This is a genomic window from Kitasatospora sp. NPDC057692 (genome assembly GCF_042799475.1).
GTDB lineage: Bacteria > Actinomycetota > Actinomycetes > Streptomycetales > Streptomycetaceae > Kitasatospora.
Genome location: NZ_JBHVIV010000003.1, coordinates 1 through 81,901, shown reverse-complemented (window position 1 = coordinate 81,901; position 81,901 = coordinate 1). Strand labels below are relative to the sequence as shown.

Here is an 81,901-nt window from a genome sequence, read left to right as displayed (position 1 = left end):
GCCGGGGTAAACGTGGGGGCGCCGGCGGCCGCGGGTGGGCCGCCGCGCCCCCGGCAGGGCGGCCCACCGGCGGGTCCGGTCCGGCTACAGGTAGAGGCCCGTCGAGCCCTCGGTGTCGCCGAAGCGCATCGCGGCCACGGCGTGCAGGTCGCGCTCGCGCAGCAGCACGTAGGTGGCGCCGCGGACCTCGACCTCCAGCTTGTCCTCGGGGTCGTACAGCACCCGGTCGCCGGGCTCCACCGAGCGCACGCTCTGGCCGACGGCGACCGCCTCGGCCCAGGCGCAGCGCTTGGAGATCTCCGCGGTGGCCGGGATCAGGATGCCGCCGGTCGAGCGGCGCTCGCCCTCGCCGGCCTCGGTCTTCACCAGCACGCGGTCGTGCAGCATCTTGATCGGCAGCTTCTCGCCCAGCCGGTCGTGACGCGGCGAGTCGGCCTCGGCGGAGAGGGACTGCTGGGTCGGTTCGTCGTTCGTACTCACGATCCCGAAGGTACCGCCCCGGGGCGCGGCGTGTGACGCCGGTCCGCCCAGCGGGCGCCGGGCCCGGGCACCGGCGCGGTTCAGGCCCGGGAACGCGCACGGGCCGGGCAGCGGGTGCCCGGCCCGGGAGGTGCGGTCGCGGCTCAGCCCTTGCGGCGCCTGCGCGCCGAGGCGACCAGCAGCACCAGGCCGACCCCGACCAGCGCGGCCGGGACGATCCGCTCCTTGCGCGGCTGCCCCTTCTCGTCCACGAACTGCGCGCGGGCCTGCTCGACCAGGCCGCTCGCGGCCACGTAGGCCCGGCCGGCCTTCTCCTCGACGGCCGCCACGGCCTTCGCCTTCACCTGGGCGGAGATCGTGGTCGGGTGCACGCGCACGGCGAGCTCGTCCAGCGTCGCCGCCAGCTGGGTACGGGTGCGGGAGATGTCCGCCTCGATCTGGGCGGTCGTCCGCGCCGACTTGTCCCTGCTGCTCGCCTCGCCCACTCGGGCCACCCCATTCACTGATGTTCGTCCTGTGCGACTGCCCCAGTGTGTCAGTTGGCACGCGGGGCCGCGCGGCCCCACCCACCATCGGAGGTAAGTTTGCCGTGGTATGACCGCCCGTCCAGCACCAGGAGAAACCCCGTGAGTGAGCGTCTCCAGCCCGGCGACACCGCGCCCGCCTTCACCCTGCCCGACGCCGACGGCAACGAGGTGTCCCTCGCCGGCCACCTCGGCCGCAAGGTGATCGTCTACTTCTACCCCGCCGCGCTCACCCCCGGCTGCACCAAGCAGGCCTGTGACTTCACCGACAACCTGGAGGTCTTCTCCGGCGCCGGGTACGACGTCATCGGCATCTCGCCGGACAAGCCGGAGAAGCTCGGCAGGTTCCGCGAGGCCGAGGACCTCAAGGTCACCCTGCTCTCCGACCCGGAGAAGAAGGTCCTGGAGGCCTACGGCGCGTTCGGCGAGAAGAAGCTGTACGGCAAGACCGTCACCGGCGTGATCCGGTCCACCGTGATCGTGGACGAGCAGGGCAAGGTCGAGCACGCGCTCTACAACGTCAAGGCGACCGGCCACGTGGCCAAGCTGCTGCGCGACCTCAAGGTCGAGACGGCCTGACACACCGTCCGGACGCGGCGGCGGCGCGTGACGCTTCGTCACCGCCGTGTCCCGGTGCTGTCCGCGCTCCGCCCCGGAGCTGTCGGCGGACGGGCGGTATCCCCTAGCTTTCTGCACACCGGGGGCGGGTTCCCCGGGTTCCGCCCTTGCCACAGGAGTAGAGCCGTGCAGAGTGCCAGATCCGTGTCCACCGCCCGTGTCGCCGTCGCCGGCGCGATCGTCGCGGCGCTCGCGCTGACCGCGTGCGGACCGGAGAACGACGACACCGCCGCGCCGCCGCCGGCCGGCGCGACCACGGCCGCCACCGCGGCTCCCAGCGCGCCCGCCACCGCCGCCGCCACCACGCCCGCCGCGGCGCCCGCGACCGCCCCCGCCCAGCCGACCGCCCCCACGCTGGCCGGCAAGCGCCAGGTGGTCGATGCCAGGACCGCCGGCGGGCTGGCGAAGACCACCGGCCGGGACGCGGTCTCCGACGTCGCCGTCGACCCGGGCGAGATGCGCGAGAACATGCACATGGTGCTCGCCGACTTCGACCGCCCCGGCCAGACCTCCGGCCGCCGGATCCTGCTGATCGCCGTCGACAACGTCCCCGAGGACCCGGCCAAGCGCCGCGAGCACCTCTGGCGCGGCATGATCGACTACGCCCTGCAGAACGGCTCCACCGGCGAGCCGACCACCGCCAGCCCGTTCGCGGCCGGCCCGCTCGGCGGCTCGCTGGAGTGCCTGATGCTGCCGCAGGCGCCCACCACCGACGTCGTCTGCGGCTGGTCCGACAGCTCCACGGCCGGCGTCGCGCTGTTCCCGAAGACCACCCCGGCGGAGGCCGCCGCGCTGTTCGCGAAGATGCGCGGCGACATCGAGAAGTAGACCCCGGACACGAAGCAGCGGTGGCGGCGCACCCCCCGACCGGGTGCACCGCCACCGCCGTCTCTCACCTCAGGCGACCGCTGTCATCAGCAGCTGCCGAGGTCGCTCCAGACACCCCAGGCGCCGCTGGCGCTCGGGTCGTCGCCCTTGGTCCACCACTTGTTCTGGTAGTAGTGGCCCTTCCAGGAGACCTTGGTCGGGGTGGCGTAGGTGGTGCCCGCGTCCCAGCTCGGCGCACCCGCGCAGCCGGCCGGCGTGGTCGGCGGCGTGGTCGGCGGGGTCGTGGGCGGGGTGGTCGGCGGCGTCGCGGGAGGCGTCGTCGGCGGGGTGGTGGGCGGGGTCGTCGGCGGCGTGGTCGGCGGGGTCGTGCCGCCGTTCACCGCACCGCGGGTCAGGTCGCCCTTGAGGCCGTACAGCGTGCCGCCCACGTTGACCGTCCAGTTGGACGGGGTGGACACCGGCAGGTAGTAGACGAAGTCCATGTCGATCGACGCGCCCGGCGCGAGCGACTGCCAGCCCGGCAGCTTCACCGAGACCCGGTTGTAGGTGCCCTTGAGGCCGCCCACGTTGCCGGTGCCGGTGTGGTCCTGCTTGATCACGGTCAGACCGAAGCCGGACTGGTCCTTGGCGTTGCCCGGGGCCGAGTTGCTGTAGTCGAACTGGAACTCGGTGCCGCCCGGCAGGGTCAGCGTCGAGTTGTTGACGATGTGGATCTTCGGGTTGATCGGGTAGTTCGAGTCACCCAGCGCGAAGTTGGTGAACGACACGTCGATCGGCAGGGTCTGCTGCGGCAGCGCGGTCGTCGAGCGGATCGCGCCGTACGGCGAGGACGCCTTGAACTTGTCGTACATCAGCGAGGTCAGCGTGTTGCCGGGCACGTACTGGCCCTTGCCGCCGTTGGCGGTGGCGTCCCACTTGTAGTCGCCCGCGAGCTCCCAGATCATCGCGCCGCCGGCGCCCTGGTTGACGATGTAGTCGGCCTTGGCTCCGACCGACTGCTCGTCCTCGGTGGACAGGAACACCTTCTTGGTGTCGTTCCACAGCCACGGCGCCACCAGGGTGGAGCTGTAGTTGCGGACGTAGCTGCCCTGCAGCGCGGTGTCCTGCACGCCGTACTTGGAGAGGTAGTCGGGCACGATGCCCTTCTCCAGGTTCTTGGCGTGCCACATCGGGTTCGACCCGGCCGGGGACTCCTTGCCCGCGTCGTCCTTGTCGTTCCAGATGTTGTCGATGCCGACCGCGCCGTCACCGCACGCGGTCAGGCCGGAGCCGACCGGGCAGGTGGTCGCGGAGGCGGTGCCCCAGAGGCCGTTGGTGCCGCCCTGGACGTTCTTGAAACCGCGGGTGTAGTACGGCAGGCCGACGTTGATCCGGCCGCCGGGCATCGCGCCGCGGAAGTAGTGGTACGACCAGTCGGCGTTCAGGTAGCCGATGCCGCCGTACTGGCCGGTGCCGTAGACGTTGGCCGCCGCCAGCTCGCCGTCCTTGCCGTCGTCGAACAGCGAGGCGTTCGGGCCGACGTACTTGTTCCAGGCGCCGTGCAGGTCGTACGACATGATGTTGACGTAGTCCAGGTACTGCGCGATCTGGAACGTCTCCATGCCGCGCAGCAGGTAGCCGGACGACGGGGCCGCGACCGAGAGCAGGTAGTGCTTGCCGTCGGCGGCGCCGGCCCGGTCCAGCTTCTCGCGCAGCGTCTTCATCAGCGCGGCGTAGCCCTTGGCCAGCGAGCCGCGCTTGCTGTTGGCGAGCTGCCAGTCCAGGGGGTTGCCCGCGTCCTTCATCGAGGTCGGGTACTCGTAGTCGACGTCGACGCCGTTGAAGCCGTACTTCTTGATGAAGTCGACGGCCGAGGTGGCGAAGGTGTCGATGCCCGCCTGGTTGACGCTGCCGTCCGGGTTGACGGTCATCGAGTAGAAGCCGCCGGAGTTGACGCGCTTGCCGTCGTCCCCGAAGAACCCGCCGGTCTCGGTCCAACCGCCCACCGAGATCATCGTCTTGACGTTCGGGTACTGCTTCTTGTACTTCGTCAGCAGGTTGAAGTGGCCCTTGTAGGGCAGCGACGGGTCGAGCTCGGCGCCGGGCACGCCGGGGAAGGAGATCCCGGTGGCCTCGTTCTTGTCGTTGTCGGTGCCGACGGACAGCTTGTTGTCGGAACCGACGTGGCCGAACGCGTAGTTGAGGTGGGTGACCTTGTCCCACGGGATGTCGCTGACCAGGTACGGCGGGGTGCCGTCCTTGCCGGTGCGCCAGCCGGTGAAGTAGCCGATGATGCGGCGCTGGTGGTCCGCGCCCATCTTCTCCCGGCCGTTGGTGTCGTAGACGCTGCAGTACGGGACGTCGACGCCCGGCGCGGCGTAGAGGCCGTCGGGGCGACAGGCGGCGTTGTCGACGGTGGCGGACGCCTGGGAGGGCGCCGCGCCCAGTGTGGCCACCAGCAGGCCGGCCATCGCGGCCGCCGCCACCGAGGCCAGGCCGGCGCGGGCCGCCGGGCTCGTGGAACGACGGGCAGCGGTGGGACGCCGCTCCGCCGTGGATCGGATCAACACTCGGTCCTCCGGGCAGAGTGTCGGCGCGTGCCTGTGGGGGAGCACGCACGTGGGGGAAAGCAGATTGGCGCTGAAGCTATGTGGTCTGAACCACATAGGTCAATAGGTCTGTACCAATTGGTAATCCATTCCCCAACATCCCCGGTCGAACGGCTGATTGTCGACGGTCATCCGACCCCCCGCGGCCGAGGCCCGCCACGGACCGCACCAACCGGCGAAATGACGTATCCACACCTCGGGCAACCCCCTAGACTGAAGGCCATGCGGCCTTGGCGGAATAGGTAGACGCCTGGGTTTTAGGTGCCCATGGGAGAAATCCCGTGAGGGTTCGAGTCCCTCAGGCCGCACTAGCCTAAGAATCGAAGGCCCGCCCGGAGTCATCTCCGGGCGGGCCTTCGAGCGTCGGCGGTGGCGGGAATCAGCCGATCAGCTCCTTCACGACCGGGGCGAGGGCGCGGAAGGCCTGACCGCGGTGGCTGATGGCGTTCTTCTCGGCGGCCGTGAGCTCGGCGCAGGTGCGGGTCCCGCCGAGGGGCTGGAGGATCGGGTCGTAGCCGAAGCCGCCGTCACCCGCCGGGGCGGTGCGCAGGGTGCCGAGCAGCCGGCCCTCGACGACCCGCTCGGTGCCGTCGGGCAGGGCGAGGGCGGCGGCGCAGAAGAAGTGGGCGCCGCGGTGCTCGGCGCCGATGTCGGAGAGCTGGGCGAGCAGGAGGTCGAGGTTGGCGCGGTCGTCGCCGTGCCGGCCGGCCCAGCGGGCGGAGAAGATGCCGGGGGCGCCGTTCAGGACGTCCACGCACAGGCCGGAGTCGTCGGCGACGGCGGGCAGGCCGGTGGCGCGGGCCAGCGCGTGCGCCTTGAGCAGGGCGTTCTCGGCGAAGGTCACACCGGTCTCGGGGACGTCCGGGATCTCCGGGTAGGCGTCGGCCCCGACCAGCTCGACGTCCAGGCCGGCGTCGCCGAGGATGTCGCGCAGCTCGGCGACCTTGTGCTGGTTGCGGGTGGCGAGGATGAGTCGAGTGGTCATGGAACCACCCTAAACCGCGCAAACGGTGTGATCCCGCGTCAGCCGGTGCAGACCTTGGTGAGGTTCGAGGCGGCGTCGCCGAGCGGCTTGAAGTCCGGCACCTGCTTGTTGTTGACCGCCTGCTGGACCTTGTCGACCTGGGTGCCGAGGTCGGTGATCGCCTTGGCGACGTCGGTGTCCTTGGAGTTCTTGCCCAGCTGGTCGAGGTCGTTCTTCAGCTTCTGCAGCGCCTGCCCGGCGGCGGCCGCGTCGTTGCTCGCGTTGCTGTAGGCGTTGCTGACCTCGTTGATGTCCCCGGTGATCTTGACGGCGGTGTTTCCGCAGTCGATCGCCTTCTGGGCGGCGGAGCAACTGACCGCGCTGAGCGGGAGGATGGCGATCAGGCCGGCCACGGCGAGCATGGTGGGGCGGGCGATGTTCTGGGGCATCCGGTCCTCCTGGGTGCGCGGTATCCGGAAGGGAAGGACGCGCGCTGAGGGGTGCGCGGTTCCCGCAAACGGGTGCTGCGGGAACCGTACGGGCATCGGGCCCGGCCTGTACAGCGGCCGGGCCCGGCGCCCGGGGATTTCCGGAAACCGAAGCGGAACCGGTACCTCAGGGGGTAGGAGGCGCCCCCGGGGGTCAGCCCTCCAGCTCGCCGAGGACCTTGCGCTGGACCTCGTCGAGCTCGGCGCAGCCGAGGGTGCCGAGGTCCAGCAGCCGGTCGAGCAGCGCGCGGTCGAAGGGGGCGCCCTCGGCGGTGCCCTGGACCTCGACGAAGCGGCCGTCTGCGGTGCAGACGATGTTCATGTCGGTCTCGGCGCGGACGTCCTCCTCGTACCGGAGGTCGAGCATCGGGACGCCGTCGATGATGCCGACGCTGACGGCGCTGACCCCGCCGGTGATCGGCTTGCCCTTGGCGCGCAGCAGCTTGCGCTCGCGGGCCCAGGCGACGGCGTCGACGAGCGCGACGTAGGCGCCGGTGATGGCGGCGGTGCGGGTGCCGCCGTCGGCCTGGAGGACGTCGCAGTCGAGGACGATGGTGTTCTCGGCGAGGGCGCGGTGGTCGACCACGGCGCGCAGCGAGCGGCCGATGAGCCGGCTGATCTCGTGGGTGCGGCCGCCGAGCCGGCCCTTGACGGATTCGCGGTCGCCGCGGGTGTTGGTGGCGCGCGGGAGCATGGAGTACTCGGCGGTGACCCAGCCCTCGCCGCTGCCCTTGCGCCAGCGCGGGACGCCCTCGGTGACGCTGGCGGTGCACAGCACCTTGGTGTCGCCGTAGGAGATGAGGACGGAGCCTTCGGCGTGCTTGCTCCAGCCCCGTTCGATGCTGACGGGACGGAGCTGGTCGGGGGTGCGGCCGTCGATGCGTGACATAGGCACCGAGCGTAGTCGGTTTCGGCGGGTGCTCCGGGTACGCCCCGAGGCGTCCCGAGGCGTCCGGGTCTGCCCGGACGGACCGCGCCCGGTGCCCGGACGTGCCGCGGCCCGCCGCCCCGGGGAGGGGCCGGCGGGCCGGGCGTGGGCGAGCCTGGTGGGCTCAGCTCACATCATGTCCTCGATGTCGGCGGCGATCGGGTCGGCGTCGGTGCCGATGACGACCTGGATCGCGGTGCCCATCTTCACGACGCCGTGGGCGCCGGCGGCCTTGAGCGCGGCCTCGTTGACCAGGGAGGCGTCCTTGACCTCGGTGCGCAGGCGGGTGATGCAGCCCTCGACCTCTTCGATGTTGTCGATGCCGCCCAGACCGGCGACGATCTTCTCAGCCTTGCTGGCCATTGCTTTCTCCCTCTGTCTCGGCCCGTCGGCTGCTCTGCCGGGTGCCGTCCTGCGCGGTGACCTCGATCGATGACGCGGGGTCAGTGGTCGGTCGTGCCGTGGCGTGCTGCCGGAGCAGCGCGACCAGCATGACCCGAGCCGAACCGATATGCCACGTTAGTCCACTTTTGGCCCATTCCGGCGCGCAGACCCCGGATCGGCGTCCGAGGATGACGAGCAGTGGGGCCGTCTCCCGGCGCGCGGCCTGCGTCCCAAAAGTGGTCTACACCAATATATGTGTACTCCGAGGAACGCAGGAAGGGACCCGGGTGTTCCCGGCCCCCGCCCGACCCCGCCCCGCCCCGCCCGCGGGCTCCCGGCGGGCGCCACCGGCCGGCCACTGCACTCGGAGGGCGAAGGATGAGTTCGGCAAGCGCGGCAGCACCGCACACCACGTGGTGGCACACCTTCTACGGCGGCCTCCAGAAGATGGGCCGCTCGCTCCAGCTGCCGGTCGCGGTGCTCCCGGCCGCCGGCATCCTCAACCGGCTCGGGCAGCCCGACGTCTTCGGCAAGGACGGCCTGGGCTGGAACGACGTCGCCAAGGTCTTCGCCGCGGCGGGCGGCGCCCTGCTGGACTCCTCGTTCGGCCTGCCCATGCTGTTCTGCATCGGCGTCGCGATCGGCATGGCCAAGAAGGCCGACGGGTCGACGGCGCTGGCCGCCGTGGTCGGCTTCCTCGTCTACTACCGGGTGCTGCACGCCTTCCCGGAGGACTGCAAGCCGCCGACCGTCCTGGTGAGCGACCAGTGCGTGGACTACACCTCGGCGAAGGCGGCGGCCGCGGTCTACCAGAACCCCGGCGTGCTGGGCGGCATCCTGCTCGGCCTGATGTCGGCCTGGCTCTGGGTGCGCTTCCACCGCACCAAGCTGGTCGACTGGCTGGGCTTCTTCAACGGCCGCCGGCTGGTGCCGATGATCACCGCCCTGGTCGGCATGGTGCTCGCCGTGGTCGCGGTCTGGGTGTGGCCCCCGATCGGCCGCGGCCTCAACACCTTCAGCCAGAACCTGGTCGACCTGGGCTCGGGCGGCGCGGGCATCTTCGGCGTGGCCAACCGGGCCCTGCTGCTGATCGGCATGCACCAGCTGCTCAACACCTTCGTCTGGTTCCAGTTCGGCGAGTACACCAAGCCCGACGGCATGATCGTGCACGGCGACATCCCGCGCTTCCTGGCGGGCGACCCGACCGCCGGGCAGTTCCAGTCGGGCTTCTTCCCGATCATGATGTTCGCACTGCCGGCCGCCGCGCTGGCGATCGCCCACTCGGCGAAGCCGCACCGGCGCAAGGAGATCTACGGCCTGATGCTCTCGGTCGGCCTGACCTCCTTCGTGACCGGCGTCACCGAGCCGATCGAGTACTCCTTCGCCTACATCGCCCCGGCCCTGTACGGCGTGCACGCCCTGCTGACCGGCGCGTCGATGGCCGTCACCTGGGCGCTCGGGGTGCACGACGGCTTCAGCTTCTCGGCCGGCCTGATCGACTACGTGATCAACTGGGGCCTGGCCACCAAGCCGTGGCTGATCATTCCCATCGGCCTCTGCTTCGCCGCCGTGTACTACGCCCTCTTCCGCTTCATCATCGTGAAATTCGACCTGAAAACCCCGGGGCGCGAGCCCGAGAGCGAGGTCGAGGACGTGACCAAGGCATAAACCGAGCGTCACCGCGCAGAATCCGAAAAGGCCCCCGGACCGCCGGTCCGGGGGCCTTCGGCATATCCGGGCCTGGCCGATGGTCCCGGCGCGAACACCCGTCGGCCCGGCCCGGACGGGCGGTCGGTGACCGGCCGGTGACCTGCCGTGGAGCACCCGGCCGCCCAGGCTTTTTGTTGCGCAAATAGCCAAAATACCAATCACGGCGGGTAATCAAGATCGCCGATCCACAAGTAGGTTTCGATTTCATAGCGCTTCCCAGCTGCGGCGCTTTCAAGGGTTCCCCGCCTCCTCTCCCCGTGCTACAAAACTGGTCTACACCACGTGTGGTGTAGACCAGTTCGCGGTTCGGCCCCCTGTGCACCCTCCCCCCGACCGACCCGCCCTTGCCGTTAGGAACCCACCCCCATGAGTCAGTCAGCGCAGGCACCGGCGCCCGCCACGGCTCCGGCCACGCCCAGTCCCGCCAAGAAGTTCGGCCAGAACCTGCTCCAGGGTCTGCAGAAGATCGGCCGCAGCCTCCAGCTGCCCATCGCCGTCCTCCCGGCCGCCGGTCTGCTGATGCGTCTGGGCCAGGACGACGTCTTCGGCAAGGACGGCCTCGGCTGGAACAAGGTCGCGGCGGTCTTCGCCACCGCCGGCAACGGCGTCTTCGACAACCTGCCGCTGCTCTTCGCGGTCGGCATCGCCATCGGCTTCGCCAAGAAGGCCGACGGCTCGACCGCCCTCGCCGCGCTGGTCGGCTTCCTGGTCTACAAGAACGTGCTGACCGCGTTCCCGATCACCGAGGGCCACATCGCCGACGGCAAGTGGGTCCCCGCGACGTACCAGAACCCCGGCGTCCTCGGCGGCATCGTGATCGGTCTGCTCAGCGCCGTGCTGTGGCAGAAGTACCACCGCACCAAGCTGGTCGACTGGCTCGGCTTCTTCAACGGCCGCCGTCTCGTCCCGATCATCATGGCCTTCGTCGGCACCGCCGTCGGTGTCCTGTTCGCCCTGACCTGGGGCCCCATCGGCGACGCGATCAAGAGCCTGAACGACACCCTCATCGGGGCCGGCGCGTTCGGTGCCGGCGCCTTCGGCCTGGTCAACCGCGGTCTGCTGCCGGTCGGCATGCACCAGTTCGTCAACTCCTACGCCTGGTTCCAGACCGGTGACTTCACCAAGGCCGACGGCACCGTCGTGCACGGCGACCTGACCCGCTTCTTCGCCGGCGACCCGACCGCCGGACAGTTCATGTCGGGCTTCTTCCCGATCATGATGTTCGCCCTGCCGGCCGCCGCCTTCGCCATCGCCCACACCGCCAAGCCGCACCGCCGCAAGGCCGTCACCGGCATGATGCTGTCGCTGGCGCTGACCTCCTTCGTGACCGGTGTCACCGAGCCGATCGAGTTCTCCTTCGTCTTCATCGCCCCGCTGCTGTACGTGATCCACGCCGTCCTCACCGCCATCTCGATGGCCGTGACCTGGGCGCTCGGCGTGCACGACGGCTTCACCTTCTCCGGCGGCCTGATCGACTACCTGCTCGCCTGGAGCAAGGCCACCGACCCGTGGATGATCATCCCGCTCGGCCTGGCGTTCGCCGCCCTGTACTACTTCCTCTTCCGCTTCGCGATCGTGAAGTTCGACCTCAAGACCCCGGGTCGCGAGGACGACGAGGAGATCGAGGACGTCACCAAGGCCTGACCGAGGCCTGACGCCCGGAACCACCGCACGCCGCTCACGGCCCCGCCCCGCCACCCGCTCCCCCGGGTGGCGGGGCGGGGCCGTTCGCGTGCCCGGACCGGCCCGCCCGGGTGTCCGCCGCGGCGGCCGCCCGCTGAGACGGTGGTTGACGAACCCGCGGACCCGCTGGTCAACTGAAGCGGTGAACGCCCCCCGTCCGCTGGTGACCCGCAGCCACATCGACTTCGGTCGCGTGTGGTCCGCGGCGTGTCGCGGCTGACCCGAGCGCTCCCCCGCCGCCGCCCGGCTGACGTCCTCGCCGCGCGCCCCGGCCTCCGCAGCACCCCGTCACCCGCGCCCGCCGGTCCCCCGGACGGGCCGGCCCGTACCCGCGCGCACCCGCTCGCCCGGCCCCGCCCCCCGGGGCCGCGGGCCGGTCCGCGACCGCCGCCCGCACCGCTTCCCTCCCAGGAAAGTCAAGGCCGCCCATGCCCCGCCAGCTGCACCTTTCCGCCGCCCTCGACAGCCCCGGCCACGTCGACGCCGCCCACTTCACCGCCCTCGCCCGGCTCGCCGAACGGGCCGCCCTCGACTTCGTCACCCTCGACGACTCCTACGCCCCCGAACCGCGCCGGCTCGACGCGCTCGCCACCTTCGCCCGGCTCGCCCCGGTCACCCGCGGCCTCGGCCTGGTCCCGACCGTCACCACCACCCACACCGAGCCGTTCCACACCTCCCTCTCGGTCAACACCCTGGACTGGGTCAGCGAGGGCCGGGCCGGCTGGCTGGTCGGCGTCTCCGACACCGAGGCCGAGGCCCGGGCCTTCGGCCGCAAGGGCACCGCCCCGGCCGACGAGCTCTGGGCCGAGGCCGCCGACGCCGCCGAGGTCGCCACCCGGCTCTGGGACAGCTGGGAGGACGACGCCGAGATCCGCGACACCGCCACCGGCCGGTTCGTCGACCGCGCCAAGCTCCACCACATCGACTTCGAGGGCCCGTACTTCTCCGTCCGCGGGCCCTCCACCACCCCCCGGCCGCCGCAGGGCCGCCCGGTCGTCGCGGTCACCGTCGCCGCCGCCGACCTCGCGCCGGACGCCGGTCCCGGCGGCCGCGCCCGGGTCGCCACCGCGGCCCGCTACGCCGACGTCGTGCTGCTCGACGCCCCCGACCGGGCCGCCCGGCTCACCGCCGCCACCGAACTGCGGCTGCGCGGCGGTGAGGCGCTGCGGATCCTGGCCCGGATCCCGGCCTCGCTCCCCGACGACACCGCGATATCCGCCCTGCTCACCGAGGTCACCGAGGGCGGCGGCGGGGTCGACGGCTTCCACCTGGTGCCCGCCGATCCGGCCCGGGACCTCGCCGCGCTCGCCGACCGGGTCGTGCCGGGGCTGCGCGAGCGCGGGCTGTTCCGCACCGGCTACACCGGCCGCACCCTGCGCGACCACCTCGGCCTGGCCCGCCCCGCCAGCCGCTACGCGCTCGCCGCGACCATCGCCGCCCCGACCTCCCCCGCCGCCCCAGCCGTGACCACCGCGACCGCCGAGGTGACCCGATGACGGACCGCCCGCTCAAGCAGATCCACCTCGCCGCGCACTTCCCCGGCGTCAACAACACCACGGTGTGGAGCGACCCGGCCTCCGGCAGCCAGATCGCCTTCGACTCCTTCCGCCACCTCGCCGAGACCGCCGAACGCGGCCGCTTCGACTTCTTCTTCCTCGCCGAGGGACTGCGCCTGCGCGAGGTCAAGGGCCGGATCCACGACCTGGACGTGGTCGGCCGCCCCGAGTCGATCACCGTGCTGAACGCACTCGCCGCCGTCACCACCCGCCTCGGGCTGGCCGCGACCGTGAACGCCACCTTCAACGAGCCCTACGAACTGGCCCGCCGGTTCGCCTCCCTGGACCACCTCTCCGGCGGCCGCGCCGCCTGGAACGTGGTCACCTCCTCCGACGCCTTCACCGGCGAGAACTTCCGCCGCGGCGGCTACCTCGACCGCGCCGACCGCTACTCCCGGGCCGCCGAGACCGTCGCGCTCGCCCGGGAGTTCTGGGACGCGGCGGGCACCGGAACGGTCCGCCACCAGGGGCCGCAGTTCGACGTCGAGGGCACCCTCTCGCTGCCCCGGCCGCCGCAGGGCCACCCGGTGGTCATCCAGGCCGGCGACTCCGCCGAGGGCCGCGAGTTCGCCGCCGCCACCGCCGACGTCATCTTCAGCCGGCACTCCACCCTCGCCGCCGGACAGGCCTTCCACGCCGACGTCAAGCGCCGGCTGGCCGCGTACGGGCGCAAGCCGGACGAGCTGAAGATCATGCCCGGGGTCACCTACGTCCTGGGCGACACCGAGGCGGAGGCCGTCGAGCGCGCCGCCGCGATCCGCCGCGCCCAGGTGAGCCCGGCCACCGCGATCAACTACCTGGAGCAGGTCTGGGGCACCGACCTCTCCGACCACGACGTGGACGGCCCGCTGCCGGCCGCCGACCCGGTCCTCGACTCCTCCGTCGTCCAGGGCCGCACCTCGCTCGGCGACCCGCTGGAGGTCGCCGCCCAGTGGCGCGCGGTGGCCGCCGAGAAGGGGCTCAGCAGCCGCGAGCTGGTGATCGAGGTGACCGGCCGGCAGAGCTTCATCGGCACCCCGGCGAGCGTCGCCGCCCAGCTCGACCACCATGTGCAGAGCGACGCCGCGGACGGCTTCATCCTCGTCCCGCACCTCACCCCCGGCGGCCTGGACGACTTCGTCGACCGGGTGGTGCCGCTGCTCCAGGAACGCGGGGTGTTCCGCACCGAGTACACCGGCACGACGCTGCGCGAGCACCTCGGCCTGCCGGTCCCCGGACGGCACTGACCCGAGGCCCCGCGGGTCGGGCCGCGGTCAGACCCGGCCCAGCCGGGCGGCGTGCACGCCGGCCTGGAAGCGGCTCTCCGCGCCCAGGCCGGCGGTGAGTTCGGCGACCAGCCGGCGCACCGTGCGCTCGGACAGCTCCAGCTTGCGGGCGATGGCCGCGTCGGTCCGGCCGGCCGCCAGCAGCCGCAGCACCTCGGCCTGCCGCTCCGTCATCGCCTCGGCCTCGGGCAGCAGCTCGGCGGGGGTCCAGGCGGCGGACCAGAAGTACTCGAACAGCTCGGCCACCAGCGCGACCAGGGCCGGCTCGCGCACCACCACGGCGGCCTCCGCGACCGGGGCGTCCCCGTCCGGCCCGGCACCCGGGGCGGGCAGGATCGCCAGCCGGGCGTCCACCACGATCAGCCAGAGCGGCAGCGAGTGGGCCACCCGGATCCGCGCCCCGGCCGCGGTCAGCTCCCGGACGTGCCCGAGCACGGCCGGGCGGCGCAGCGCGGCCGCCGGGTGGATGGTGCGCAGCGCGGCGCCGTGCGCGAGGGCGAGGCGCTCCCGGGCGAGCTTGCCCGCCAGGGCGGGGCCGGAGAGGTCCTGGCCGGGGCGCAGCGAGAGCGCCTCGGTGCGGGCGCCGCGGGCGGCGTCCTCCAGCAGGGCGGCGATCCGCCCGGCGCCGCGGACCACCTCCAGCGCGGTGCCGGCCCGGTGCCGCTCCTGGATCGGCAGGTAGCCGGTGTGCAGCCGGTCGACCGTCAGGCGGGCCCGGTGCAGGGCGCCGACCAGCTCGGCGACCTGCCGGTCGGCGTCGAGCAGCAGCTGCCGGACGGCGGTGTCGACGGAGACGGCGGCCCGGTCCGCCGCCGGGTCCGGGTCCTGCTCCGGGTCCTGCTCCGGGTCCTGCTCCGGGTCCTGCTCCCGGTCCGCGGCACGGCCGGCCGCGGCGGGCTGGAGCAGCCCGAGGGCGAGCAGTTCGGCGGTGGCGGCGGCGAGCCGACGGTCGTCCCAGCCTGGGAGCAACTCGCCGGGCGGGCAGCCGGGTTGGGCGAGCAGGCGGGCGTAGAGCCGGGTGGCGTCCCGGTCGGCGGGGCTCTCCATCGGCGCAGCCTAGTGAGGCCCCGCGCCCGCCCGCCCGGGGTTTCCACCCTGCGAGACGGGCCGCTTCCGCTCCCGGCCATGGCCGGTTCCGGCAGCCGTCGGGGCGCTGACCCGCGGCGCCGCGGTGGCCAGGATGGCGCCCATGACCGCTCTTCCCGAGGCTTCGACGATCTGGCTGGACGGCGCGCTGGTGCCCTGGCACGCGGCGACCACGCACGTCCTCACCCACGGCCTGCACTACGGCACCGGCGTGCTGGAGGGCACCCGGGCGTTCGCCACGGCGGACGGCCCGGCGGTGTTCCGGCTGCCCGAGCACCTGCGCCGGCTGGACCGCAGCGCGCGCATGCTGCGGATGGAACTCCCCTACGGCACGGCCGAACTGGCGGCGGCCACCGTCGAGCTGGTGCGGGCCAACGGCCACCGCTCCTGCTACCTGCGGCACTTCGCCTTCCTGGGCTACGGCGCGATGGGCCTGGACATGCGGGCCTCGCCGACCAGCACGGCGATCGCGAGCTGGGAGTGGCACTCCCAGCTCCCGGACCGAGAAGGCGGGATCAGGCTGAAGACGAGCAGCTGGCGGCGGACCGACCCGAACGCGGTGCCGCCCGCCGCCAAGGCGACCGGCCCGTACCTGAACTCGGTGCTGGCCCGTCGGGAGGCGACCGACGCGGGCTACGACGAGGCGCTGCTGCTCGGCCCGGACGGCGCGGTGAGCGAGTGCACCGGCGAGAACGTGTTCGCCGTCCGCGACGGGGTGCTGCGCACGCCCCCGACGAGCGCGGGCGCCCTGGAGGGGATCACCCGGGACACCGTGCTGACGCTGGCCCGGGACCTGGGCGTGCCGGTGCGGGTGGAGCCCATGCTGCGCTCGGACCTGTACGCGGCGGACGAGGTGTTCCTGTGCGGCACGGCGGCCGGGGTGGTGGCGGTGCGCTCGCTGGACGACCGGGAGCTGCCGGCCGCCCCCGGCCCGCTGACGGCGCGGCTGCACGCGGCGTACGAGGCGGCGGTGACCGGCGCGGACGAGCGCTACCGGCACTGGCTGACGTACACGGGGTGAGCGCTCGCGGGGCGGGTGCTCGTGCGGTGAGCGTGCGCGGGGCGGGTGTTCGCGGGGCGGGTCAGAGCTCGTAGACCGCGCCGGGCCGGGCGAGGTCGACCGGTCCGGCGTAGGCGGCGGCCGCGTCCCGCCGGTTCAGCTCGGCGTCCGTCCACGGCGGGATGTGGGTGAGGACCAGCCGGCGGGCACCGGCCGCGGTGGCGTGCTCGCCGGCCTCGCGGCCGTTGAGGTGGACGGCCCGGTAGGTGTCGCGGCCGTCGAGGTAGGCGGCCTCGCACAGGAAGAGGTCGGTGTCCCGGGCGAGCTCGACGAGGTCGGCGCTCTCACCGGTGTCGCCGGAGTAGACGAGGCTGCGGCCGCCGTGTTCGAGCCGGAAGGCGAAGGCGTCGACGGGGTGGTTGACCTGGGCGACGTCGATCCGCAGCGGGCCGAGGTCGAAGCGGCCGGGGGTGAGGGTGCGGAACTCGAACACCTCCTTCATCCCCGGGTTCTCGGGCATGTCGTAGGCGCGGGCCATCCGGGCGGCGGTGCCGGCCGGGCCGTAGACGGGCATCGGGTCGGGACAGCCCTCGGCCCGGTAGTTGCGGGCGACCCAGTAGGCGCACAGGTCGACGCAGTGGTCGGCGTGCAGGTGGCTGAGCAGGACGGCGTCGACGTCGTAGATCGAGACGTACTTCTGCAGGGCGCCGAGCGCGCCGTTGCCGAGGTCGAGCACGACGCGGTAGCCGCCGGCCTCCACCAGGTAGCTGGAGCACGGCGAGTCGGCCGACGGGAAGCTCCCCGAGCACCCCACCACGGTCAGTTTCATCCGAGCCCCTCCGCCCCGACACGTCCTGGCTGTCGCTGGTCATGACAGCGGGCCGGGAGTACCGGCCGGAGGCGCTGCCCTGCGCGTGTTGTCGAGGGTAAGGGCGGACCGGCACTTTGCCCCCGTCTCCGTGCCGTGCTGTGGCTGGAATCACCAGAACGCCGGGGAGGCGGGGGCGGGGCGCGCGCCGGCGGCGCGTCAGCGGTGGCCGGGGCGCCGGAGGGCCCAGCCGCGGATGGTGCCGGGGTACCAGCGGGGGTGCCCGCCGGCGTCGACCAGGTCCGGTTCGGGCAGCAGGCCGTGCCGCCGGTAGGTGCGCACGGTCTCGGGCCGGACGTTGATGTGGCGGGCGATCTCGGTGTACGACCACAGGTCGGAGCCGCGGCTCACGGGTCACCTCCGCTGGTGCGTGGGGGGACGTTCGCGAGCAGCCTTTCCGCACGGCCAGGGAACCCCGGCCGCGGACCGGACACCGTGGCCGTACCGTGACGAACCGGGAGCAGGACCCGGACAAATCCCCGGTCCGTCACGACCGGGGCGTCACGACCGGGGCGTCACGACCGGGGCCGCGGCCGCCTCAGGCCCAGAGCTGGCCCTGCAGCGCCTCGACGGCGGCCTCGGTGGACTCGGCGGTGTAGATGCCGGTGGACAGGTACTTCCAGCCGCCGTCGGCGACCACGAAGACGATGTCCGCGCGCTCGCCGGCCTGGGCGGCCTTGCGTCCCACCCCGATCGCCGCGTGCAGGATCGCGCCGGTGGAGACGCCGGCGAAGATGCCCTCCTGCTGGAGGAGTTCGCGGGTGCGCCGGACGGCGTCGGCGGAGCCGACCGAGAAGCGGGTGGTGAGCACCTCGGCGTCGTACAGCTCGGGGACGAAGCCCTCGTCGAGGTTGCGCAGGCCGTAGACCAGGTCGTCGTAGCGCGGCTCGGCGGCGACGATCCGCACCCCGGGGACCTTCTCGCGCAGGTAGCGGCCGACGCCCATGAGGGTGCCGGTGGTGCCGAGGCCGGCCACGAAGTGGGTGACGGTGGGCAGGTCGGCGAGGATCTCGGGGCCGGTGCCGGTGTAGTGGGCGCCGGCGTTGTCGGGGTTGCCGTACTGGTAGAGCATGACCCAGTCGGGGTGCTCGGCGGCGATCTCCTTGGCGATCCGCACGGCGGTGTTGGAGCCGCCGGCGGCGGGCGAGGGGATGATCTCGGCGCCCCACATGCGGAGCAGTTCGCGCCGCTCCTCGCTGGTGTTCTCGGGCATCACGCAGACCATCCGGTAGCCCTTGAGCTTGGCCGCCATGGCCAGCGAGATACCGGTGTTGCCGCTGGTGGGTTCGAGGATCGTGCAGCCGGGGGTGAGCCGGCCGTCGGCCTCGGCGCGCTCGATCATGTGCAGCGCCGGGCGGTCCTTGATGGAGCCGGTGGGGTTGCGGTCCTCCAGCTTGGCCCAGAGGGTGACCAGGCCCTCGGTGTTCCCGGGCACCGCGGCGGACAGCCGGGGCAGGCGCACCAGCGGGGTGTTGCCGACGGCTTCGAGCGGGCTGTCGTAGCGCAAGGGGTCCTCCGACGGGCGGCGGTGGGGTTCGGTACGGGCGGGACCCGCGGCGTCCCGCCCCGGGCGGTGCGCGGGGCGGGACGGCTACGGGCGGGTGGTCAGCGGGCGCCGCCGGCCACGGCGGGCAGGATGGTGACGCTGTCGCCGTCGGCGAGCGCGGTGGAGATGCCCTCCAGGAAGCGGACGTCCTCGTCGTTCAGGTAGACGTTGACGAAGCGGCGCAGCTCGCCGCCGTCCAGCAGGCGGGCGGCGATGCCCGGGTGCCGGGCGTCGAGGTCGTGGAAGAGTTCCCCGAGGTTGCTGCCGGTGCCCTCGACGGCCTTGGCGCCGTCGGTGTAGGTGCGGAGGATGGTCGGGATGCGGACCTCGATGGCCATGGGTGCGCTCCTGTGCGAGTCGTGAGGTGGGTGGGCCGCAGCGGGCGCGGCAGGGCGTTGCGGCCCGGGGCGGTGGTCCCCGCGGGCGGGCCGGTCGGGCGGCTCAGCGCGAGCGCGCCGGCGTGCCGGGACAGATCGCGCTGGCGAGCCGGCACAGGTCGACGTGCAGGCGCGCCACGAGGCGGGTGCCCGGGGCCTGGGTGCTCACATCGACGGAACGCATGGGCTCATCGTATAGATTCCCGGCCCCGCTCCTCCATGCCCGTCTCGGGATCCGGATGAGTTCGTCCCCCATGCCGAGACCGGCCGGAAAACGCAACGGCCCGCCGACCGCTCGCGGACGGTCGGCGGGCCGCGCCCAGGTGGGTGCGGGTCAGGCCGGGTAGGCCTCGACGACCTGGACGTCTTCCTCCGTGATCACACCGTCCACGATGCGGAACGAGCGGAACTGGTACGGGTCGTCGGCGCCGTTGCCCTCGGCGGTCGAGACCAGGACGTAGTGGGCGTTCGGCTCGGAGGCGTAGCTCACGTCGGTGCGCGAGGGGTAGGCCTCGGTGGCGGTGTGCGAGTGGTAGACGATCACCGGCTCCTCGTCCCGGTCGTCCATCTCGCGGTAGAGCTTGAGCAGGTCACCCGAGTCGAACTCGTAGAAGGTGGGCGAGCGGGCGGCGTTGAGCATCGGGATGAACCGCTCGGGGCGGCCGCTGCTCTCCGGCCCGGCGACCACGCCGCAGGCCTCGTCCGGGTGGTCGGCGCGGGCGTGGGCGACGATGGCGTCGCGCAGTTCTCGGGTGATGGTCAGCATGGCGCCAGGATAGCCACGCCCCGGCGGCGGACCGCCGGGGCGTCCGAGGCGCGGTCAGCGGGCCCCGGTGCCGCCGTCGTCCGGCACGTGCAGGTGGTCGTGGGCGACCGCGTGCACCGCGGCGGGGGTGTGGCGGCGCAGCCCCCGGTAGCCGGCGACCAGCAGCACGGCCCAGACCGGGAAGACGTAGAGCGAGATCCGGTTCGACTCGTCCAGGGCGATCAGCACGACCACCAGCACCAGGAAGGCCAGCGCGGCCCAGCTGCTCCAGACGCCGCCGGGGGCCTTGAAGGTGGGCGGCGGCAGGTGGCCGCCCTTCCAGGCCCGGCGGTAGCGGATCTGGCAGATGAGGATCATCGCCCAGGTCCACAGGCCGCAGACGGTGGCGACCGAGGTGATGTACTCGAACGCCTTGGCCGGGACGAGGTAGTTGAGCACCACGCCGACGCCCATCAGCAGCGAGGAGGCGGTGATCGCGGCGGCGGGGCTGCGGTGCCCGTTGAGCCGGGTGAGCCGCCCGGGGGCCTGGCCGCGCAGGGCGAGGTCGCGCAGCATCCGGCCGGTGGAGTACATGCCGGAGTTGCAGGAGGAGAGCGCGGCGGTGAGCACCACGAAGTTGATGATGCCGGCCGCGGCGGGGATGCCGATCTTGCCGAAGGTGGCGACGAAGGGGCTGACGCCGGGCTGGAACTCGGTCCACGGCACGAGCGAGAGGATGACCACCAGGGCGCCGATGTAGAACAGCGCGATCCGCCACGGCAAGGTGTTGATGGCCCGCGGGAGGGTCTTCTTCGGGTTCTCGCTCTCGCCCGCGGTGACGCCGACGAGTTCGACGCCCAGGTAGGCGAACATGACGATCTGCAGGGTCATCACGGTGGCGCCGATGCCCTTGGGGAAGAAGCCGCCGTCCTGCCAGAGGTGGGTGATCGAGGCGGTGTCGCCGGCGTCGCTGAACCCGAGGGTGAGCACCCCGACGCCGATCAGGATCATGCCGATGATCGCGGTGACCTTGACCATGGAGAACCAGAACTCGATCTCGCCGAAGATCTTCACCGAGATCAGGTTGGCCCCGTAGAGGAGCACCAGGAAGCAGAGCGCGCAGAGCCACTGCGGGATCTCGGGGGCCCAGAACTTCACGTAGACGGCCGCGGCGGTGGTTTCCGCCATGCCCGTGACAACCCAGAAGAGCCAGTACGTCCAGCCCGTCACATAGCCGGCGAAGGGGCCGAGGAACTCCCGCGCGTACTCGGCGAAGCTGCCGGCCACCGGGCGGTAGGTGAGCAGTTCGCCGAGCGCCCGCATGATCGCGAAGATCACCACGCCGGCGACCGCGTAGGACAGGATCAGGCTGGGGCCGGACTTCGAGATCGCGGTGCCCGCACCGAGGAACAGGCCGGTGCCGATCGCACCGCCGATCGCGATCATCTGGATCTGGCGGCTGCCCAGACCCCGGTGGTAGCCCTCCTCGTCCGGCTGGGCGTCGACGACCTCGTCGTAGAGCTGTTCGGCCATGCTGCACCGTCCTGGATGGGGTTTCGCGGCTGGGACTCGTGGGGGTGGGGGGAGGTGCAGTCGTACCACGCACGATCCGGATACCGGTGTCCATCTGAGCGATATTTGAGCATGCCCCGCTAGGGTTTCGCCCGTTTTGTACGGAAAGGCCCCGGCCGTTCGTCCAGCATGCGGACGAACGGCCGGGGCCTGATCCGAACGGGCGGGAGCCGCTGCGGGGACGCCCCGGAGCGGCGGCGGGCCTCAGTCGGTGAACGCCTCCAGCAGCGACTCCTGCAGGGCGCCGAGCCACAGGTAGGCCATCACCAGCGGCTTGCGGTCGTCGGTGTCCGGCAGGGCGTACAGGCCCCGCTCGTCCTCCTCGGTGACCTCCAGCCGCACGCCCAGGGTCAGCCGCAGGTCGTTGAGCGCGCCCAGCCAGCGCAGGCACGCGGCGCCGTCCAGGCTGACCGTGCCGCCCTCCCCGCCCAGGCCGTCCAGCGCCCGCACGACGTGCAGCGCGTCCTCCCGCTTGCGGGCGCGCAGGTCCAGCTCGGTGTAGCGGCGGAACTCCCCGGAGGCCTCCCGGGACTCCGCGTCGGCCGGCTCCGCCGGATCCCCGTAGGCGTCCGGGAAGAGCCGGGCCAGCGCCGGGTCGTCGGGCGCCTTGGTCGGCCCCTCGGCGAACAGCGCCGCCAGCGGGTCGCCGGACCCCTCCCCGTCCCCGCCCGGGCCGGGGCCGATCAGCTCCAGCATCTGCACTTCCAGCGAGCGCAGGATGGAGGCCTCCAGCTCGTCCAGCGCGAGCACCGCGCCCCCGCCGTCGGCACTCTCGAACAACCCAGCCATCGGTATCGGTCAGCCCGTCCTCGTCGGTTCCAGTGGTCCGCGGCCGCCCGGGCCGCCGGGACGGCCGGCCGCACCGTCGGTCGTGCGGCCGGCCGTGCGGTCAGTCGTGCTGCAGGGTCGCCCAGAGGCCGTAGCCGTGCATCGCCTGCACGTCGCGCTCCATCTCCTCGCGCGAGCCGCTGGAGACCACCGCCCGGCCCTTGCCGTGCACCTCCATCATCAGCTTCCTGGCCTTCTCCTTCGGGTAGCCGAAGTAGGCCTGGAAGACGTACTGGACGTAACTCATCAGGTTGACCGGATCGTTGTGGACGATGGTGACCCACGGGGTGTCCGGCTCCGCCACCGGCACGCCCTCGACCTCCGGGCGCTCGATCTCCACGGGCGCGACACTCACCGCCGGATCCCTCCTGCCGCTCAGTTCGGTTCCCGGGTGGCTCCCACCCGGCCGTCACGTGACCCTCCACGTGCCCCTCCTGCCCCATGCTGCCATCCGGGCGACCGGCGGGCGATTCCGCCCCGGGTCCGCGACGCGCTGGACGGATCCCCGGGCCGAGAAATCGTCACACTGACGCTAAGGGGTAGTAGCATCATCCGCATGGACGCCACTTCCGTGCCCGCGGCCGGCTCGACCGCGCTGCTCACCGACCGCTACGAGCTCACCATGCTGCAGGCCGCCCTGCGCAGCGGGGCGGCGAACCGCCGTTCCGTCTTCGAGGTGTTCACCCGTCGGCTGCCCGCCGGGCGGCGCTACGGCGTGCTGGCCGGCACCGGCCGGGTGCTGGACGCGGTGGAGAACTTCCGCTTCACCTCCGCCCAGCTCGGCTGGCTCGCCGACCAGCGGATCGTCGACGAGGAGACCCTGCGCTTCCTCGCCGACTACCGGTTCACCGGCGACATCCACGGCTACCCCGAGGGCGAGGCCTACTTCCCCGGCTCGCCGCTGCTCACCGTCGAGGGCAGCTTCGCCGAGGCGGTGATCCTGGAGACGGTGATCCTCTCGATCCTCAACCACGACTCGGCGATCGCCGCCGCCGCCTCCCGGATGACCTCGGCGGCCGGCGGACGCCCGGTGATCGAGATGGGCGCCCGGCGCGCCCACGAGCGGGCCGCCGTCTCCGCCGCCCGCGCCGCGTACGTGGCCGGCTTCGCCGCCACCTCCGACCTGGAGGCCGGCTTCACCTACGGCATCCCGACCACCGGGACCGCCGCGCACGCCTTCACCCTCGTCCACGACAGCGAGCGGGACGCCTTCCGGGCGCAGATCGACTCGATGGGCCGGGGCACCACCCTGCTGGTCGACACCTTCGACCTGGGCGAGGCCGTGCGCACCGCCGTCGAGGTGGCCGGCCCCGAGCTCGGCGCGGTCCGGATCGACTCCGGCGACCTCACCCTGCTCGCCCACCGGGTCCGCCGCCAGCTCGACGAGCTCGGCGCCACCGGGACCCGGATCATCGTCACCTCCGACCTCGACGAGTACGCGATCGCCGCGCTGGCCGCCGCCCCGGTGGACGGCTACGGCGTCGGCACCAGCCTGGTGACCGGCAGCGGGGAGCCGACCTGCGCGATGGTCTACAAGCTGGTCGCCCGAGCCGCCGGGCCGGACGGCCCGCTGGTCCCGGTCGCCAAGCGCGCGGCCGGCGGCAAGACCAGCATCGGCGGGCGCAAGTGGGCGGCCCGGCGGCCCGACGCGGACGGCGTCGCCGAGGCCGAGGTCGTCGGCATCGGGCCGGTCCCGGACGCGCTGGAGCCGCACCTGGTGCAGGTGCCGCTGGTCAAGGCCGGCGAGGTGGTCGGCCGGGAGCCGCTGGAGGCCGCGCGCGAGCGGCACGTCCGGGCCCGGGCGGCGCTGCCGCTGTCGGCCACCCAGCTCTCCAAGGGCGACCCGGTGCTGGCGACCGAGCTGCACGTGTGAGGACGGCCGGCCGCCACGGGCCGCCGCCGCGGCCCCCGGCCGGCTCCCGGACCGTCCACGAACGGTTCGTGGACGGCCTCCGGGCGGGGGAAGGGCCGGGACCGCCCCGGGCCTTCCGCCCCCGGATGCCACTGCCTACAGTCGACCGTAGAGTTCCCCCGTACGGAGCGTGAGGCCCCCTCACGTCCGCTCCCCCGTCCTCCGCAGGACCCCACCAGACCGAGGAATGCCAGCCATGCACCGGGCACTGATCGTCGTCGACGTGCAGAACGACTTCTGCGAGGGCGGCAGCCTGGCCGTCGCCGGCGGGGCCGAGGTGGCCGCCGCGATCACCGACCTCATCGCCGAGTCCGCGCCCGGCTACCGGCACATCCTCGCCACCCGCGACAACCACATCGACCCGGGCGACCACTTCTCCGACGACCCCGACTTCGTGCACAGCTGGCCGGTGCACTGCGTCGCGGGCACCGAGGGGGTCGGCTTCCACCCCAACTTCGCCCCGTCGGTCACCTCCGGCGCGATCGAGGCGGTCTTCGACAAGGGCGCCTACACGGCGGCGTACAGCGGCTTCGAGGGCGTCGACGAGAACAGCCTCGGACCGACCGAGTGGCTGCGCGAGCGGCAGGTCACCGAGGTGGACGTGGTCGGCATCGCCACCGACCACTGCGTCAAGGCCACCGCGCTGGACGCGGTGCGGGCCGGGTTCACCACCCGGGTGCTGCTCGACCTGACCGCCGGGGTGTCCGCGCCGACCACCGCCGCCGCGCTGGACGAGCTCCGGGCGGCCGGGGTGGAGCTGGTCGGCGCACCGGTCGTCGGGGGCTGAGAGACCCGCGCGCCCGCTCCGGCTCCGGCGCCGGCTCCCCGGGTGTCACCACCCGGTGGCCAGCAGCTCCACCACGTCGGTCCCGCCCAGCCGGAACGCCTCGCGCAGTTCGGCGCCGACCGCGTCCGGGTCCTCGGCCAGCCGCGCGCCGGAGACGTACACCACCCGCACCCCCAGGTACTCCATCCGGTGCTGGCCGCCGCGCGCCCAGGCCGCCTCGCCCTCGCTGACGCAGCGCAGCTCCGAATCGACCTCGACCGCGACGCCCGCCTGCGGCCAGTAGAGGTCCGGGACGGCGACGTAGGTGCCGCCGCGCATCCGCAGCTCCGGGCCGGCCATCGGGACCGGCAGCAGCCACTCGTCCACCAGCTCGCCGACCCGCTCCAGCACCCGGTCCCGCTCGGCGGCCAGCAGGCCGTCCAGCACGGCCCGCACCCGGGGGTCGGCGACCAGCCCGGACTCGGCCAGCTCGGCGGCCAGCTCGCGCACCGAGCAGCGCAGCTCGGGGCGGCGGACGGCCTCGCAGAGCACCTCGCGGACCGGCACCGGCCGGGCGGCCGTTCCCCCGCCGGTCCGCTCGCCGGCCGGCCCGCCGCCCCATGCGCCGCCCCGCTCGCCGTTCCGGTCGCCGGACGTCCACTCGCGCAGCGCGTCGGCCACCGCCCGGGCCACCGGGGCACAGGCCAGCCCGTGCACCGAGCGGGCCACCAACTCCCGCTCGGTGCGGCGGATCCGCACCTCGCCGGCGTCCTTCAGCCGCCGCTGGCGGGGCACCAGCACGTCCACCCCGGTGACGGCGGGCAGCCGGGGCACGGCGGCGAATCCGTACAGCGCGAGCGCGGCCGCTCCGGTGATCACGGCGCCCTCGCGGCGGCCGTCCTCCCGGCCGTCCCCCAGGCCGTCCCCCCGGCCGCCCTCGCGGCCGCTCTGCGCCGCGTAGAGCAGCGCCGCCCACATCCGCTGCTCCGGCGAGGGGCCGCCGGACTGCAGCAGGTAGACCCGGGGCAGCAGCCGCTGCCAGGGGCCGCCGCGGCGGCAGTGCCCGCTGATGGTCCGGGCCGGCACCCCGCGGGCGCGCAGCTGGCCGGCGGTGAGGACGTTCTGCTGACGGCGCGCCAGTTCCTCCAGGGACGGCGGCGGCGTGGGAATCCGGTAGCTCATGCCGACACCATCCCCAACGCCCCGGAGCGAGTCGCGGCCGCCTGACGCACCGTTACCCAACCGTCGCGAAACCGGGATCAGGCTGCACTTAAGTCCTCATACCCTCACCCATTCGGAGGAATGGGCGATCAGCTGCTTGTCATACTCGATCATCATCGATCGACCACCAGGCCGTCTGACCCTGCGTGATCAAGCACATACGGCGAAGTCACCTCCGGGCGTCACTCCAGCCCGCCGGATTGCCTACCCTTAGTACATGTCACGTGACGAGACCGCCGGCCTCCGCGCGGCCCAGCTCCGCCTCGGACGCCTGCCCGGATACGTCCGCCGGCCGGACCCGGCCCGCCGTAGCGGCGCACAGGGCCATACCTACAAGAAGGGGTGGGAGGTCCGCTTCACCGCTCGCAGCGAAGCGGAGATAGCCGAGATCCGCGATCTGGTGGTCGCCGCCGGATTCGCCCCCGCCCGCCCCTTCTTCAAGGGCCACCAGCTGATCCAGCCCGTCTACGGGATGGCCGCCGTCCAGGCCTACCTGGCGGCTAGACAGGTGGCCGAGGAACAGGCGGCGCGCACCGCCCACGGACGGGCCCGGCGGGGCACCGGGCCGGCCCGGCTCCGCTCCGCCGCCAAGGCCGCGCACGAGGCCGGCCGCGACACCGGCCACGACACCGTTCACGAGGCCGCCCACGAGGCGGCCCGCGAGGAACAGGAGGCCCAACAGGCCCAGCAGACCCAGGAGATCCGGAAGACCCGGCAGGATGCCGGGCGGGACGGCGTGGAGCACGCGACCGCGGAGCACGGGGCCGCGGACGTCCGGGGACGGGAGCACGAGCAGGAGCGGCTGAGCGCCGCCACGGAGGCGGCCGGGACCGCAGGGGCCGCGGCTGCGGCGGCCGCGCGGCTCGCCCGCCGACGGGCGGTCGAGGCGTTCCCCGCCCAGCTCGCCCGGGGCGCCTCGCCGGACGACCGGATCGCCTCGGCGGAGGGCCGCCGAACCAACTCCTGACGGTTCGTCAACCTTCAGCTCGTACACGGCGATCCACCGTCGAAGGGCCGGGCACGCGGGACGCGTGCGACGGGGCCGGCCCACCGTTCCGCCCCCTCTCCGGGGGCGCCGCCACGGGCCCGCGCGCGCCATCGCCGCAGCCCGGCGGGGTCCGGCGCGACCCGACCAGCGCGCGAGCGGTGGTGCGCACGGTGGTGCGGGCGCGGCTTCGCGCCGCAGGCGTGGACGAGAACCGCCGAACCGCCTACGGTGGCACATCACACCCTCTGCGGTGGCGCGCCGCCAGGCCGTCACCATCGGCCGCGCCACCCCGCTGACCGGCCACGAAGCTCCGCACCCACGCCTCTGACACCACTGCGCACCACTCCCCGCTCCACCGCCACCGCCGCACCGCCCATCGGCACCCCTCCGCCCGGCCACCGCCGGAACCGGCCGTGCGGCGGCGCCTTCCGGGCAATCCGGCCGATTGGTCACCCAGCGCACCGAGCGCCTACCGTAGAGTGAGCACAGATGATCGACCGTCAGAAGCCCATCTCACTTGCCGAGAAGCCGAGATGACCCCACGTCAAGACAGCACCGCCGAGCCGCCGCAGGGGGCCGGTGAACCCGCCGTACCGCTGGAGTTCGCGGCGTTCTGCGAGCTGCACCGACCGCGGTACCTCAGCTACGCCCGGGTCTGGCTGCCCGACCCGGAGCGGGCGGCCTTCGCCGTCCGGCAGGCCTTCGCCGAAATCGCCGTCCAGTGGCGCGAGTTGCTGGGAAGCTCGAACCCCACCGCGCACGCCTGGCAGATCCTGCGCGACACCGTCGGCGACCACACCCGGCCGAGCGGCCCGTCCTCCGGCCGCCCCGACGCCCAGGAGCGTCCCGACACCCAGGACCGGCCCGGCCGGCCCGCCGACGACGACCTCGCCATCCTGCACTACGTCGTCGGCCTCGCCGCACCGGAGATCGCCGACGTCATCGGCACCGACACCGCCAGCGTGGCCGGCCGGCTCCGCCGCACCATGCTGCGCGAGGCCTCCGGCTGGTGAGTCCCGGACCGGGACGACCTTGAGCCGGTGACCGTCCCGCCGGCTCCCTCAGACCCGCTCGCCCGTGACGTCGTACAGGTGGTGGACCGGATCGTGGACCAGGTAGCGGGCGAACGACTCCACCGTGAAGCGCGCCCCGTCGCTGCGGTTCCCGGTGCGCGCCCACTGCGCGCCCGACACCCCCTCGAACGCCGCCGCCAGCACCTCCGCGGCCCGCGCCAGCTCCCCCGCCACCGCGGCCGGCTCCTGCTCCCCGTACCGCTCGGCGACGGCCGTCGCGTCCTGGTCCCAGTTGGGGAACAGCGGGTCGTCCTCGGCCAGCATCAGGTTCAGCCGGACGTGGAACAGCCGGAAGACGTCCCGGACGTGGCACGCGTACTCCAGGTCCGACCAGATCTCCGGACGCGGACGGCGGCGCAGCGCCTCCGGCTCCCCGGCCAGCACCCCCGCCCAGCCCGCCGCGTTGGCCCGGATCATCCCGGCCACGTCCTCCCGGCCGACCGCGCCGGAGTCCAGCCCGCAGTCCGCGCAGGGGCGTTCCAGCACCCAGGTCCAGTCCTTGGTGTCGGGGACGATCGCGTCGTCGCCGGTCGTGCCGCTGAGGTGCTCGGAAGTGGTCATGCGCCCAGGATGACCGGGCCCGCACCGCTCCCACCAGCGGCGTCAGCGCCAGGGGGCGCCGAAATCCTGCCAGCGCCGACGCTCCCGGCGCCGGCCTCACCGCCGCTCCCGGCGCCCTCGGGGGCCTCGAAGGACTCGAAGGCCTCGCGGGCCGCGAGCAGGTCGGCCAGGTTGGCCCGGCTCCAGTCGCACACCGCGTCCATCGGCCCCAGCAGCGTCCGGCCGAGCGGCGTCAACGCGTACTCCACCCGCGGGGGGTTCTCCGCGTACTCCGTTCGGCTGACAACACCGTCCTTCTCCATCGACCGCAGCGACTCGGCCAGCACCTTCGCCGTGATCCCCACCAGCGGCACCCGCAGCTCCGAGAAACGGCGCGGTCCGCCCTCCAGGCAGCGCACGATCTTCCACGCCCACTTCCTGCTGCCCAGCACGGGGACCCGCTGCACCGGGCAGTGCGGATCGAAGAAGTCCGCCGGCAGCGGCGCGGGCGCGGTCCTGGTCATTCCCCGACGGTAACCGAACGGACGTGCCCGCCGGTACCGTTGAAGTAACCGGCACCCCCCGTTCTACCGTCACGGCAACGGCGGGCGGCGATCGCGCCCCCGCCCGGCACCGCCCCTGACGAACGGACGGAGACCCCGTGAACCCCACCACCGATGTCATCGTGTTCGGCGCCGGAGGCCAGGTCGGCCGCGCCGTGGTCGCCGAGGCCCGCCGACGCGGCCTGACCGTCACCGCCGCCGTCCGCGCCCCCGAACGGCACGCCGACCTGGCCGGCCCCGGGACCGCCCTGGTCCGCTGCGACGTCACCGACCCGGCCGCCGTCGCCGACGCCGCCCGCGGCCACGCCGCCGCCGTCAGCAGCGTCTACACCCCCGACGTCCCCTCCGGCGACTTCTACCCCGCCGCGGTCCGCGCCCTGGTCGCCGGCCTCGGTACGGCCGGCGTCCGCCGGCTCGTCCACGTCGGCGTCGCCACCACCCTGGAGACCGCCCCCGGCGTCGCCCTCCACGACGACCCCGCCTTCCCCCCGGCCCACCGCGCCTTCTCCCTCGGCCACGCCGCCGCCCTCGGCCTCCTCCGGGACTCCCCCGCCGTCCTCGACTGGACCGTCGTCACCCCGCCCCTCGACCTCGACCGCACCGCCCCCGGCACCGGCCGCTACCGCACCGGCGGCCCGCAGGTCCTCGGCGCACGGATCGCCCAGGCCGACCTCGCCGCGGCCGTCGCCGACCAGCTCACCGGCCCGGCCGCCCGCCACCGCGAGCAGATCTCCGTCGCCGAGTGAGCCGCCGGCCCGTGAAATCAGTGGAGGGATCGGAGCGTTCCGGTCCATCCTGACCGCCATGCCGACCTTCGACCCCGGCGCGCTCGCGCACAAGCCGACCCTGCCCGGTGCCACCGTCGCCCTCGTCCCGCTCACCGCCCGGCACACCGACCCCATGTGGCGGTTCACCGCGGACGAGGAGACCAACCGCCTCACCGGGACCCGCCGGGCGTTCACCCACGACGAGATCCGCGACTGGTGCGCCACCCGACCCGAGCAGCCCGACCGCCTCGACCTCGCCGTCGAGGACCGCGCCACCGGCCGCTTCCTCGGTGAACTCGCCCTCAACGACCTCGACCCCGACAACGCCTCCGCCCACTACCGGATCGCCCTCACCCCAGGCAGCACCGGCCGCGGCCTCGGCACCGAGGCCACCCTCCTGCTCCTGCGGCACGCCTTCGCGACCGTCCGCCTCCACCGGGTCGAACTGGAGGTCTACGCCTACAACCCCCGCGCCGCCCGCGCCTACGAGAAGGCCGGCTTCCACCACGAGGGCCGTGCCCGCCAGGCCCACCACTGGGCCGGCGAGTACCACGACGTCCTGCGGATGGCCGCCCTCGGCCCCGAGTGGCTCGCCGCTCACCCCTGAGACGGCGGCCACTGCTGCGGCGGCGGATACCCCTGGTACCCCGCCGCCGCAGCGGCGGCGGCCCGCTCCCGGCGGCGCCGCCCGCGCACCACCAGCAGCACGGCCACCACGACCCCGACCAGCACCACGCCGGCGACCCCCGCCGTGCCCACCAGCACCCACTTCACGCCGCGGTTCTCCGCGGTCATCGGCACCGCCACCGGCGGCGGCGAGCCCCACTCCTCCTCGACCGGCGCTACGGAGGGAGCCGCCTGCGCCTCCGCCCGCCCGGCCAGCGGATTCTCCCGCGGCCCCCCGTCCACGGCGGGATTCGCCTCCAGCGCCTTCGCCGGCGACAACAGCCCGTACCCGTAGCGGTTGTTCGGCACCGCCGACCCGTCGGCGGGCGGCGCGGCGCTCTTGATCATCCGGTTGATGACCTGTCCGGCGGAGAGGTCCGGGTACTTCGCCCGGATCAGCGCGGCGGTGGCGGAGACGTAGGCGGTGGCGTCGGAGGTGCCGTTACCGAGGCCATGCGCGCTCGTCGTTTTGGCAATTGCATGGGGGACCTCCGCACCCGGCGCCACCAGGGTGGTCTCGGGACCGAAACTCGACTTTTCCCAGATCCGGCCGTTGCGGTCCACCGCCCCCACCGCAACGACCCCGGGGAAGGCTGCCGGGTACTCCACGGCACCCTTCTTGTCACCGTCGTTTCCCGTGCTCGCTACCAGAACCACGTCCTTGTCGAGCGCGTACTTGACCGCCGCGCGCTCATCTGGGTCGGCTCCGGAGGGTCCACCGATCGACATGTTGACGACCTTCGCACCGTGATCGACGGCATAACGGATCGCCCTGGCTGTGTCCGACTGCGGCAGCAGTGACTGCTCCAGCATGACTCGGATCGGAAGAATCTTGGCCCTCGGGGCCAGGCCCATGATGCCGGCTCCGGTTCCGTGGCCGTGACCGGCGATAAGGCTCGCCATGCCAGTGCCGTGACCGTCCACGTCCACCGTGCCGTCGGTCTTCTCGCCGGTGAAGTCCACCCCTGCCAGCACCTGCCCCGTCAGGTCTTGATGTTCCTTCAGGACACCGCTGTCGATGACCGCGACCGTGACGCCTTCTCCTTGGGAGATCGGCCAGATTGCCGACTCCGCCCGGTACGTCTCGAGCGGCCACTGCGCATCGCGCACGCTGTCGGCGTGGGCGGGATTCGCGGCCACGGTCGCCACCAGCCCGCCCGCCAGCATCACGGCCACCCCGCGACTCAGCCGCCAACTCCTCAAGTCCCGCCACCCCACTCAGCGCAGAGGCCACCCCGCGGCCCGGAAGACCACGGGACAGCCGATCGATCGGCCCGAACCCGCAGGTTGGGCGTCATTCCACCACGTTCGGATTGACCGGATGGCCCGACGTCCAGGTGTCCTCGTCCTCGACGAGGTAGTCGGGGCGCCGCCGTCTCTTCTCATCGTCCTTCCTGCCTCGGTCGGCGCTGCCGAGCGGAACCATGGGTGTCTGCGTCAGCGGACTTCCTGTTCCGGTCTCCGACCGAACCCGTCCGCGCGCCCCCAGGCCCGAGCCGCCCTCGGTGAAGGCCTCCCGGCCGCCGCCCTTTCCGGAACGCTCTCCGACACCGATGACCGTGCCTCCGGTCCGACCGGCCGCGCCCCCGCCCCGGGCGGAACCTGCGCCGACGGTTCCGCTGCCGACCACGCCCGACGTGCCCTCGACGCCGAAGGGCGCACCACTACGGCCGGCTCCGGTCCGCCCCTGTGCCGCTTCGCGGCCACCGCCCACGACCTCCGGCCCGGCCTGCCCGCTCCGCGCGGCGCCCGCCCCCTGCTTGCCGACAGGACCGAACGGCTGCGGGAGCCCGCTCGAGTTGGACGTACCTCCCCCGTGGCCACCCTGCGGCATGGCAGGCTGCCCGGCCGGGGACTGGCTTCCGCCAGTCCCCGGCGAACCGAGGATCGACGTACTGCTCCCCCCGGAAAGAGGCTGTCCGGCGGACGCAGGAACGGCGGCAGCGCCATCCACCACGGTTCCGGCCCCGAAGGTCACCGGCGCGGCCTTGGGCGGGGGCATCGCCACCCCGCCCTTGATGCCCGCGTCGGAAGGAGCGGCCGGCGCCTTCGAGAACGACTGGCCCGTCCCCTGCGGGTTCGAGCGTGCGGCGTCACCCGTCCGGGGATCCGACACGGCCCCCTCCCGCGGACGGGCCGCCGGAACCCCTCCAGTGCCCGCACCGGAATTGCCGACACCGACACCACTGAGGAAGCCGCCCACAGCCGCGTAACCGGTGGCGCCTGTGTCGTCCTCCGGGAACTCCGAGTAGTCACCCCTTCCGCCGCCCTTGCTCGGCGGCCCCGGAGGCTGCGGGGGCTTCAGCATCGGAGCAGCGGTGCGGTAGTGCATGGCCAGGGTCTGCAGGACCGTGGCGGCTTCGGCCTTCTTCTGGTTGGCGACGTCGGTGCGGGCGTCCTCGTCGTCGGCGCCGAAGAGGGAGGAGAAGGTGTCGCCGACGGCGTCCTTGAGCTGTGCGATGCCGCTGGGCTCCTCGGGCATGTCGGCCTTGGCCTTGTCGATGGCCTCGGAGATCGCCTTGAGGGTGATGGCCGCGTCGTTGGCGTAGGAGGCGGCGGTGTTGATGGTGGTGGCGAGGTGGAGCATGCGGCTGTGGAAGGCGTCGCTGGTGCTGCCCTCCCAGGAGGTGGCGGCCTCGGTGCTGGCGCGGGTGAGGGTGGCGCGGATGGCCTTGAGGGTGTCGGCGGCGCGGCGCCAGGGGTCGGCGGCGGCCATCACCTCGCCGGGGTTGAGGGTCTGGACCATCCGGCGGAGTTCGGCGTGGCTGTACTTGTTGAAATCGGTGTAGCTCACCGGACGCCCTTCCCGTCGTCGTGCTGGGCCTGCGCGACGGTCCAGCCGTAGGTCGCGTAGCTGGTGGCGGAGGGGTTGGCCACCGACCAGCCGTCGTCGCCGAGCTTCAGCTTGGACTTGGTCTGCTGCTCCTGCTCCTCGTAGTTGGTGGCGGTGAGCTCGGCCTTCTTCTGGGCCTCGTCGACCGCTTCCTGGAGCTGGTTGAGGACGTCGCGCAAGCCGTCCCGCATGGTCTGGTAGCGGCCGTGCAGGTCGGTGGCCTCGGCGAAGGTGCCGAGCGACGCGGGACCGATGCCGCTGCGGCCGTGGGTCGCGTTGCCGTCGGCGTGGTGCTGGAACTCGGCCAGCAGCAGCCGCACTTGGGCGGCGAAGGCACGCAGCTGCTCGACCTCCACGCGGTAGCCGCGCCCCGATCCGCCGGTCGATCCCGTTCCGTTCCCCGTTGCCACGTGCGGCGCCTCCCCCGTGCGTCCGGCCGGTGTGTCGTTGACGGTTCTGGTGAGTCGGTCATGTCTAACACACGGGCCGCCCCCTGGCGTGCCGTCAGTTCACGTCCGGTGCCGGACTCGCGGCGGCGGCGAGGGCCCGGCGGCAGAGCGAGTCGGCGTGCCGGGTGGTCTCGGGGAGGCGGTAGCGGGGGGCGAGCGCCAGGGTGGTCTCGACGGCTTCGGCGAGGCCGATGCGGTGGCCGACCGAGACGAAGACGGGTTTGACGCCGGGCCGGGTGCGCAGGGCGCGGCCGACCTCCTCGCCGGTGGCCGGGTCGGTGAGCGGGGACGAGTCGCCGCGGGCGGGGCCGGGCTCGTGGTGGTCGAAGGTGAACGGGGTCTTGGCGACGCCGAGGGTGCGCAGGCCGGTGAGGACGCCGAGGTGGCTGGCGAGGCCGAGGCGGCGCGGGTGGGCGAGGCCGTAGCCGTCGCAGACGACGGTGCCGGGGCGGTGGGTGAGGGCGTCGAGGGCATCGAGTACGGCGGGGAGTTCGCGGAAGGCGAGCAGGCCGGGGATGTAGGGGAAGGCGATGCGCCCGGTGGCGGTGGCCTCCTCGACGACGGCGAGGGTGGTCCGGTCGAGGACCACCGCGGCGGCGACGACGAGGTCGCGGTCGTCGTCGTAGGCGACGTCGACCCCGGCGATCAGCCGGTCGTCACCACCGCCCTCCGCGCCGCCACCCGCACCGTCCGACCGGACGAGCGGGCGCAGGCGTTCCTGTTCGGCGAGCGCCTCGGCCTCGGTGGTGGGCCAGTCGGCGGGGATGGGCACGGCGGTTCCCCCAGGGTGCGCGGAGCGGTGGTGGTGCGGTCGCGCCCACCGTACCGAGCGGGGCGGACGGCGCCGGGGGCGAGTCCGCCCGGACGCGCCCGACCGGCGTGCGCCACCCGCACGCCGGTCGGCGCAGACGGCCAGGGGGCCGGTTCAGGCGGTGGAGACCACCACCGTCTTCGCCGCCTTGTCGTGGATGCACTGCCGGTACGGCTTGTCGAAGACCCCGAACAGGCCGTCGATGAGCCACCAGAGCACGGCGCAGCAGAGCACGGCGGGCAGGATGAAGACCGCCGCCCTGGTCCAGGCGGCCGACTGGGTCGGGGAGTTGCCGTCGACCAGCATGGCGACCCGGATCTTCATCGCCTTCTTGCCGAGGGTCTGCCCGTCCCGGCCGAGCATCACGCCCTCGTAGACGAGGTAGAGCCCGCAGGCGAGCCAGAAGGACCCGGCCGAGCCGGAGCGGTCGGAGAGGCTGGCGAACGGCAGGACCAGCAGGAGGGCGACGGCCTGCACCAGCAGGTAGTCGATCAGCCGGGCGAGGATCCGGTTGGGCCAGCTGCCGAGCGGGGGCATCCCGGGGACGGGGCCGCCGCCGGGCGCGCCGTACCCGGCGGGGCCGTAGCCGGGCGGGGGCTGGTCGTACGGCGATCCGCCGTAGGGGTTCTGGCCGTAGGGCGGGCCTGCGGGAGCGCCGCCGTAGGTGCCGCCGTAGGCGCCGGGGCCGTCGGCGGGCGGCGGGCCGGCGGGGGGCGGGGTGCCGTACGGGTCCGACGGCGCACCTTCCGGCGTGCCGCCGCCCGGCTGCGGGGGCTGCTTGCCGAAGGAGGGCTTGCCGCCCCCCTCCGGCTCGGGGCCTGAGGGGTCGTAGGTGCTCATGCCCCGAGTAGAACATCACACATTGTACGAACTTGGGATATTGACTCCGTTTTGTCCGACGGGGCCACTGGGCGGCGGGCGGTGGAGCGTCAGAGCCGGACCACCCGGGTACGGGCGGCCCGGTCGTGCCAGCCGCGGCGGGCCGGGCGGTCGAACAGCGGCCAGAGCAGGCCGGCCATCAGCAGCATCGAGAGCTGCCTGACCAGCCACCGGACCAGCGAGCGGCCGATCCCCGGACGGGCCGGGGCGGCGGCCGCCGGCGGCCGGGCCACCGCGACCACCCGGATCCGGGCCAGCCGCTTGCCGAAGGTCTGGCCGGTGCGGGCGGTCGGCAGGACCTCGTAGAGCAGGCCCACGAAGAGCAGGATGCCGAGCAGGACAGCGGCTTTGCCGACCACCGTGCCGTCGACCAGCCAGACGTCGATCTGGCGGCGGGTGAGGTGGCTGGCCATCCGGGCCTGGTCGAGCTTGCGCTGGAGGTGGGCCTCGACCGAGCGGCCGAGCGGGACGCCCGCGGCGACGGCGACCACGGCCAGCACGGCGGTGTCGACCAGGCGGGCGGCGAGGCGGCGCCCGAGCCCGGCCGGCAGCGGCGCGGGCGCCGGGGTCGCCCCTGCCCGACGGCGCGGGGCGGCGGGCGACGGCCGGACGGCGGTGGCGGCGCGACGGGTGGCGGCCGGAGGGGACGGGGCCGAGGGGGTCGACGGAGCGGGTTCGACGGCCGGCCCGGGCTCGACGGCCTCCACCGCCAGGGCCGGATCCGCGGCCGGGTCCGGGCCCGGACCCGACGGCGCGGCGGGCGAAGCCGACACCACCGGGATGAGCATCGGACCCGCCGGCTCCGGGGCGCTCGCCCGCTCCGGGACGGACCCTGCGGCGGGAGGCTCCTCCGCCGTCCCTGGCAGCACGCCCCAGGACACCCAGTGCGACCCGTGGCCCCGCCCCATCCGCCCGTGCTGCGCCCACGGGTCCGCCTGCCATCCGACCGACTCCCGCCCCGGCCCCGGCTCCCGCTCAGGCGCCGACTCCGGCACCGGTTCGGCCCCGACCCCCGCCGCCGGCTCCGCGACGGGCGCCCGCTCCCCGCCACGGCGGAACACCGGCCCGTTCTCCGGCACCGCGAAGGTGAACGAGGCGCCGCCGCCCGTCTGGTCCAGGTACACCGGCCCGGTGTCCCCGCCGGACGGTGCCCGCCCCACCGACTCCACCGACTCCACCGGCCCCGCCGGGGACGCCGCCGCCACCGGAGGCGGCACGCGCCGCCCCGCCCCGGCCCCGCCGCCCGCCACCCCCGGCCGGCGGGTCGCGTACCGGGGCGGTTCGAGCACCTCGCCCTCCGCCGGGGCCGGCCGGCTGGTGCCGGGCACCCAGGCGGAGCCGCCCCAGTAGCGGACGAATCCGGGGATGGAGGGGTCGGGGTAGTAGCCCGGCGCAGGGCCGGCGGCCGTGTCCGTGCTGCCGCCGGCGAGGGGCCGGTCCGTCATGGGGGCTCGCTTTCCTGGCAGGCCGATGCGGCGCGCCCGGCGAGGGGGTGTGCACGACGGTGGCACGGGCGACCGGGGCGGCTCCGCCGTCGGCGCGCGAGGAAGTGCCACCGCGGAGATGCCACCGAGGAGGCGGACAGTCGCCGGACAGTCACAAAGGGTAGTACCTCGGCGGGTGGGCCGAGCGAACTTGGCCGTTCACCGGACAGGCCGAGGCCGCCCACGGTAAGGAAGACGGCGCGTACGCCCGACCGCGCGCCCGCCGTCCCGCCTTCACCCCTCCCCGCACCACCGCCGACGGATCTCCGCAAGAAAATCCCGAGAAATCCCGGAAACCCGTGTAAGAGCGCTCCCGGGCCGCGCTCTTCAAGGTCACAGGGCCCGGAACCGGGCACCAACCGCAGGAAGAGAGGATCCGATCATGGAGCGCCCGACGAGCGTGGTCGAGCACGAGCTGGAGCTCAACCTGGTGCTCTCCCCCGAGCACAGCGTCCCCGTCCCGGCCCGGCTGTCCTACGGCGTGCACGACCCCTACGCCGTGCACATCACCTTCCACCTGGACACCGGCTCGCCGGTGACCTGGGTGTTCGCCCGCGAGCTGCTGGTGGAGGGCACCTTCCGGCCGTGCGGCCAGGGCGACGTGCGGATCTGGCCGGCCCTGGCCGGGGGGACCTCCAAGGGCCGGCGCAGCGTGCTCTGCCTGGCGCTGAGCTCGCCGGCCGGGGACGCGCTGCTGGAGGCGCCGCTGCCTGCGGTGGCCGCCTGGCTGGAGCGGGCCCACCGCCTGGTGCCGCCGGGCAGCGAGATGGCCGCGCTGGACATGGACGGCTCGCTGGCCGCGCTGCTCGCGTGAGGCCCGCGAGCCGCCGCCCCGCCCCCGGCGACCCGGCCGACTCAGCGGGCCGCGGGGGCCTGCTGACGCTCGCGCGCGGAGTCCGGCCGCCCGCCGCCACGCTGTCCGGGCAGCGCCGCCGGCGGCGCGCCGGGCGCCAGGCGCCGGGCGCGCACGCGTAGCGCGGCGGCCAGCAGGAAGGCGGTCCCGACGAGCGGGTAGACCGAGGTCGGGATCTGGCGGAGCGGCGACAGCTCCAGCACCAGCGCGCCCTGCGGCTTGGCGAGCCACATCGCGAAGGACAGGAAGGCGATCAGCGTGGCGGCGAAGGCGGCCCGCCAGCGGACCTTCCGGACGGCGGCCGGACGGGCCCGTTCGACCGCCGCCTCGCAGGCGAGCAGGACGAGCAGCGGCACGCACCAGACCCAGTGGTGGGTCCAGCTGATCGGCGAGATCAGCACGGCGGTGACGGCGGCGCAGCAGACGCCCCAGGCCTCGGAGCGCGACAGGTGGCGCGAGCTGCGGGCGGCCCAGGCGGCGACGCCCAGGCCGGCCACCGCGACGGCGGCGGAGGCCAGGGTGGCGGCGGTGCCCGGTTCGGCGGTGTGCAGCAGCCGGGCGACGGCGCCGCTGAGCGCCTGGTTGTCGACGATCTCGGTCTTGCCGACCCGCGAGGAATCGTAGAGGTACTTGGTCCAGAAGCCCCAGGTGGCGTCCGGCAGGACGAGCGCGCCGATCAGGAAGGTGCCGAGGAAGGTCGCGCCGGCCACGAACGCGGCCCGGACCCGGCCGGTGAGCAGCAGGTAGACCGCGAACAGGCCGGGGGTGAGCTTGATGCCGGCGGCGATGCCGATCGCGACGCCCTTGCTGCGGCGCGCGTCGGGCCGGGTGAGGTCCCAGAGGATGAGGCAGGCCAGGGCGAGGTTGATCTGGCCGTAGCGCAGCGTGGTGTAGACGGGTTCGAGCCAGACGCCGAGGCCGGTGACCAGGACGACGCCGATCGCGCGCAGGTCCCGGCGCGGCCAGCCGACCAGCTTGAACGACAGGTGGGTGAACAGCGCGAGCAGGCCGAGGTTGCAGAGCGTGACCGCGACCCGTAGGAACGGGATGGGGAACCAGGTCGTCGGCACGAACAGCATCGCGGCGAACGGCGGGTAGGTGGCGGGCAGGTCCCACTGCGTGACGCGCAGTCCGTAGAGGTCCCCGCCGTTGGCGACGGCGGCGCCCTCGGCCCGGTAGACGATCATGTCCACCATCGAGGTGTGGGCGAAGTGCCGGACCACCGCGTAGGCGAGCAGGGAGAACAACGCGACCGCGGAGGCGGCCAGCAGCGGCCGGCGCGGGGCCTCGCGCAGGGCTCGCGCGGGTGCGCCGAGGGCGGTGCGCAGCCGGTCCGACAGGGGGGCGGGCGCCCGGTCCGGTGCGGTGGGCACCGCGCCGCGCTCGTCTTGCACCGCTGTCACTCTTCGCTCCGTCCGCCGGTCGGCCAACCAGCGACGATACCCGATGCCCTGGGGCCGCCCCGGATCGGGTCGATCACGCAGAGTAGTTGCCCGGGATGTGGTACCGGCCGGCCGTGCCCCGCTGCGGTCGGGGCACGGACGGCCGGGGTCAGTGGGGCGGAGGTCAGCCGGTGTAGGCGCCGAGGGCCCGGGTGAAGTCCAGCGGCTGCTGGACGATCGAGCTGCAGCTGGCGTCGGCGTACGCCTTGGCGCCGCCCTCGCAGGCCTTGTCGCGGGTGCCGGACCACATCGCCAGCCAGGCCAGGTGCTTGCTCTTCGCGAAGTCGGCGAGCTGCTTGGCGTCGGCGACGGTGAAGACCTCGCTGGCGACGTCGTTGACGCCGATCATCGGGGTGACCGCGACCTTGCGCCAGGCGGCCGCGTCGTCGAGCCCGAGCACGCTCTTCACCTGGGCCTGGGTGGCGGTGGCCGCGGCGATGGCGTACTTGCCCATCTGGCCCTGCGGGTTGGGGGCGACGCCGTCGCCGAAGTCCATCGCCATGATGTTGACCGCGCCGATCGCCACGCCGTTGTTCTTGGCGTCGGCCACCAGGTTGACGCCCTCCTGGGTCAGGCCGGAGGGCAGCACGGGCAGGGTGTAGGAGACGTCCAGGGCCTTGCCCTTGGCGGCCGCGTTCTTCTGCAGCTGGACGATGGCCTGGGCGCGGCGGGTGTTGGCGGCGGCGTTGGCGATGGCGCCGCCCTCGACGTCGAAGTCGACCTTGGTGAGGCCGTAGGCGTCGACGGTCTTCTGGTAGACGGCGGTGAGGTCGGCGACCGAGGAGCAGGCGAGGGCCAGCTCGGTGCCGTTGGCGCCGCCGAAGGAGACCCGGACGTCGCCGCCGATCGCCCGCAGGGCGCCGATCTGGGCGGCCACCGCGTCGGCGGCGAGGTCGCTCACGCCGCCCCACTTCGGGGTGCAGCCGCCGCCGGAGACGACGAAGGCCAGGGTGAAGTCCTTGACCCCGGTGGCCTTGGCGGTGGCGACCAGGTCGTAGGGCGGGTAGAGCGAGGTGTCGACGTACGGCGCGAAGCCGGCGCCGCCGGCCGGGGCGGGGGTGCCGGTCGCGGTGGCGGTGGGTGCCGGGGTGGTGGGGACGGCGGTGGCGGTCGCGGTGGCCGTCGGGGCCGGGGTGGTGGGCCGGGGGGTCGCCGTGGCGGTCGGGCTCGGCGCACCGGTGGCGGTCGCCGTCGCGGTGGCGGTCGGCGTCGGCACCGCGGTGGCCGTGGCCGAGGCCGAGGCGGACGGGGAGGCCGTCGGGGTGGTGGTCGGGCGGCCGGACGGGGTGGGCGCGGTGCCGTCCCCCGGCTTGCACGAGGCCTTGTTGATCAGGCAGTTGCCCGGCTCGGCCTGCGCGGCGCCGGAGCCCTGGGCGACGAAGCCGACCACGATGCTCTTGCCGGCCTCCAGCCGCTTGCTCCACGCCTCCGGCCGGACGGTGATGTGCTGGCCCTCGGCCGTGAAGGTGGCGTTCCAGAGCGAGTCGATCCTGGCGCCGGCCGGCAGGTCGAAGCTGAGCGTCCAGTCCTCGATGGCGCTGCCGTCCGGGTTGGTGACCAGGTACTGGCCGGTGAAGCCGGAGTCCCAGCTGCTGGTGCGGCTGTAGACGGCGCCGAGCGAGGCGGCGCTGGCCGAGGAGGCGAGGACGACGACGCCTCCGGCGACCAGGGCGGCGGCGACCGCCGAGGCGCCGATCAGCAGGCCCTTGCGGCTGCGCCGACGGCGGCCTCCCTGGCGGCGGTGCGGCTGCTGGGTCGTCATGGGGGCTTACCTCCGGAGCTGGCAGGTGGGCGGTCGGGGGGTGACCGCCGCCGATGACGCTAATGGCGCGCAATGGCCGGAAACCGCCTGCTGAGCCAGGGGTAGAACTCCCTTACGGCGCGCTTAAGAAAAAGACGGCACACCCCTCCCCCTGGTCTCCCAGGGCCCGTACGAAGCGCTGAAACCTTTCGCCACCCAGCCCGCGGCGGCCCGGTTCAGCGCGGGAACAGCGAGCCGCGGCCGCGGCGTCTTCCGGTCCGCTCCGGAGCGGTGCCGTCCTGCCGGGTGCGCAGCCGCAGCCGGATCTCCGCACCGCCGAGCACGGCCGACGCACCGAGCGCGAGATCGCCGCCGGTCGCCTCGGCGAGCTTGCGGACGATGTCCAGCCCGAGGCCGGTGGAGCCCTCGCCGCCGTGGCCCTCGCCGCGCTTGAGCGCGGCCTGCGGGTCGGTGAAGCCCGGGCCCGCGTCCCCGACCAGCACGATCACCGAGCTCTCGGTGGGCAGCACGTCCACCGAGAAGGCGGTGCCGACGGCGGTGTGCCGGAAGACGTTGCCGAGCAGCGCGTCCACCGCCGCGGCCAGATCACCGCGCTGCACCGGGACGGGCGTCTCGCGGTCGGCGCCGGCCAGCTGCCAGGGGCGGCCCTCGTCCTCGGCGAGCGCGGACCAGAAGCCGACCCGCTCCCGGATCACCTCGGCGGCGTCGCAGCCGACGGTGACGGCGGGCGCGTCCTCGGGCGCCCGGCGGGCCGAGCGGATGATCTGGTCGACCTCGCGCTCCAGCTGCGACACCGCGTGCCGGGTGGCGTCGGCCGCGTCGCCGTCGCCGAGCGAGGCGGCGTTCAGCCGCAGCACGGTCAGCGGGGTGCGCAGCCGGTGCGACAGGTCCGCGGCCAGCTCGCGTTCGGCGGCGAGCAGCTGGACGACCCGGTCGGCCATCGCGTTGAACGCGTGGGCGGCCTCGTGCAGCTCCACGGGGCTGCCGGCGGCCTGCTTGCCGTCCACCGGCACCCGGACGGCGAGGTTGCCCGAGCCGAGCGAGCGGGCGGCCGCGGCGAGCCGGCGGGCCGAGGCGACGATCCGGGCGCCCATCCGGTCGGCGACCAGCACCGAGATGGCGACCAGCCCGAGCGCGACCCCGGAGAGCACCTGCCAGGCGGTGGCGACGCCCCGGGTGAGGTCGCCGTCGGCCACGAACACCTCGACCACGGCGGTCCGCGTGGTGTCCACGGCGACCGGCTGGAGCAGCGCGAAGCCACCCGGGACCTGCACCGTGAAGGAGCGCCCCTGGACGCCCGCCGTGTCCACGTCGGCGTCCAGCGCCCGGACTTCGCCGATGGTCGCGCCGGCCGCGGGCCCGGTGGCCGCCGCGGCGGCCACCCCCGGTGTCCCCGGCGCGCCCGCGGCCGTCCCCGTCCCGCCCGGCGCCGCGGCCACCCCGCCCGCGGCGCCGGCCGGACCGGCAGCGGTGCCGCCGCCGGAGGCGGTACCGCTGCCGGAGGCGGCCCCGGTACCCGACCCGGCGGCGCCCTCCGGCGGCGGCAGGTGCACCGCCATCCGCCCCTGCGCACCCGCGTCCGTCGAGGCCACCGCCCGGGCGATGGCGTCCTCGCTGGTGGTGATGGCCAGCGCCGGGCCGAGCGCCGCGGCCTGCCGCTCGGCGGCCGTGAACGCCCGGTCCCGGGCCGTCTGCTGGACCATCAGGCCGAGCGGGATGAGGAAGGCCAGCGCGACCATGGTGGTCCCGGCCACGGCGGCCTTGATCAGGGCCCAGCGCAGCGAGTGCCGCAACCGCCTCATGTCCGGCGCTCCACGGGGACGGGCCCGGGCCCGGCGGCCTGTCCGGACGCCTCCAGCCGGACCCCGACCCCGCGCACGGTGTGCAGGTAGCGCGGGCTCGACGCGGTCTCACCGAGCTTGCGGCGCAACCAGGACAGGTGCACGTCGATGGTCTGGTCCCCGCCGTAGGTCTGCCGCCAGACCTCGGCCAGGATCTCCTTGCGCGGCACCACCACGCCCGGCCGGGCCGCGAGGAAGGCCAGCAGGTCGAACTCACGCCGGGTCAGGTCCAGCCCCCGCCCGTCCAGCGAGGCCTCCCGGCGCTGGAGGTCGATCGCCAGCCCGCCGACCCTGAGCACCTGGCTGACCGGGGCCGCCCCGCCGCCGAGCCGGCGCAGCACGGCGGCCATCCGGGCGCTCAGGTGCTCCCCGGAGAACGGTTTCACCAGGTAGTCGTCGGCCCCGTCGTTGAGCAGCCGGACGATCTCGGCCTCGTCGTCCCGGGCGGTGGAGATGATGACCGGGACGTTGGTCAGGCCACGGATCATCTTGAGCGCCTCGCTGCCGTCGAGATCCGGCAGCCCCAGGTCCAGGATCACCAGGTCGCAGCCGACCTGGGCGACCTCGCGCAGCGCCTCAAGTGCCGTGCCCACGCTGCGAACCGCGTGGCCGGTGTCGGTCAGGTGGCGGATGAGGGCGGATCGTACAAAGGGGTCGTCCTCGACCACGAGCACTGTTGCCATGGGGTTGCACGGTACGCCATCGGCCCCGAATGGTCTGTACCTCGGGTTGGTTGGCACCGGTCTGCGGGGAGCCGGCCGCACTTGTGCAAGTTCCCTGTGGAAGTACCGGGGCGCCCACCTGCGCGCCCGGGAGATACGGCAGGATGTGCGCACGATGCGGAACGGACTGGTACAGCTCGGCGCCTGGGCGGCGGCCACCGGGGCGGCGGTGGCGCTGTCCTGGTTCGGCGTGCACGCCGTGCTGACCGGCGACGCCTTCGAACAGCCCACCGCGCTGCCGCTGCCCTCGCCGGCGTCGGCCGACGGGGCGAGACCCGTGCCGACGCCCGCGGCGACGCAGCCGCAGTCGGCCGACCGCCCCGGCCCGACCGCGGCGCCGTCCACCGGCCGGGCGTCGGCGGCCCCGCCCAGGCCGGTGGCCCCCGCCACCCCGTCGGCCGCCGCGCCGACCCCGCACCGCCCGGCACCGGTCAGCAGCACCACATCCTCCGTGCACAGTTATCCCGTCCCGGGCGGCAAGGTCGCCCTGGACCTCCAGCCGGACCGGGCCTCGCTGGTCTCGGCCACCCCGGACTCGGGATGGCAGATGCAGGTCTGGAACGGCCCGCAGTGGCTCCGGGTGGACTTCACCAAGGACAACCAGGCCAACTCGGTGATCGTCTCCTGGAACGGCTACCCGCCGCGGGTCGACACCGTCATCCGCTGACCCGGCCGGTCACCAGCGCTCGAAGGGCACGTAGCCCGGGAGGTAGGGCCCGCGGTAGCGGGAGCGGTCGACCAGGGTGTGCCTGGTCCCGCCGGGCACCCCGATCGCGGCGAGCACCACGGTGCCGTACGCGTCGCGCACCTCGTAGGGCTCGGCGAGCGAGGCGGCGCCCCGGTCGACGGCGTAGTCGTACGCGTAACAGACGTCCGGCACGGCGACGGCGAGGTCGACCACGCCGTCGCCGTGCCGGGCCAGGTGCCCGGCCAGCTCCCGGCCGCGCGGGCCGATCGCCTGGACGAGCGAGGTCAGCACGAATCTGGTCCCGGGCGCCCGCAGCACGTAGGACACCGTCTCCGGCTCGCCCGTCTCCGGCCCGGCGTACGCGGTGCAGCGCAGCCCGAGCGCGACCGCGTACCGGCGGGCCGCCCGCTCGGCGTCGCCGACCACGAAGACCACCGCGTCGGCGCGGCCCATCGGGAGCAGGCCGATCTGCTCCGCGGTGCCGGCGTCGGGGGCCGCCGTCCCGGGCGCGGACCTGCCGGGGCCGACGCCGCCCGGGACGGCCGTGCGCGGGGCCTCGGCGAGCAGCACGCGGTCGGCGGCGGTGTCGGTCATGTCAGCCCTCCCGGTCGGGGTGCGGGACCACGGGTCGCCCCGGGACGCCGGGGTGGGGACGGGCGCACGGGGTCGTGGCTGGAGGGTGGCGCCGAGCCGACGTCCGCGCAACTGTTCCGTTTCCTCCTGGTCAAGCTGTGCTCCGGGGCGGGAGAATCGGGCGCACCGCTGTACAGAATGCCCATCGGAGGACGGAGCCCCCTCGATGCCCCCCGCCCACGCCGCCAGCTCCCCGGGCGCCGCCGGACCGTCCAACTCGCCCGCCGGGCAAGGGCATTCGGTCGCTCCGGGCGGTCCCTCCGGAAGCACCAACGACGCGATCGACGTCCTGGACGGCCGGCTGATCCGGCTGCTCGCCGAGGAGCCGCGGATCGGCGTCCTGGAGTGCTCGCGCCGGCTCCAGGTGGCGCGCGGCACGGTGCAGGCCCGGCTGGACCGGCTCCAGGCGCGCGGGGTGATCGGCGGCTTCGGCCCGGAGGTGGACCCGGCGGCGCTGGGCTACCCGGTGACGGCCTTCGCGACCCTGGAGATCTCCCAGGGGCAGGGCACGGACGTGCGCGAGCACCTAGCGGCGGTGCCGGAGGTGCTGGAGCTGCACACCATCACCGGGCACGGCGACATGATGGTGCGGATCGTGGCCCGGTCGAACGCCGATCTGCAGCGGGTGATCGACCGGGTGGTCGGCTTCGACGGGATCGTCCGCTCCTCGACGGCGATCGCGCTGGAGAACCCGGTGCCGTACCGGATCCTGCCGCTGGTCGACCAGGCCGCCGCCGAGTAGCCGGCCCCGGCGCCGCACCGGCGGACCGGCCCGGCAGGCCGGGTCAGCAGGCCGGGACGGCCCCGCCGGTGCGCAGCGCCTCCAGCGCGGAGACCGACTCCGCCAGCGTGCCGACCGGCACCAGCCGCAGCCCCGCGGGCGTGTTCACCCTGGCGTCCGCGCACTCGTCCTTGGGCAGCAGGAAGACGGTCGCGCCGTCCCGGGCCGCCGCCTGGGTCTTCAGCGGCACGCCGCCGACCGGGCCGACCACGCCCTGGTCGTCGATGGTCCCCGTCCCCGCGATGGTCAGCCCGCCGGTGAGGTCGCCGCCCTTGCCGTCCCCGGCGAGCTTGTCGACGATGCCGAGCGCGAGCATCTGGCCGGCGCTCGGGCCGCCGATGTCACCGAGGTCGACCTTCACCTTCACCTGGGCGGGCGACAGCCCGAGGTGGGAGAGCGCGGCCGCGGTGGCGGCGTCCTGGGACTCCGTCATCTGCTGGGCGGTGACCTCCTCGGCCTTGGCCGGGTCGCCCTGCGGGTAGACGGTCTCGGTGGGCCGGACGGCCTCGTCCGGGTCGAACCAGGCCCGCAGCGAGCGCCAGAAGGTGTTCCGCTCCCCCGGGTTGGTCGCCGAGATGGTCACCATCCGCAGCTGCCCCTGGGTGCTGCGGACCGGTGCGCCGGTGATGGTGAGCACCGGCCGGTCCTGGTAGCTGCCGAGGGTGTCCGCGGTCACGCCGGGGAAGGTCAGCGTGTACGGCAGCGGGACGAAGGCGGCCACGCCGAACAGCGCGGCGACCAGGGCGCCGCAGAGCGCGAGGGCGCGGGCCCGGGGAGCGGTGAGGGCCGGGGGCGGCTTGGTGTCGGACACAGAGGCATCCAAACACACCGGACCGCCCGGCGGGCACGCACAGGGCCACCCGGACGGCCCCGCCCGCCGCGCCGGGTGCTCAGCGCAGCGCGTCGGCGACCTCGGTGGCGGCCTCGACGACCCGGGGGCCGACCCGCTCGGGGACGAGGCCGTTGAGCATCACCACGCCGACGCTGCCCTCGATGCCGCTCAGTCCGAGCAGCGCCGCGGCCGCGCCGGAGGCCCCCGACTGCTCCTCCGCCCGGGTGATGACGAAGCCCTGCTCGGGCCGGCGCTGGCTCGGGAAGGCACGGGCCTCCAGGATCGCCCGGCCCGCCGCGCTCTCCCCCAGCGGGTGGCGCAGCCCGGTCCGGTAGGCGACGTGGAAGTCGGTCCAGCTGGGTTCGACCACCGCCACCGCGAGCGCCTCGTTGCCGTCCACCAGGGTGAGGTGGGCGGTGGCGCCGAGGTCCTCGGCGAGGCTGCGCAGCGCCGGCAGTGCCGCCTCGCGCAGCAGCGGGTGGACCCGGTGGGCGAGCCGGAGGACGCCCAGGCCGACCCGGGCCCGGCCGCCGATGTCCCGGCGCACCAGCCCGTGCTGCTCCAGGGTGGCCAGCAGCCGGTAGACGACGGTCCGGTTGACGGCGAGGCGGGCCGCCAGCTCGGTCACGGTGAGCCCGCGTTCCGAGTCGGCGAGCAGCTTGAGGACCCGGACACCGCGGTCCAGGGTCTGGGAGGTCTCTGCAGTCACGACGCGCAATTCCTTTCCGCGGCGGGTCGCGGATCGGCAGGCCGGTCCGGGACTCGGGTGTCGCGCGCAGGTGGGTGGCCGCGCTCGGGCCGCGGAGAGTCGTCCTTGACGTCCTGGGGCCCTGCGGCGCCGTCTCGCGGGGGGTTGCCCGGCGGGAGAGCGTGTGGGAAAGGTAGTGAAGTAATTGCGGCGGCGGAAGTGTTTGTCCAAAATTCGGGCAAGATCAATTGCGCACGCCCCGCAAAATCCGGTCATATCGGCACAGAACACCCCGACCTGGCGTTCGCAGGTTCGACCACAGTCCGAGTTCCGGACGGATCCGGCCGCGTCAGAGCAGGTTGCGCAGGACCGTCCAGGCCGTCGCCGCTCCGAGCAGCACGGCCGTGCCGCGCCGGCCGAGCGGCGGCTGCCAGCGCCGACCGGCCAGGCCGTGCCGCAACCAGACCAGGTAGACCGCGGCGACCAGCGGCAGCGCCAGCAGCAGCGCCGCGTTGTCGTGCCAGGCGGCGGCGAGGTCGCCGTGCAGCAGGTCGTAGGCCATCCGGGTGCCGCCGCAGCCGGGGCACTGCAAGCCGGTGACCTTGCGCCAGGGGCAGAACGGCAGCGCCTGCCCGGGCAGGTGGGGGTCGCGCGACCACAGGTACACCGAGCCGGCCGCGCCGCCGGCCAGCACCGCGACCGGCGCCCACGCCGTGCGCAGCCGCTCGGGAACGGCGAAGCCGCCCCGGCCGGGAGGGCCGGGGCGGCGCGCCTTCGCGGACGTGGCCAAGGGTCAGCCGCGCAGCAGACGGCCCTGGGCGTCGGTGCGGTCGTTGCTGGTGAGGAACAGGATGCCGTCGATCAGCGACCAGACACCGAGGCCACCGCAGGTCAGCAGCTGGGCGATGCCCATGCCGATGTGGCCGGTGTAGAAGCGGCCGACGCCCAGGCCGCCGAGCAGGATCTGCAGGACCCCCGCGACGACCTTCGACTTGTCGGAGAGCTCGGGCTGCTGGGCGTAGGGCTGCTGGTACGACACGTTCAGTGTGCTCCTTGAAAGACAGACAGGCCCGGGCGCACGACGGAGCGTCGCGCCTCCCCGGGTCGGTGAGGTGCCGACCGGATTCACCGGGAGCTGCGACGGCCGGCCCCGGACGGGGGGCGTGCGGCGTCGGCGGCCCGGAGGCGGCTCGGCACGCGGAAGACTAGCCGATCATCCGACCGAATGTCTCCACAATTCCTTCGCGTATATCTGAACGTCATATGACCTTTATGGTCACGCCCCGCCCCTGCCGACGGATCGTTACTTCGCCCACTCCCGGATCCTGGCGATCCGCGCCTTCAACTGATTGGCCGTCGCCTGCGCGGTCAGCGGACCGCCGCACTGGCGGCGCAGCTCGTTGTGGATGGTCCCGTGCGGCTGGCTGGTGCGGTGGTGCCAGGCGGCCACCAGCGCGTTCAGCTCCTTGCGCAGCTCGCGGAGCTCCTGGTGCGTGACGACCGGCCGCTGCTCGGCCGGCAGCTCCAGCAGGTCGGCCTCCTCGGCCGGCTTGCCCTTGCTCCGCTGGATCTGCCGGTGCTGGCGCTTCTGCAGCAGCATCTGCACCTGGTCCGGCTCCAGCAGGCCCGGGATGCCGAGGTAGTCCTCCTCCTCCTCGCTGCCCGGGTGCGCCTGCATGCCGAACTCCATGGCGTTGTACAGCACCCGGTCGAAGACCGCGTCGGAGCCCAGCGCCTCGTAGGAGAACTCCTCGCCGCCCGCGCCGTCCGGGCCGTCGTTGGCCCGCTCGGCCTCGGCGAGCAGCCGGTCCTCCTCGTCGAAGAGGCCCTCGCCCTCCTTCTTCGGCCGGTCCAGCACGTGGTCGCGCTGCAGCTCCATCTCGTTGGCGAAGCCCAGCAGCATCGGGATGGTCGGCAGGAAGACGGAGGCGGTCTCGCCGCGCTTGCGGGCGCGCACGAAGCGCCCGACGGCCTGGGCGAAGAACAGCGGGGTGGAGATCGAGGTCGCGTACACGCCGACGGCCAGCCGGGGCACGTCGACGCCCTCGGACACCATGCGGACCGCGACCATCCAGCGCGAGGTGCCCTCCGCGTACTCCGAGATCCGCTTGGAGGCCTCGGTCTCGTCGGAGAGGACCAGGGTGACCTTCTCGCCGCTGATCTCGCGCAGCATCTTGGCGTAGGCGCGGGCCACCGTCTGGTCGGTGGCGATCACCAGGCCGCCGGCGTCCGGGATCGCCTTGCGGACCTCGCCGAGCCGGCGGTCGGCGGCCTGCAGCACGGCCGGGATCCACTCGCCCTGCGGGGAGAGCGCGGTGCGCCAGGCCTGGGCGATGAGGTCCTTGGTCATCGGCTCGCCGAGCCGGGCCTCCAGCTCGTCGCCGGACTTGGTGCGCCAGCGCATGTTGCCGCTGTAGGAGAGGAAGATCACCGGACGGACGACGTGGTCGGCGAGCGCGTGCCCGTAGCCGTAGGTGTAGTCGGCGACCGACTTGCGGATGCCGTCGCCGCCCGCCTCGTACTGGACGAACGGGATCGGGTTGGTGTCCGAGCGGAACGGCGTACCGGTCAGCGCCAGCCGCCGGGTGGCCGGCTCGAAGGCCTCGAAGCAGGCCTCGCCCCAGGACTTCGAGTCACCGGCGTGGTGGATCTCGTCCATGATGACCAGCGTCTTGCGGGCCTCGGTCCGGTTGCGGTGCAGCATCGGGTTCACGCCGACGCCCGCGTAGGTGACCACGATGCCGTGGTAGTCCCGGGAGAGCGGCCCGGAGGAGTAGGCGGGATCCAGCCGGATGCCTATCCGGGCGGCGGCCTCGGCCCACTGCTTCTTCAGGTGCTCGGTCGGCGCGACCACGGTGACCTGCTGCACCAGGTGGTTGTGGAGCAGGTAGGAGGCCAGGGTCAGCGCGAAGGTGGTCTTGCCCGCGCCCGGGGTCGCGACGGCGAGGAAGTCGCGCGGCTGGCTCTCGATGTACTTGTCCAGCGCCCCCTGCTGCCAGGCCCGGAGCTTGCCCGCGGTGCCCCACGGGGCGCGGCCGGGGAAGGCCGGGGACAGGTGGTGCGAGGAGGTCGGCGCGGCGTGGCCGACGGTTCGGACGGGCGCGTGCGGCTCCTGGACGTCGGAGAAGAGCGGCATCGAGTCGGCGGCAGTACTCACGGTCTCCGAAGGGGGATCATCGCAGGTCAGAGGCCATTGTGCGGCCTCGCCCCGCGGTCGGGCGGCGTTCGGGCAACCCGCCCAGCGTACCGGGCCCGGGGGCGTTCGGGCGGCCCCGGCGGGGCCGGGCGGGGTGCGCGCCCGGCCCGTCGGCGTCCGGGGCGGCCGGAAATCGATGTGACGTGGATCACGTCGGAAAGTTGCGGAAACGCGGTAAGCGGAACCCCCTCGACCGCCTCTCTTCCGGGTGAGGCCGCCCCAACCCCACAGCCGTCACCGGCCTCGCACCCAGAGAAGGGAACCGCCGTGCACGCCACCGCCGAAGAGACCGTCCAGGCCCGTCTGGTCCTCTCCCCCCACCGCTCCGTCCGGTTGCGGGTCACCCTGACCTACCTCCCGGAGGACCCGCTCGCCGTCCGGATGGCCTTCCCCTCCGAGTTCTCGCTGGACGAGCCGGCCGACGGCCCCGCGGAGGGGGCCGCCGACATCGTCTGGGTCTTCGCCCGCCGGCTGCTCTCCACCGGCCTGGAGGTGCCCTCCGGCATCGGCGACGTCCACGTCCGGCCCGGGCTCGGCCGGCGCACCCTGGTCGAGCTGCGCGCGCCCGAGGGCACCGCGATGGTCCAGTTCGACACCGCCGACCTCCGGCGCTTCCTGTGGCGCAGCCGGCTGGTCGTCCCCGAGGGCGAGGAGCACCTGCACCTGGACGCCGACCGCGCCCTGGCCGAGCTGCTCGGCTGAGCGCCCGGCGGGCACCCGTCGGCGGCCGCCCGGGGCCGGGGCCCGGGCAGCCGCTGGTGACCGCCCGTCCGGGGCGGGCCGCCGCGACCGGCTACGCCGAGAGCTTCCGCATCAGCCGCACGCCCTGCGCCGGGGTGAGGTGCGGCAGGTACGCCTTGCCGATCGCCCGGGTGATGCTGGGCAGCGCGGCCGGGTCCGGATAGGCCATGTACATCGGCCGGTACTCCGGCTGGAACTTCGCCTTGAACGCGAGCAGGGACCGGAAGCCGTACACCGGCTCCAGCGCCCGGCCCAGCCAGTCCAGGGTCTTCTGCAGCCCGGTCGGCGGCTCCTTCTCGGAGCGGGCCAGCGGTGCGCCGGAGAGCGAGAGGAAGCGGGCGCCCTCCTGCTTGAAGCCGAGCGCCGCGGAGGCGATCAGGAACTCGGTGACGCCGCGGAAGCCGTCCGAGCGCCGGCGCATGAAGTCCAGCGTCCAGCCGACCGCCTCGCCGTTCTCGTAGACCGGCATCCAGCTGGTCAGCCCGTGCACGGAGCGGTCGGAGTCGACGGCGATCAGCAGCCGCACCGCCGGGTCGTCCAGCTCCTCCAGGCCGCCGAGGGTGAAGCCCATCTCGGGCAGCCCCTTCTCCGAGACCCACTCCTCGGAGATGGCGCGGATCTGCTCCTTCAGCGCGAGCGGCGCCTCGTGGTACGACCACCACTCGGCGGTGATGCCCTGCTTGCCGGCCTTGTTGAGCGCGGTGCGGATGTCCTGCCACTTGCGGCCGGTGAAGGCGAGGTCCGGCAGCGCGACCACGGTGTCCTCGGCGACCTGCAGCGAACGCCAGCCGAGCTGTCCGGCGGCGGCCCTGGTCTCCGGGGTGACGCTGTAGAAGCAGGGCGTCCAGCCGCGCGCGTCGCAGTACCGGGCGAACCCGGCCACCGCGCGGGCGCGCGCCTCCGGGGCGCCGAACGGGTCGCCGGTGGTCAGCGCGACGGTGTTCAGCACCCGGTACGCGACGGCCGCCCGGCCCTCCTCGTCGAACCAGTAGTGGTTGCCGTCCCAGGTGGTGAGGAAGGAGAGCGTCCCGCCGCCGTGCTCGGTGAGCAGGGTGCGGGCCCGCGCGGCGTCCTCGGCGTCGACGTGCACCACCGGGCGGCGGAAGGCCACCAGCAGCGCGACCAGCGCGACCACCCAGAAGGCCAGCCCGCAGTACGTCTCCAGGAGGCGCGCGAGCGGCCCGACCGCGATCGGGTAGTCGGGCAGCAGGTCGTTGTAGGCGGGCGGCAGGAACTGGGCCGGCAGTCCGGCGACCAGTCCGCGGAAGGTCGCGCCCGGCTCGAACTGCCGGGCGACCAGCACGCCCAGCCCGGTGTACGCGGCGGCCGCGACCACCAGCATGCCGCCGACCACGGCGGTCAGCCGGCCGAGCACCGCCCGGGGCAGCCGCAGCGGGAAGCGCTTGCGGGTGGCCAGCAGCAGGCCGCCGGTGACCAGCGGCAGCAGCAGCGCCTCGACGAAGTACTGGACGACGCCGCCCGCCCGGGTGCCGGTCTCCTTGAACAGCCAGAGCAGCATGAAGGTCCAGAGCAGCTCGGTGACGACGGTGATCCGCCAGGCGAGCCGCAGACCGCGGCGCAGGCCCTCGGCCAGCACCAGCAGCAGGGCCGGGAAGAGCGTGGCCATCAGCCGGGCCGGGGTGTCGAAGATCCGCTCGACGGCGTGGGCGCGGGCGCAGTCGCGCGCCGAGGACGCGCAGAAGTCGGCGACCTCCTCCGGGGTGAGCCGGTGCGAGAGGTAGATCTCCGAGAAGGTGTTGAACGGGCCGGTCGCGTTGTCGTACAGCGAGGCGATCATCGGCCCGAGCGCGGCCGCGACCAGGCAGAGCGCGATCAGCACCCGGGTCTCGGTGTGCGAGGAGCGGTGGGAGCGCAGGTGCGGGCGGCGGCGGGTGAGCAGCGCGCCGACGGCCAGGCCGGCCAGCGCGCCGGAGAACCGCTGGACGCTCTGCAGGTGGCCCACGTAGAGGGTCATCACCAACGGCACCAGCACCACCAGCAGGTGCAGCCGGCGGCGCCAGAGCACGGTGAGCCGGTAGCCGAGCACCCCGGCCAGGGCGAACAGCCCCGCCGTGGGGCCGACCGCGGTCTGGTCGACGACCGAGGCGGTCCACTGCTCGCCGAGCCGGGCGCCGACCGCGACCACCGCGGTGCCGGCCAGGGTCCCGGCCAGCTGTCCGGCGACCAGCGCGCCCGCGGTGCGCAGCGCGCCGAGCCGGCGCTCGGCGGCCGGGACGACCAGGAGCAGCAGCAGGCTGGCGGCGACGTAGGCGCCGGCGCCGGAGCACCAGAACATCGAGCTGAGCGGCGTCCACCAGCGGCCCTCGCCGAGCGTCGGCACACCGGTGCCGACCCGGGCCAGCAGGGCGTCGGACGGGCCGTGGCCGAGGCTGCGGGTGGCGGCGCCGACGGCCCACAGACCGACCAGCAGCACCAGCGTCAGCGGGGCCTCGCCGACCCGGGCGGCCAGCCGGTTGCCGAAGCCGGCGGCCGCGCGCGCCACCCGCTGCGGGCGGCGCGGCGCGGGGGCGCCGGGGTCCGGGGCGGCGGGGCCGCCGTGCGGCTGCTCGGGAACCCGCGGGCCCGCCTGTTCGCCGCCCGTCCCCTGCCCGCGCTCGCGCGCCCGCAGCGACTGCGGCGCGCGTTCGCCGAGGAACGAGGAGACCGGGGCCGCACCGAGCCGGATCACCGGATCAGCCCGGTCTGCTGGGCGAGCCAGGGCAGCTGCTCGACGATGCCCGGACGGAAGATGACCCAGCCGTGGGCGCCCGGCATCAGGTCGAACTTGGCCTTCATCCCGGCGGCCTGGACCGCCGCGAAGACCTTCTCCTGCTGCGGGCGGAACTCCCCGTCGGTGCGGCCGACCACGATCGCGGCGGCGGTGTCCGGGAACTGCTTGCGGGCCATCACCTGCAGCGGGTCGACGGCGTCGAACTTCGAGGCGTCACCGTCGAAGGCCTCCTTGACGGTCTGTTCGCGGGTGCCCAGGGTCGGCTCCTGCTGACCGGCCATGTCCAGGAAGGAACCGTAGACCTCGGGGGCGTTGACGGCGAGCTGGAGCGCGCAGGTGCCGCCCATCGAGGCGCCGCCGATCGCCCAGGACTCCCGGCCCTTGGCCGCCTGGAGGTGGGTGCCCACCCAGTCCGGGATGTCCTTGGACAGGTAGGTCTGGACGTTGGCGATCTTGGAGTCGAAGCAGAGCGTGTTCTTCCAGACCGATCCCAGCTGGTCCGGCATCACCACGATCGGCGCGAGGCCCTTGTGCTGGGCGGCGAAGGCGTCCAGGGCCTCGTTGACCTGGCCGGCGAGCACCCAGTCCCCCGGGTTGCCGGGCTGGCCGGAGACGAGCACCACGACCGGGAGCAGCGGCCTGGGGGTGGCCCGGTAGGCCGGCGGCAGGTAGACGTACGCGTCGCGGGCGGTGAAGCCCGACTTCGTACCGGGGATCGGCACGATCGAGACGGTGCCCTTCTCGGGGAGGCCGGGCGGGGCCTCCCAGATCTCCTCCAGAACCTTGCCGGGCGGCGGACTGAGCGTCTTGGCGGCCATGTCGGTGGTGAGCTCCTGGGTCTTGGACAGCCAGGGCGCGAGCATGATCCGTCCGGTCGGGAACTGGCCGAAGCCGCGGTTGACCTGGGAGGAGGCCATCAGCAGCACCAGTGCCCCGGCGCCGACGGCCAGGAGCTTGCGCCGGCGGCCCGTGCCGGGCATCCGGAATCCCGCCAGGCTGAGCCCGAGCAGGGCGGTGGCGATCCACCAGGTGACGTAGCGGGGGATCCCCTCGGGGAAGGGGTGCCACCACCCGTCGACGACGACGTCCACGAGCAGGCTGACCGCCGCGGCGGTGAGCAGGGCGGCCGGGAGCCGGCGGCGCCACCAGGTACGGCTGCGCGCCAGCAGGGCGAGGACCAGCAGGGAACCCCAGCCGGCCGCCAGGACGGCGTACGGGATCGGGCCGTGGGTGAGCGGCCAGTCGATCGGGTTCCAGGCCAGGGCGAGAGAGACGGTGGTCATACGTTCTTCCCCGGGCGGGTGGTGTCGGCCAGGAAGCCGTAGGCGACGACGTTGCCGTCGTAGCCGCGGTCCTCGCGGTATCCGCCGCCACAGGTGATCACCCGTAGCTGGGCGTCGGCGGCCTGACGGTACACCCGGTCGTCCGGGAAGTCCTTTCGGTCGTGCACTTCGATGGCGTAGAGCTGGTAGACGGCGGTCCGGCCGTCCTCGCGGAGGATCTCGATCCGGTCGCCGCGGTGCAGCGAGCCCAGATGGTAGAAGACGGCGGGACCGCGGTGGTTGTCGACGTGTCCGGCGATGACGGCGGTGCCGCGCTGGCCGGGGGCGGCGCCGTCGCGGTACCAGCCGGCCAGGTTGGGGTCCGCCTCCGGCGGGGTCTGGAGGCGGCCGTCCCGGTCGAGCCCGAGGCCGGTGACCGGCGCGTCGAGCCGGACGGCGGGGATGCGGATCCGGGTCGGCCGGGAGGGGCCGAGCGGCGGCACCACGGAGACCGGGGCGAAGCCGGTGAGGGCCTGTCCCGTGCCGGGGACCGGGGGCAGCCCGGTGGTCCCGCCGTCGTGCAGCAGCCACGCGCCCAGCACGAGCGCGGCACCGACCGCCAAGGTGCCCGGCCACGGGCTCCTGCTCTGCTGGGCGCCCACCGGCGCTCCCCTCTGCTGACGTCGGACCGGCCGCCGGTTCCTGGGAGCTTTCTGAGAACCATGCAACAGGATCGGACCCTATGCCACATTCATACGCTGGTCGTACTCACTCCCCCCGATCGGCAGGGCCTACCGGGATACAACCCGGGCCAAAGGGATGAGACGTCACCTTCACGCCACCCTCCGGTCACCTGGCGGCTCTCGGGGACGGCGACAATCTCTTCATCGGACACTCAGGAACGCCATCCCGGTTGCATCCTTCGAGCGATGACTTCCGACCATCCGTGGTGAATCGCTGACCGATCTCGATCACATGCCATGCTGACCCCGTTCACAGGCCTATCACCGCACTTGTCCGACCGGGCCCCGTTCCGCCCGGACGGCCGTGCGCCGCGCCTGCCGTGCCCCGCCCCGCGCACGCCCCACGAACGGAGTGACCATGGACGCTCTCTCCCGTCGCACCCTGCTGGCCGCGGGTGCCGCCGGCGCCGCCGTACTCGCCGCGGGGTGCGGGGCCCGGACGGACCCGGGCGGCGGGCAGGCGACCACTCCGGCCCCGGCACCGGCCACCCCGGCCACCCCGGCCGAGGACCACGCGACGGTCCCGACCGAGGCGGCCAGGCCCCCGGTCACCCTGATCGGCGACGGCTCCACCTCGGACACCGGCCCGCAGCCCGGCCAGGCTCCCCCCGAGGCGCTGCGCCCCGGTCAGCGCCCGCCGCAGTTCGTGGTCTTCTCCTGGGACGGCGCCGGCGAGCTCGACAACGGGCTGTTCCGGCGCTTCCGCCGGCTCGCCCGGGAGCACGACGCCTCTATGACCTTCTTCCTCAGCGGCCTCTACCTGCTGCCGGAGTCCCGCAAGGACCTCTACCGCCCGCCGCAGCACAAGGCCGGCGCCTCCGACATCGGCTACCTGAGCGACCGGCACATCCGCGACACGCTGGAGAACGTGCACGACGCCTGGCTGGAGGGCCACGAGATCGGCACCCACTTCAACGGCCACTTCTGCGGCGCCACCGGCGTCGGCAGGTGGTCGCCGGAGGAGTGGGACAGCGAGATCCAGCAGGCGATGGACTTCGTGACGAACTGGCGCACCAACACCGGCTTCACCGACCTGCCGGCGCTGCCCTTCGACTACCGCAAGGAGCTGATCGGCAGCCGCACCCCCTGCCTGGAGGGCCAGCGCAACCTGCTGCCCACCGCGGTGAAGCGCGGCTGGCGCTACGACAGCAGCGGCAACGGCACGCAGATCTGGCCGCAGAAGATCCAGGGCGGCGCGCTCTGGGACCTCCCGCTGCAGTCCATCCCGTTCCCCGGGCACACCTTCCAGGTGCTGTCGATGGACTACAACATCATGTTCAACCAGTGCGGCAGCAACACCAAGGCCGACCCGGCGCTGCACCCCGGCTACCAGGCCCAGGCCCGGGACGCCTATCTGATGGGCTTCGAGCGCGCCTACACCACCAACCGCGCGCCGTACGTCATCGGCAACCACTTCGAGGAGTGGAACGGCGGCATCTACATGAACGCCGTCGAGGAGGTGCTCAAGGCGATCGCCGGGCGGCCCGAGGTGCGGCTGGTGTCCTTCCGCCAGCTGGTGGACTGGCTGGACGCCCAGGACCCGGCGGTGCTGCGCAGGCTGCAGACCCTCGGCCCCGGCCAGGCCCCGGCCGGGGGCTGGGAGACCTTCCTGGGCGCCGCGGCCCCTCCGCCCGCCTCCGGGGCCGCCGCCGCCCCGGCCGGGGCCGTCACCGGCTGAGCCCTCAGGCGGTCTTCCGGACCCGCCCGCCGACCAGCGCGCCGACCAGCGCGACCCCGGTCATGGTCAGGAAGATCACCGCGAACGCGCCGGTCGAACCGGTGCCCCCGGCGCCCTCGTGGGCGGCGGCCACCGAGCCGCCGCCCAGCGCCGCGAACAGCACCCCGGCCAGGCCCGTCAGCAGCACGTTGCCCAGCGCGTCGCTCACCTGGAGCGAGGCCGAGTTGGCCCCGGCGTCCTCCGGCGTCGACAGCTTCATCATCAGCACGCTGACGCTCGCGACCGACATCCCCATGCCGAGCCCGCCGATGCCCCAGGCCACCGCCGCCGCCCAGCTCGGCGCCCCCGGGACGAGGACCAGCGCCGCCCCCGCGATCGCCACCGCGGTCAGCACGAAGCCGCCGCGGATCATCAGCCCGCGGTACCGCTCGGCCCCCGGCCGGCCCTGGAGCCAGGAACCGAGCGCCCAGGTCAGGCCGCCGCTGGTCAGGCAGAGCCCGGCCAGCGTCGGCGACAGACCGCGCTCGGTCACCATCATCAGCGGGATGAACGCCTCGGCCGCGAAGAACGCCCCCGAGGCGATCCCGCGCAGCAGGATCACCGTCGGCAGTCCGCGCCCGGCCCGCAGCGTCCCGGCCGGCAGCAGCCCGAGCACCGCCGGGACCAGCAGCACCGTCCCGGCGGCGGCCGGCAGCAGGCCGATCAGGTCCAGCCGCTGGCCCGCGTACTGCAGCAGGCCGGCGCCGAGCGCGGCCATCGCGGCCAGCCCGGTGCGGCGGCGGTCGAACGCGGCGCCCCTGAGCACCGGCTGCTCCTTCTCCGAGCGGCGCAGCGCCGGGCCCATCACCGCCAGCGGCAGCAGGATCAGCACCGGCACGGCGAGGAAGACCCAGCGCCAGCCGAGGTGCTGGGTGACCGCCCCGGAGACCACCGGTCCGACGATCGAGGGCAGCACCCAGGCCGAGGAGAAGGCCGCGAACACCGCGGGCCGCAACCGCTCGGGGTAGGCCCGGCCGACCACCACGTAGAGCGCGACGATCACCAGGCCGCCGCCGAGGCCCTGGATCGCCCGGCCGCCGACGAAGATCCACATCCCGGGCGCCGAGCCGGCCACCAGCAGGCCCGCGCCGAACACCGCGATGCCGGTGAACAGCGGTTGCAGCGGGCCGCTCCGGTCGCACCACTGGCCGGAGACGACCAGGGCGAACAGCGTGGTGGTGAAGTAGCCGGAGAAGGCGAAGGCGTACAGCCCGAGCCCGTCCAGCTCGCGGGCGGCCACCGGCATCGCGGTGTTGACGGCCGTCGCCTCGAAGGCGATCACCAGGACCACCGAGACGATCCCCAGGGTCAGGGCCCGGAAACGGTCGCCGAGGACCCCTCCTCCGGAGTCGGCCGGTATCGGAACGGAGGCGGTGTCGGCCGAGGCTGGGGAGGCTGTGGTCATACGTATGATCGTAAGGTGCGCCTGGGTCGATAACCCCTGACCCTGGTCCCCCGTCGTCTCCGCCTCCGGACCTAGGCCGCAGTCGGCCCGGGGGTCAGTGCAGCACCTTGAGGCCCACCACGCCGGAGACGATCAGCAGCAGGCAGCCGATCCTGGCCGCGGTCACCGCGTCCCCCAGCACCGCCATGCCGTACAGCGCGGTGCCCACCGCGCCGATGCCCACCCACACCGCGTAGCCGGTGCCGATCGGGATCGAGCGCATCGCGTACGCCAGGCCGCCCATCGAGAGCGCCAGTGCCACGCCGAACACCACCGTCGGGACGAGGCGGGAGAAGCCCTTGGAGGCCTCCAGGGCCACCGCCCACACGGTCTCCAGGACACCGGACAGAACCAGGACGAGCCAAGCCATGACGGTCGTACCTCCGCAGTCGGCAGCGGCCGGGTTGCCGCTGTCACTGCGCCGTCTTGTCGTCACCGGGTACGACGCGCTCGTCCGGGGCGGCCACGGAGGGCCACCTGTCTCCGACGGTAGCACAGACTCCGCCACACAGAATTTACAAAAGGATATTGACGCTCCGCCCGGCATTCCGCCAAACTGAATTCACCAACACGGCGAACGACGACAGGAGTCGGACATGGACAGGAAGACGGCGGCCCGCGCGCCCCGCACCTGTACCACCGCTCCCCGGTGTTGTCGCGCCTGTCGCTGCTGCCGCTGCGCCTGAGCGCGCCCCCGGTCCAGCCCCCGTCGGCTCCACCCCACGGCCGTGTGCCCGAGTGGTTCAGGGAACCGCCTGCAAAGCGGTGTACACGGGTTCGATTCCCGTCATGGCCTCCCCGAAAGCGAATTGCCGGTCAGCGCCCGAAAGCGCCGACCGGCAATTCGCCATGCTTTTCCCGGGGAATTCCGCAGGCAATTCGGCGGAATTCCCCGGCCGTCCGCTCAGCCGGTGACGGCGTCCTCCGGGCGGATCGGCAGCCGGCCCACCGGCAGTCCGGTGGCGGCCCGCACCGCCGCGGCCACCGCCGCCGGCGCGGTCACCGCCGGCACCGCGCTGACCGCCTTGGCTCCGAAGGGGGCCACCACGTCGCGCTCCTCCAGCAGCGCCGCCACCCGGATCTCCGGGGTGTCCAGCGCGGTCGGCAGCCGGTAGCCGGTGAGCGAGGGGTTGGCCAGCAGGCCGCCCTCGGTGCGGAGCTCCTCCAGCAGCGCCAGGCCGACGCCCTGGGCCACGCCCGCCTCGATCCGGTCCTCGATCTGCCGCGGGTTCAGCGCCCGGCCGACCTCCTGGGCGACCGTCACCTCGACCACCCGGACGGCGCCCAGCTCGATGTCCACGTCCACCACCGCGCGCATCGCGCAGAACGCGATGGAGACGAAGGCGTCGCCCTGCCCCGCCTCGTCCAGCGGCTCGGTCGGGTGCGGGCGGCACTGCGCGGTCGCCCAGAGCTCCTTGCCCTCCAGCGCCTCGGCCACCGGCATGCCGAGCACCCCGTCGTACGAGGTGATCTTGCCGTCGGCGATCTGCAGCAGCTCCGCCGACATCCCGAAGTTGGCGGCGATCGGCTGGAGCAGCTGGTGGCGGACCATCAGCGCGGCCCGCTCGATCGCGCCGCCGGACACCCAGGTGTGCCGGCCCCGGGCGGACGGCCCGGCCACCGACTGGTCGCTGTCGGCCGGCGCGATGTACACCTCGCTGACGCCCAGCACGCTCTGCACGATCTGCCGGGCCAGCGTGGCGAAGCCCTGCCCGGCGTCGACCGCGGCGCAGATCACCGTGGCGTGGTCGCCGCTGACCCGCACCGTCGCGGTGGAGACCTCGTCCTCGCCCTCGGCGCCCAGCATGTGCACCATGCCCAGCGCGTAGCCGATGCCGCGCCGCACCGCGGCCGGGTCCCCGGCGCCGCCGGGCCCGCCCGGCAGCAGCCACTCGGCGTCCGGGTCGTCCACCGGCAGCGCCGGCAGCGGCTCCCCGGCGACGGCCTCCAGCAGCGCGGCCACCGGGGCCGGGCAGGTGACGGCCTGTCCGGTGGGCAGCGGGTCGCCGGTCGCCATCACGTTGCGGCGGCGGATCTCCACCGGGTCGACGCCGACCCGGGCGGCCAGCTGGTCCAGCTGCGACTCGTAGGCGAAGCACGCCTGCAGCGCGCCCTCGCCGCGCATCCGGCCGGCCGGCGGGTTGTTGGTGCGCACCGCCCAGGCGTCCACGAAGACGTTGGGGCAGTTGTACGGGCCGACCGAGAAGGCGGTGGCGGCGGCCAGCGCCTCGGCCGAGACGTCCGCGTAGGCGCCGCCGTCCAGCAGGATCTGCGCCTCGACCTTCACCAGCCGGCCCTCGGCGTCCGCGTGGTGGCGGTAGCGCAGCAGCGCCGGGTGCCGGGAGGCGTGGGTGTGGAAGGACTCCTCGCGGGTGAGGGTCATCTTCACCGGACGGCCGGTGCGCAGCGCCAGCAGCGCCAGGGTGACCTGGAAGGACGGGTCCTCGCGGTCGGCGGTGGCGCCGGGCACGCCGGTGACCACCAGCCGGACCCGGTCCGGCTCCAGGCCCAGGCAGGCGGCGGTGCGGTCGCGGTCGCCGTGCGGATCGGTGGAGGACAGGTGCAGCTCGACCCCGCCGTCCGGGCGGGGCACGGCCAGGCCCGCCTCGGCGCCCAGCGGCGCCGGGTCCTGCCGGCCGACCTGGTACAGGCCCTCGACGACGATCTCGCCGGCCGCCTCCGGGTCGCCGGTGCGCAGCGGCAGGTGGCGGAAGAGGTTGCCGTCCGGGTGCAGCGCCGGGGCGGTGAAGGACTGCTCGGGGTCGATGACGGCGTCCAGCGGCTCGTAGTCGACGGCGATCAGGCCGACCGCGAGCCGGGCGGTGTCGGGGTGGTCGGCGGCGACCGCGGCCACCGGCTCGCCGTGGTGGCGGACCACCCCGGCGGCGAGCACCGGCCGGTCGGCGACGATCGGTCCGGACGGCGCGCCGTCCGGCAGGCCGTCCGGGCCGGACGGCAGGTCGGCGGCGGTGACCACGGCGTGCACGCCGGGCAGGGCCAGCGCGGCCGAGGTGTCGATGCCGCGGATCCGCGCGTGCGGGTGCGGCGAGCGCAGCACCGCGCCCCAGAGCAGGCCCTCGGCCCACAGGTCGGAGGCGTACGGGTAGATGCCGAGCGCCTTGGGCAGGGCGTCGCTGCGCAGCGGGGAGCTGCCCAGCCCGAACGGCTCCGTCGCGCCGCCCGCGTCGCCGTCCTGCGGGAGTGCTGCGCCGATGTCGGTAGGCGACGTCATGATGCGTGGTCGTCCTCGGGGAGCCGGATGCCGTGGGCGGGGGTGGCGCCGTACGGGACGCCGGCCGGGGCGGTGCCCTCGGCCGGGGCGCCGTGCGGGGGCGCGGGAACGTACGGCGTGCCGTGCGCGGGGGTGCCGCCGTCGTGGCCGGGCTGCTGCGGGTAGCCGGCGGCCGGGGTCTCGTAGACGGGGCCGTCGTACACCGCGCCGTCGTAGGCCGGGGCCTGGTCGTAGCCGGGCTGCTGCGGGTAGCCGCCCGCCTCCGGGTAGCCGCCGGCGCCGGGCAGGTAGGTGCCGTGCGCGGGGGTGGCGCCCGGGTAGGGCTGCTGCCCGGGGTAGCCCTGGACCGGGTGGAAGCCGGTGGAGCCGTCGGCCGGCGGGACGTCCCGGATCGGGGCCAGCACGGTGGTGTCGTACACCCCGCTGTCGTAGCCGCCGGCGCCGTCGTACGGCGCCCCCGCGGCGGGGGCCGCCACCGGGGCGGGCTCCCCGGCGGGCGGCTGCGGGACGTGCTCGATCCAGGCGTCGCCGTCGGTGTAGACCGGCAGGTCGGCGGCGGTCGCGGCGTCCTCCGCGGGGACCGCGGCGGGTGCCGGAACGGCCTGCGGGGCGGTCTCCTCCGGGGTGGGGGCCGCGGCGGCCTTGGCGGCCTTGGCGCTCTTGGCGCTCTCCTCGGCGGCGGCCGCCTCGTCCGCCGCCTCGGCCGCGCGCGCGTCGGCGACGCTCTGCACGGCGGCCAGGGCGCCCCGGTAGCCGGTGCACCGGCAGAGGTTGCCGCACAGCGCCTGCCGCGCCTCGACCTCGGTGGGCCGGTGGTTGCGCTGGAGCAGGTCGTGCACGGCCATCGCCAGGCCGGGCACGCAGTAGCCGCACTGCACCGCGCCGGACTCCGCCAGCGCCTGCTGGACGTCGCTGGCGCCGCCGCCGGCCGACAGGCCCTCGACGGTGTTGATCTCGCTGTCCTGCGCCAGCGCGGCGGGGACCAGGCAGCCGGCCACCAGCTGCCCGTCGACCTGTACCGAGCAGGCCCCGCACTCGCCCTGCTCGCAGCCGTCCTTGGCGCCGGCCAGGCCGAGCCGCTCGCGCAGCACGTAGAGCAGGCTCTCGCCGATCCAGGCGTCGGTGACGGGCCGTTCGAAGCCGTTCACCCGCAGGCTGTACGAGGTGGTCGGCCGCAGTTCGCGGCTGACCTGCGGCGCGTGGTCGTGCGCATGGTCGAGGAGCCCCGCGTCCAGGGCCTCGATGGGGTGGTCTGTGGTCACTTGAGCGCCCTTCCCAGTGCCCTGCGGGCCAGCACGGCTACGGTACGCCGCAGCCGGACGGCGGCCGCGCTCGGCCCCTCGGTGACGGCCTCCCAGGCGCCCTCCGCGCCGTAGCCGTCGGGCACGCAGGCGGTGGCCACGTACTCGCCGAAGGCGGCGGTCGCGGCGGGGTCGATCTCCCGCGAGCCGTCCCAGTCGATGCAGCCGGCCACCCAGGCCTCGGCCTCCAGGGGGCGCAGCGGCACCGGGGCGACGGCGCCGACGGCGCAGCGCACGGCCCGCCGGGCGGGGTCGAGGACGAGGGCGACGGAGGCGGTGGCGCGGGCCGGGCCGCTGCGGCCGGTGGCCTTGAGGAAGACCTGCGGGGCGTGCAGCAGCGGGACGCGCACCCAGGTGAGCAGCTCGCCGGGGCGCAGCGGGTCGAGGCCGGTGAGCAGGTGGCTGACCGGGACCTCGCGGGTGGCGCCGGCCCGGGCGAGGGTGACGCTGGCCTCCAGCGCGGCGAGCACCGGGAGGGTGTCGCCGGCCGGGGCGGCGGTGGCGATGTTGCCGCCGAGGGTGCCGACGTTGCGCACCTGCGGGGGGCCGGCGGTGCGGGCCGCGTCGGCGAGCGCGGGGATGAGCGCGGCGAAGTCGGGGCGGTCCATCCGGGCGTGGGTGAGCCCGGCGCCCAGCACGGCGGTGCCGCCGTCCTCGTAGCGCCAGCCGCGGAGTTCGGTGATCCGCCCGAGGCCGACCAGGGCGGCGGGGCGCAGGCGCCCGGCGTTGACGGCCTCCATCAGGTCGGTGGCGCCGGCCACCGGTACCGCGGCCGGGTGAGCGGCCAGCGCTTCGACGGCCTCGTCGAGGGAGGCCGGCAGCATGATCGTCCGGTTCACCTGGGTCCCACCGTGCTCCACTTGCTCATCGATCGCCTGCCGCCCGCGGCCCTCGGCCGGGGTCCTTGCTCCGGCAGCCCGGCCTGGCCCGTAGGGTACGGGCGATCGGGCCGGGTTGGGCAACTCTGGCACACAATGCTCGATGATCATTTCGGGACAGGCGAACGGTACTGCCCGATTGGGACCGAAACCGGGCGGTATCCGACCCGGTCCGCTACGGACCGGGTCGGATGTTCATCTGTTCTTGACGTCCGACGACCGCTCGGAAGTTCCCGCGGGCCACGTCCGTCCGCCCGCCCGGCGCGCCGTCAGACGACCGGCGGCGGCCCCTCGATCGGCCGGCCCTGGACGCCGGGCCAGGTCTGCCAGGGGTGCGGACCGGCGGCCGGGCGGTACTCGACGCCGAGCGCGTCCAGCACCTCCAGGTGGCCCGCCATCCGCTGCTCGAACCCGGCGAAGTCGCGCGCGGCCGGGTCGGTGGGCAGCGCCGACCAGGCGACCTCCGCGAAGGCCGCGAGCCGCGGGAAGGCCCGGTAGTCGATGTCCCGGGCGCTGTGCATGAACTCGCTCCACAGGTTCGCCTGGGTGCCGATCACCCGGCGGGCCGCGGTCTCGTCGAGCTGCGCGGGCACCGGCTCGAACCGGTAGACGTCCTCCAGGGTGCGCACGAAGCCGACCGGGATCGGCTCGTCCTCACCCGGCGCCTGCCGGTGGTCGAAGTAGACGTGCTGCTCCGGGCACATCACCACGTCGTGCCCGGCCTGCGCGGCGGCGATCCCGCCGCCGTAGCCGCGCCAGGACGACACGGCGGCGCCGGGGGCCAGGCCGCCCTCCAGGATCTCGTCCCAGCCGATCAGCCGCCGGCCGCGCTCGGCCAGCCAGCGGTCGAAGTGCCGGATGATGTGGCTCTGCAGCTCGTCCTCGTTGGACAGGCCCAGCTCGCGGATCCTCGCCTGCGCGGCGACGCTGTCCTTCCACTGCTCCTTGGGGCACTCGTCGCCGCCGAGGTGGATGAACTCGGACGGGAAGAGCTCCAGGACCTCCTCCAGCACCCCCTCGAAGAACCGCAGGGTGGCCTCGGAGGGGTTGAGCACGTTGTGGCTGACGCCCCAGTCGGTCCAGACGCCGAGGCCCGTGGTGTCCACCACGTCGGTGTTGCCCAGCTCGGGGTAGGCGGCGACGACGGCCTGGGTGTGGCCCGGCAGCTCGATCTCGGGCACCACCGTGACGCCCCGCTCGGCCGCGTAGGCGACGATCTCCCGCAGGTCGGCCTGGGTGTAGAAGCCACCGTGCGGGCGGTCGTCGCGGCGCTGGCCGGCCCGGTAGCCGACCATCGAGCGCTCGCGCCAGGACGCCGTCTCGGTGAGCCGCGGGTAGCGCTTGATCTCCACCCGCCAGCCCTGGTCGTCGGTCAGGTGCAGGTGCAGCACGTTGAGCTTGTGCGCGGACAGCTGGTCGACGAAACGCAGCACGTCGGCCTTGGGCAGGAAGTGCCGGGCGACGTCCAGCAGCACGCCGCGCCAGCCGAACCGGGGCGCGTCCTCGACGTCCACGCCGGGCAGCACCCACTCCGAGCGCAGCGGGGCGCGCCGGTAGGCGTCCGGGCCGAGCAGCCGGCGCAGCGTCTGGGCGCCCCAGAGCGCCCCGGCCGGCCCGCCGGCGGTGATCACCGCACGGCCGGGGCGCACCGAGAGCCGGTACGCCTCGGCGGCCAGCGTGTCGTCGTGAACCAGCTCGACGCCCTCGCCGGGCCGCCCGGGGGCGAGCGGCAGCCCGGTGGCGGCGGTCAGCGAGGAGCGCAGCCACCGCTCGGCCCCGGCCAGCTCGGGCGGTGCGGTCAGGGTGGTGGTCCGGTCGAGCGGGAAGTCCTGGTCCGGGAGGCGGACGGAACTCACGGGGGCGGGAATGAGGTCCATTGCGCCATCCTCCCCCCGGCCCGGACGACTGGCATAGACCACTCCGGAATCGCCGTGCAATGCAAAACGGCGGTGCGGAAAACGGAGCGGTCCGCCTACTGCTTGCCGCTGTCGTCGCCGCCCTGCGGCTTGCCGATGCCGTCGTAGATCTCCTTGCACATCGGGCAGACCGGGTACTTCTTCGGGTCGCGCCCGGGCACCCACACCTTGCCGCAGAGCGCCACCACGGGGGATCCGGAGAGGGCGCTCTCCATGATCTTGTCCTTCTGGACGTAGTGCGCGAAGCGCTCGTGGTCGCCGTCCCCGTGGGACACCTGGGGGACGGGCTCGACCAGGGTGCCGGTGCCGAGGCCGCGCTCGGGCTCAAGAGTGCTCATGGGTGCCAAGTCTATGGGCGCCCCGCGAAACCGGGCCAGTGTCGCGGCGGCCCGCGCCCGGCGCGGTCGCGCCCGCCGGGCCGCGGCGGCCCTCAGTTGAGCGTCGGATCGTCCGGGTAGCTCGCCAGCAGGGCCAGCGGGCCGCGCTGGCGGCGCAGCACCGCGCGCCAGAGCCGCTCCGGCTCGGGGCTGGAGATGTCCCCCGGCTCGCAGTCCACCAGGTACCAGGCGCCGGTGGAGATCTCCGACTCCAGCTGCCCCGGCGCCCAGCCCGCGTACCCGGCGAAGATCCGCAGCGCGCCCAGCTCGCCGGCCAGCACCTCGGGCGGCGCCTCCAGGTCCACCAGGCCGATCGCCCCGTGCACCCGCCGCCAGCCGAGCGGCTCGCCGGTGCCCGGCTCCCCCGGCGCCACCGCCAGGCCGAGCGCCGAGTCCAGCGCCACCGGCCCGCCCTGGAACACCACCGCCGGCCGGCCGACCAGCACGCCCCAGCCGTCCAGCACGCTGCCGACCTCGACCGGGGTCGGCCGGTTCAGCACCACGCCGAGCGCCCCCTCGGCGTCGTGGTCGAGGAGGAGCACCACCGCCCGGGCGAAGTTCGGGTCGGTGAGCACGGGCGTCGCGACGAGCAGACGGCCGGTGTGGGACCGGCCTGCGTGCGAATGGGCCGCCGTCATGCCCACATGATCCCGCAGAACGCCCGGCGGCGGACACCCGAGAACCGGAGGATCGGGGAATCGGCCGCGAACACCCGTACGGACGCGCCGGCGCGCGCCGCGGCGCCCGGGGAGAGCACCATCACGGGAGAGGCTCACGGGAACCGTCGGCACGGCCACTACCATCTACTGATGGTGGACGCCCGTCCACGGTGCCGATTCGGTCACTCCGGGGGCCCGACGCGCCCGTGCAACCGTTCCACCGCATGGCTCGTCGCCGAGCCGCACCCATTCCTCTGGCACCCCGGATTGCGAGAACGATGACCGACGACGTCCTGCTGGTCCACGGCGGAAACCCGCTCGAAGGCGAGATCCGCGTCCGCGGTGCGAAGAACCTGGTGCCCAAGGCCATGGTCGCCGCCCTGCTCGGGCAGGGCCCCAGCAGACTGCGCAACGTCCCGGACATCCGCGACGTCAAGGTGGTCCGCGGGCTGCTCCAGCTGCACGGCGTGACCGTGCGCACCGGCGACGAGGACGGCGAGCTGATCCTCGACCCCTCGCACGTGGAGAGCGCCAACGTCGCCGACATCGACGCGCACGCCGGCTCCTCGCGCATCCCGATCCTGTTCTGCGGCCCGCTGCTGCACCGCCTGGGCCACGCCTTCATCCCGGGCCTGGGCGGCTGCGACATCGGCGGCCGTCCGGTCGACTTCCACTTCGAGGTGCTGCGCCAGTTCGGCGCCACCATCGAGAAGCACCCGCAGGGCACCTACCTGGTCGCCCAGCAGCGCCTGCGCGGCACCAGGATCGAGCTGCCCTACCCCTCGGTCGGCGCGACCGAGCAGGTGCTGCTCACCGCGGTGCTCGCCGAGGGCGTCACCGAGCTGCGCAACGCGGCCATCGAGCCGGAGATCGTCGACCTCATCTGCGTGCTGCAGAAGATGGGTGCGATCATCACCCTGGGCACCGACCGCACCATCCTGATCACCGGCGTCGACGAGCTGGACGGCTACACCCACCGCGCGCTGCCGGACCGCCTGGAGTCGGCCTCCTGGGCCTGCGCGGCGCTGGCCACCAAGGGCGACATCTACGTCCGCGGCGCCCGCCAGCTGGAGATGATGACCTTCCTCAACACCTTCCGGAAGGTCGGCGGCGCCTTCGAGGTGGACGACGAGGGCATCCGCTTCTGGCACCCGGGCGGCGAGCTCACCGCGATCGCGCTGGAGACCGACGTCCACCCCGGCTTCCAGACCGACTGGCAGCAGCCGCTGGTGGTCGCGCTGACCCAGGCGACCGGCCTGTCCATCGTGCACGAGACGGTGTACGAGTCCCGGCTGGGCTTCACCGGCGCGCTCAACCAGATGGGCGCGCACATCCAGCTCTACCGCGAGTGCCTGGGCGCCACCCCGTGCCGCTTCGGCGCCCGCAACTTCCAGCACTCCGCGGTGGTCTCCGGCCCGTCCAAGCTGATCGGCTCCGAGCTGGTCATCCCGGACCTGCGCGGCGGCTTCTCGTACCTGATCGCGGCGCTGGCGGCCGAGGGCACCTCGACCGTGCACGGCATCGACCTGATCAACCGCGGCTACGAGAACTTCATGGACAAGCTGCGCGACCTCGGCGCCCACGTCGAGCTGCCGAGCGAGCAGGGCAGCGAGGAGCTGGTCGGCGCCTGACCGGCGCCCCCCGCCACGGCGAGAGGCCGGGCCCCCGCGACGGGGACCCGGCCTCTCCGGCGTTCAAGGGGTGGTTCAGGCGCCCTTGGCGGCTTCCTTCAGCTTGGAGCCGGCGCTGACCTTGGCGCTGTAGCCCTCGGGGATCTGGATCGGCTCGCCGGTCTGCGGGTTGCGGGCGGTGCGAGCGGCGCGGTGGGTGCGCTCGAAGGTCAGGAAACCGGGGATGGTGACCTTCTCGTCGCCCTTGGCGACGACCTCGCCGACGATCTCGGCGAAGGCGGCCAGAACGGCGTCGGCGTCCTTGCGGGTCACCTCGGCGCGCTCGGACAGCGCGGCCACCAGCTCACTGCGGTTCATGTGTACTCCTGTGGTCTGTTCGCTTGCGGTGTGCGGGGGCCCATCGGTGCTCCCACCGGGGAGCACCCGGATGGGCCGCAGGTCCGCACACTGTGCTCATGCAGGCAATGCGTGGTCGCGAGCCGGGTCCGCACCCAGTGCCGCGCGCCGTGCCTTCGAAGGCCCGCCTGCCTGCCCGGATACGAATCCTGCCCCGACCGGCCCCGAGAATGCCAATCGGGCACCGGCATCACGACCCGAACAGCGCCCGCCCGCCGGAGGTGTGACGCTCCGTCGGCTCCGGCGGACCGGGCGCGGGCGGCGGTCGGGAGGACGCGCCGGAGGACCGGGGGGACGTTCCGTACTTGTCGGACACGCCTGCCCCGTGCAGGGCTACCGTACGCCCTAGGTCCGACAAGCCCAAACACGCCCCTCGCCCTTGTGTCGCAAGGGTTCGGGGCGGGAACGGGCGGGTACGACCGCTAATCGGGCATTTGACCGATCCGCGACACATTGCGACCGGCCCCCGCGGGGGCGCGGCGCCCGGGGCCCCGCGCGGGGCCCCGCGGGGGGGGCGGCCCCCCAAGCCCACCGCCCCGAAGGAGGCGGTGTCGAGCGTGCCGACGATGCCCGGGGTCGGACGGGCCGGCGCGGGCTCCTCCGAGGTGGCGGCCAGGGCGGCCTCCCGGACGGCGGCGGCGACGGTCTTGGCGACGTCCTTGTGGAACACGCTGGGGATGATGTAGTTCGGGTTGCGCTCGTCGTCGCCGACGGTGGCGGCCAGGGCCCGGGCGGCGGCGATCATCATCTCGGTGTTGACGGTGCGGCTCTGGGCGTCCAGCAGGCCACGGAAGACGCCGGGGAAGACCAGCACGTTGTTGATCTGGTTGGGGAAGTCGCTGCGGCCGGTGGCGACCACCGCGGCGGTCTGCCGGGCCACCGCCGGGTCGACCTCCGGGTCCGGGTTGGCCAGCGCGAAGACGATCCCGTCCTCGGCCATGGTGGCCAGGTCGTCGCCGTCCAGCACGTTCGGGGCGGAGACGCCGATGAACACGTCGGCGCCGGCCACGGCCTCCTTGAGGGTGCCGGTGCGGCCCGAGCGGTTGGTGTGCTCGGCGATCCAGCGCAGGCTGTCGTTGAGGTCGTCGCGGCCCTCGTGGACCACGCCCTTCACGTCCGCCACGGTGGCGTGCTCGACGCCGGCCGCCATCAGCAGCTTGAGGATCGCGGTGCCCGCGGCGCCGGCGCCCGACATCACCACCCGGATGTCGGCGATCTCCTTGCCGACCACCTTGAGCGCGTTCATCAGCGCCGCCAGCACCACGATCGCGGTGCCGTGCTGGTCGTCGTGGAAGACCGGGATGTCCAGGGCCTCGCGCAGCCGGGCCTCGATCTCGAAGCAGCGCGGCGCGGAGATGTCCTCCAGGTTGATGCCCGCGAAGCCCGGGGCGATCGCCTTGACGATGGCCACGATCTCGTCGGTGTCCTGGGTGTCCAGGCAGATCGGCCAGGCGTCGATCCCGGCGAAGCGCTTGAACAGGGCCGCCTTGCCCTCCATGACCGGCAGTGCGGCGGCCGGGCCGATGTTGCCCAGGCCCAGCACGGCGGAGCCGTCGGTGACCACCGCGACGCTGTTGCGCTTGATGGTGAGGCGGCGGGCGTCCTCGGGGTTCTCGGCGATCGCCATGCAGACCCGGGCGACACCCGGGGTGTAGATCATCGAGAGGTCGTCGCGGTTGCGGATCGGCAGCTTCGAGGACATCTCGATCTTGCCGCCGAGGTGCATCAGGAAGGTGCGGTCCGAGACCTTGCCGATGGTGACGCCGTCGATCGCCCGGAGCTTCTCGACGATCTCCTCACCGTGCGCCACCGAGGAGGCGGCGACCGTCACGTCGATCCGCAGCGCCTCCAGGCCGGAGGAGGTCACGTCGAGCCCGGTCACCGAGCCGCCGGAGGACTCCACCGCCGTGGTGATCGCGCTGACGGCGTTGCCTCTGGCCGGCACCTCCAGCCGCACCGTGATCGAGTTCGAGACACTGGGCACCGTCGCCATCGACGTTCCTTCTTCCGTCTTCCGTCCGCGAGTTCAACAATTTGTTGAAGCCCTCGCTTGCGCATGCTAGACGTCGATGGTCGCACCTACCAGGGCGTAGTCAGAAATAACGTTCATTGAGTGTGCGGACCCGACAACTTCTTGCCTCCACCGCCCGATGCGTTACATTGGACGGGACACCGGCTCGATCCAAGCCCCCGGGCCCAACCTTCGTCCCTTCGAGGGACCACTTGCCGCGAGGCGAGCATGGCGGGTCGGTGTCGTAGCTTCTGAAGGCCCCTCACCCACCGGGTGGGGGGCCTTCGCCGTGGTCGCACACCGTGACGGCGTACGGCCGGCCCGGGAGCCCGGACCGGCCGTACGGGCCGTCAGTCGCGCAGCAGCGCCGGCACCCCGGCGGCGTCCGGCAGGTCGTCCGGGCCGGACAGCACGGTCAGCCGCTGGGTCGCCCGGGTCAGCGCCACGTACAGCACCCGCAGGCCCGCCTCGGACTCGCCGGCGATCCCGGTCGGGTCGGCCACCACGGTCGCGTCGTACTCCAGGCCCTTGGCCTCCAGGCTGCCCAGCGCCACCACGCGCTCGCCCAGCCCCTCGGCCCAGCCCGCGGCCTCGGCCCTCCGGTCCATCGGCACCACCACGGCCACCGTGCCGTCCACCTCGCCCAGCAGCCGCTCCAGCTCGGCCCGGGCGCCCGCGCCGAAGGCCTCCGGCGACGGGTCGGTGACGGCCGCGAAGCGCGGCTCGACGCCCACGTGCCGCACCGCGCTCGGCGACGGCGTGCCCGGCGCGGCCAGCGCCAGCACCTTGGCCGCCACCTCGGCGATCTCGGCGGGGTTGCGGTAGTTCACGGTCAGCGTGAAGCGGCGGCGGGGCTTGCCGGACAGCACCTCGTCCAGCGCGGCCTGCGCCTCCTCGGGGAACGGCCAGGAGGACTGCGCCGGGTCGCCGACGATGGTCCAGGTGGCCATCCGGGAACGGCGGCCGATCATCCGCCACTGCATCGGGGTGAGGTCCTGCGCCTCGTCGACGATCACGTGCGCGTACTCGACCCGCTCGGCCGGCACCCGATCCCGCTGCCGGGCGGAGCGGTCGGCGAAGGTGGTGACCTCCTCCAGGCCGCTCAGCAGGTCCACCGCGTCCACTTCGCGGACCTTCGGCCGGGCCGGCTCGCCGAGCAGCACCTGCAGCTCGTCCACCAGCGCCACGTCGTGCGCCGACAGCGCGCCCTCGCCGCGCTCCGACAGGTGCCGCCAGGACGCCGCCAGCAGCCTCGCCTCGTCGGGGGAGACCGCGCGGCGGGCGATCCGGTTGATGTGCCGGGCGTGCTTCAGCGTGCCGAGCACCCGGCGCGGGGTGACCGCGGGCCACCAGGCGTCCAGGAAGTCCAGGAACGGCGCCTCGTCCGAGACGTAGTCGTCGAAGGACTCCTTCTCCTCCTGGCGCTGCTCACGGGCGTAGTGGTCGGCGGGCTTGGGCAGGTGGCGGACGGCCTGCTGCCAGAGCGCGTCCAGCAGCAGCCGGCGGGCGCGCGGGCGCAGCAGGTTGAGCGGGGTGCCGCCGGAGCCGATGACGTTGCCGCGCACCGCCTTGAGGCGGCCCGCGTCCAGCTTCAGCACCTCGCCGCGGGCGACCACCTTGAGCTCCTGCGGCGCGCCCGGCTCCAGCGCGGCCCGGGTGGCCCGGCGCAGCAGCTGGACCATCCGGGCCGAGCCCTTGATCCGGGCCGCCTCGGGCGTGTCGTAGGTGCCCGCCTCGATGCCGTCGACCAGCGAGCCGACCGCGCGGATCGCGACCTGGCCCTCCTCGCCGAGCGAGGGCAGCACGCCCTCGGTGTAGGAGACCAGCAGCGGGGTCGGCGAGACCACCAGGATGCCCCCGGCGTAGCGGCGGCGGTCCTGGTAGAGCAGGAAGGCCGCCCGGTGCAGCGCGACGGCGGTCTTGCCGGTCCCGGGGCCGCCGGTGACCAGGGTGGCGCCGGCCGCGGCGGCGCGGATCACCTCGTCCTGCTCCTTCTGGATGGAGGAGACGATGTCGCGCATCGAGTGGCTGCGGGCGCGGCCCAGCGAGGCCATCAGCGCGCCGTCGCCGACCACCGCCAGCTCCTCGCCGTCCAGGGTGGGGGTGAGGTCGGGGCGCAGCAGGTCGTCCTCGACGCCGATCACCTTGCGCCCCTTGGAGCGGATCACCCGGCGCCGGATGACCCGGCCGGGCTCCAGCGGGGTGGAGCGGTAGAACGGCGCCGCGGCGGGGGCCCGCCAGTCGATCACCAGCGGGCCGTACTCGGCGTCCAGCACGCCGAGCCGGCCGATGTGCAGGGTCTCGGCGACGGCCGGGTCGGCCGGGTCGAGCGGGGTGGCGGAGGGGATGCCGTGCTCCTCCGGGGCGTCCGGCCGCTGGAGGTCGATGCGGCCGAACAGGAAGTCCTCGAACTCGTTGTTGAGCCGCTGGAGGTGGGCCCCGGCCCGGTACACCTGGGCGTCGCGCTCGGCGAGCGCGCCGGGGGTCCCGACGTGCACGCGCTTGGCGGCGTCCTCCAGGATGTACTCGGCCTCGGCGAGCTTCTCCTCCAGGCGGTGGTAGACGGTGTCGAGGTGACGCTGCTCACCGGCGATCTCGCGCGCGCGCACGGTCTCGTGGTCGGTGGCGGCGGTGTCCGTGGTGCTGGTGTCCGTGTTGCTCTGCATGGCCTCGGTGGTTGCGGCGGAATCCGGCTCCGGGAAACGAGCGGACGGACGATCCTACGCCCCGGCCGGGGGAAACGTGAAGGCCGCCCTCCGCAACGCGGTGGACGGCCTTCACTGTCAACATGGGGTGGTGGAGATGCCGGGAATCGAACCCGGGTCCAGTGGAGTTAATTCAGGGCTTCTCCGAGCGCAGTCCGCTGTGCTTTTCTCGGCCCTGGCGGTCACGCGGACAAGCCGCCAACAGGCCCAGCTGCTGTTTGATTTCCCCTCCGCCCCCGCAGCCCGGGCGGACGGTTGAGTTCCCTAGATTATGCCAGGATCCGGGTCGGGAACTCCCCGGGCTGACACCCAAGCGCTATCGGTGCTTATTAGGCAGCGAGAGCGAACTGCTGGGAATCGCGCTTAGAGTTGGCGATTATTTTTTGCGACACGTGGTTAACGAGATCATTGCCGCGTTCCTCGGCTCGCTTCCCCTGTTTCAACATCCCCTGTCGAAACCGATCATCCCCATGTTTTGTTGAGAAACAGCGCGGACGGAGACCGTCCGTGGTGCTGGGCCCCATGGTACGCGAGGCGACCAGCGAGGGTCCAGCCGATTAACGCTGGCGTCGCCGGGCGGCCGCCACCGCGCGCGCGGTCTCACGGGTGTCCTGCTTCTCGCGCAGGGTCTGCCGCTTGTCGTACAGCTTCTTGCCGACCGCGAGCGCCAGTTCGAGCTTCACCCGGCCGTCCTTGAAGTACAGCGAGAGCGGGACGAGGGTGTGGCCGGCGTCCCGGACCTTCGTCTCGATCTTGCGGATCTCCAGCTTGTGCAGCAGCAGCTTGCGCTTGCGCCGCGCCGCGTGGTTGGTCCACGTCCCCTGGGTGTACTCGGGGATGAAGACGTTGTCGATCCACGCCTCGTGGTTCTGGATGTAGGCGTAACCGTCGACCAGGTTGGCCCGCCCCTCGCGCAGTGACTTCACCTCCGTGCCGGTGAGCACGAGACCGCACTCGTAGGTGTCGAGGATGGTGTACTCGTGTCGCGCCTTCTTGTTCTGCGCGATCAGCTTGTGTCCGGTTTCCTTTGCCATAGCGCGGTCATTCTCGCACCTCCACCCGGTGCCGGGCAGCCCCTTTACGCGCGGCTGCCCAGCCCGGCCAGGACGCGCAGGGCGAGCGCGGCGGCGTCCTCGGAGGCGCCCGCCGGGACGTCCGGGGCCAGACCGGTGCCCTCCGGGGAACGGCCGGCCGGGGTGTAGTAGCGGCCGACGGTCAGCTCCAGCACCGCGCCGTCGGCGAGCCGGCTGGGCTGCTGGACGGTGCCCTTGCCGAAGGTGCGCCCGCCCACCACCACGGCCCGGCCGCGGTCCTGCAGGGCGCCGGTGAGCAGTTCGGCGGCGCTCATCGTGCCGCCGTCGACCAGCACCACCAGCGGGGTGCGCTGGTCGCCGCCGGGCGGGGCGGTCAGCTCCCGGGTGCCGCCGCGGTCCTGGTAGGAGCCGACCGGGCCGCCGTCCAGGAAGACCCCGGCGGTGCCGGCGGCCTCCTCGACCAGCCCGCCGGAGTTGCCGCGCAGGTCGAGCACCACGCCGGCCCGCGCGCCGCGCGCGGCGGCGCGCACCTGCTCGGCCACGCCGGAGGTGAAGGCCCCCACGGCGATCCGCACCACGCCGCCCGCCAGGTGCTCGACGGTCACCTGCTGGCTGTCCAGCAGCGCCCGGCGCAGCCGGACCTCGCGCTCCTCGCCGTCGTCCCGCCGCACGGCCAGCACGACCTCCGAACCGGGCCGGCGCTCGGCCCCCTCGCGTCCGCGCAGCCGGGCGACCACCTCGGTGACCGGCAGCCGGTCGGCCTGGTCCTCGCCGATCCGCAGCAGCCGGTCGCCGACCGCGATCCCGGCGGCGGCGGCCGGCCCCGCGGGCCGCACCTGGGAGACGGTGGTGACGCCGTCCTCGCCGCGGCCCACGGACAGGCCCACCCCGAGGTAGCGGCCGTCCAGGCCCTGGCTGAACTCGGCGTACTCCTGGGCGCTGTAGTACGCGCCCCAGCGGTCGCCGGTGGCGCCGATCAGGTGCTCGGCCTGCTGCTCGGAGAGGTCGGCGCCGGCCGGGTCCTGGCCGGCGCCGATGGTCGCGGCGGCGGCCTGCGCGGTGTCGGCGGACGGCGGCCGCGCCGTCGCACCGGGCTCGCCCCAGGCGCCGGTGGCGGCCCCGGCCAGCAGGACCACGCCGAACACCAGGCTGAGGGTGGCCACCTGACGCGCCGCGCGGGGAGTGACTGGCATGGACCGGAGTCTAGAACCCTTCGGAAACGCCGCGACCCGGAAAGGGACCGCGACGGAACGCCGACGGCCCCGGACGGCGCAGTGCCGTCCGGGGCCGCCGGATCCGTCCGGGCCCCCGGGCCTCAGACCTTGAGGTACTTGCGGAGGGTGAAGAAGGCCGCGATGCCGGCCATGCCCATACCCACCACGACCAGCAGCGGTATCACCGCCAGCACCGAGGACAGGCCGATGAAGTGGATGAACTGCACCCGGTCGGCGAGCCAGTTCTGGACGAAGAAGTGGCCGCCCAGCAGCAGACCCGCGGCCATCACGGCGCCGAGCAGCGCGGAGAACGCGGCCTCCGCGATGAACGGCATCTGCACGTAGAAGTTCGAGGCGCCGACCAGGCGCATGATGCCGGTCTCGCGCCGCCTGCTGTACGCCGACACCCGGACGGTGTTGACGATCAGCAGCAGGGCGACGAAGAGCATCAGCACCATGATGACGAAGGCCGCCGTCTGGAGGCCGTTCAGCAGGCCGAAGAGGTTCTCCAGGATCTTCCGCTGGTCCTCGACCGACTTGACGCCGGGTTTGCCGGCGAAGGCGCTCTGGATGACGTCGTACTTGGTCGGGTCCTTGAGCTTGACCCGCCAGGACTGCGGGATGGCCTCCGGGCCGAGGACGGAGATGAGCGGGTTGTCCGGGTTCATCTCCTTCCAGTGCTTGTACGCCTCGGCGGAGTTCTCGAAGGTCGAGGACTGGACCACCGAGTCCATCTTGTCCAGCTGGGTCTTGATGTCGGCGATCTGCTGGTCGGTGGCCGCGCCCTTGTCGCACTGGGGCGAGTTCCGGGCGTCGGCCTTGGTGCAGAAGTAGATGCTCACCTCGACCTTGTCGTACCAGTACCCCTTCATCGAGTTGACCTGGTCGCGGACCAGGAGGGAGGCACCGGCGAGGGCGAGGGAGAGCGCGACGCTGACGACGACCGCGATGGTCATCGTCAGGTTGCGGCGGAGACCCACACCGATCTCCGACAGGACGAACTGGGCGCGCATGCGTTCAACAACTCCAGGGTCGGTACTGCTGGTCGGACGAGGCGGGCGGGCGGCCCACGGGTTCAGCGCCGAGCGGTCAGTGCTGGTACCCGTAGACGCCGCGGGCCTGGTCGCGGACCAGCAGCCCCTTGTCGAGCTCGATGACGCGCTTGCGCATCTGGTCGACGATGGCCTGGTCGTGGGTGGCCATCAGTACGGTGGTGCCGGTGCGGTTGATCCGGTCGAGCAGCTTCATGATGCCGACCGAGTTCTGCGGGTCGAGGTTGCCGGTGGGCTCGTCCGCGATCAGCAGCATCGGGCGGTTGACGAACGCCCGGGCGATCGCCACGCGCTGCTGCTCACCACCGGACAGCTCGCCCGGCATGCGGTCCTCCTTGCCGCCGAGGCCGACCAGGTCGAGCACCTCGGGCACCACCTTGTTGATGGCGCTCTTCGGCTTGCCGATGACCTCCAGCGCGAACGCGACGTTCTGCGCGACCGTCTTGTTGGGCAGCAGGCGGAAGTCCTGGAAGACGGTGCCCAGCTGGCGGCGCATGTGCGGCACCTTCCAGTTGGACAGCTTGCCCAGGTCCTTGCCCAGCACGTGCACCTCGCCGCTGCTGGGGCGCTCCTCGCGCAGGCACAGCCGCAGGAAGGTGGACTTGCCCGAGCCGGACGAGCCGACCAGGAAGACGAACTCGCCCTTCTCGATCTCCAGCGAGACGTTGTCCAGGGCGGGACGGTTCTGCTTGGGATAGGTCTTGGAGACGTTGTCGAATCTGATCACGGCTGCATCACGGAGGCCATCCTAGGCGGCGCCAGTCCTGGGTCGGTCCGCCCCTCGGTGTGCCCGACCCGGGGCGGGCGAGGGGAGCGGAACGGCCGCTCCCGGCTTGGGACCATACGCGAACGGGCGGTCGGCCCGCAGGTTCGGACCGCGACAGCGGCGGGGAACTGGGGGAGAATGACCGGGTATGCCCCGAAAATTGGGAGCCATCTCACAGCCCGGGGGCCGGAACGCCGGGAACCTGGCAGAGTGGAGGGTGCGGTCGGGCCCGACCGCTCCGCCGCACAGGGCAACGAGAAGGAACCAAGGCCCGGTCCGGTGCGTTTGCAGTAGCAGCGAGGAGGAGATCGCATGACCTGCGACCATCTGGTGTGCGCCCACTGCAACGGCCGCGTCAGCGAGGGCCGCTGCCCCGCGTGCCGTGCCACCCGGGCCCGGCTGCAGGAGCAGCAGGGTCCGTTCGCCGCGCTCTCCCCCGCGATGCTGCTGGCCGTGCTGGCCGGACTGCTCGCGGTGGCGCTGATCGCGCGGCAGGCGCTGGCCTGAGAGACGTACGGCGAAGGCCCCCGCCCGGTGAACCGGTCGGGGGCCTTCGCACGTTCGGTCCTGCGAGGGGCGGGGGCCGCCCGTCGCGCTACTGCGCGGCGGTCTCGCGCTGCTTGCGCCAGCGGATGCCGGCCTCGATGAAGCCGTCGATGTCGCCGTCCAGCACGCCCTGCGGGTTGCCGACCTCGAACTCGGTGCGGACGTCCTTGACCATCTGGTACGGGTGCAGCACGTAGGAGCGCATCTGGTTGCCCCAGGAGCTGCCGCTGTCCTTGAGCGCGTCCATCGCCGCGCGCTCCTCCTGGCGGCGCCGCTCCAGCAGCTTGGCCTGGAGGACGTTCATCGCGGACGCCTTGTTCTGGATCTGCGAGCGCTCGTTCTGGCAGGAGACCACCACACCGGTCGGGATGTGCGTGATGCGCACCGCCGAGTCGGTGGTGTTGACGCCCTGGCCACCGGGGCCGGAGGCGCGGTAGACGTCGATGCGCAGCTCCGACTCGTCGATGTCGACGTGGTCGGACTGCTCGACGACCGGGAGCACCTCGACACCGGCGAACGAGGTCTGCCGGCGGCCCTGGTTGTCGAACGGGGAGATGCGGACCAGGCGGTGCGTGCCCTGCTCGACCGAGAGGGTGCCGTAGGCGTACGGGGCCTTGACGGTGAAGGTCGCGGACTTGATGCCGGCCTCCTCCGCGTACGAGGTGTCGTACACCTCGGTGGGGTACCCGTGCCGCTCGGCCCAGCGCAGGTACATGCGCATCAGCTGCTCGGCGAAGTCGGCGGCGTCCACGCCACCGGCCTCGGCGCGGATGTTGATCAGCGCCTCGCGGGCGTCGTACTCGCCCGACAGGAGGGTGCGGACCTCCAGCTCCTCGACCGCCTTGGCGACGGCCGTCAGCTCGGTCTCGGCCTCGGCGCGGGTGTCCGCGTCGTCCTCGGCCTCGGCCAGCTCGAACAGGACGCCCAGGTCGTCGATGCGGCCGCGGAGGCCCTCGACCCTGCGCAGTTCGCCCTGGAGGAAGGAGAGCCTGCTGGTCACCTTCTGCGCGTTCGCCAGGTCGTCCCACAGGTCGGGGGCGGCTGCCTCCTCCTCCAGGCGCGCGATGTCGGCCCGGATCTTGTCCAGGTCGAGGACGGCCTCGATCGACCCCATGGTCGTTTCGAGGTTCTTGAGCTCTTCGGAAGGATCGACGGCTGCCACGCCCCCAGGGTAATGGTTCCCGGGGGGCTTCTGACGACCGCGGGGGCGTCCGGGGCGCACACGACCCGTCCGCGGCCCCTCCGCGGGGCGCCCGCAGGCCGTCCGTCCGGCCCGGAACGGCCCGGGAAAGGGCTCGGGGCGGGCCCGGAAAGGGCTCGGAAAGGGCCCGGGACGGACTCGGGACGGGCCGCTAGGGAGCCCGCGGCGCGGTGGAGACGGTGGCCGGGCGGGAGCCGGGTCCGGCGTCCGGGGCGGTGGCGGCGAAGGCGGTCCAGGCCGCGGCCGCGCCGGCCAGCAGCAGGACGACGGCCAGCAGCACGGCCAGCACCCGGCGGCGGCGCAGCAGCGCCTGGCGGTCCCGGCGGTGGGCCGCCCCCGGGGCGGTGCGCTGGGCCCGCGACTCGGCCGCGTAGGAGGCCAGCTCGTGCGCGGACGGGCGGCGCAGGCTGGTGTGGGTGTCCCGGGTGGAGTCCGGGGCGATACCGGGCACCAGCGGCACGGCCGGGCCGCGGCGGCGCTTGTGGGTGCCGGGGGCGGCGTCCACCTCGGCGTACACCGCCTCGGCCGGGGTCAGCTGCTCCTCGGCGGGCGCCCGGCCCTGCTGCGGGACGGCCAGCACCGGCAGCCCGGCCAGGGCCGGCAGCTGCTCGCGCAGCCGGGCGGCCAGCTCGGCGGCGCGCAGCCGGGAGGCCGGGGCCTTGGCCAGGCACTCGGCGATGATCCGCCACAGGCCGTCCGGCAGCCCGGGGATCGGCGGCACCTGCTCGGTGACGTGCCGGCGCAGCACCGCGCCGGTGTGGCCGCCACCGAACGGCGTGAAGCCGGCCAGCAGCTCGTACAGCACGGTGGCGAGGGCGTAGATGTCGACGGCGGCGCGCGGCTCCAGGCCCTCGATGATCTCGGGGGCGAGGTAGTCGGGGGTGCCGATGATCCGGGTGGCGCGGGTGCGGCGCGGGGCGTCGACCAGCCGGGCCACCCCGAAGTCGGTCAGCTTGGCGCGCGGGGCGCCGCCGGGCCCGGGGGCGGCGGAGAGGTCGAGCAGCACGTTCTCCGGCTTGACGTCCCGGTGCACGATGCCGGCCGCGTGCGCGGCGGCCAGGCCGTCGGCGACGTCCGCGATGATCGAGGCGGCGGTCTGCGGGGGCAGCGCGCCGTCACGCTCCAGCCGGGAGCGCAGGTCGGTGCCCTGGACCAGCTCCATCACCAGGGCGAGGTCGCTGCCGTCGACCACCATGTCGCGCACGCCGACCACCCGGGGGTGGTCGAGGCTGGTCAGCGCGGCGCGTTCCTGCACGAAGCGCCCGACCAGCACCTGGTCGGCGGCCAGGTCCTCGCGGAGCAGCTTGACCGCGACCGGACCGTCCGGGCCCTCGCCGAGCCAGACCGTCCCGGCCGAGCCCCGGCCGATCACCTGGTGGACGGTGTAGCGGCTGCCGATCTTGCGTGCCAATGCTGCTCCGTGGGCGGCGGGAGCGCTCCGGGAGGGTCCGGGGGCGCTCGGTGGGGCGGGACAACAGCGACCAACCTACGCGCCCGGACGCCCTCCGCGGGCCGCCCGAGGCGCTCGGCGGGTCCTGGACGGCGGGAAATCTCGCGAATTATCGACAAAGCGTCAATCCCGCTGCGGAGCCCGGGTCCCGGGGCCTTCCGGAGGGCCCCGGGAACCGTCGCGTCAGTTCTTCGCGCTGTCGAACAGTCCGGTCACCCAGTCCTTCGCGCTGGTGAACCAGTCCTGGACGTTGGCCCAGTAGTCCGGCAGCGGGGTGAAGTTCCACAGCGCCACCGCGGCCACCGCCAGCACCAGCAGCACCACGAGGCAGCCCTTCAGGCAGCCCAGGCCCGGGATGTACATCCGGTTGCGGCTGCGCGGGCGCGGCTCGCGGCGCGACGACTCCCGCGGCGCCTCCCGGGGGGCCTCGTGCGGCGGCTCGGCGCGGCGCTGCGGGGGCTCGCGG

The 81,901-nt window shown here is 73.7% G+C and carries 75 protein-coding genes, 2 tRNA genes, 1 other RNA gene, 2 pseudogenes and 1 riboswitch; of the genes and pseudogenes, 22 read left to right on the top strand and 58 right to left on the bottom strand.

Annotated elements, in window-relative coordinates; genetic code table 11:
- Nucleotides 1–84 precede the first annotated feature (84 nt).
- Together ACFVFS_RS02600 and ACFVFS_RS02595 are read right to left on the bottom strand one after the other, a co-directional pair.
- On the bottom strand, nucleotides 85–387 hold the full coding sequence (locus tag ACFVFS_RS02600) for a co-chaperone GroES (protein ID WP_078881937.1): 303 nt from the start codon (nucleotides 385–387) through the stop codon (nucleotides 85–87).
- A 236-nt stretch (nucleotides 388–623) separates the two neighbouring features.
- On the bottom strand, nucleotides 624–965 hold the full coding sequence (locus ACFVFS_RS02595) for a DUF3618 domain-containing protein (protein ID WP_380619257.1): 342 nt from the start codon (nucleotides 963–965) through the stop codon (nucleotides 624–626).
- A 141-nt stretch (nucleotides 966–1,106) separates the two neighbouring features.
- Between ACFVFS_RS02595 and bcp the strand changes: the two genes are divergently transcribed.
- Entirely contained in the window at nucleotides 1,107–1,583 is a 477-nt protein-coding gene (gene bcp, locus ACFVFS_RS02590) for a thioredoxin-dependent thiol peroxidase (RefSeq protein WP_380619255.1), read from the top strand.
- 183 nt (nucleotides 1,584–1,766) lie between these two features.
- Complete coding sequence (locus tag ACFVFS_RS02585) at nucleotides 1,767–2,450, top strand: hypothetical protein (protein ID WP_380619253.1); 684 nt, start codon at nucleotides 1,767–1,769, stop codon at nucleotides 2,448–2,450.
- 86 nt (nucleotides 2,451–2,536) lie between these two features.
- Here ACFVFS_RS02585 and ACFVFS_RS02580 read toward each other — a convergent pair whose 3' ends face one another.
- Nucleotides 2,537–4,900: a chitinase C-terminal domain-containing protein gene (locus tag ACFVFS_RS02580; protein WP_380619436.1), complete on the bottom strand. Its 2,364-nt coding sequence runs from the start codon at nucleotides 4,898–4,900 to the stop codon at nucleotides 2,537–2,539.
- Between the two features lie 362 nt (nucleotides 4,901–5,262).
- On the opposite strand from ACFVFS_RS02580, the gene ACFVFS_RS02575 reads away from it, so the two are divergent.
- Nucleotides 5,263–5,346: transfer RNA gene (locus tag ACFVFS_RS02575), tRNA-Leu, on the top strand.
- A 71-nt stretch (nucleotides 5,347–5,417) separates the two neighbouring features.
- On the opposite strand, the gene rdgB is transcribed toward ACFVFS_RS02575, so the two are convergent.
- The 4 genes from rdgB to ACFVFS_RS02555 all read right to left on the bottom strand — a co-directional run bounded on the left by rdgB (nucleotide 5,418) and on the right by ACFVFS_RS02555 (nucleotide 7,781).
- Nucleotides 5,418–6,023, bottom strand: coding sequence for an RdgB/HAM1 family non-canonical purine NTP pyrophosphatase (rdgB, locus tag ACFVFS_RS02570; RefSeq protein WP_380619251.1), 606 nt, complete (start codon nucleotides 6,021–6,023; stop codon nucleotides 5,418–5,420).
- Nucleotides 6,024–6,061: 38 nt separating this feature from the next.
- The gene (locus ACFVFS_RS02565) at nucleotides 6,062–6,451 is read right to left on the bottom strand and encodes a hypothetical protein (protein WP_376089450.1); all 390 of its coding nucleotides are present in this window, start codon (nucleotides 6,449–6,451) and stop codon (nucleotides 6,062–6,064) included.
- 193 nt (nucleotides 6,452–6,644) lie between these two features.
- Nucleotides 6,645–7,379, bottom strand: a complete 735-nt coding sequence (gene rph / locus ACFVFS_RS02560; protein WP_380619249.1) for a ribonuclease PH — start codon at nucleotides 7,377–7,379, stop codon at nucleotides 6,645–6,647.
- Between the two features lie 168 nt (nucleotides 7,380–7,547).
- Entirely contained in the window at nucleotides 7,548–7,781 is a 234-nt protein-coding gene (locus ACFVFS_RS02555; protein ID WP_063349220.1) for a glucose PTS transporter subunit EIIB, read from the bottom strand.
- 399 nt (nucleotides 7,782–8,180) lie between these two features.
- On the opposite strand from ACFVFS_RS02555, the gene ACFVFS_RS02550 reads away from it, so the two are divergent.
- The 4 genes from ACFVFS_RS02550 (at nucleotide 8,181) to ACFVFS_RS02535 (ending at nucleotide 13,977) form a co-directional block, all read left to right on the top strand.
- A complete protein-coding gene (locus ACFVFS_RS02550) occupies nucleotides 8,181–9,470 on the top strand; it encodes a PTS transporter subunit EIIC (RefSeq protein WP_380619247.1) in 1,290 nt (429 codons plus the stop codon).
- 408 nt (nucleotides 9,471–9,878) lie between these two features.
- A complete protein-coding gene (locus ACFVFS_RS02545; RefSeq protein WP_380619245.1) occupies nucleotides 9,879–11,156 on the top strand; it encodes a PTS transporter subunit EIIC in 1,278 nt (425 codons plus the stop codon).
- A 467-nt stretch (nucleotides 11,157–11,623) separates the two neighbouring features.
- On the top strand, nucleotides 11,624–12,691 hold the full coding sequence (locus tag ACFVFS_RS02540; protein WP_380619243.1) for an LLM class flavin-dependent oxidoreductase: 1,068 nt from the start codon (nucleotides 11,624–11,626) through the stop codon (nucleotides 12,689–12,691).
- On the top strand, nucleotides 12,688–13,977 hold the full coding sequence (locus ACFVFS_RS02535) for an LLM class flavin-dependent oxidoreductase (RefSeq protein ID WP_380619241.1): 1,290 nt from the start codon (nucleotides 12,688–12,690) through the stop codon (nucleotides 13,975–13,977). The genes ACFVFS_RS02540 and ACFVFS_RS02535 overlap by 4 nt, the downstream gene beginning before the upstream one ends.
- A 27-nt stretch (nucleotides 13,978–14,004) precedes the next feature.
- Here ACFVFS_RS02535 and ACFVFS_RS02530 read toward each other — a convergent pair whose 3' ends face one another.
- A complete protein-coding gene (locus tag ACFVFS_RS02530; protein ID WP_380619239.1) occupies nucleotides 14,005–15,063 on the bottom strand; it encodes a LuxR C-terminal-related transcriptional regulator in 1,059 nt (352 codons plus the stop codon).
- Nucleotides 15,064–15,205: 142 nt separating this feature from the next.
- Between ACFVFS_RS02530 and ACFVFS_RS02525 the strand changes: the two genes are divergently transcribed.
- Nucleotides 15,206–16,123, top strand: a complete 918-nt coding sequence (locus tag ACFVFS_RS02525) for a branched-chain amino acid transaminase (protein WP_380619237.1) — start codon at nucleotides 15,206–15,208, stop codon at nucleotides 16,121–16,123.
- A gap of 61 nt (nucleotides 16,124–16,184) precedes the next feature.
- Here ACFVFS_RS02525 and ACFVFS_RS02520 read toward each other — a convergent pair whose 3' ends face one another.
- The 9 genes from ACFVFS_RS02520 to clpS all read right to left on the bottom strand — a co-directional run bounded on the left by ACFVFS_RS02520 (nucleotide 16,185) and on the right by clpS (nucleotide 22,393).
- The gene (locus ACFVFS_RS02520) at nucleotides 16,185–16,931 is read right to left on the bottom strand and encodes an MBL fold metallo-hydrolase (protein WP_380619235.1); all 747 of its coding nucleotides are present in this window, start codon (nucleotides 16,929–16,931) and stop codon (nucleotides 16,185–16,187) included.
- A gap of 198 nt (nucleotides 16,932–17,129) precedes the next feature.
- Nucleotides 17,130–17,321: a MerR family transcriptional regulator gene (locus ACFVFS_RS02515; RefSeq protein WP_380619233.1), complete on the bottom strand. Its 192-nt coding sequence runs from the start codon at nucleotides 17,319–17,321 to the stop codon at nucleotides 17,130–17,132.
- Nucleotides 17,322–17,508: 187 nt separating this feature from the next.
- Complete coding sequence (locus ACFVFS_RS02510) at nucleotides 17,509–18,477, bottom strand: PLP-dependent cysteine synthase family protein (protein WP_380619231.1); 969 nt, start codon at nucleotides 18,475–18,477, stop codon at nucleotides 17,509–17,511.
- 98 nt (nucleotides 18,478–18,575) lie between these two features.
- Nucleotides 18,576–18,854 carry a MoaD/ThiS family protein gene (locus ACFVFS_RS02505; protein WP_350544771.1) on the bottom strand — a complete coding sequence of 93 codons (279 nt, stop codon included), beginning with the start codon at nucleotides 18,852–18,854 and terminating at the stop codon, nucleotides 18,576–18,578.
- A gap of 103 nt (nucleotides 18,855–18,957) precedes the next feature.
- Nucleotides 18,958–19,077: a putative leader peptide gene (locus tag ACFVFS_RS02500; protein ID WP_327677307.1), complete on the bottom strand. Its 120-nt coding sequence runs from the start codon at nucleotides 19,075–19,077 to the stop codon at nucleotides 18,958–18,960.
- 150 nt (nucleotides 19,078–19,227) lie between these two features.
- On the bottom strand, nucleotides 19,228–19,659 hold the full coding sequence (locus ACFVFS_RS02495; protein ID WP_380279306.1) for a Mov34/MPN/PAD-1 family protein: 432 nt from the start codon (nucleotides 19,657–19,659) through the stop codon (nucleotides 19,228–19,230).
- 54 nt (nucleotides 19,660–19,713) lie between these two features.
- The gene (locus ACFVFS_RS02490; protein WP_380619229.1) at nucleotides 19,714–21,171 is read right to left on the bottom strand and encodes an amino acid permease; all 1,458 of its coding nucleotides are present in this window, start codon (nucleotides 21,169–21,171) and stop codon (nucleotides 19,714–19,716) included.
- Between the two features lie 243 nt (nucleotides 21,172–21,414).
- The gene (locus ACFVFS_RS02485) at nucleotides 21,415–21,999 is read right to left on the bottom strand and encodes a DUF2017 domain-containing protein (protein WP_380619227.1); all 585 of its coding nucleotides are present in this window, start codon (nucleotides 21,997–21,999) and stop codon (nucleotides 21,415–21,417) included.
- Between the two features lie 100 nt (nucleotides 22,000–22,099).
- Complete coding sequence (gene clpS / locus ACFVFS_RS02480; RefSeq protein WP_380619226.1) at nucleotides 22,100–22,393, bottom strand: ATP-dependent Clp protease adapter ClpS; 294 nt, start codon at nucleotides 22,391–22,393, stop codon at nucleotides 22,100–22,102.
- A gap of 201 nt (nucleotides 22,394–22,594) precedes the next feature.
- Between clpS and ACFVFS_RS02475 the strand changes: the two genes are divergently transcribed.
- Nucleotides 22,595–23,911 carry a nicotinate phosphoribosyltransferase gene (locus ACFVFS_RS02475; protein WP_380619224.1) on the top strand — a complete coding sequence of 439 codons (1,317 nt, stop codon included), beginning with the start codon at nucleotides 22,595–22,597 and terminating at the stop codon, nucleotides 23,909–23,911.
- 235 nt (nucleotides 23,912–24,146) lie between these two features.
- Entirely contained in the window at nucleotides 24,147–24,737 is a 591-nt protein-coding gene (locus tag ACFVFS_RS02470) for an isochorismatase family protein (RefSeq protein WP_380619223.1), read from the top strand.
- Nucleotides 24,738–24,782: 45 nt separating this feature from the next.
- Here ACFVFS_RS02470 and ACFVFS_RS02465 read toward each other — a convergent pair whose 3' ends face one another.
- Nucleotides 24,783–25,898: a hypothetical protein gene (locus tag ACFVFS_RS02465; RefSeq protein WP_380619222.1), complete on the bottom strand. Its 1,116-nt coding sequence runs from the start codon at nucleotides 25,896–25,898 to the stop codon at nucleotides 24,783–24,785.
- Between the two features lie 256 nt (nucleotides 25,899–26,154).
- Here ACFVFS_RS02465 and ACFVFS_RS02460 point away from each other — a divergent pair, with 256 nt between their 5' ends.
- Together ACFVFS_RS02460 and ACFVFS_RS02455 are read left to right on the top strand one after the other, a co-directional pair.
- On the top strand, nucleotides 26,155–26,904 hold the full coding sequence (locus ACFVFS_RS02460) for a hypothetical protein (RefSeq protein ID WP_380619220.1): 750 nt from the start codon (nucleotides 26,155–26,157) through the stop codon (nucleotides 26,902–26,904).
- Nucleotides 26,905–27,458: 554 nt separating this feature from the next.
- Entirely contained in the window at nucleotides 27,459–27,938 is a 480-nt protein-coding gene (locus ACFVFS_RS02455) for an RNA polymerase sigma factor (protein ID WP_380619219.1), read from the top strand.
- Nucleotides 27,939–27,986: 48 nt separating this feature from the next.
- Here ACFVFS_RS02455 and ACFVFS_RS02450 read toward each other — a convergent pair whose 3' ends face one another.
- Both ACFVFS_RS02450 and ACFVFS_RS02445 read right to left on the bottom strand, forming a co-directional pair.
- Entirely contained in the window at nucleotides 27,987–28,559 is a 573-nt protein-coding gene (locus tag ACFVFS_RS02450; RefSeq protein ID WP_380619217.1) for a DinB family protein, read from the bottom strand.
- Entirely contained in the window at nucleotides 28,556–29,062 is a 507-nt protein-coding gene (locus ACFVFS_RS02445; protein ID WP_380619215.1) for a winged helix-turn-helix transcriptional regulator, read from the bottom strand. The genes ACFVFS_RS02450 and ACFVFS_RS02445 overlap by 4 nt, the downstream gene beginning before the upstream one ends.
- 137 nt (nucleotides 29,063–29,199) lie before the next feature.
- Between ACFVFS_RS02445 and ACFVFS_RS02440 the strand changes: the two genes are divergently transcribed.
- The gene (locus ACFVFS_RS02440; RefSeq protein WP_380619213.1) at nucleotides 29,200–29,847 is read left to right on the top strand and encodes an NAD(P)-dependent oxidoreductase; all 648 of its coding nucleotides are present in this window, start codon (nucleotides 29,200–29,202) and stop codon (nucleotides 29,845–29,847) included.
- A gap of 58 nt (nucleotides 29,848–29,905) precedes the next feature.
- Complete coding sequence (locus ACFVFS_RS02435; protein ID WP_380619211.1) at nucleotides 29,906–30,475, top strand: GNAT family N-acetyltransferase; 570 nt, start codon at nucleotides 29,906–29,908, stop codon at nucleotides 30,473–30,475.
- Here ACFVFS_RS02435 and mycP read toward each other — a convergent pair.
- The 6 genes from mycP to ACFVFS_RS02405 form a co-directional block, all read right to left on the bottom strand.
- Nucleotides 30,466–31,701: a type VII secretion-associated serine protease mycosin gene (mycP, locus tag ACFVFS_RS02430; RefSeq protein WP_380619434.1), complete on the bottom strand. Its 1,236-nt coding sequence runs from the start codon at nucleotides 31,699–31,701 to the stop codon at nucleotides 30,466–30,468. The genes ACFVFS_RS02435 and mycP overlap by 10 nt on opposite strands.
- Before the next feature lie 127 nt (nucleotides 31,702–31,828).
- Nucleotides 31,829–33,280, bottom strand: a complete 1,452-nt coding sequence (locus ACFVFS_RS02425; protein ID WP_380619209.1) for a PPE domain-containing protein — start codon at nucleotides 33,278–33,280, stop codon at nucleotides 31,829–31,831.
- Nucleotides 33,281–33,324: 44 nt separating this feature from the next.
- Nucleotides 33,325–33,777 carry a hypothetical protein gene (locus ACFVFS_RS02420; protein ID WP_380619207.1) on the bottom strand — a complete coding sequence of 151 codons (453 nt, stop codon included), beginning with the start codon at nucleotides 33,775–33,777 and terminating at the stop codon, nucleotides 33,325–33,327.
- Between the two features lie 94 nt (nucleotides 33,778–33,871).
- Nucleotides 33,872–34,588: an endonuclease V gene (locus tag ACFVFS_RS02415; RefSeq protein WP_380619205.1), complete on the bottom strand. Its 717-nt coding sequence runs from the start codon at nucleotides 34,586–34,588 to the stop codon at nucleotides 33,872–33,874.
- A 153-nt stretch (nucleotides 34,589–34,741) separates the two neighbouring features.
- Complete coding sequence (locus ACFVFS_RS02410; protein WP_380619203.1) at nucleotides 34,742–35,467, bottom strand: RDD family protein; 726 nt, start codon at nucleotides 35,465–35,467, stop codon at nucleotides 34,742–34,744.
- Between the two features lie 89 nt (nucleotides 35,468–35,556).
- The gene (locus ACFVFS_RS02405; RefSeq protein ID WP_380619201.1) at nucleotides 35,557–36,951 is read right to left on the bottom strand and encodes an RDD family protein; all 1,395 of its coding nucleotides are present in this window, start codon (nucleotides 36,949–36,951) and stop codon (nucleotides 35,557–35,559) included.
- Between the two features lie 421 nt (nucleotides 36,952–37,372).
- Between ACFVFS_RS02405 and ACFVFS_RS02400 the strand changes: the two genes are divergently transcribed.
- Nucleotides 37,373–37,804, top strand: coding sequence for an SsgA family sporulation/cell division regulator (locus tag ACFVFS_RS02400; RefSeq protein ID WP_380619199.1), 432 nt, complete (start codon nucleotides 37,373–37,375; stop codon nucleotides 37,802–37,804).
- 41 nt (nucleotides 37,805–37,845) lie between these two features.
- Here ACFVFS_RS02400 and ACFVFS_RS02395 read toward each other — a convergent pair whose 3' ends face one another.
- The 4 genes from ACFVFS_RS02395 to ACFVFS_RS02380 all read right to left on the bottom strand — a co-directional run bounded on the left by ACFVFS_RS02395 (nucleotide 37,846) and on the right by ACFVFS_RS02380 (nucleotide 43,571).
- Nucleotides 37,846–39,246, bottom strand: a complete 1,401-nt coding sequence (locus tag ACFVFS_RS02395; protein ID WP_380619197.1) for a glycosyltransferase 87 family protein — start codon at nucleotides 39,244–39,246, stop codon at nucleotides 37,846–37,848.
- Between the two features lie 163 nt (nucleotides 39,247–39,409).
- Nucleotides 39,410–41,047 carry a cellulose binding domain-containing protein gene (locus tag ACFVFS_RS02390; protein WP_380619195.1) on the bottom strand — a complete coding sequence of 546 codons (1,638 nt, stop codon included), beginning with the start codon at nucleotides 41,045–41,047 and terminating at the stop codon, nucleotides 39,410–39,412.
- Nucleotides 41,048–41,262: 215 nt separating this feature from the next.
- On the bottom strand, nucleotides 41,263–42,849 hold the full coding sequence (locus tag ACFVFS_RS02385) for an ATP-binding protein (RefSeq protein ID WP_380619193.1): 1,587 nt from the start codon (nucleotides 42,847–42,849) through the stop codon (nucleotides 41,263–41,265).
- Nucleotides 42,846–43,571, bottom strand: a complete 726-nt coding sequence (locus ACFVFS_RS02380; RefSeq protein WP_380619191.1) for a response regulator transcription factor — start codon at nucleotides 43,569–43,571, stop codon at nucleotides 42,846–42,848. The genes ACFVFS_RS02385 and ACFVFS_RS02380 overlap by 4 nt, the downstream gene beginning before the upstream one ends.
- Nucleotides 43,572–43,725: 154 nt before the next feature.
- Here ACFVFS_RS02380 and ACFVFS_RS02375 point away from each other — a divergent pair, with 154 nt between their 5' ends.
- Nucleotides 43,726–44,277, top strand: a complete 552-nt coding sequence (locus ACFVFS_RS02375; RefSeq protein ID WP_380619189.1) for a hypothetical protein — start codon at nucleotides 43,726–43,728, stop codon at nucleotides 44,275–44,277.
- Nucleotides 44,278–44,286: 9 nt separating this feature from the next.
- Here the strand turns inward: ACFVFS_RS02375 and ACFVFS_RS02370 are convergent, their stop codons facing one another.
- Nucleotides 44,287–44,892 carry a VOC family protein gene (locus tag ACFVFS_RS02370; RefSeq protein WP_380619187.1) on the bottom strand — a complete coding sequence of 202 codons (606 nt, stop codon included), beginning with the start codon at nucleotides 44,890–44,892 and terminating at the stop codon, nucleotides 44,287–44,289.
- A gap of 205 nt (nucleotides 44,893–45,097) precedes the next feature.
- On the opposite strand from ACFVFS_RS02370, the gene ACFVFS_RS02365 reads away from it, so the two are divergent.
- Nucleotides 45,098–45,673, top strand: a complete 576-nt coding sequence (locus ACFVFS_RS02365) for an Lrp/AsnC family transcriptional regulator (RefSeq protein WP_380619185.1) — start codon at nucleotides 45,098–45,100, stop codon at nucleotides 45,671–45,673.
- Between the two features lie 43 nt (nucleotides 45,674–45,716).
- On the opposite strand, the gene ACFVFS_RS02360 is transcribed toward ACFVFS_RS02365, so the two are convergent.
- The 5 genes from ACFVFS_RS02360 to ACFVFS_RS02340 form a co-directional block, all read right to left on the bottom strand.
- Nucleotides 45,717–46,523 (bottom strand): S16 family serine protease, encoded by an 807-nt coding sequence (locus tag ACFVFS_RS02360; protein ID WP_380619183.1) that lies wholly within the window; start codon nucleotides 46,521–46,523, stop codon nucleotides 45,717–45,719.
- Between the two features lie 79 nt (nucleotides 46,524–46,602).
- Nucleotides 46,603–47,253 carry an IclR family transcriptional regulator gene (locus ACFVFS_RS02355; protein WP_270146684.1) on the bottom strand — a complete coding sequence of 217 codons (651 nt, stop codon included), beginning with the start codon at nucleotides 47,251–47,253 and terminating at the stop codon, nucleotides 46,603–46,605.
- A 328-nt stretch (nucleotides 47,254–47,581) separates the two neighbouring features.
- Nucleotides 47,582–48,022 (bottom strand): DUF2752 domain-containing protein, encoded by a 441-nt coding sequence (locus ACFVFS_RS02350; RefSeq protein ID WP_380619181.1) that lies wholly within the window; start codon nucleotides 48,020–48,022, stop codon nucleotides 47,582–47,584.
- A gap of 3 nt (nucleotides 48,023–48,025) precedes the next feature.
- Nucleotides 48,026–48,271, bottom strand: coding sequence for a TM2 domain-containing protein (locus tag ACFVFS_RS02345; RefSeq protein WP_380619179.1), 246 nt, complete (start codon nucleotides 48,269–48,271; stop codon nucleotides 48,026–48,028).
- Nucleotides 48,272–48,535: 264 nt separating this feature from the next.
- On the bottom strand, nucleotides 48,536–50,368 hold the full coding sequence (locus ACFVFS_RS02340; RefSeq protein WP_380619432.1) for a DEAD/DEAH box helicase: 1,833 nt from the start codon (nucleotides 50,366–50,368) through the stop codon (nucleotides 48,536–48,538).
- Between the two features lie 327 nt (nucleotides 50,369–50,695).
- On the opposite strand from ACFVFS_RS02340, the gene ACFVFS_RS02335 reads away from it, so the two are divergent.
- Nucleotides 50,696–51,130 (top strand): SsgA family sporulation/cell division regulator, encoded by a 435-nt coding sequence (locus ACFVFS_RS02335; RefSeq protein ID WP_380619177.1) that lies wholly within the window; start codon nucleotides 50,696–50,698, stop codon nucleotides 51,128–51,130.
- Nucleotides 51,131–51,221: 91 nt separating this feature from the next.
- Here ACFVFS_RS02335 and ACFVFS_RS02330 read toward each other — a convergent pair whose 3' ends face one another.
- The 3 genes from ACFVFS_RS02330 to ACFVFS_RS02320 are packed head-to-tail and all read right to left on the bottom strand — an operon-like array spanning nucleotide 51,222 to nucleotide 55,824.
- Entirely contained in the window at nucleotides 51,222–53,858 is a 2,637-nt protein-coding gene (locus ACFVFS_RS02330; protein ID WP_380619175.1) for a bifunctional lysylphosphatidylglycerol flippase/synthetase MprF, read from the bottom strand.
- Nucleotides 53,855–55,183: an alpha/beta hydrolase gene (locus ACFVFS_RS02325; RefSeq protein ID WP_380619173.1), complete on the bottom strand. Its 1,329-nt coding sequence runs from the start codon at nucleotides 55,181–55,183 to the stop codon at nucleotides 53,855–53,857. The genes ACFVFS_RS02330 and ACFVFS_RS02325 overlap by 4 nt, the downstream gene beginning before the upstream one ends.
- On the bottom strand, nucleotides 55,180–55,824 hold the full coding sequence (locus tag ACFVFS_RS02320; protein ID WP_380619171.1) for a class F sortase: 645 nt from the start codon (nucleotides 55,822–55,824) through the stop codon (nucleotides 55,180–55,182). The genes ACFVFS_RS02325 and ACFVFS_RS02320 overlap by 4 nt, the downstream gene beginning before the upstream one ends.
- 439 nt (nucleotides 55,825–56,263) lie before the next feature.
- On the opposite strand from ACFVFS_RS02320, the gene ACFVFS_RS02315 reads away from it, so the two are divergent.
- Entirely contained in the window at nucleotides 56,264–57,583 is a 1,320-nt protein-coding gene (locus ACFVFS_RS02315) for a hypothetical protein (protein WP_380619169.1), read from the top strand.
- 4 nt (nucleotides 57,584–57,587) lie between these two features.
- Here the strand turns inward: ACFVFS_RS02315 and ACFVFS_RS02310 are convergent, their stop codons facing one another.
- On the bottom strand, nucleotides 57,588–59,027 hold the full coding sequence (locus tag ACFVFS_RS02310; RefSeq protein ID WP_380619167.1) for an MFS transporter: 1,440 nt from the start codon (nucleotides 59,025–59,027) through the stop codon (nucleotides 57,588–57,590).
- Nucleotides 59,028–59,121: 94 nt separating this feature from the next.
- A complete protein-coding gene (locus ACFVFS_RS02305; RefSeq protein ID WP_380619165.1) occupies nucleotides 59,122–59,436 on the bottom strand; it encodes a DMT family transporter in 315 nt (104 codons plus the stop codon).
- A 45-nt stretch (nucleotides 59,437–59,481) separates the two neighbouring features.
- Nucleotides 59,482–59,547: riboswitch (guanidine-III (ykkC-III) riboswitch) on the bottom strand.
- Between the two features lie 243 nt (nucleotides 59,548–59,790).
- Between ACFVFS_RS02305 and ACFVFS_RS02300 the strand changes: the two genes are divergently transcribed.
- Nucleotides 59,791–59,862, top strand: a tRNA-Cys gene (locus tag ACFVFS_RS02300).
- Between the two features lie 108 nt (nucleotides 59,863–59,970).
- Here ACFVFS_RS02300 and ACFVFS_RS02295 read toward each other — a convergent pair.
- The 6 genes from ACFVFS_RS02295 to ACFVFS_RS02270 form a co-directional block, all read right to left on the bottom strand.
- Entirely contained in the window at nucleotides 59,971–62,298 is a 2,328-nt protein-coding gene (locus ACFVFS_RS02295; protein ID WP_380619163.1) for a xanthine dehydrogenase family protein molybdopterin-binding subunit, read from the bottom strand.
- On the bottom strand, nucleotides 62,295–63,560 hold the full coding sequence (locus ACFVFS_RS02290; RefSeq protein WP_380619161.1) for a 2Fe-2S iron-sulfur cluster-binding protein: 1,266 nt from the start codon (nucleotides 63,558–63,560) through the stop codon (nucleotides 62,295–62,297). Before ACFVFS_RS02290 ends, ACFVFS_RS02295 begins: the two co-directional genes overlap by 4 nt.
- Complete coding sequence (locus tag ACFVFS_RS02285) at nucleotides 63,557–64,423, bottom strand: FAD binding domain-containing protein (protein ID WP_380619430.1); 867 nt, start codon at nucleotides 64,421–64,423, stop codon at nucleotides 63,557–63,559. Before ACFVFS_RS02285 ends, ACFVFS_RS02290 begins: the two co-directional genes overlap by 4 nt.
- Nucleotides 64,424–64,746: 323 nt before the next feature.
- Nucleotides 64,747–66,354: a beta-N-acetylhexosaminidase gene (locus ACFVFS_RS02280; RefSeq protein WP_380619159.1), complete on the bottom strand. Its 1,608-nt coding sequence runs from the start codon at nucleotides 66,352–66,354 to the stop codon at nucleotides 64,747–64,749.
- 95 nt (nucleotides 66,355–66,449) lie between these two features.
- Nucleotides 66,450–66,731 (bottom strand): DUF3039 domain-containing protein, encoded by a 282-nt coding sequence (locus tag ACFVFS_RS02275; protein WP_380619157.1) that lies wholly within the window; start codon nucleotides 66,729–66,731, stop codon nucleotides 66,450–66,452.
- Between the two features lie 92 nt (nucleotides 66,732–66,823).
- Nucleotides 66,824–67,408, bottom strand: a complete 585-nt coding sequence (locus tag ACFVFS_RS02270) for a YqgE/AlgH family protein (protein WP_380619155.1) — start codon at nucleotides 67,406–67,408, stop codon at nucleotides 66,824–66,826.
- Between the two features lie 299 nt (nucleotides 67,409–67,707).
- Between ACFVFS_RS02270 and murA the strand changes: the two genes are divergently transcribed.
- On the top strand, nucleotides 67,708–69,060 hold the full coding sequence (murA, locus tag ACFVFS_RS02265; RefSeq protein ID WP_380619153.1) for a UDP-N-acetylglucosamine 1-carboxyvinyltransferase: 1,353 nt from the start codon (nucleotides 67,708–67,710) through the stop codon (nucleotides 69,058–69,060).
- Nucleotides 69,061–69,135: 75 nt separating this feature from the next.
- Here the strand turns inward: murA and ACFVFS_RS02260 are convergent, their stop codons facing one another.
- The 8 genes and pseudogenes from ACFVFS_RS02260 to ftsE all read right to left on the bottom strand — a co-directional run bounded on the left by ACFVFS_RS02260 (nucleotide 69,136) and on the right by ftsE (nucleotide 78,199).
- Nucleotides 69,136–69,417 carry an HU family DNA-binding protein gene (locus ACFVFS_RS02260; protein ID WP_030308200.1) on the bottom strand — a complete coding sequence of 94 codons (282 nt, stop codon included), beginning with the start codon at nucleotides 69,415–69,417 and terminating at the stop codon, nucleotides 69,136–69,138.
- Nucleotides 69,418–70,039: 622 nt separating this feature from the next.
- Nucleotides 70,040–71,449 (bottom strand): annotated as a pseudogene (locus tag ACFVFS_RS02255) (NAD-dependent malic enzyme); the annotation flags it as partial.
- Nucleotides 71,450–71,817: 368 nt separating this feature from the next.
- On the bottom strand, nucleotides 71,818–74,133 hold the full coding sequence (locus ACFVFS_RS02250; protein WP_380619151.1) for a HelD family protein: 2,316 nt from the start codon (nucleotides 74,131–74,133) through the stop codon (nucleotides 71,818–71,820).
- A 128-nt stretch (nucleotides 74,134–74,261) separates the two neighbouring features.
- Nucleotides 74,262–74,642: a transfer-messenger RNA gene (gene ssrA / locus ACFVFS_RS02245) on the bottom strand.
- 87 nt (nucleotides 74,643–74,729) lie between these two features.
- Nucleotides 74,730–75,206: an SsrA-binding protein SmpB gene (gene smpB / locus ACFVFS_RS02240; RefSeq protein ID WP_350544683.1), complete on the bottom strand. Its 477-nt coding sequence runs from the start codon at nucleotides 75,204–75,206 to the stop codon at nucleotides 74,730–74,732.
- Nucleotides 75,207–75,250: 44 nt separating this feature from the next.
- Nucleotides 75,251–76,399: a S41 family peptidase gene (locus ACFVFS_RS02235; protein WP_380619149.1), complete on the bottom strand. Its 1,149-nt coding sequence runs from the start codon at nucleotides 76,397–76,399 to the stop codon at nucleotides 75,251–75,253.
- A 122-nt stretch (nucleotides 76,400–76,521) separates the two neighbouring features.
- Nucleotides 76,522–77,433 (bottom strand): permease-like cell division protein FtsX, encoded by a 912-nt coding sequence (gene ftsX / locus ACFVFS_RS02230; RefSeq protein ID WP_376089622.1) that lies wholly within the window; start codon nucleotides 77,431–77,433, stop codon nucleotides 76,522–76,524.
- Between the two features lie 76 nt (nucleotides 77,434–77,509).
- Entirely contained in the window at nucleotides 77,510–78,199 is a 690-nt protein-coding gene (gene ftsE, locus ACFVFS_RS02225; protein WP_350544679.1) for a cell division ATP-binding protein FtsE, read from the bottom strand.
- Nucleotides 78,200–78,550: 351 nt separating this feature from the next.
- On the opposite strand from ftsE, the gene ACFVFS_RS02220 reads away from it, so the two are divergent.
- Nucleotides 78,551–78,745: a hypothetical protein gene (locus ACFVFS_RS02220; RefSeq protein ID WP_344325125.1), complete on the top strand. Its 195-nt coding sequence runs from the start codon at nucleotides 78,551–78,553 to the stop codon at nucleotides 78,743–78,745.
- An 88-nt stretch (nucleotides 78,746–78,833) separates the two neighbouring features.
- Here the strand turns inward: ACFVFS_RS02220 and prfB are convergent, their stop codons facing one another.
- The 3 genes and pseudogenes from prfB to ACFVFS_RS02205 all read right to left on the bottom strand — a co-directional run.
- Entirely contained in the window at nucleotides 78,834–79,946 is a 1,113-nt protein-coding gene (gene prfB, locus ACFVFS_RS02215; RefSeq protein WP_376089627.1) for a peptide chain release factor 2, read from the bottom strand.
- Nucleotides 79,947–80,136: 190 nt separating this feature from the next.
- A complete protein-coding gene (locus ACFVFS_RS02210; protein WP_380619146.1) occupies nucleotides 80,137–81,396 on the bottom strand; it encodes a serine/threonine-protein kinase in 1,260 nt (419 codons plus the stop codon).
- A 222-nt stretch (nucleotides 81,397–81,618) separates the two neighbouring features.
- A pseudogene (locus ACFVFS_RS02205) lies at nucleotides 81,619–81,901 on the bottom strand (serine/threonine protein kinase); the annotation flags it as partial.

Bases quoted from the DNA above. Each gene is read 5' to 3' on its own strand.
- ACFVFS_RS02600 (WP_078881937.1), bottom strand. From the start codon at position 387: ATGCTGCACGACCGCGTGCTGGTGAAGACCGAGGCCGGCGAGGGCGAG.
- ACFVFS_RS02580 (WP_380619436.1), bottom strand. From the start codon at position 4,900: ATGGCCGGCCTGCTGGTGGCCACACTGGGCGCGGCGCCCTCCCAGGCG.
- rdgB (WP_380619251.1), bottom strand. From the start codon at position 6,023: ATGACCACTCGACTCATCCTCGCCACCCGCAACCAGCACAAGGTCGCC.
- ACFVFS_RS02565 (WP_376089450.1), bottom strand. From the start codon at position 6,451: ATGCCCCAGAACATCGCCCGCCCCACCATGCTCGCCGTGGCCGGCCTG.
- rph (WP_380619249.1), bottom strand. From the start codon at position 7,379: ATGTCACGCATCGACGGCCGCACCCCCGACCAGCTCCGTCCCGTCAGC.
- ACFVFS_RS02555 (WP_063349220.1), bottom strand. From the start codon at position 7,781: ATGGCCAGCAAGGCTGAGAAGATCGTCGCCGGTCTGGGCGGCATCGAC.
- ACFVFS_RS02550 (WP_380619247.1), top strand. From the start codon at position 8,181: ATGAGTTCGGCAAGCGCGGCAGCACCGCACACCACGTGGTGGCACACC.
- ACFVFS_RS02545 (WP_380619245.1), top strand. From the start codon at position 9,879: ATGAGTCAGTCAGCGCAGGCACCGGCGCCCGCCACGGCTCCGGCCACG.
- ACFVFS_RS02540 (WP_380619243.1), top strand. From the start codon at position 11,624: ATGCCCCGCCAGCTGCACCTTTCCGCCGCCCTCGACAGCCCCGGCCAC.
- ACFVFS_RS02535 (WP_380619241.1), top strand. From the start codon at position 12,688: ATGACGGACCGCCCGCTCAAGCAGATCCACCTCGCCGCGCACTTCCCC.
- ACFVFS_RS02530 (WP_380619239.1), bottom strand. From the start codon at position 15,063: ATGGAGAGCCCCGCCGACCGGGACGCCACCCGGCTCTACGCCCGCCTG.
- ACFVFS_RS02525 (WP_380619237.1), top strand. From the start codon at position 15,206: ATGACCGCTCTTCCCGAGGCTTCGACGATCTGGCTGGACGGCGCGCTG.
- ACFVFS_RS02520 (WP_380619235.1), bottom strand. From the start codon at position 16,931: ATGAAACTGACCGTGGTGGGGTGCTCGGGGAGCTTCCCGTCGGCCGAC.
- ACFVFS_RS02505 (WP_350544771.1), bottom strand. From the start codon at position 18,854: ATGGCCATCGAGGTCCGCATCCCGACCATCCTCCGCACCTACACCGAC.
- ACFVFS_RS02500 (WP_327677307.1), bottom strand. From the start codon at position 19,077: ATGCGTTCCGTCGATGTGAGCACCCAGGCCCCGGGCACCCGCCTCGTG.
- ACFVFS_RS02495 (WP_380279306.1), bottom strand. From the start codon at position 19,659: ATGCTGACCATCACCCGAGAACTGCGCGACGCCATCGTCGCCCACGCC.
- ACFVFS_RS02490 (WP_380619229.1), bottom strand. From the start codon at position 21,171: ATGGCCGAACAGCTCTACGACGAGGTCGTCGACGCCCAGCCGGACGAG.
- ACFVFS_RS02485 (WP_380619227.1), bottom strand. From the start codon at position 21,999: ATGGCTGGGTTGTTCGAGAGTGCCGACGGCGGGGGCGCGGTGCTCGCG.
- ACFVFS_RS02475 (WP_380619224.1), top strand. From the start codon at position 22,595: ATGGACGCCACTTCCGTGCCCGCGGCCGGCTCGACCGCGCTGCTCACC.
- ACFVFS_RS02470 (WP_380619223.1), top strand. From the start codon at position 24,147: ATGCACCGGGCACTGATCGTCGTCGACGTGCAGAACGACTTCTGCGAG.
- ACFVFS_RS02465 (WP_380619222.1), bottom strand. From the start codon at position 25,898: ATGAGCTACCGGATTCCCACGCCGCCGCCGTCCCTGGAGGAACTGGCG.
- ACFVFS_RS02460 (WP_380619220.1), top strand. From the start codon at position 26,155: ATGTCACGTGACGAGACCGCCGGCCTCCGCGCGGCCCAGCTCCGCCTC.
- ACFVFS_RS02455 (WP_380619219.1), top strand. From the start codon at position 27,459: ATGACCCCACGTCAAGACAGCACCGCCGAGCCGCCGCAGGGGGCCGGT.
- ACFVFS_RS02450 (WP_380619217.1), bottom strand. From the start codon at position 28,559: ATGACCACTTCCGAGCACCTCAGCGGCACGACCGGCGACGACGCGATC.
- ACFVFS_RS02445 (WP_380619215.1), bottom strand. From the start codon at position 29,062: ATGACCAGGACCGCGCCCGCGCCGCTGCCGGCGGACTTCTTCGATCCG.
- ACFVFS_RS02435 (WP_380619211.1), top strand. From the start codon at position 29,906: ATGCCGACCTTCGACCCCGGCGCGCTCGCGCACAAGCCGACCCTGCCC.
- mycP (WP_380619434.1), bottom strand. From the start codon at position 31,701: ATGCTGGCGGGCGGGCTGGTGGCGACCGTGGCCGCGAATCCCGCCCAC.
- ACFVFS_RS02425 (WP_380619209.1), bottom strand. From the start codon at position 33,280: ATGGTCCAGACCCTCAACCCCGGCGAGGTGATGGCCGCCGCCGACCCC.
- ACFVFS_RS02410 (WP_380619203.1), bottom strand. From the start codon at position 35,467: ATGAGCACCTACGACCCCTCAGGCCCCGAGCCGGAGGGGGGCGGCAAG.
- ACFVFS_RS02405 (WP_380619201.1), bottom strand. From the start codon at position 36,951: ATGACGGACCGGCCCCTCGCCGGCGGCAGCACGGACACGGCCGCCGGC.
- ACFVFS_RS02400 (WP_380619199.1), top strand. From the start codon at position 37,373: ATGGAGCGCCCGACGAGCGTGGTCGAGCACGAGCTGGAGCTCAACCTG.
- ACFVFS_RS02390 (WP_380619195.1), bottom strand. From the start codon at position 41,047: ATGACGACCCAGCAGCCGCACCGCCGCCAGGGAGGCCGCCGTCGGCGC.
- ACFVFS_RS02385 (WP_380619193.1), bottom strand. From the start codon at position 42,849: ATGAGGCGGTTGCGGCACTCGCTGCGCTGGGCCCTGATCAAGGCCGCC.
- ACFVFS_RS02380 (WP_380619191.1), bottom strand. From the start codon at position 43,571: ATGGCAACAGTGCTCGTGGTCGAGGACGACCCCTTTGTACGATCCGCC.
- ACFVFS_RS02375 (WP_380619189.1), top strand. From the start codon at position 43,726: ATGCGGAACGGACTGGTACAGCTCGGCGCCTGGGCGGCGGCCACCGGG.
- ACFVFS_RS02370 (WP_380619187.1), bottom strand. From the start codon at position 44,892: ATGACCGACACCGCCGCCGACCGCGTGCTGCTCGCCGAGGCCCCGCGC.
- ACFVFS_RS02365 (WP_380619185.1), top strand. From the start codon at position 45,098: ATGCCCCCCGCCCACGCCGCCAGCTCCCCGGGCGCCGCCGGACCGTCC.
- ACFVFS_RS02340 (WP_380619432.1), bottom strand. From the start codon at position 50,368: ATGCCGCTCTTCTCCGACGTCCAGGAGCCGCACGCGCCCGTCCGAACC.
- ACFVFS_RS02325 (WP_380619173.1), bottom strand. From the start codon at position 55,183: ATGACCACCGTCTCTCTCGCCCTGGCCTGGAACCCGATCGACTGGCCG.
- ACFVFS_RS02315 (WP_380619169.1), top strand. From the start codon at position 56,264: ATGGACGCTCTCTCCCGTCGCACCCTGCTGGCCGCGGGTGCCGCCGGC.
- ACFVFS_RS02310 (WP_380619167.1), bottom strand. From the start codon at position 59,027: ATGACCACAGCCTCCCCAGCCTCGGCCGACACCGCCTCCGTTCCGATA.
- ACFVFS_RS02305 (WP_380619165.1), bottom strand. From the start codon at position 59,436: ATGGCTTGGCTCGTCCTGGTTCTGTCCGGTGTCCTGGAGACCGTGTGG.
- ACFVFS_RS02295 (WP_380619163.1), bottom strand. From the start codon at position 62,298: ATGACGTCGCCTACCGACATCGGCGCAGCACTCCCGCAGGACGGCGAC.
- ACFVFS_RS02285 (WP_380619430.1), bottom strand. From the start codon at position 64,423: ATGCTGCCGGCCTCCCTCGACGAGGCCGTCGAAGCGCTGGCCGCTCAC.
- ACFVFS_RS02280 (WP_380619159.1), bottom strand. From the start codon at position 66,354: ATGGACCTCATTCCCGCCCCCGTGAGTTCCGTCCGCCTCCCGGACCAG.
- ACFVFS_RS02275 (WP_380619157.1), bottom strand. From the start codon at position 66,731: ATGAGCACTCTTGAGCCCGAGCGCGGCCTCGGCACCGGCACCCTGGTC.
- ACFVFS_RS02270 (WP_380619155.1), bottom strand. From the start codon at position 67,408: ATGACGGCGGCCCATTCGCACGCAGGCCGGTCCCACACCGGCCGTCTG.
- murA (WP_380619153.1), top strand. From the start codon at position 67,708: ATGACCGACGACGTCCTGCTGGTCCACGGCGGAAACCCGCTCGAAGGC.
- ACFVFS_RS02260 (WP_030308200.1), bottom strand. From the start codon at position 69,417: ATGAACCGCAGTGAGCTGGTGGCCGCGCTGTCCGAGCGCGCCGAGGTG.
- ACFVFS_RS02250 (WP_380619151.1), bottom strand. From the start codon at position 74,133: ATGCAGAGCAACACGGACACCAGCACCACGGACACCGCCGCCACCGAC.
- smpB (WP_350544683.1), bottom strand. From the start codon at position 75,206: ATGGCAAAGGAAACCGGACACAAGCTGATCGCGCAGAACAAGAAGGCG.
- ACFVFS_RS02235 (WP_380619149.1), bottom strand. From the start codon at position 76,399: ATGCCAGTCACTCCCCGCGCGGCGCGTCAGGTGGCCACCCTCAGCCTG.
- ftsX (WP_376089622.1), bottom strand. From the start codon at position 77,433: ATGCGCGCCCAGTTCGTCCTGTCGGAGATCGGTGTGGGTCTCCGCCGC.
- ACFVFS_RS02220 (WP_344325125.1), top strand. From the start codon at position 78,551: ATGACCTGCGACCATCTGGTGTGCGCCCACTGCAACGGCCGCGTCAGC.